Raw genomic sequence first — 115,343 nt, 5'->3', positions numbered from 1 at the left:
TTTGAGTTAAAGCGAATAAAAATGGGTACTCAAACCATATCTATAGATTTTCCAAATGATATTCTTTTAGCTCTAAATGAGTCAGAAAATGATTTGAAAAAGCGAATTAAACTTGCACTTGCAATTCAGCTTTACAAATTGGAAAAGTTGACAATCGGCAAGGCTTCTCAACTCTCAGGATTGACGCGACTTGAATTTGAAAAAGAACTTTCTATAAACAAAATTTCAATTTCAAACTTAAACAAAGAAGATGTTTTAAGTGATATTGAAAAATTGAAATAATGAAAAACGGACTTGTTATCGCCGATGCTGGGCCAATCTTTTCATTAGCAATCATTGATAAGTTAGAACTTTTAAACCATATTTTTGATGAAGTAAAAATACCTAAAGCAGTTTGGGAAGAAATAACTTTGGATACCAGCACAGAGTTTTACAAAAGAATTGAATTGTTTTTTAAATCTAGGATAGTTAATATCAAAGGATTCAACGAACTTACTTTCGTGATGGATTATGGAGAATCCGAATCGGTAATTTTATACAGAGAATTGAACGCAGACTTTCTGCTCATTGATGACAAAAAAGCAAGAAAAATTGCCGAAAACTTTGGTGTAACATGTGGTGTAACATTAGGAATTTTGTCAACAGCTAAGGATAAAGGATTAATCAAAGAATTAAAACCTGTTTTTAAAGCCTTTCTTAAACATGACAGATATTATTCTATAAAACTATTGAATGTTTTATTGGAAAGACATAATGAGCAAAAAATATAACAGAATCTTTACCGTAAAACTTTCAATTTCATATGTATTTAAAATACATATTTGTATATTCGATTAATTATCTGATAGTTAGGTCGTTTTAAAGGCATGTTCAATAGTGGTCTTTCAACGACTAAACTGCTAATTGATGGTTTTTTGGTAAACACATTAAAAAACACAACTCATGAAAAATATATTTTTAATCTTTCTCGGACTTATTTTCATTTCTTTCTCATGTAAAAAGAAAGAAAACGAAATCAACGAACCAAATAAAAATCCTCACAATGCAACCGTAATGGGAATAGGATTGGATTGTGGAGATGCGTATGTAATTAAATTCAATAATAATGTTTCAGGGCTTCCAGTGAATTCAGCTAGCAATAGATATTATGAACTTAATTTGCCTGACGAATTCAAAATTGATGGAATGACAGTTTATATTGAATTTAGGGCGCCCGAAAATGAAGAAGGAATGCTGTGTACAACCATGGGGGCAAGCTATCCTCAAATTTATATTACTACAGTTGAGTAAAATTCATAGTGTCTTTGTCTCAAATTATGAGATTAGCTGTAAATTAAACAAGATTTAATCGTTGAAGCAATGTTGGATTTAAAAGGTTTAGAAAATAGAATTGACAAATTGTTAGAGAAGGAAACAAAAGCTTCACTAGAAGAATGGTTGTTTGACAAAAGACACAAAAAAATCAATAAACTACTCGGTAAAAAGCCTTTTGTTCATTTGAATTCTGAAAAAGCTGCAGAGTAATGCATCCGGGTTAATAATACCTAAGTTAGCTGCTTTTATATCAATAGGTTTATTTCTCCGATATACTAATTTCAAATTCCAACACCTTTTCACTCTTTTATCAATCGCAAGCATTATCTTTGCATCAAAATATTTTCAAATGGCATTAAAGTGTGGAATTGTTGGATTACCTAATGTTGGGAAATCTACATTGTTTAACTGTTTATCGAATGCGAAAGCGCAATCGGCAAACTATCCATTTTGTACAATCGAACCTAACGTAGGAACTATTTCTGTTCCAGACCCGCGTCTAGAAAAGTTAGAAGAACTTGTAAAACCTGAGCGCGTTGTACCAACGACTATGGAGATTGTGGACATCGCAGGATTAGTAAAAGGAGCTTCCAAAGGAGAAGGTTTAGGAAATCAGTTCTTGGCAAATATTCGTGAAACGGATGCAATTATTCACGTATTGCGTTGTTTCGAAGACGATAATATTATTCACGTTGATGGTTCTGTTGATCCTATTAGGGATAAAGAAGTTATCGATTATGAATTGCAATTAAAAGATTTAGAAACCATTGACAAAAAGTTGAATGGTTTGGCGAGAGCAGCGAAGAATGGTGATAAAGAAGCGAAGAGAGCTTACGATTTAGCAGAACGCATCAAGAAACATTTAGAATCAGGAGAATCTGTTCGTGCAATGGAATTCGAAGAAAACGAATGGCCACATGTGAATGAATTGCATTTGATTACTGTTAAGCCTGTTTTGTATTTATGTAATGTTGACGAAGGTTCTGTAAAAGACGGAAATAAATTCGTTGACATGGTAAAAGAAGCAGTAAAAGACGAAGAAGCTGAAGTTTTGGTAATTGGAGCTCAAATTGAAGCAGATATTACTGAATTAGAAACTTTCGAAGAACGTCAAATGTTTATGGAAGAGCTTGGTTTGACTGAGTCTGGAGTAGCACGTTTGATTCGTTCAGCTTATAAATTATTAGCATTGGATACTTATTTCACAGCTGGAGTAAAAGAGGTTCGCGCTTGGACAGTTTTAAAAGGTTCAACAGCACCTCAAGCAGCCGGAGTTATTCACTCGGATTTCGAAAAAGGATTTATCCGTGCCGAAGTTATGAAGTATGAAGATTTCGTAAAATACGGTTCTGAAGCAGCTTGTAAAGAAGCAGGAAAATTCGGAGTAGAAGGAAAAGAATATATCGTTAAGGATGGTGATATTATGCACTTCCGTTTTAATGTTTAAGTTTTAAAAATAATTGCGCAGCAGTTAAACTGCTGCGCAACTATTTTTAAACATTGAGTAAGGAGTATAGAGTAGGGAGTTTTGAGGCATGTACTCAAAATTATTCTCTCTGAACATAAAAATAGATTTTAATAAAAGGTGGTAATGAGCAATAGCTTCGTTATCACTTTTTTGTTTTAGTCAAGACTCTCTACTTATTACTCAATACTCAATACTGTGTTACAACGCCAAAAAAGGCAATACCGCTGGCTGATACAACATCCAACCCGTAATACTTTTCCTTGAAGTATTTGAAGTCAGCACTTCATGAAATAAAGTATCACTTCGAAACATCACACAACGATTTTCTAACGGTGTAATATCAATAGCATCTTCACCTTCAGGATGGATTCTTAATTCTCCACCATCACCATCTTTCCAACCTTTGTTGAGATAAACAATTACTGAAATCATTCGATTTTTTCGACCTTCAAATTGGTCGAGGTGTTTTTTATAAAATGAACCTGGAGGATAATGCGCCAAATGAAACTCATAATCGGCTAGACTTAAATAAAGTAATCGGTTGAAAATAGTTTTTACGTCATCTAAAGCTTCAAAGATTGCAGCTAGTTCAGTGTCTCTTTCGCGTTCGAGCCAATACGTATAGTCACCACGAATTTCATTTATAACTTTAGATGTTCCAGCAGCTCCAATAGCAGATTTTTGGAATTCACCTTCTTCCTGCTTTTGTTCGAAAAAATGATGTGCTGATTTTAGACGTTCAGAATTAAAAAACTGATCGATGATAACGTAATCCTGCTGGGCCAACAAATCCATTTGTTCCTCCCAAAAATTGAGGTCTTTTTGCATTGATTTAATGAGTATAAAAATACAATTAATTAATTTAGTGAATTTATACTGAGTGAGTTTTGGGTAAAATCTTGGTTCTATATGATTTTGTGTGGGTAGATTTAAAATCTATGGTTTTAATTGAAGCTAAACGATTGTTAATTTGGTTCTACTTTTATTTAAATGGAAACTTTCTATTAAAATACTTTTCGCTTAATTTTATAAATCCCTGTTATTTAAGTGTTTATTGTTCTAAGTCCCAGAGGGACGGCATATTAATAGGGATGGACGTAAGTCCATCCGCCAAACGATACAAACCGAAACAAAACCCAACAAAATCGACCTAATTGCATGCAATTAGGTCGGTTTTGTTGGGTTTTGTATTATATCTATTTTTTTTAAACCAAGGACTTACGTCCTTGGCTATTAATATGCCGTCCGCCAACTGTCGGACTAACCAATTGAAATACAGGTCACCATATGCTTGCTTATAAAAATGAAATGATAATTTTGATAAATACTTTAAAATACAACTCGTTTAGGTAACGGTTGAATTCGTAGTAGAACTATTAATTTTTAGAAGGATTAAAATTGATTACCCACAGTATTTCATATAGAGCCAAAATCTTTCTATAAGTCAGATAATTTCTTTAAAGCGCTTTTTCAAAGTCTATTCTTCTATTCGATTAAAGTTTCCAAATGTTTATTGCTAAGAAATCAAGATTTATGATGAATAGCAGACCGATAACTATTCTGTAACACCTCTCAGCTCATTTAGAACGCTCCAATACTTTCTTTTTGCCTATCTTTGGTTTTACGTGTTTTTATTATTGATTTAAAAATTATTGGAATGAAATTTTTGACTTTGATTATAGTAGGATTGTTTTTTGTTTCATGCAAAGAAGGAACCGATTCATCTCGTGACAAAGACGTTGAGGATATTTTGAATGATGGAAATTGGAGATTAATTGAAAGTGAAAAATCTTTTGATAGATTCCAAAATGGATTGAAGTTTTCAGAGGATAATCAAGTTTTTAATATCGATTCTCAAGGTCAAGTTGTGGTGCCGATGCATGAAAGACTTTTCTCAATTTCAGGAGATACTTTGACATTTATCGATTACAGATATGAAGAGCGTTTTATTTACAGTCGAGGAACAGATATTTTGCTTATCGAAGAAATTACAAGTGACAGATTAGTGTTGAATGTTATTCATCCTGAAGGGCCAAATAAATTGATTTTAGAAAGTATACATTGATCTTATGAAAATACTAACTGCTCAACAACTCAAGAAACTTGACGCTTTCTCTACAGAACGTCAGAATATTTCAAGTGCTGATTTAATGCAGCGGGCAGCTAGTAAATGTTTCAATTGGATCAATAAAAACCTTGGACTTAATCATTCATTTTCTATCGTTTGCGGTCCAGGAAATAATGGTGGAGATGGATTAGTTATCGCGCAATTACTTTCAGAAAACAACTGTGATGTTGAATGTATCTTACTCAATTTTACGGATAAGAATTCGCCAGATTATGAGTTGAATTTAACAAAACTTCAAAAAACTGAATGTAAAATTCGCTCTATTCAATCTGAAAATGAATTAGAATCGATAAAGTTCAATGGAAAAATAGTTATTGACGCTATTTTTGGATTTGGATTGAGTCGACCAGCTGAAGGGTTAGCTGCTGTAATTATAAAACAAATTAATAGCAGCCGCACTAAAAAAGTAATCGCTATAGATTTACCTTCTGGATTATATTGTGATGAATTAAACGCAAAAGAAGATCAAATAATTCAAGCAGATTTCACCTTAACTTTTCATGTTCCCAAACTTTCATTTTTCTTTCCAGAAGGAGGCAATTCCGTAGGAAAAGTAATTGTTTTAGATATTCGATTAGATAAATCATTCGCTTCAAAATTAGAAAGTAATTATAGTTATATCACTCCTTCGAAAGTTGGTGGATTTTTAAAGAAGAGAAAGACCTTTTCACATAAAGGAACCTACGGACACGCCAACATCATTGCAGGAAGTCGAGGAAAGATAGGTGCAGCTGTTTTATCATCCAAAGCGGCAAGTTTTTCTGGAGTTGGATTGGTCACTTCTACAATTCCTTTGATTGGATTAAATGTTATGCAAATGAGTGCTCCAGTTGCCATGTGTGATGATAATTATGGAACTGACTGCCTCGAAGGAAAGATAGAAATCAATGAAAAGCATACTTACGGAATTGGTCCAGGAATAGGGAAGTCGCCAGCAACAGTTCAGTTTTTAAAGTATTTCTTAAAAGAAGTTACTCAGCCAATTGTCATTGATGCAGATGCGCTAAATTGTATTTCGGAAAACCGAGAGATGTTAAATGATATTCCAGAAAATAGTATTCTAACTCCGCATATCAAAGAGTTTGAGCGTTTAGCTGGAGTAACAGAAAATAGCTTAGACCGATTGAATAAACTTGTTGAATTCTGCAAAGAACATAAAGTTTATGTCGTATTAAAAGATGCCAGAACGATTATTTGTTCTCCACAAGGAAAATGTTCTTTCAGTTTAAATGGAACTCCAGGAATGGCAACAGGAGGAAGTGGAGATGTATTGACTGGAATTCTCACCGGACTTTTAGCACAAGGATTATCTTCAGATGAAACAACCCAACTTGGAGTCGTTTTGCATGGATTAGCTGGAGAATTTGCAGCTGAGAAGCACAGTGAATATGGTATGAATGCTGAGAGTCTTTTGGAGGAGATAGGAGAAGGGTTTAAAATGCTTTTGAAGATTTAACCGCAAAGTGCGGAGAGGTTTTCGCGGAGGTCGCAGAGAAGAAGAAGAAGAAGAAGAAGAAGAAGAATACCTGTGGCATATAGAGTTAACACAGAGCATACAGAGGGTTTTCAAACTTGTGCAGCGTCTGCCGAAGTAGAGATCACAGAAAGGTGTTTTTTGTCGTTAACAATTAATCATTGACAATTAACCATTAAAAAATTAATATTTCCCTCCCCACATTTTCTTAATTCCTTCTTCAATTTCCTGTTCTCTTTTACTGCTTCCACCTTTAAAAAACGAAGCTCCTTTCACTTCATCTGGCATGAATTCTTGAACTACGAAATTTCCAGGATGATCATGAGAATATTTGTAGCCTTTTCCGTAATCTAATTCCTTCATTAATTTTGTTGGTGCATTTCTTAATGACAATGGAACAGGTAGATTTCCAGTGGCTTTCACCAACTCTTGAGCTTGATTTATCGCCATGTAAGAACCATTTCCTTTTGGAGAAGTCGCTAAATAAATTGTGCATTGTGCTAATATTATTCTCGCTTCTGGGAATCCAATGGTGTTGATCGCTTGGAAAGTATTGTTGGCCATAATTAAAGCAGTTGGATTCGCTAAACCAATATCTTCACTCGCAGAAATAATTAAACGACGCGCAATGAATTTTGCATCTTCACCACCTTCAATCATTCTTGCTAACCAATAAACAGCGGCATTTGGATCACTTCCCCGAATCGATTTTATAAATGCAGAAATAATGTCATAATGTTGCTCTCCGTCTTTGTCATAACGTGCGATATTCTGTTGTGCAATTGAAAAAACTTCATCATCCGTAATTTCAATTTTCGAATCTTGCGGAAAAGTACTGACAACAATTTCGAGTAATGTTAGTAGTTTTCTGGCGTCTCCACCAGAAATTCTAATCAGTGCATTAGTTTCTTTTAAAGTAACATCTAGCTTCGATAAATATTCATCGCGTTTCAATGCATTTTTAAGTAACAATTCCAATTTGTCTTTCTCCAAAGATTCTAAAGTATAGACTTGACAACGAGAAAGTAAAGCTGAAATTACCTCAAAAGATGGATTTTCAGTTGTAGCTCCAATTAAAGTCACTACACCTTTTTCTACAGCTCCTAAAAGTGAATCTTGCTGTGCCTTTGAAAATCGGTGAATCTCATCAATAAATAAAATCGATCCAGCACGATCAAACATTCCTTGATTTTCGGCTTTCTTAATTACCTCACGAACATCTTTCACTCCAGAAGAAATCGCAGACAAAGTATAAAAAGGGCGTTTCAATTGGTTAGCCAATAAGGTTGCCAAAGTTGTTTTTCCAACACCTGGAGGTCCCCATAAAATTAAAGAAGGCAAAACTCCAGCATCAAGCGATTTTCTCAAACTCGCCCCTTTTTTTAGCAAATGTTCTTGACCCACATATTCATCCAAGTTTTTCGGACGCATTCTTTCTGCTAATGGAGTTGTTGGAGCGTGTAACATAATTGCTATTTTTATGCAAAAATAGGGAATTTGGTCGATATTTTGATGAGTAAAGCTTTTATCATTAGAAACCTTGTTGACCAGTTTAAATCGTTTGATTTATATGTTAAATAAGTAAAAATATAATCTGTGAAATACCTTATTTTTGAATGTTTTATTATTTTTAATTAAAAGAAGAATAGAATGAAATATATTTTAGCGATTTGCATTTGTGTGCTTAGCTTTTTCAGTATTTCTCAAAGTATTGAAGGGGTATGGAATACTTATAACAGTGCAGGTGAGATTAAATCCGAAGTTGAAATCTATATCAAAGACGGGAAACTTTATGGAAAGCTCATTAAGTTGCATAAGGCCGCTGTAGCTAAAAGCGATGCGAGATGTGTTAAGTGTACAGATTACAGAAAAAATCAACCTATAATAGGAATGGTATTTATTTCAGGTCTTAAAAAGTCAGGAAATGAATGGACGGGTGATAAATTAATTCTTGATCCTAATAAAGGGGAGGTATATGACGTGAAAATATGGTTAACCGATGATGATGAACTTGGTGTAAGGGGGTATTTGGGATGGTTTTACCAAACAGAATACTGGAAAAGAAAAAAATAATTACGAATTTGTTAATTACGAATTACGAATTCAAAAATAACCGGGAATCGAAGATATAATGTAGCGACATTTTGTAAAACGTCCTTGGCCATTTGAAAAATAATATAAACAACTATGTAATATGAATACAATAAAATACTTTTTAATATTTCTTTTGAGCATAACTAGTTTTATAGGCTTTTCTCAATCCGTTGAAGGGATTTGGGAAACTTATTATGAGGGAACTGACAAAATAAAATCAGATGTGAAAGTCTACACAAAAGACGGAAAACTCTATGCGAAAATCATAAAGTTTTACAACATGTCGGAAGCTGAAAAAAATGCAAAATGTTTAAAGTGCACAGATTATCGCAAAAATCAACCTATTGTTGGAATGGTTTTTATGAATGGTCTTGTTCAATCGGATGATGAATGGGAAGGGGATGCAGTTTTGCTTGACCCCAATAATGGAAAAGAATACGACGGTTTAGTTTGGTTGGAAAATGAAAATAAATTGGCTGTCAGAGGTTATTTGGGTTGGTTGTATGAAACGAAATATTGGAAGAGAAAGAGTTAATTACGAATTCAAAAATTCAAGGTTTCAACGTTTGTGGAGAGATCATTAAAATATTAGCCTTTTTTATTAGAGCATAAGTCAATTAAATTCAAAAATTATTATCTAAAATAAATAACTTTGTGATATGAAAACGATAAAATACTTTTTAATATTCCTTTTGAGCATAACAAGTTTTATAGGCTTTTCTCAATCCATAGAAGGAGTTTGGCAAACTTATGATGATGAAACAGGTGAATTAAAATCTGATGTAAAGATTTATAAAAAAGACGGAAAACTCTACGGAAAAGTTATTAAACTGCACGTTGTAGAAGACCTTAATGTAGTTGCAACTTGCCAATATTGTACGGATTATAGAAAAGACAAACCGATTGTAGGAATGTTGGTTATGTCTGGATTAAAACAGTCGGGTAGTGAGTGGGAGGGCGATGGCGCTTTACTAGATCCTGAAAACGGAAAGACCTATGACGGTGAAGTTTGGCTGATAAATGATAATAAATTAGCAGTTAGAGGATATATTGGTTGGTTTTTTAGAACGCAGTATTGGAAAAAAAAATGAAAAATGAAAAATGAAAAATGAAAATTCAAGGATTTTTAAAATTCCATCAATCGAAGAGATGATGTAGGGACGTTTTGAAAACGTCCTCATCATTCGAAAAAACAATTCGAGAAATTCAAAAATTCAATGATTTTCAGAACAACATCAATCGAAGAGATAATGCAGAAACGTTTTGAAAACATCCGAATCATTCGAAAAAAACAATTCGAGAAATTCAAAAATTCAACGATTTTCAGAACAATATCAATCGAAGAGATGATGCAGAAACGTTTTGAAAACGTCCGAATCATACGAAAAAACAATTCGATAAATTGTAAAATTCAATGATTTTCAGAACAACATCAATCGAAGAGATTATGCAGAAACGTTTTGTAAAACATCCGAATCATTCGAAAAAAAATCATCGTTTATTGAAATAAAAGTCAATTAAATACGATATTAATGTATCTATTAAAAGTACTTTTACAATATGAAAACGATGAATTTCCTTTTGATTTTATGTCTGAGTATGATGAGTTTTTTTACCTTCTCTCAAAGTATTGAAGGTGTGTGGGAAACTTATGATGACGATTCGGGAGAATTAAAATCAGAAGTAAAAATCTATATTAAAAACGGTAAATTATACGGTAAAATCATCGAATTACACAATTTAGATGTCCCATTAAAAGATGCGCTTTGTTATCTCTGTACAGATTATCGAAAAGATAAACATGTGATTGGGATGGAAATAATTACCGGACTAAAAAAGTCTGGAAACGATTGGAAAGCTGACGATGCTCTTTTAGACCCTAACAACGGGAAATTATATGATGCCACTTTTTGGTTAATCAATGACGATAAACTTGCCGTTCGTGGATATGTGGGTTGGTTTTTTAGGACGCAGTATTGGGTTAGGAAATAATGATGGAGAAGTAATGATGGAATTACGAATTATGAATTACGAATTCAAAAATTCAAAGGACAAACATTTAATCGGAGGTACAACGTAGGGACGATTTGTAAACTTAACGAAGCGATCTCATGACCAAAGGGAGTAAACGTTCTTTTCTTTTATAAAATTATTTAAAATCCGTGAGCATCCGTGTTCGTAGATCTGCGTCATCCGCGTGCCATTACAGCGCTCCATTACATAAGCACCCAAATCATCACAATCAATTCAATTTTCTTATATTTAAAACTCGATTAATAAAGCTGATTTTTCGCCTTAACTCAAATTCAATTATCCTCAAATGAAAATACTTCACACCGCCGATTGGCACCTCGGACACCGACTTCACGAACAATCTCAATTTGAAGAACAAACACTTTTTCTGACGTGGATTGAAAATTACATTGCCGAAGAAAAAATTGATGTTTTGCTGATATCGGGTGATATATTTGATACCAACGCGCCTTCAAATCAAAGTTTGGAGATGTATTATAATTTTTTGATGAAGTTGAAAAATACTTCTTGTCAGTCGATTATCATTACTGGGGGAAATCACGATTCGCCAGGGACATTGAATGCGCCGCGACATTTGCTGAATGCGCTGAATATAAAAGTGGTGGGAAAAGCAACGGAAAATATCGAAGATGAGGTTTTTGAAATTGATATCAATGACGAAAAAGTAATTGTCGGAGCTGTTCCTTATTTACGTGATGGTGACATTCGAAAAGCGGTTGCAGGTGAATCTTTTGAAGATTTGACCGATAAATACAAACAGGCTTTAATTTATCATTACGAAGAATCTGCAGCCCAATGTGAGTTGATCAATTCGACAAAAGCGCCTGTTATCGCGATGGGACATTTATTCGCTACTGGTGGTTCAGTGTCTGAGAGTGAACAGAATATTTATGTGGGAAGTTTAGGACATATTGGAGCTGGAGATTTCCCAACGTATTTTGATTATATCGCTTTGGGACATTTGCACAGGCCACAAATCATTGGTGGAAATGAAAAAGTGAGGTATTCTGGTTCGCCAAATATTCTCAGTTTTAGTGAAATAAAATACGACAAGAAAATTATTATTCTGACGATTGAAAACAACGAGATTTCTGCGATAAATGATGTTTTGGTTCCACGTTTTAGAAATTTCTATAAAATCGAGGGAACAGTTCAAGAATGTATTGAAAAGTTCCCTGATCTGATTTCTAATGAATATGGATTGATTCCATGGGTGGAAATTGCCTTGACGCAAGAGCACAATATCAACACAGATGAATTGAAGAAAGCTGCAGAACCTTTTCCGTTCGAAATTCTTAAAACAGCGCTGAAAAATCAAAGGCGTTTGCGAGGAATTGAAGAATTGTTGGAAGAAACAAAATCGATAAAAGAACTTTTGCCTACCGAAGTTTTTAAGCTGAAATGCAAGGAAATTGGTTATGATTTAGAAGAAAATCCAGCCATTGAAGATGCGTTCAATGAAATCTTACAGTCCGTTAAAAATCAATAAGTCCCGATTGAAATGAAAATATTAAAAATAGAATTACAGAATTTAAACTCATTGAAGTCGGATACGCCAATAGTTATTGATTTTGAAAATGAGATGTTTAGAGATGTTGGATTGTATGCGATAACCGGTTCAACAGGAGCTGGGAAAACGACGATTTTGGATGCCATTACCATTGCTTTGTACCACAGTGTTCCGCGATTCAATAATTCAAAGGGAACTTTGTTGGATGTTGTGAGTCATGGCGCAACGGATGCGTTTAGTCGGGTGACTTTCGAAAATGAAAATGTTACATACGAAGCATATTGGGGAATGCGATTGGCTTCAAAAACGGGTAAATTACTTGCTAATCCACAAGAGGAGGTGAGTTTGAAAAATCTCACTTCTGACACTATTTTATCTTCTCAAAAAAGAGCGGTAAGTGAAGATGTGATTCGTGTTACGCAATTGGATTATGATCAGTTTTTGCGTTCTGTAATGCTCGCCCAAGGAGAATTTGCTTCTTTCCTAACGGCAAAAGGTCCAGAAAAAGGTAGATTGCTTGAACAAATTACTGGCGAAGAGATTTATAAGAAAATTGGTCAAGCTATTTTGGATAGAAAAGCCAAGGAAGAAAATGCCTTACGCGATATTCAATCGAAAATAAATTCAGATGATGTCCTTTCTGAAGAAGCAAAAATTCAATTAACGACAAAAGATAAGGAACTCGATGTTCAGATTTTAGCCGCTGAAAAAGAGATGAATTCCATTCAAACGATTGTGAATTGGTATTTGAAATCGAAAGAATTAGCTGCTGAAACTGAAAAATTAGAATTGGATTCTAGTGCAGTAAATCTTGAGTTCGAAAATCATAAAGCTGAATTCGAATTATTGGATTTAAATGAAAAAGCTGAACCATTCAAAGAGCTCATTCAAAATTTCAATAGAAATGAAAAAACTAGTCTTGAAAAAACAAATCAACTCAAGCTTTTAGAAGAACAATTGTCTCAATTAAAACCAGAAATTGAGCGATTAACAGCATTGACTAAGACCCAAAATGAGGAATTAGAATTAGCGGATAAAAACTATGAAGCTTGGCAACCAAAATTTGATTTGGTCACGAAATTGGATGGGCAATTAAAGAATGAAGCTGATAATCAACAGAAATCTAAAAAACTCCTCGATGAGGTTCAAACTTCGTTAAAATTGTTGAGTGATGAGAAAAATGAATTTTCTAAACTTTCCGAAGCAACAGAAAAGAAGATAAAGATTGACGAAGACTTTGTGACGCAAAACAAATTCTTAGCGGAAGTAAGTCAAGAAATTTCCAATTGGACATCAGCATTAACGAGCTTAAAAGGAAATAAAGAAACGCTGAATGAAAATATTTCTGGCATTCAACAGAGAAAGAAAGAAGTTGAAAAATCTATTACTGAACTCAATTCCAATAAGGACATTCTTCAAACTAAAAATTCAGAAATTGAGAAGATTGAGAAAGCAATCAATGATATAAATACGCAATTAGCGAAGGAAAGTTTAACTGATTTACTGGCGGAAGAAAAGAGGTTTTCTGAAATTAATGCGCAATGGAAACAGCTGAAAAACTATTCAGAAGAATACGCTAAAGATGAAAAAACGTTGCTTGTTTTAAAGACGGAAAACGAAACTTTTTCTTCCGAATTGGTAAATGTGAAAAAGCAGATTGCTGACATTCAAAAGCAATTAACAGAACAAGAAACTGCTGTTGGGGATGCTCAAAAGATTCTGGATTTAGAAAAAAGCATAGCCAAATATGAAGCAGACAGACAAAATTTAGTTGATGGTCAACCTTGTGGATTATGTGGTTCCAAAGAACATCCTTTTACAGAAAAAGTAGAGGCTGCAGGGATTTCTCAATCAGAATTAGAATTAAAAAATAGACAAGATAAATTAAAATCATTAATCGATTCAAAATCTGAATTAGATAAAAAAGAAGTCAAGATTTCTACTGATATTGAAAATCTAACCAAGCAAATCAATTCAATCAATGATGATTTAAAATCAATTTTATTCAAATCTAAAGAGTTGGGAATAGAAGTTGAATTGACTAATTTATCAAAGATTGAAATCGAAATTAATCAATCTTCAAATCAGTTAAATTCATTAGGAGAGAAGATTAAAACTGCTCAGAAATTACAATTAAATAAAGATAAATTATCTGAATCTTTTAAATCTCAAAATCAATCCATCGAAGCATTAAAAACCAAAGATGCCACACTTGGAGAGAAGATCAAGAATGTTCAATCTGAAATTGAGTCAAAGCAGAAATCTGTTGAATCATTGACAAAGATATGTGTCGATTTAGAAAGCGATTTAAAATCTAAAATCGCTCGTTTTAATTATGAATTACCATCCATTGAAAACACAAATTCATTCATTCAAGAAATTGAAAAAGCTATTCAGCAATTCAATTTAACCCAAAAGAATTTAGATAAATTAAAGAGTGATTTAAGGGTGTTTAAAAACAGTTTAATTGACATTGAAAAGCGAACTGAAACTTCGGTAAAATCACAAACGGAATACAAGAAATCCATTTCTGAAAGTGAAACGAAGTCAAATCAGCTCAAAACAGACAGAATTGCCATTTTACCACTTGAAATTTCAGTAGAAAATAAGCGCAATAGTCTGCAGGTTCTTCGGAAGGGATTATTTGACAAACTAGATTTAAGTAAAAAAGAATTACAAAAGCAGTTAGATCTTCAACGAGAGAAAGAAGCGATAAAACTGGAGAACAAGAAAGAGCAATCCGTTCTAAAAACAGAGCACGATTCACTGAAATCAGCATTAGATATGCAAATTTCAGAAAGTGAATTCGAATCCAAAGAAACCATCGAAAAAGCCTTGTTGAGTCGAGAAGATAAACTGAAATATACCCAAAACAAAGAGCGAATAAAGGAAAAACAGTTGAGATTAAAAACACTAAAAGAAACAAATCTCAAAGCCATTGAAAAGCAAAATGAAACGAAGAATTTCGAAACCACAGAAGAGCAAAGCAAGACACTTTTCGAAGAATTGAAAGTCAAAAGAGATGGTTTTTCAGCGGAAAAAGGAGAAGTAAAAGAAGCGTTTAGAAAAGACCAAGAAATTAAGGACAGAAACCAAGAAGTGTATAAACAGATTGAAGCACAAGAAGCAATTTGTAACGTCTGGAGGGAATTGTTTAAGATCATCGGAAATTCCAAAGACGCCTTCAATGTCTACGTCCAACGCCTAACCCTAAAACATTTATTGGATTTGGCCAATGTGCATTTGTACAAATTGAACAAGCGTTATTCCTTAAAAATGGAAGAGGACTACAAGCCAAAAGAAGAACTCAATTTTAATCTCATCGACCACTATCAGACCGATCAAGCAAGATTAGTCGACACATCCAGCGGTGGTGAAAAATTCATCATAAGTCTAGCGTTAGCACTCGGATTGTCAGATTTGGCGAGTAAAAACGTAAAGATTGATTCACTGTTTATTGATGAAGGCTTCGGAACACTAGATAAAAACACCTTGGAAACAGTGATTTCTACTTTAGAAACGCTGCAATCACAAGGCAAGATGATTGGAATTATTTCGCACGTGGAGAATTTGAAGGAGCGGATTCCGACGCAAATTATGATTGAGAAAAGAAGCAACGGAGTGAGCGAAGTGAACTTCGCAGGGTGAGTGAGCGATTGCGCTGAAGCGCAGGGAGAGGAGACGCTTTTCCCCTAAATTTCAGATATGAAATTTCACGAACATGGTACGGATGGTTTGTAAACCATCCTCTAATGCTCATTCCTAAAAGCAAAACCTCAATAAAGCGAAGCCAAATCTCTCTTTTTAAAAGCGTTTTCCTTTCTCCTTAAATTTAAAAAATTTCAACTAGCATGGAGCGGACGGTTTACAAACCGTCCGTACCACTCTTATGCTTATTCGCAAGCGATTAAGGAGGCAAAGAATGATTCTCATTTTTGATTAATTGATTTCCTTTTCCCCTAAATTTCATATATTAAATTTCCCTGAGCATGGTACGGATGGTTTGTAAACCATCCTCTAACGCTCATTCCTAAAAGCAAAAACTCAATAAAGCGAAGCCAAATCTCTCGTTTTTTAAAAAGCGATTTCCTTTCTCCTCAAATTCTGAAACTTCAACTAGCTTTGAGCGGACGGTTTACAAACCGTCCGTACCACTCTTATGCTTAATCGCAAGCGATTAAGGAGGGAAAAGATAAAACATCATCTTTTTATATTGGTAAAAACCAATTTTAATTCCATAAAACTTATTTAATATTGGTTAAAGCCAATATATTTTTATTTTTTGTCTAATAATATTTTCGTATATTTGTTGGTAAATACTGGTATTAATGTGTTTAAACAACTATAACAATGGGAAAAACTAATATTGATTGGTTTCAGATGGCAGATGCTGCAATAATCTCGAAAATTGGGCATTTTATAAAAAAGACTCGCTTAGGGTTGAATAAAACACAGAAACAGTTGGCTGAAGACGCTGGTTTGAACAGTTGGACGATTAGCCAAATTGAAAATGGAGAAGCCATAAATTTAACGAGTTTAATTCAATTATTAAGGTCGTTAAATGCTCTGCATGTTTTTGATGCTTTCGAAATAGAAGATGAGATTAGTCCGCTGGCCTATGCGAAGTTAAAACGAAAAGAACGTGAAAGGGCAAGCGGGAATACTAATGTTGTAAATGAACCTAAGGAAGATTTAGAATGGTAGATGTCGCTGAAATAAAACTTTGGGGAACGCTCGTAGGCGCTGTTCGATGGAACAATAAAACGCAATTGGCAAGTTTTGAATTCAGTGCAGCATTTCTTAAAAAAGGTTGGGATATTTCACCTATAAAAATGTCTATTTCTGAAGGTTCTCGAATTTTTACTTTTCCAGAGTTACGCAAAGGGAAGAATGACAATGTTGATACTTTCAAAGGATTGCCAGGACTTTTAGCAGATGCCTTGCCGGATAGGTATGGAAATCAATTGATCAATGCTTGGTTGGTAAAAAATGGTCGACCGGCAGATAGCATGAATCCTGTTGAACAATTGTGTTTTATTGGAACAAGATCGATGGGAGCACTTGAATTTGAACCATCAAAAATCTCAAAACAATCTTCTTCCAACATTGAAATTAGTAGTTTAGTGAGTGCTGCACATCAAATGCTCGCCAAAAAGACAGAATTAAAAACGAATCTAAACGAAGACGAACGAAAAGCATTAACCGATGTATTAAAAGTTGGAACTTCTGCTGGTGGTGCACGTCCTAAAGCTATAATTGCTTATAATGAAAAAACTGGTGAAGTAAAATCTGGTCAAACTAACGTCCCTGAAGGTTTTGAGCATTGGTTGCTAAAATTAGATGGTGTAAGCGATGCTCAATTTGGAGAAAGTCACGGATGGGGAAGAGTAGAATATGCCTATTATTTAATGGCAAAAGATTGTGGAATTGACATGATGGAAAGTCGCCTACTAGAAGAAAATGGCAGAGCACACTTTATGACCAAAAGATTTGATCGAGAGGGGAATACAAAATATCATATCCAAACTTGGTGCGGTTTGCAGCATTACGATTACAATAATTTATATGGATATTCTTACGAACAATTATTTCAAACTATGCGTGTTTTACGTTTAACCTATCCGCAAGCAGAAGAAATGTTTAGAAGAATGGTTTTTAATGTTTTAGCAACTAATTACGACGACCACACCAAAAATTTCTCTTTTCGATTAAAACAAGGTGAATCTTGGGAGTTAGCACCTGCTTATGACCTTTGTTATTCTTATGATCCATCAAATATTTGGGTGAGCCAGCACACTTTGAGCATTAATGGAAAGCACAAGGATATTTCCAAAGCTGATTTAATGACCATTGCAAAAGCAAATAGTATTAAAAAAGGTGAGGCGATAATTCAGAAGATTAGTGAGGTGGTGGGCAATTGGGAGGTTTATGCTGAGAAGGGTAAGGTTGAAAAAGGGTTGAGGAAGGTGATTGGTGGAGCGCATTTAGGGATGGGGTTGTAGGTGGTTGAAATAGAAAATTAAGTACATTCACAAGTTCAAAGATTTATTAGTACAGCTTAAATTTATAATCATTTGGAAAACGAAGATCAATTAGCAAAGTATCTGTTTCAACTTAAAAAATTGAGGAGGGATAGGAATAAGGAAAGAGGAGATGCTCCGCATAAGGTTGTTTTGTTGTTGGCGATAATTGAAGGAGTCGAGAACGGAGATATTATTTCCAACCGTATTTCTGTGACACCAGAGTTGGTGCTTTCATTCAAAAGTATTTGGTCTAAAATTGTTGTAACGGATCATTTGCAGAATTTTGCAATGCCATTTTTTCGATTGAAATCGGATGGATTTTGGAAACTACATTCTAAACATGGTTCATTTATTCCAAGAATTATTTCAACTTTTATTGGTTTAAGAGAAGCTATTTCATGCGCCGAAATGGATAAAGTTCTATTTTCATTTCTTTTAAACCCAATTTCTCGTGAAGTAATCAAGTCAGAATTGCTGAATCATTATTTTGCCGACACAAAAGACAGGTTGACAAATGCTGAAAATGATTTTGTAAATGAGCTTACGACTCAAGTTTTAAATAATGACCGCATCACATACGCTGAAAGAATAGCAGAATTAAGAATTAAAATGCAAGTCAGTGACTTTGAAGAAGAAATTTATGTGAGAAGTGGGATTTTTAAACGTGAAATTCCAAAGATTTACAATTACACCTGTGCAATCTCAGGATTAAGAATAGAATCGACAATCAACGCTCAGTTGGTTGACGCTTGTCACATTACCCCGTTTTCAATTTCTCAAGATGACACTGCAGGAAATGGTTTTAGTCTAACTCCAACTATTCACCGAGCTTACGATCGTGGATTAATCACCATTGATGAAGATTATTTGGTGCGTATTTCTCCGAACATTACTGAAGTTGATTCGGTTTACTCGTTGAAGCAGTTTGATGGAAAAAAGATTTTGTTGCCGGTTAAGAAGTGTTTTTATCCTTTGCAAGAGAATTTTGGATGGCATCGGAGGGAGTGTTTTTTGGGGTGATTGTTCATAATATTTTAACTAAGTTAGTAAAATGATAAAAGTGGTGTGTGCTATAATTCAATTCGAAGATAAAATCCTGATTGCTCAACGTAGCGAAACAATGAGTTTACCTCTGAAATGGGAATTTCCAGGTGGTAAGATTGAGGAAGGTGAGAATAAAGAAGAGGCATTAGAACGTGAGATTTATGAAGAGTTGAAAATGAAGGTTGAAGTTAATGAAGCGTTGACTTCATTTGAACATCATTATCCAAATTTTTCGATTACATTATATCCTTTTCTTTGTGAGGTGAAATCTACAGCGTTTTTAAAAACGGAGCACAAGGAAATACGATGGGAAAAGAAAGAGAATTTACATACTTATGATTGGGCTGCAGCAGATATTCCAATTCTAGAAGAAATAGGAGAGATATGAAAATCGGTGTTTATGAAAGCTTAATAACAGAGACTCTAAAGCAAAAGTTAGAAGGTTTAGATAGGGAACAGTTTTTTGTTGCAGATAAAAAACCACTCGATAAAGCAGAGGCCGTTCACTTTCTATCGCTTCACTTACAGAAAGCCTTTCAAAATGCCTTGAATGCAATCAAAAGCATTAAAGGAGAACACGGATCAGTTGTTAAGCAGCAAATTCAAATAACTAATCAACTTTTAACACATCTTTCTGACCAAATTGAAGGGTATGATTTCAATGAAGACCTTGTAGCTTCTAGCGGTCGTATTTTGGAAGGGGTTTTAGATCAAATAAATTCTGATTATCAATCTTTAGATTTAAGATTGAGTGAAATAATGCCCGAAACCCGTCTGGTTCAAAGCGCTTTGTTTGTTGGAGGAAATGAAGGATTGTCCTTGGATACTGAGTTAAAGAAAGAAATTCTGTCTTCTGATAGAGTTGATTTATTAGTTTCTTTTATAAAATGGAAAGCCATTGTAATTTTAAGGGAAGCTTTTAGAGAATTCACGCAAAAGGGAGGGAAACTCAGGGTGATCACGACGACTTATATGGGAGCGACAGACGCGAAAGCAATTGAAGAATTATTTCAATTGCCAAATACCCAAATCAAAATTTCATATAACAATTCTAACGAGCGCCTTCACGCTAAAGCTTATTTGTTTAATAGAAATACAGGTTTTCATACAGGGTATATAGGTTCATCTAACTTTTCTCGTTCTGCACTTACTGATGGGTTGGAATGGAATGTTAAAGTGACGACAAAAGAGATTCCGCATATAATTGATAAGTTTCAAAAGACCTTTGATAGCTATTGGAATAATTCTGAATTTGAACTTTATGATTCGAGTAAATTAGAAGATTTAGACAAAACATTACAACAAAATAAATTTGGTAAATCTACCCAAGAGATTGTTAATTTTTTTGACCTAAAACCATATCATTATCAGTCTGAAATTCTTGAAAAACTAAAAGTCGAACGAACAGTTCACGGATCATTTAAAAACTTAGTTGTTGCAGCTACTGGAACAGGAAAAACGATGATTTCGGCTTTTGACTATAAGAATTACAAGCAAGAAAATCCACAGTCGAAGTTTCTGTTTATAGCGCATAGGATTGAAATTCTAAGACAATCGCTTCATACCTTTCGAAATGTACTAAAAGATCAGAATTTTGGAGAGTTGTTTGGCGATGGATATGAGCCAACAGCGAAGAATGCTGTTTTTGCAACTATTCAAACCTTAGCAGCGCAAGCAGAAACATTTACTGATCCGGAATATTACGATTACATAGTAATGGATGAGGTTCACCATGCTTCTGCAAGAACCTATCAAAAAGTTATAGATTATTATCAGCCTAAAATCTTGCTCGGACTTACGGCAACTCCCGAGCGTATGGATGGGGAAAATATTTTGCAAGATTTCAATTACCGTACAGCTGCTGAAATTCGTTTGCCGGATGCGTTAAATAATAAACTGCTTTGTCCATTTCAATATTTTGGACTTTCTGATGCTATTGATTATTCAAGAATCAAATGGAATAATGGAAGGTATGATGTTGAAGAATTGACGAATATTTTGACCGCGAATGACATAAGGGTAAATGATATTCTCAAAAACCTGATTAGTTATACGAAAGATTATCGGAATGTGAGTGCAATCGGTTTTTGTGCGAGCATTAAGCATGCTACTTTTATGAAGAGTAAATTCTCAGAAGTAGGTTTATCAGCAGAATGTTTAACTTCTGAAAATTCAAAGGATAGGATTGATGTTTTACATCGCTTTAAATCAAAAGAGATCAATTATTTGTTCGTTGTTGATATTTTTAATGAAGGTGTTGATATTCCAGAAATAGATACAGTTTTATTCTTGAGACCCACAGAAAGTTTAACCATTTTTCTCCAACAATTAGGACGCGGATTACGACTTAAGGACGGGAAAGATGTATTGACGGTTCTGGACTTTGTTGGTCACGCAAGAAAAGAATATGATTTTGAAAATAAGTTTAGAGCGTTAATTGGTAAAACTGAAACAACGGTTCAACACGAGATAGAAAAAGATTTTCCAAACTTACCTTTAGGAAGTGCTATTGTTCTGGAAAAACAAGCGAAAAAACATATTCTAGACAATATTCGACAAGCAACGAATATGGGGAAGTCTAAATTGATTCATCTATTACAAACTTTTAGTAGTCATACCGAACTTCCATTAACACTCGAGAACTTCTTGTACATCTTCAATTTAAAGTTGAAGGATATTTATAAAAATCATACATTTCATTCTTTAAAAAGTGAAGCGTTAGGTGAGCATTTCGAGAATACGAATTTCGACCAGTACAAAGCAATGCTTGGAAAGAAATGGATTGTCACTGAATCAATAAGTTATTTTAAGTTTATTTTGGCGCTTATTGATGTTGATTTTGAGGTGCGAAAAGTATTGAATAGTCGAGAGAATAGTTTAATGGCACTAATGCTCTATTATGATTTTTATCAAGGTCCAGTGGCTGACTTAACTTTGGAAAAAGGATTGAAGGAAATAGGAAGTAACAAAGCTTTTGTAAGCGAAATACATTCTTACATTACAATAAAAGTAGATCAAATTGGTTTCGAAGAACTACCTTGTGTATCAATGGAAGATAGATTTCCTTTAAAGATTCATTCGCGCTATACCAGGGATCAAATCTTAGTTGCTTTAGGATTAAGCACGATTGACAAGAAGAGTTCAAATAGGGAAGGAGTAGCGCAAAACAAAGATAAAAACGTTGAAGCACTTTTTGTCAACCTAAAGAAATCAGAAGAAGATTTTTCTCCAACAACAATGTATGACGATTATGCCATTAGTGAAACCTTATTTCATTGGCAATCACAAAACAGTGCTTCTCCTGAAAGCCCTAAAGGTCAATCTTATATTTTACAGGAGAAAAATGAAAAGAAGATTATGTTATTTGTTCGAGAAAGTAAGAAAAATGCAGAAGGCTTCACTCAAGGATATGTATTCATCGGACCTGCCCAATATGTATCTCACGAAGGAGCAAAACCAATGTCAATAAAATGGGAGTTAGATGAAGCTATTCCTCATTATTTGTGGAAGGAGAGTGCGAAATTGTCGGTTGGGTAATCTCACTTCCCAACCCTCTCCCAAAAACCCTCCAACTCCTCTGGCAACAACCCCTTTTCAAAAAACAATTCTTCAAAAATTTCAATAAACTCTAGTGTAAAACTAAAGTCATCCCTAAGCAAATAAAAAATTACATCAGGTTGCTCATTGATGACAATCATCTCTTCGTTTCCAAAGGCATTAGCATCTGCAATAAATTGGGGATAAGGTCCAAGTCCAAATTTTAAGTTTTTGATCAGCCATTCTTTCGATTCATGTTGTACATCTTTTAAGCGGTGGTATTCTTTTATTTCTTCCATGAAATAAGACTCTCTACGGACGTATTCAGAAATTTCATTTAGCGAATGATAGAAATCTAAAAATGAATGAAGATTAATGATGATAGGGTAAAGAGGATGGGCTTCTAGGTCTGAATTAGGCGAATAACTTATATTGTTGTCTCTATAATAAGTTGTGATCTCAGAATGGAAATCAGCATATTTTAATAGCCACCATTCAATCTTATCCAAACTCATATATGGAGTGTCAATAAGTGATTCGAAGTCGTTTAGGTATTTTCCAATGTTGTCATTTTTCATGGTGGTGATTTTAGGATTTAAGTTAAATTTACAAATGAAGATACAAAATATAAATGAATCAAGTCTAAAAGAAATGGAAGGATTTTAATTTGTTATTGTCTGGCAGTATTAATAATCGATATCTGTAGAAAGAAAAACACATCCTTTTGCTCAATTAATATTGCATATCGCAATACGCGATATATTAGTCTGGAAAAGCACGTTTAGGAACCTTTTTCAAGGTATAATTTAACCAATATCCTCACCAATCCTTTTCACCACAAGCTCAGGAATATTCTGCTCTACGGCAAGCTCCGTCCATCTAGAAGTTAATTCTTGAACTTCTTTTATAATACCATTAGGATTCTTAATCGAAAATTCTTCTGCAATCGCAAGAATATCTTGCTTTGTGATGTCAGTTCTTTTACTATTGATTGACAATGCGCGGGATGTAGTCTTGAAATTTAGCAAAGGATTTAACGCATAAGTTAAGTCATAAGCTGGACTTAAATTCCAAGCGTTATTTTCTTTATCGTAAATAAAACTATGGTTTTTTAAATGGTCGTCCACATTTTTAAAAACGAGGTTGAACACCATTCTTTTAAATAATTGCTGTAAATCTTTGTGTGGTACTTTTAATGCCGTTGCCACTTTAAAAACATTTTCATAAGATGAGTTTTCGGGTTGACTTTTAAAATCCCAACCGGTTAATCCTGTAACCGTAAGTACATGTTGCTTTTCTCCATTTTGTCTGTCATAACGCAAGGTGGCGAAGTGTTTATCATCAATTAATTTCGAAGGCATCATTTCAATACCGATTTCTTGGGCGAGTTGATAATAGATGTACTCTACTTTTTCTTTGTTATAACCTTCTTCATTATCTAAATGAAGTTTCACCAAATAGTGATCGTATTCATTGCTAGATACTTTATCTCCTGCAGTTATTTCCTTTGTTTCCTTATGTTCAGAGATTAATATTTTCGGTCGCACACCTCCAGCCGAAGTACCAATTTTGAAGACATTCAGTAAGGCTATTTCATCCAGCTGATCACCTTTGGTATTTTCTTTTAAATTCAAGACTTTTTCCAGCACAGAAATGATTTCATCCAAATTTAGATTAGAGGTTTTTGGGAGGATTTTGACTGGCTTATACTCCAATGCTCCCATTCCACGATCTGCAACGTATGCTAATTGTTCTAGCGGAGTTACCTTCTGAATCCCTTTGGCGTTCAACCATTCTTGAAATATAATATTTCCAAAAGTGTCAGGTAGAGAATCAGCAATCATAGGAGGGAGTCCTAGGAATGTTTCCTGTTGATATTCTGAAAATACTTGCACAGGTTTTATTGATTTGAAAACAAAGGGAAACATATTAGAATATTTTCCAGATTCTAAAAACTCAGGATTGTATTGGAAATAAGACTTTTTTTGGTCTAAATCGTAGCCCAACTTGCCTATTTCGATGCCAAAAGCCCAAACTTCTATGATTTTATCTCTTCCCATATTCTAATAAAATGAAATGTTATTTTGTTTGTCAATGTTATCATTAATCCCTTTTAGGATGTCTTCTAGCAATCCAAAATGATTGGCCACTTTTAGCACATTGTCTAAGGTAGCATTTTTACCGTTTTCTATATTTTGAATGGTTGTGCTGGAGACTTCCAAAGCTTTAGCGAGTTCCTCCCGTGTTAAATCATTTGCCGTCCGATTCAACTTACAAGCTTCACCAATCCTAATTTTCACTTCTTTTATTGTTGTAGTTTTAAACATTATATTTGGTATTATAATGGTGAATATAGGGTTTTTTGAATGAAATAACCATTATAATGGTAAAATTAATTTTTCTCGTATATTTAGTATCGAATATCGCAATACACGAAATTTTTATCTATGCCCCTTTGAATGTAGTGTTTCATTTATAATGTATCTGCTCAACAAACCTAAATCTTTCAATTTCATAGCTGCCAATATCCTAACCATCCAACCGCCAAAATCTTCACCTTTTCCGAAATTAAATAATTCGTAATTCCAAATTCGTAATTATTCTTACTACCTTTAATATTCCATGTCCGAACAAAGAAAAATATATTCGCTCACGCAGCTAAACCAGTCCTTCGAAAAGCACATTTGGGAGACATTTTCCAAGCGTGATTTTTGGATCACTGCTGAATTGATAAAAATCAATCAGAAAAGTGGGCATTTCTATATTGAGCTGGCGGACAGTATCAATGACTCAACTACAGCGCGAAGTTTTGCTACGATTTGGGCTTCTACTTATCGAACGATTGTTGAAGAGATTGGATTGAATGAAGTATTGGGAATTCTTCAACCGGGGAATAAAGTGTTGATTAACGTCAAAATTGAGTTTCATACCATTTACGGATTGAAATTGAAAATTCGAGGAATTGATCCCGCTTATTCTTACGGAGAGATTGAACGCAAGCGACAAGAAGTGATCAAGAGATTGAAAAAAGAGGCCATTTTTGATTTGCAGAAACAATTACGTTTGCCAACTATCATTAAACGAATCGCTTTGATTGGTTCTCCAAATACTTCTGGTTATCTTGATTTTCAAAAGGAATTATTAGTGAATCATGATTTTGATAAATTCACAATTAAGGAATTTCCAGTGCGTGTTCAAGGAGATGCGGCTGTGAAAGAAATTGTTGCTGCGATTAAAGATGCGAATCTTCACGATGCTGATGTAATTGTGATTTTACGGGGTGGAGGAAGTAAAATGGATTTGGCGCTTTTCGATGATTATGAAATTTCTAAAGCAATTTGTAATTCGAGATTGCCTGTTTTAACTGGAATTGGACATGAAAACGATGAGGTTGTGGCGGATTTAGTGGCTCGGGTGACTTTTATTACTCCGACAGCTGTTGCCCGACACATTCATTATGCGATCAGTTCCTTCAAGGAAATCATGAGGGAATTGCATGATAAATCTATTCAAATGTCCTTGCAATTGTTGAGTGAAAGCAAAGAAGAATTTACACATTACAACAATTATCTTTCACATTATAGTCGAGAATTGATTCATTATTGGCGCAGTACTTTCCAAGAAAAAGAATACGAAATCGTTCAGAAAAGTAGAACTTTGTTGTATGAAGGAAAAGATGCTTTGGCGATTTTGAGTCACCGAACTTCTTCTCAGTTGCAACGTTTAGTTCAGCAGGAGGGAAGTCAATTGGAGAGAATGTTGGATAGGGTTTCAGATTTCGCACAACAAAAAATAGAACGAGAAAAAGAAGTGAATTTAAATCAAGTTTTGTCTTCTGTTCAATTATTGAGTCAGCAAATTATAGACAGGGAACGCATTGTTTTTGGGAATCAAGAAGAATTATTGGCTTTACTGAATCCACTGAAAATTTTGGAATCAGGTTATACGATTTCAACGATTGATGATCAAGATGTCAAAAACATAGCAGTGAAAATAGGAGACGAGATGAAAACGCTTTCTTCAAATTATTTAATCACGAGTAAAGTCGTGTCGAAAAAAGATATAAAACATGAAAATAACTGATAAAACCACTTACGAAGAGGCACTTCAAAGATTGAAGGAAATCGTGGGAGCATTAGAATTAAAAGAAATCAAAATCGATAATCTTTCAGAAACGGTCATTGAAGCCAAAGAATTGGTTGATTTTTGTCGCAAGAAATTAGACAAAACCGAAGAGGATATCAAACGCATAATTGCGCCAGACGAGGAAAATGAGTAAGGAGGAAACGCGTAAAATAATTCATATTGACATGGATGCTTTTTATGCTTCTGTGGAACAACGCGATAATCCTGAATTGCGTGGAAAACCTTTGGCAGTTGGTGGTTCAGATGGAAGAGGAGTGATTGCCGCAGCAAGTTACGAAGCTCGAAAATTTGGTGTTCGTTCTGCTATGCCTTCACGTGTGGCGTTGCGTAAATGTCCAACATTACTTTTCGTAAAACCAACTTTTGAGAAATATCAAGCGGTTTCAAAGGAAATCAATGCGATATTTAGTCGGTACACGCCAATAATAGAACCACTTTCATTGGACGAAGCATTTTTAGATGTAACGTATTCTAAATATGAAATGCGATCTGCTACTTTAATTGCTCAGCAAATCAAAAACGACATTCGCAACGAATTGGATTTGATTGCATCTGCCGGAGTTTCCTACAATAAATTCTTAGCGAAGATTGCATCAGATCAAGACAAACCCGATGGACTTTTTGTAATTACTCCAGATCAAGGAGCCGCATTTATGGAAGAACTTCCAATAGAAGATTTCTTTGGCGTAGGAAAAGTAACTGCCGAAAAAATGAAAGCCAATGACATTTTCAAAGGCGTTGATTTGTTACCTTATTCCAAATGGGAATTACAACAATTATTCGGGAAAACTGGAGGATTCCTTTACGATATTGCAAGAGGAGTAGACCACCGAGAAGTTCAATCCGAGAGAGTAAGAAAAAGCGTTGGAGCAGAAATGACCTTCTCTAAAGACGTAATTGGAGAAATCGACATCAACGAGAAATTCTCCCAAGTTTTTGATAAATGGTGGACACGCTACGAAAGTCATGGTAGAAAAGGCCGTTCAGTGACTTTAAAAATCAGAAACTACGAATTCGAAACGATAACACGTTCCATCACAGAACCAAATTACGTTTCAGACAAAGTAGAAATCCGTGAAAAATTAGATCAAATTTTACATGAATCGATTGTTGAAGGTGTGCCTTTGAGATTGATTGGTGTTTCGATAAGTGGATTTGAGGCGGAAGACTCTGAAATTGCGAGCCAGCAGTTGACTATATGGTAGTGGCGGTGCCACGAGGAAGAATGACGCAGAGTTTCGCAGAGAAGAAGAAGAAGCGGTTTCACTAAGTAAGAGAAAACCCCAGCGGGGTGGTGTATATCAACATAGGATGCAATCCTATGTTTTCATGAAAAAAGTGCCGCAGGCGCTCTCTGCGAAACTCCGCCCCTTTGCGTAACTCTGCGTTATTCTTCTCTTCTTTCTTAAAGCCCTTCCTCTTCAAGTATATAATCCCAACTAGCACTTCCAAATCCACTATTACTCCAATTAATTAACTGCGAGCCATTTTCACCAGGCTTATACATCAAATTCGGATATCCATCTTGAATTATCGTTCTCAATAATGTTGATTCTGGAAATAACGCTACTTCAATCATTCCTTCGCTTGCTTCTCTGTAACTTTCCGCTGCTAATTCATCATCATTTATTACCAAAACATACATTGGCAATGTTGGATAAATTGCTTTTACTCTTTTCATTTCTTCCAATTTCTCAAAGCAAAAAGGACATCCCGGAAGTGCAATCATTGTGAGCCCATGTTGAAAAGTATCTGCATTTTCGCCGGCTAATGAGATTTCTCTGTATTGGTGACTAAAATCTCCTTCGTAAATTGGGTTTACAGCAAATGCGATTCCTGATCCACCAAAGAGAATAAGAATACTTACTAATCTTCTAATGGTAAGTGATGTTCCCATTAAATACTGACGGTAAACATTGAAAATAATTAAACATACAGCGAAAAACTCTAACATATAAGGCAGAATCTTCGAAAATGTGAAAGACAAACGAATGTTTAATCCAAAAGAAATAATTGAATTATGAAAGAAAATTAATATGGCTAATGTTATTACGGAAAGTGCTATTCTAATCATTTTAAATATTGTTTAAATTGCTTTTAATCGAATTTTATTGGTTTCAAAATTAGTTAAAACTATGCTCCGATAAACCATCGGCACTAGTAAATCTGGCTATAACATCTAAAGTCTAACATCTAGTGTCTAACATCTAACCTCTAGTGTCTAATGTCTAACATCTAACATCTAAAGTTCTAACATCTAAAGTCTTTTTAGTCTAAATTTAAAGTCACGTTGAAATCTGAGGTTAATTCTAGTTTTCCATCAATTCCTTCTTCGCTTCCTAATTTTTTAAATCCTTTAATTTTAGTTGTTTTTCCTTTTGTAATCAAGTCATTCAACTGTTTGTTGCTTAACTTTTTCCCCATAAATTCAAATGGAATCACAAATTTACAACCTTCTTTATAATGTGCGCAGCCGAAAGCTTTTTTTCCTTCTAAAAATCCTTCTTTTTTACAACTCGGACATGCTAGTTCGGTAATTTCAACTTTTACAGTCTTGGCTCTAGGTTTTTTCGGCTGGTCTTTTTTCTCTTCTTTTTCTTCTTTTTTGGTATCATCCAAAATTCGAATGGCTTTCTCTCCTGTATTGAACAATACTTCGTTGGTCAGATTCACTACCATTTCAATCAACTCTTGTTTGAATTGAGCAGGTTCATATTCACCTTTTTCAATTAATCGTAACTTACGTTCCCAATCTCCTGTTAATTCTGGGGATTTCAACGTTTCGTTATCAATGACTTGAATTAAATCAATTCCTGTATGTGTTGCGAGAATATTTTTCTTGGAACGTTCAATATAACGTCTTCTGAAAAGTGTTTCAATAATATTTGCTCGCGTAGAAGGTCGACCAATTCCGTTGTCTTTCATTAATTCACGCGCTTCCTCATTGTCAACTTGTCGTCCGGCAGTTTCCATTGCACGCAACAAAGTCGCTTCTGTGAATGGTTTTGGCGGAGAAGTTTGCTTTTGATCTATTCTTGCTTCGTGTGGACCTTTTTCACCTTTCACAAAAACAGGCATCAAGTTTTCATCCTTATTTTTAGATTTTGAATCGTCTTTTTGATAAACCATTCGCCATCCTGGAGATAAAATCTGTTTTCCAGTTGCTTTGAATTCTAGTTTTAAAACTTCTCCCAAAACTGTTGTGTTACTCACGATACAGTCCGGATAAAAAACAGAAATAAAACGGCGTGTTATCGTATCGTAAATTTTTTGTTCTTCAGCAGTAACGCCACTCACTTTTACTCCAGTTGGAATAATAGCATGGTGATCCGTCACTTTTTTATTGTCAAATACTTGTTTACTTTTCGGAAGTTTTTTCTGCAATAATGGCGCAGTTAATTCAGAATAATAAGTCAAATTTTGTAAAATCCCTGGAATCTTAGGATAGACATCATCGGGTAAATACGTAGTATCAACACGCGGATAAGTCACCAATTTCTTCTCGTATAAACTTTGAATTAACTTCAATGTTTGATCCGCAGAATAACCTTGTTTTTTATTGGCTTCTACTTGTAAAGCTGTCAAGTCAAATAATCTTGGTGGCTTTTCTTTTCCTTCTTTTTGTTCAAATGAAGTGATTTCAAAAGGCTCATCTTTGATTTTACTCAAAGCATATTCGGCTTTTTCTTGCTTCTTTATCTTACTTAATACACTGTTGAATTCGGTTTCACGATAAATAGTTCGCAATTCCCAATAGTCTTGTGATTTAAAGTTTTCAATTTCCAAGTGTCGATTAACAATCATTGCTAGAGTAGGAGTTTGAACTCTTCCAATAGAAAGCACTTGTCTTTGTAAAGCGAATTTCTTGGTAAATAAGCGTGTTGCATTTATTCCAAGAAGCCAGTCACCAATCGATCTTGCACTTCCAGCAGCATATAAGTTATCGAATTGTTTTCCATCTTTTAAATTGGCAAATCCCTCCTTAATTGCTTCTTCGGTCAGTGAACTAATCCATAATCTTTTGACAGGTGCTTTTGTTCCCGATTTAAGAAAAACCCATCGCTGAATTACTTCTCCTTCTTGTCCAGCATCCCCACAATTTATGATTTCAGAAGCTGCACATAATAATCTTTTTACAATATGGAATTGACGTTGAATTCCATCGTCTTCGATGACTTTTACTCCAAATTTTGAAGGAACCATCGGCAAATGTCTCAAATTCCAATAGCGCCAATCTTCAACGTAATCTCTAGGTTCTTTTAATGTGCAAAGATGTCCATAAGTCCAAGTGACTTGATATCCATTGCCTTCATAGTAACCGTCTTTACGCTGGGTTGCCCCAATTGTATTAGCAATGTCTTTTGCGACACTCGGTTTCTCAGCAATGCAAACTTTCATGATTTAACGGGTATATTTTGTTACTATAAACGCGTGTGGATTCTTTTCATCTTTTTCATATCCGATGAGATCTTCTTCTACCCAACCTTCCCAATCTACAAAAGGAAAATAAGTATCAGCTTCAAAAGTTTCATCCACATGAGTAATGAGCATTTCATCAATTAAATCAGCTTCTAAAGCCAATTTATAAATTTGTGCTCCACCAATGATAAAGCATTTTTTATCTGAATCAGCATTGTAATGTTCCGATATTTCTTTTAAATCAGAAATAAGAACTGCTCCTTCCGCTTTATAATCAGGATTTCTTGATATCACGATATTCTTACGGTTTGGAAGTGGACGAAATTTTTCTGGAATAGATTCCCAGTTTTTTCTGCCCATTACCACAGTGTGACCTTCAGTAGTTTCCTTAAAAAACTTCATGTCTCGCGGTAATTTCCACAATAAATCATTGTCCTTCCCGATCTCTCGGTGTTTTCCCATGGCTACAATCAGCGTACATTTCATAATCGAACAGTTTTAGATTGCAACTTTAGCTTTAATATGTGGATGCGGTTCATAACCTACCAATTCAAAATCTTCATATTTGAAATCGAAAATACTTTTTACCTCAGGATTTATTTTCATTGTTGGCAAAGGTAAAATCTCTCTTGAAAGTTGCAATTCTGCTTGTTCGAAGTGATTAGAATACAAATGCGTATCACCAAAAGTATGGATGAATTCACCTGGTTCTAAATCACAAACTTGTGCCATCATCATTGTGAATAATGCATAACTCGCAATATTGAATGGAACTCCTAAGAAAGTATCCGCTGAACGCTGGTACAATTGACAACTTAATTTTCCATCGGCAACATAAAATTGAAACAATAAATGACATGGAGGTAAAGCCATCTTTTCAACATCTGCCACATTCCAAGCACTTACAATATGTCTTCTCGAATTTGGATTGGTTTTTAATTGCTCCACCAAATTTGAAATCTGATCAATTGTTCCCCCTTTTCCATCTGGCCAAGAACGCCATTGGTGACCATAAACAGGACCTAAATCACCGTTTTCATCTGCCCATTCGTCCCAAATAGAAACTTTATTGTCCTTTAAATATTTAATGTTGGTATCACCAGTAATAAACCAAAGCAATTCATGGATAATCGATCTTAAATGCAGTTTTTTCGTTGTAATAACAGGAAAACCTTTGCTTAAATCAAAACGCATTTGGTGACCAAAAACGGATCTTGTTCCCGTTCCTGTTCTATCGCCTCGATCTGTTCCGTTATCAAGTATGTGCTTTAAAAGATGATGATATTGCTCCATGATTTGTGAATTTTAAAGGGTAAAAATAGTCCTTTTTTTATTGAATTGGACTATCACTTAAGACTTAATTATCCACATGGAATGAGAGTTCTTTGAGTAGCTTTGCTTTATGGTTGTTATTTTGTTGATTCGTTGAATTGTAAATCTGTAAATTCGTTAATTACTTAATTTGTGTTTTTGCTTATTTGTTAATTTGAAAATCTATAAGTCATCAATCTTTTAGTTTTTTATTTTTTGAATCCTTGAATCCTTCAATCATTTTTCTACTTCAATTTAAAGTAACTAAAGATTTAATTTTTAACTTGGCAATCTAAAATCTTCAAATGAAAAAAATCTTACTTCTCGGAATCCTTTTTATGTTCTTATTTTCTTGTAGTACAAGTAATTTATTTCCTAGAAAATATTTAGGGACATACCATGGAGTGCAAGAGGCTTATGAAGTAAGTATGAATGGTTCGCCGATTACTGTGCCAGCAGCTGAGTATGAGTTGTTGCTTGATAACGGAAAGCTCTGGATTACTTCTCCAAAGCAAAAGATTGAAGCTAGTTATGAGGTGAAATTAGAAACAGAAATGTATTATAATTTAGTCGTTCAACTTGAAACAGGTGTTGTTGAAGAATGGCAATTGTGGAAAAAAGGAGCGAAGTTGATTCGTAAAAGCATTGCTCCGAAGCCTGATGTTATTTTTTTAGCGGATTAACTAAACGTCTTATCCAGATAAGACGTTTTAAAGGGTATAAACATGAAAACAAAGAAGAGTCGTCATCGGAAGAAAAAAATCATCAAGACTCAACCTTTGCTTTCTCTGTCACACAGCTTTAGCGTTGGGAATTCTGTTTTTTTAATTGAATAGATAACGCATGATTTTCACGCCTAAACTGGTTTCCGTTAAAAAAACTCCAACATGTCCGACTTTCATCACAGAATTTAAATTAGATTTACTATTTTTACAACAAAACAATAATATTATGTCTAATAGAAAATATTTCGATGATTCTACCGTTGCATTAGGAACGCTTTATACTATCTTTTTGATGGGAGTTATTTTAGCAATAGTGTTTTTTGGATAATCCAGTACCTACTAAAGATTTTATCTTAATTTAAAACAAATTCATTTGGAAGAATACACAATGAATGCCCTTTCGTATAACACTGAACGGGCTCAATTACATATTCAGGAATATGGAAGGAATGTTCAGAACATGATCAATTATGCAAAGAAAATTGAATCTAGAGAAGAACGTAACCTTGCTGCACGCGCCATTATTGACGTTATGGGGCAATTAAATCCGCATCTTAGAGATGTTGAAGATTATACTCATAAATTATGGACGCACATGTACATCATGAGTAATTTTGAAATTGATGTGGATTCTCCGTACGAAATTCCAGAACCTGAATCGTTATCTGAGCGTCCAAAAATCATGAACTATCCTCGCAATAAAAGCAAGTATGGTCATTTTGGTTTTTATGCTGAGAAAATGATAGAGGAAGCTTCAGAGAATGAAGATGTTGAGGAACAAGAATACTTAACGGAACTTTTAGCTAACTTACTGAAGAAAAATTATCTTACTTTTCACACGCAAAATGTGGAAAACAGTGCAATTACTTCTCATTTGAAAGAGTTGTCTGGAGGGAAGTTAAAATTGACAGATATTAGTTTGTTAAAACCTACCAATACAATTTTGAAGCAAGTAGGAGTTGCGCCTAAGAAACCAATAAAAAAGCATAAGCAAAAAAAACGTAGAAAATAATTATTATGGCATCATTCGAGATTCATGGAGGTAAAAAACTAAAAGGAGAAGTTATTCCACAAGGGGCAAAAAACGAAGCTTTGCAAATTCTTTGTGCAGTTTTATTAACTCCCGAAAAGGTAACTATTTCAAATCTTCCCGATATTATTGATGTCAATAAACTAATCAGTTTGCTCCAAGCAATGGGAGTTAAGATTGAGAAAGTTGAAAAAGGAACTTATATTTTTCAAGCGAAAGATTTAAATCTTGATTATTTAAAGTCAAAAGATTTTAAAGAACGCGCAAGTGGATTAAGAGGTTCTGTTATGATTATTGGTCCATTATTATCGCGCTTTGGTAAAGCTTTTATGCCAAAACCGGGTGGAGATAAAATTGGAAGAAGAAGATTAGATACGCATTTTGAAGGTCTTATTAAATTAGGAGCTAACTTCAATTTTGATTCTAAAGAACACTTCTATACAGTAGAGGCTAAAAAGTTAGAAGGAGTTTACATTCACATGGATGAAGCTTCTGTTACTGGAACAGCAAACATTGTAATGGCCGCTTCTTTAGCAAAAGGTAAAACAACAATATACAACGCAGCGTGTGAGCCTTATTTACAACAATTGTGTAAAATGCTCAACAATATGGGAGCGAACATCACAGGAATTGGAAGTAATTTATTGCACATTGAAGGAGTAAAAGAATTGGCTGGTTGTTACCACAGAATTCTTCCTGATATGATTGAGATTGGAAGTTTTATTGGATTGGCGGCTATGACTCAATCTGAAATTACAATTAAAGATGTCGGATACGAGCACCTTGGAATTATACCAACCATCTTCAAAAGATTAGGTATAAAACTAGAGCGCCGTGGAGATGATATTTTCGTTCCAGCACAGGAGTCTTATGAAATTGATACTTTTATTGATGGTTCAATTTTAACTGTTTCTGATGCACCTTGGCCAGGATTTACTCCAGATCTTTTGAGTATCGTTTTGGTTGTTGCAACGCAAGCAAAAGGAAGTGTTTTAATTCACCAAAGAATGTTCGAATCACGTTTGTTCTTTGTGGATAAATTGATTGACATGGGTGCTCAAATTATCTTGTGTGATCCGCACAGAGCAACTGTAATCGGAATGAACAGACAAAATGCATTGCGTGGAATTCAAATGACTTCTCCAGACATTAGAGCAGGAGTTTCGTTATTGATTGCTGCTTTATCTGCCGAAGGAAAAAGTGTAATTCACAACATTGAACAAATCGACAGAGGATATCAAGACATCGATATTCGATTGAATAATTTAGGAGCAGATATCCGAAGGGTATAATTATTGCTTTAATCCAAAAATTAAATTTAAAATATTGATATGAAGAATATAGTTTTACTCCTCGTAGGTTTTTTGCCGTTCCTAATGTTTGCACAACCTAAAAATGGAATGCGTGCCATTGGATTTACATTATTGAATCCTGAAGGAGAAATGGTGGCTTTGGATGATTATAAAGGTAAAGTTGTCTTACTTGACTTTTGGGCTTCATGGTGCGGACCGTGTAGAAAAGAAAATCCGAATATTGTGGAAGCCTACGGAAAATACAAAGACTCAAAATTTGCCAATGGAAAAGGTTTTGTTGTTTTAAGCGTATCGTTGGACAGAGCAGAACAACCATGGAAGGATGCCATAGTTAAAGATAAATTAAAATGGGACGGTCACGTTTGGGATAAATCTAAAGAAGTAACCCAAAAATACAATGTTAGATCAATTCCACATTCATTTTTAATTGATGGGAATGGGATTATTGTTGCGCAAGGTAATGCGTTACGAGGAATTGGATTGCATGTGGAAATTGAGAAAATGATTAAGTAGAAGAATTCAATCATAAATTGATATTAAGGGACGCATTTTAATGCGTCCTTTTTTTTGCTGCAATTATTTTATAGATATAAAAGGCGGATTTCAATTTAACATTGGTAATTCATGGGACTACTTTACTAAAGTTTTCGCTCTACAAATAGATTCTTACACCCTTAAAATCCCCAAGATAGCGAGCGACCAATGTTAGCTTGGATTTTGCCGATGAGCGCAGCCTTTGTGCATTGTAATACGCAAGGACATCTTATACGAAATTTATCGAAGTGAGAGTAAAATCATCTATATTGTGATGACAATTAACAATTGATAATATTCAATTTGTAGTTCAATTTAATTCAACAGGCTCTTTGCTTTGAATACAAAATCCCTCTATTCATAATTATGAAATCGTTACTCTTTTTACTTTATTGCTGATTAATGAAAGCAGAATATATAAAATCACAATAATCGGAATTGCCCAAGCCCATAAGAACAAGATGATGATCAGTGAAGTCAATAAAAACGAGTAGCGAATTTCGTTTCCTTTCCATTTGAAAGTTGTGAATTTTAATGCGAATAATGGAATTTCTGTCACCAATAGAATAGAGAACAATACCACCAATGAAAGCAACAATTGATCTTTAATTAGAGTCATTGATAGAACCGTTTTCCAGTTTTCTTGTCCGAAACCATCCCAAAGCATCAACGCAAAGGAAGCAAAGAACAAACTGTTTGCGGGAGTGGGTAAGCCAATAAATCCAGTTGCTTGTCTTTCATCTAAATTAAATTTTGCCAATCTAAACATGCTCATGAAAGGAATCAATAACGCGAAAAATGGCATTACTTTATACCAGCCATAGAAATGTGTTGGAAGAAAAGGGGAGTTGTTACCTACTAAATCATTCATGAAAACGGAAATCCATAATTGAACGCTAAAGCCCATTGTGCCATCTAGCCAAAGTTCATTGAGTCCGCCGCCAGATGCTGAAATAATGTCCCAAGCTCCTGAAAGGATAAGTAAAACAAATACAATTAATCCAGGAGCTACACCAAATGTCACCAAATCGGCTAAAGAATCTAGTTGCTTTCCGAGTTCGCTGGGTTGTTTTAATAAACGTGCTACGAATCCATCAAAGAAATCAAATAAAGCGCCAGCCATTATAGCCAGTACTGCCAATTCTAATCTTCCTGAAAATGTAAAGATGATACTTGAAACTCCACACAATAAGTTGAAGCCAGTTATAATATTTGCTACTGTAAACATGTGGACAAAGAAACAAATAATGTTTTAATGAGGGTTTGACTTTCAGAGAAATATTAAACTTTTGAACTGCTAATAAAAATAAATGCCAATTAAAATGAAAACTTTTAATTGGCATTTAGTAAATTAATTCTATTTCTATTTTAAATTAACTATCTAGTATTAAGTCTGTAAAGGAGGTTTGAATTATTAAAATCGGAAATTCATCCCTAAAGAGAATGGTGGTCCACCAACTCCAAATTCGAAGCTAAGTCCTAAGAAATCATTGATATAGTAACGAGTACCAAAAGAAAAGCGTCCTGCAAAAGGAAAGGATGGGTTCAAGACTGGAAAATCTCCACTATATGCCATTGAGCCATAATCTTTTTCCACACCATTTACACGAAGTTCTGTAAACATAATGTTTGCACCTATTCCACCTGATATATACAAATCCCATTGAGGATCATCTACATTAAAGTGAATATAAATTTTCGGTAAAATTCGAAGTTTGTTTTCAGTGATAACAGTTTCATCAGAGAATGAGGTTGTCCCACCTGTGTTAGGGTCATAGTAACTATTGTATTCAGTTCTTTCAAAAGGTGTGAAAATTGCGTCAAATCCGATTCCTATGCGATTGTTTACCATAAACTCTCCTGAAACTCCATAGTGTAAACTACCTTTCGAAGATTGATTCTCATAATTGTTGGCATCGTAAGCCCATTTTTTCATGTTTGAACCACCAATATATGGCTGTAGTATAATTTTTTTAAAAGAAGGTTCTGTGGTGATCGATTCAGGAGATTCAATCGATGGAGTAGGTGCTTGTGCCGTTGTCTTATTAGATGATATAACAATTGATAAGATAACAAGTGACGCAAAAATGCTTCTTAATTTCATGAGTTTATAGTATTTAGTTAACACAAATCTATACAATATTTCTAAACTTAAGCTTGGTTTTAAACTATCAATACAAATAAATGATTTTGACGACCTTAGGAGTTTTAGCTGATTTATATTTTTGGGTTACCAAGCTAAGTCGTAATTATTTAAAAAGAGTTCCGATAGGCATCGGAACCTCGTCGTTTCACTCCACTTGTGCTGAGCTTGCCGATGTATCGGAATGACAGGTTTTCGTTGGCTTGGGTGGGGTAAAATTTGCTCAAGCGAAGCTTGAGCAAATTTTACCCCAAAGACTTCTCTACGAACTGTCATTCCGATAGTTGAGAAAATCTTAGATTTTAACAACTGAGGAATCCCTTCTTCCTTTTTGCTAAAGTTTAACTCTAGATAAAATTAATCAATGCGATTATCGGCTGTATTATTGAAAAAACACATCGTTAAAATTAGGGATTAACGACCTATATTGGTAGCCCAATTATACTTACCTCTGTAATATATTTTAGTATTACATTAATTGAGTGCTCCACCTTTTTCAATTACTAGATAATCGAATTAAGTCAATACATTTTGCCTATTTTTTCACCCTGTTAATAAAAGTTATAAATTTGCACAATATTTTACGCAATTTTGCGCTATTGTATTGACTATGAAAAAACACATTTGGTTTATAACGCTATCTTTTCTTCTTCTGCAGAGCTCAATTTTTGCCCAAGATGAAACAATTGCTCCTAAATATTCTAACGAATTCCTTCAGATTGGAGTTGGTGCTCGCTCACTTGGTATGGGAAATGCCATGGTTGCTGGAGTAGATGATGTAACTTCTGTTTATTGGAATCCTGCCGGATTAACGGGGGTGAAAAACAAATTTGATGTTGGTTTAATGCACTCAGAATATTTCGCTGGTATTGCCAAATACGATTATGTCGGTTTGGCGCATAAAATTGACGATAGAAGCGCTGTTGGTTTTGCCGCTATTCGTTTCGGGGTAGATGATATTCCAAATACTACGCAGCTAATTGATAACGAAGGAAATATTGATTACGATAGAATAACGCTTTTTACAGCGGCAGACTATGGTTTTCTATTTTCATACGGTAGAAAAACGGGTATTGAAGGATTAAGCCTTGGTGGAACAGTGAAAGTTGTGCATCGTCGTGCTGGTGATTTTGCAAGAAGTTGGGGATTTGGAATTGATGCTGGAATGCAATACAATATCAACGATAAATGGTTCTTCGGAGCTATGGCAAGGGATGTAACTTCTACTTTTAATGCTTGGATTTTTAATTTAGATTCAGATATGGAAGAGGTTTTCTTGGAAACAGGGAACGAAATTCCAGAAAATGGTTTAGAATTAACGTTGCCGCGTTTAATTTTAGCTGCAAAAAGAAAATTTGATATTGGTTGGCAAGATATTTCTATTTCGCCAGAGATTAATGCTTCGATTACTACCGATGGTAGAAGAAATACTTTAATCAAGTCAGGAGTTGTGAGTATCGATCCTGTTATGGGTTTAGAGATCGGTTGGAAGGATATTGTTGCTGTTAGAACTGGAGTAAACAACTTTCAATACGTAAAAAACTTTGACGATAGCGAGTCGATGGTTTTTCAGCCAAATATAGGTTTAGGAGTGACATTTAAAGGAATTACACTGGATTATGCTTTCACAAACATTGGAAATCAGTCAGAAGCCTTGTTTTCTCATGTAATTTCTCTTAAATTCGGGTTTAAATAAATTCAGTTTTAAACTTCTTTCAATCGCACCATGCGCATACTTATAAGCTTACTTTCGGTATTCATGACATTTTCTGTTGTTTGGGCTCAACCTTACGGAAATGAATGGATAAACTATAATCAGAAATACTACAAGTTTGGTGTTACTGAAGATGGGATTTATAGAATTTCTTATCAAGCGCTTATCAATGCTGGAGTGCCAATCAATACTATTGCTGCAAATAAACTCCAAGTTTTTGGGAAACAAAAAGAATTGCCTTTGCATATTAATGACAATGGTGACAACGCTATAAATGTTGGAGATTACATTGAGTTTTATGCCCAGAAAAATGACGGTTGGCTAGATTCAACACTTTACGATTCGCCCACTGATATTGGTAATCCAGGTTATTCACTTTATAGCGACACTTTATACTACTTTTTGTCATGGACAACAGGCCCAACGAAACGTTTTATAAATGAAACGGATGTAAATTTCTCTGTTTATTCTCCAGCTTCTTATGTTCTAGATAAATCGGCTATTAATTACAATTCTAGTTATTATGGTGGATATTCTGCCTACTCTTCCTACAGTTCCTATTATTCTCCTGGAGAAGGTTGGGGCGGTTCAAATCATAACGGAGCTTCAAATTTTAGTTTAACTATTCCAATTTCTACTCCACAGGTTTACACGGGTACTGGCGCTCCAAACGCTAAATTCCATGCAAAATCGAATGCCAATTCAAATGCAAGTTTTATTGGCGCAGGAAATCATCACCTAAGATGGGAGTTGGGTACAAATAATATTGTCTTACATGATGAGGTCTTTTCTGGTTACAGACAGACAGTTGTAGATCAAAGTTTTGCTGCAAGTGAACTTTCAAATGGAACAACAAATGCCTATTTTAAGATTATAGGTGATCAAGGAGCAGCAACAGATTATCAGTCCATAAGTTATTTATCTATCGAATATCCCCGTTTGATTTCGAGCAATGATCCTTATATTGATTGGGAAATACCTAGTGCTGGATCTCAAGCAAAAAGTCGATTAGATATTACTGCCAATAATTTAAGTAATCCGACAGCCTATGTATTTGGAAGTTTTATTTCACGTAAAATTCCAATGGTTAACAATGGAGGAACATGGCAAGCTTTAATTCCTAATTCTGTAAATGGCTCAAACCAAAAGTTGATCATTTCATCAGATGCTGAGATTAAACAGATATCATTTTTAAAAGCTGTTAACGGAAATGGTGATTTCACTGATTATAGTCAGAAGATTGTCGAAGGTGCTTATATATTATTGTATAATAAAGTGATGCAAGCTTCAGCGAGTGAATATGCGGCTTATCGTAACACAGTAAATGGCGGTTCTTATAACGTTATAATGTGTGAGGTGAATGACTTGTGGATGCAATATGGTGGGGGAGTTCCTAAACATATTATGGGAAGTCGTCGTGCGATAAATCATATTTATGATATGTCGAACAGCAAACCAAAAGCCTTATTCATTGCAGGAAAGGGAATTTCAGAAGCGAGTAAACCCAATACTGGATCTGGTGGGGCGCCTAGAAAAAATGCTAATATTAATTCTTTAAATCTTGTTCCAAGTTACGGTTATCCTTCTAGCGATTTATGTATTACAGGGAAATGGAATGGTTCAACCAGTTTTAAACCTGAAATTCCAACGGGTAGAATTGCGGCCAATAATGATCAGGAGCTCAATATGTATTTACAGAAAGTTAAAATTTATGATGCTGCACAAAACCAAAATGCTGTTTATAATAAAGAGCTGAAGGAATGGCAGAAACAAATTTTACATTTTGGTGGCGGGAGTTCTGCACAAGAACAAGCGCTTCTACAATCTTATCTGAATGGCATGAAAAGTTCCATTGAAGGTCCTGATTATGGCGGAAAGGTAACTTCTTATTTTAAAGAAACTTCTAACCCATTTAATCCTGTTCAAACTTCAGAAGTAAGCGAGTTTCTTGAAAACGGACTTTCATTAATGACTTTCTTTGGACATGCCACAGCTGATGGTTTTGACCAAAATATTGATGATCCTTCAAATTGGAACAATGCTGGAAAGTATCCAATGGTGATAGGAAATGGTTGTTACACGGGTGATATTTATATGCCAGGTAATAACTCTACAGCAGAGTCCTTTGTTTTAATAGAAGATCTTGGTGCAATAGGATTCTTATCTTCTTCTCAATTGGGTTATGCTTCTTATTTGAATATTTATTCAGCTGAATTGTATCGCCAAATGAGTCCTGATAACTATGGGGAATCGATAGGAAATCAAATCAAATCGACCATTGGAAATCTGGAAAATGTAAACCCTGGATTTTTAACTGAAGTTACGGCAATGCAGATGGTTTTACATGGTGATCCAGTGGTAAAACTAAATTGGCACGCCAAGCCAGAAATTGATTTAACAATTCAAGATGTTTATTTTACACCAACTCAAGTCAATTTATCAACAGATTCAATTGCGGTTCATGTTGTTTTAACAAATTTAGGAAGAAGTATAGTGGATACATTTAGTTTAACAATAACCAGAAACTTCCCTAATTCAACTATAGATTCGATTTATAATTTAGCTGTGCCAGGATTGAATTACAGAGATACTATAACTTTCAAAATGCCTTTGCAAGCAAATATTGGTGCAGGAATAAACCAGTTTTCTATTCAAGCAGATTTACCCTCTTTTATTCAAGAGCAATATGATGAGTTTAATAATAATGAAATTAAGATTGATCACTTTATAAATATTGATGGAATAGCGCCTGTTTTACCTTATAATTATGCTGTAGTTCCAAATGATTCCGTGGTTTTAAAAGCATCTACAATTAACCCAATTGCTACATTCAATTCTTATCGTTTTGAAATTGATACCACAGATTTGTTTAATAGTCCTTTCCGTAAATATGCTGTGAAAACTGGGCTAGGAGGAGTTAAAGAAGTCTTTCCAAATGAATGGAAAAGATCATCAAATAATGCAATTTCACCTTTGGTTTTAGAAGACAGTGTTGCATACTTTTGGAGAGTGGCCATAGATTCAAGTATTTTGAATTGGACAGAGCATTCATTTCAATATATTCCTAATAAATCGGGTTGGGGGCAAGATCATTTCTTTCAATTTAAGAATGGAAATTTCAACGGTGTTTCTTATGAGAGAAGTTCAAGAGAACGAGAGTTTGAGCCACTATTTGTTGAGTTGTCTGCTCAGGTGCATGACAATTCTAGTTCTCAATATACGTTCAATACAACTTTGTGGAGCGTAAATGGGCAAGATGCAGAATATGGATTATGCTTTACAACACCTTCATTTCATGTTGGAGTTGTTGATCCAGCGACTCAAAGTCCTTGGGGATCTTTTTATAATGGAGTTAATGCTAACCATCAATATGGAAATGTGAACAATGGATCTGGATGTAGAAACCGTGTAGAAAATTACTTTATTTTCAGACAAAACTCTGCTTCACAACTTCAGGCTTTCGAGAACATGATTGAAAATGAAGTGCCAGATGGGCATTATATTGTTGTTTATACAACCATGCGAGCGCTTTATAGTCAATGGCAATCGCTTTACCCGAGTTTATTTGCTACATTTCAGAATGCTGGAGCAACTGGGATGAGTCCAACTTCACCTGAACGTGCATTTATTTTGATTTATGAAAAAGGGAATCCTAGTTCTGCGGCAATTGTGCACGCTCAAAACTCTGGTGAATTTATCAATTTATCTAATGCTTTAACAGGTTCCGCTGGTAGTGGTTTTGAGACGTCAACTTTAATTGGTCCAGCAGCAGAATGGAATACTGTTTACTGGAAACAAAATTCTATGGAATTGCCTACAAATGATTCAACTCGTTTGGTAATAAGAGGTTTTGACCACAACAAACAGTTTCAAATTCAAATAGATACTGTTTTTACATCAAATGATTCGATTATCAATTTCAATTCAATTCTTTCTGCAAGTGATTATCCATACTTGCAATTACAAGCGAATTATTATGATCAAGCGACTTTAACTCCAGCTCAAATTGACAGGTGGCACGTATTATATCAACCCTTGCCCGAAGCTGCGATTGATGGTTCTAATGGTTATGCATTTTTACCCGATCAAGGTGATTCTTTGCAAGAAGGAATTGAAATGTCATTTGCAATAGATGTTAAAAACATCAGTGATTTATCTATGGATTCTTTACTTGTAAATTATTGGATTACTGATAAAAATCAAGTGAAACATCCTATTGATTATGTGCGTCAAGATTCTTTAAGACCGGGACAAGTTTTAAGAGACACAGTTAAATTTTTAACGCAAGGTTTATCTGGAAACAATACGCTATGGATGGAAGTGAATCCTTATAATAAAGGAATCAACAATCAATTTAAGGATCAGCCTGAGTTGGCGCATTTCAATAATTTGCTACAGATTCCTTTTCGTTTAAAACAAGATGATATTAATCCAATTCTAGATGTAACTTTTGATGGACAGCACATTTTGAATGGCGATATAGTTAACCCACGATCTGAAGTTGTGATAAGCTTAAAAGATGAAAATCCTTTCTTAATTATGGATAAGGATGCTGATACAACTAACTTTGGTATTTTCTTAACAAATCCATCAGGAGAGCAAAAACGAATTCCTTTTATTGATGGAAAAGGAAATCAAATTTTAACATGGATTCCAGCAGATGGTTCTGATTTAAGATTTGAAATTATCTATAATGCAGAGTTTGAGAAATCTGGAATTTATGAATTAATGGTTCAAGGTTCTGATAACTCAGGAAATTTATCAGGAAATAAAGAATATCGAATTCAGTTCGAGGTGGTTTTAGAATCTACAATTACTCACTTAATGAATTTCCCAAATCCATTCTCCACATCAACCAGGTTTGTATTTACTTTAACAGGATCTGAAGTGCCAGAAGATATGATAATTCAAATCATGACAGTAACTGGAAGAATAGTTAGAGAAATTACTGAAGGCGAATTGGGGCTAATCAGAATTGGAAGAAACATCACAGAATATGCCTGGGATGGAAGAGATGAATTTGGTGATCCTTTAGCAAATGGAGTTTATTTATACAGAATGAAAGCCAAAATTAACGGAGAAGATATCAAACACCGAGAATCTGGCGCCGATCAACATTTTACTAAGAATTGGGGGAAGATGTATTTGATGAGGTGATGGGTTTCTTCATTGACTATATTTGTTAGTATGAGAACAATAAATTTTAAAATACCAGATTCTGTAGATCTTGATGATATCGATATCACTATGATAGTTGCTTCAACACTTTACGAAAAAGGTAAACTATCACTTGGACAAGCTGCTGAGTTGGCTGGTTTTTCTAAACGAGCGTTTGCTGAAATTCTTGGTAAGTATGGTGTTTCTATTTTTAACTATCCCGCCTCAGATTTATCTTTAGATATCGAGAATGCCTAGGGTTATTATAGCTCTTTTTTGAACACCCCCACCAATAAAGAGCTACCGCGAAATTTTATCTAGTGGTAGCTGTTTTTTAATCCTAAATTCAAAGGTTCTTTTTATTAATACAGCTAAAATAATTGCTTATAAAATTTAAATCATTTTAACTGTGAATATGTAACACAAAAAAGAGATTTCTCAGTCGTTTTACTCCATCGAAATGACAGTTGTTATGTGTCTCGGGGTGGGATAAAGTTGCTGAAGCGAAGCTTCAGCAACTTTATCCCACTAAACCAACCAATTGATTGTCATTCCGAAAATGCTAAGCATTGAGGAATCTCTTTTTTGAACCTAAACACCTAATAGGTAGTTGTCAAGAGGTTTTATCTCGTGGTCTGCGTATATTTTATTCCCTATCTATTAAAACACAAACTGTCCAAAAACATCAAATCAATTTATACTCAATATTCTTCGAATTCAGCGTCTTCAAAACATTATCATTAATGTCAACCTTCAAAGAACGAGAAGGCATTTCGATTTCAAGTTTATTTGCTGTGTCAAAAATTTTAAACTTCACCTGAAACTTCCCTTCATTTTCTTTGAAAATAGAATCAATATCCTCTATAAATGTATGGCTAACTTCGTTTAATGGAATAGATAATTCTAATGCACTTGCTTTTTGATCTCTTAGATTTGATAGGAAATCAATCTTTTGAATCTTGAATTCGAATTCATTTCGATTAAATCGTTTAGGCATTACTTTTCCTGTCATGAATATAAAGGATCCTTCAACCATATAATCTCTGAATTTTCCATAATCTTCCTGGAACAAGAATAACTTTGTTGAATCATTATAGTCTTCAATCAAAACTGTTCCAAATGGATCTCCTTTTCTAGTATGGCGGTGTTCAACCTCTGTGATTATAGCAGCTAGTGTAAACTCTAAGTTTTTGTATTCATCAACGTTGTTTATAAATTCTACACTTCCATTACAGAAAGAATCAATGTCGATTCTGTAGTCATCAAGTGGGTGACCAGAAATATAAATTCCAACAACTTCTTTCTCCTTATTCAATTTTTGAATAGAAGACCATTCTGCAACCAATGGGATTTTTGGAGCCGGTGTTTCTACTCCTGAATCTTCACCAAACATGCTTACTTGATTCGAATTAGCACTTTCTTGGTGATTACTTCCAAATTTAATAGCATTTGCTAAAAACGTACGGTTGTTTTCTTCTACAAAATATTGTGCTCTGTGAACATTCGAAAAAGAATCTAAAGCTCCTGATAAGGCTAAACCTTCGAATGCTTTTTTATTACATTTTCTTAAATTGACACGTTTTGTAATGTCAAAAATATCTCTAAAATGTCCGTTTTCTTTTCTTTCTTCTACAATTGCATCAACTGGACCACCTCCAACACCTTTTATGGCGCCTAGTCCAAAACGAACTGCTCCTTTTTTATTAACGGTGAATTTGAAGTTAGATTCATTTACATCTGGCCCTAAAACATCTAATCCCATGCGTTTACATTCTTCCATAAAGAAAGTAACTTGCTTGATGTCATTCATGTTATTACTCAACACAGACGCCATATATTCAGCAGGATAATTGGCTTTAAGGTATGCTGTTTGGTAGGCAATCCAAGCATAACAAGTCGAGTGAGATTTGTTAAATGCATAAGACGCAAAGGCCTCCCAGTCATGCCAAATTTTTTCTAACTTTCCTTTATTATGTCCAAGTTCAGCTCCTTGATTTAAAAATTTCGGCTTCAATTGCGCCAATAAATCAAATGACTTTTTCCCCATCGCCTTACGCAAGGTATCGGCTTCACCTTTCGTAAATCCACCTAACTTTTGAGATAAAAGCATCACCTGCTCTTGGTAGACTGTAATTCCGTAGGTTTCTTCTAGAAATTCTTTTGAAGCTTCAATGTCATAAACAATTTCTTGTTCTCCATTTTTACGTTTAATAAAGTCAGGAATATATTCTAACGGTCCCGGACGATACAAGGCATTCATGGCAATTAAATCGGCAAAAACTGAAGGTTTTAATTCCCTCATGTATTTCTGCATTCCAGGAGATTCATATTGGAAAACTCCTACAGTTTCTCCTTTCTGGAAAAGTTCGTAGGTTTTCAAATCATCTAATGGAAAATCATCAGGAACTAAATCTATATCATGAATATCCTTTACGAAAGCAACAGCATCTTTAATTAGCGTTAAGGTTTTCAGTCCCAAGAAGTCCATCTTCAAAAGTCCAGCTTCTTCAACCACCGAGTTATCGTATTGCGTACAATACATTTCGGAATCTTTCGCCAATGCCACAGGCACATACTCCGTAATATCGCTTGGCGTAATAATTACACCACAGGCGTGAATTCCAGTATTTCTAACATTTCCTTCTAATCGTCTGGCATTTCCTAAAACTCTAGCAGGTAAATCTGAACCTTTTGATATTTCAATCAATTGATTCGCCATGTTGATGCTTTCTTGATTGTTTTTCAGTTTTTCGGATAAATCAGCTGCATCTAAACCGAAAATCTTAGCCAATGAAATATCAGGAATTAACTTCGCTAATCTGTCCGCTTCGAAAAGTGGAAGATTTAAAACACGAGAAGTATCTCTAATCGATGATTTCGCAGCCATCGTACCGTAAGTGATAATTTGTGCTACTTGATTGGCTCCGTATTTATCAATTACCCATTGAATAATTCTTCCACGACCTTCATCGTCAAAGTCAATATCAATATCGGGCATCGATACACGGTCAGGATTTAGGAAACGCTCAAAAAGTAAGTCATAAGCAATTGGATCGACGTTGGTAATTCCGTTACAATAAGCAACAGCAGAACCGGCAGCAGAACCCCTTCCAGGACCAACAATGATTCCCATGCCTCGGGCTGCGTGACAGAAATCCTGAACAATTAAGAAATATCCAGGATAACCAGTGTTTTCAATTACCGACAATTCAAAATCGAGTCGTTCACGTACTTCATCATTTAAATCTGGATAACGTGTTTTTGCTCCCTCGTAAGTCAGGTGACGCAAGTAATTATTTTCACCGCGTTTTCCGCCGTCTTCCTTGTCTAGTGGATCTGTAAACTCTTCTGGGATATCGAAGGCAGGAAGTAAAATATCACTTGCCAATGTGTATTTCTCACATTTGTTAGCGATTTCCATTGTGTTTTCAATCGCTTGTGGAAGATCCGCAAACAATTCCTTCATTTCATCTGGAGACTTGAAGTAGTAGTTGTCATTTGGTAATCCATAACGGAAACCACGACCTCTTCCTTTAGGTGTTTCCACCATTTCTCCGTCCTTAATACACAATAAAATATCATGCACAGAAGCATCATTTTTATTGAGGTAGTAAGTGTTATTCGTCGCAACAAGTTTAATATTGTGTGTTTTTGCAAAGCGCAATAAAACTTCATTTACACGGCGTTCATCTTCCTGGTCGTGACGCATCAATTCTAAGTAGAAATCATCTCCGAATTGTTCTTTCCACCAAATTACTGCCTCTTCAGCTTGTTTTTCACCAACGTTCAGAATTTTAGATGGAATCTCTCCATACATATTTCCAGAAAGTACGATGATGTGTTCTTTATACTTTTCAACTATTTTTTTATCAATTCGCGGAACGTAATATTTACCTTCTGTAAAGGCAATAGATGACATTTTCGCAACATTATGGTATCCTTTTTTATTTTTCGCTAATAATACAACTTGATAACCATTGTCTTTCACCGTTTTATTAAGGTGGTCTTCACAAATATTGAATTCACATCCTATAATTGGAGTAATTTCTTTTTGATTATATGATTTCCCTTCTTTTTCAGCTGCTTCGCGCTCTTTTTTAACTCCTTTATTGAAAGCTGTAATGTGCTTTTCGAAATGAAAAGCTGCCATCATATTTCCAGTGTCGGTTAACGCGACTGCTGGCATATTGTAGAGCGCTGTTTTTTTAATTAAATCCTTGATGCTACTCGTAGACTGTAAAACAGAGAACTGTGAATGGTTATGTAAATGGACAAATGAAGTTTCGGCTAATATTTCAAGACCTTCTTCAATTTCCTCTTTTGAAACTTCTTCTTTCGTTTCATGTTGCGCTTTTAACTCTTCACTCTTTTTCTTAAGATTTAAATGTGTTAAGCCAACGGGTTGAATCACATCAGGATTGGCATCTAAATAATCCTCGATATAACTTTCATCCGCATGAAGTTCTTCAGCAGTGAAAATTCTTCTTCTTACTAACTCGAAGAAAGAACGAGCAGTTGCTTCCACATCGGCAGTTGCGTTGTGTGCTTCACCAAAAGGAACATCAAATAAATGTTTGTGTAGTTCCGTTAAAGTTGGCAATTTGAATTTTCCTCCACGTCCACCAGGAATACGACACAATTGTGCAGTAGTTTCGGTACACGTATCCAAAATTGGCATATCGTGCATTGGTGTTTCCATGTTTAAACGCACAAATTCCGAACCCATTACGTTGATATCGAATCCAACGTTTTGTCCAACGATAAACTGAGAACGCTCCAAGTCCTTGTTGAATTCCTCCATCATTTCAATGAGAGGAACACCTTCTGTTTCCGCTAAAAGTGTAGAAATCCCGTGAATACGTTCAGAATCGTAAGGAATATCAAAACCATCTGGACGAATTAAAAAGTCTTTAGATTCAACCAATTGACCTTTGTCATCGTGCAGTTGCCAAGCAATTTGAATACACCTTGGCCAGTTGTCTGTGTCAGTGTAAGGAAGGTTCCAATTCTTTGGTAAACCTGTTGTTTCAGTATCAAAAACTATATACATGGGAGCGGATTTTTACGTTTCAAAGGTACAAAATTGATAATTGATAATTGATAATTGTCAATTGATAATTGTGAACAATGTAAATGGTTAAAATATAGTAGGGACACAATGCATTGTGTCTCTACTATATATTTTGTCTCTACACTATTTTAAATAATTAATGCTATTTTTGTTTAAAACAATGTTATTATGAGTAATCCACAAGGTATACCGTCTGTTGATTTATCTGAGTTTTTATCAGGAGATGAAAAACAGCAACAGAATTTTATAAATAAACTTGGTTCTGCATACGAAGATATTGGTTTTGTAGCCGTTAAAAATCACGGAATTTCAAAAGAACTTATCGATCATCTTTATGCTCAAATGAAAGAGTTTTTTGGACAAAAAGAGGAAGTGAAAAACAAATACAATATCGCTGGAATAGGAGGTCAGCGAGGTTATACTCCTTTTGGAACAGAACACGCCAAAGGAAAAACAGCTGGAGATTTAAAAGAATTTTGGCATTTTGGTCAGTTCGTTGAAGACAATGATCCAATTAAAAAACAATATCCAGACAATGTAAATGTTGAAGAACAACCTGAATTTTTAAAAGTAGGTAAGCAATCATATAAAGCTTTCGAAGACACTGGAAGACATTTGTTGCGCGCGATAGCTTTGCATTTGGGATTAGAAGAAACCTATTTTAACGAGCATATACATAACGGAAATAGCATTTTACGTCCAATTCATTATCCACCAATTCTTGGAGAAATTGAAGAAGGAGCAGTTCGTGCAGGAGAACATGAAGACATTAACTTGATTACACTTTTAGTTGGAGCATCAGCAGATGGACTACAAGTATTGAACAAGCAAAATGAATGGATTTCTGTAACAGCAATTCAAGATCATATTGTAGTGAATGTTGGAGATATGTTGCAACGTTTGACAAACAACAAACTGAAATCTACAACACACCGTGTTATTAATCCGCCAAAGGAACAATTAGGAACTAGCAGATATTCTGTGCCTTTCTTCTTGCACCCAAGATCAGAAATGCCTTTGAATTGTTTGCCTTCATGCATCGATGAAGAGAATCCAAAAGCTTATGAAGATATCACCGGAGGTGAATATTTGATGGAAAGATTACGAGAAATAGGATTGATAAAATAATTGATAATTATCAATTGACAATGGATAATTAAAAAGGCGAAATCAATTGATTTCGCCTTTTTGCTTTAAATATTATTCAGCGAGAAATTGATTTCCGCATTAATTGATTTTTCAACGTGTCCAGAAAGGTTGACTGAGCGAAGCCGAAGCCAAACTTACGAATATCACCAAATAATTATCAATTATCAATTGACAAATAGTTATTCACCACAATCTTATCAGACTGCAGTTCATTCATCAAACTATACAATCCAAAAAATGCTCTATTGATATATATAAAATGCGTGGAACCTCTTCCAGCATCTGCTTTTCTTAATGAATCATCTTTTGAATATTTCGCAGCCATGTTTGCAATTTGATCAAAAAACGCTGGATTTGAAAAATCAAACTCTTTTTCATAAAACGGCAATGCAAATAAGCCTAACAGTTCTTTAAATATTTTAGAAAAGAAAACTGTTTCTTCTTTGGTATCTGTATCTTTTAAAATCTCTAATGCATATAATTGTTTCTCGAAAGCTATTGGATCATTTAGAATCTCAGGTTTTGTTAATTCGAAATAAGGGAAGTAAAAGTCTTCTGGTATTTCTTTCATACAACCAAAATCGATTGCAATTAATTCATCATCTTTTGAGACCATAAAGTTCCCTGGATGTGGATCTGCGTGTACTTTTCTTACTACATGGATTTGGTACATATAAAAATCCCAAAGTGCTTGACCAACTTTGTTCGCTCTTTCAGGAGAAGTATTTTCTTTTGCGAAAGTAGAAATTTGAATTCCTTCCATCCAATCCATTGTTAGGATTTTGTCATTAGACAACTCTTCATAGTAATAAGGGAAAAGTAGATTTGGAATGTGTCGACAAACATCTGAAACGGCTTTACTTTGTTGTAATTCCAAAGCATAATCTGTTTCTTCCATTAACTTTTCTTCAACTTCTTGAAAATAGCGATCTGCGTCTTTACCTTTTATGTTTAACATGCGTAAGGCGATTGGTTTCACCATTGCTAAATCACTTCCAATACTATCAGCAACGCCTGGATATTGAATCTTTACAGCGAGTTTCTTACCATCCTTTTCTGCCTGATGAACTTGACCAATACTGGCGGCATTAATAGCTTCATAATTAAACTTATCAAACAATTCTTCGGTATCTTTTCCAAAGTAACGTTTAAAAGTTTTTCTAACTAAAGGAGCAGATAAAGGAGGAACAGAGAATTGTGATAGAGAAAACTTTTCAACATAAGCTTGAGGAAGCATAGTTTTATCCATGCTCATCATTTGTGCCATTTTTAAGGCACTTCCTTTCATGCTTTTTAAACTGTCGTAAATATCGGTTGCATTGTTTTCGTCCAATTTAGCTTTTGCTTTTTCTTCAGAACCAACCAGTTTTTCACCGTAATATTTTAAATAATTGACACCAATCTTTGCTCCAGTTGACACCATTTTTGACGCCCTCTGAATCTTAGAAGTTGGTATTTTATCAATCGATTTCATTTCTTTTTATTTAGTTTTTACCCATTCTTTCTTTCCACAAAAACTTACCTAAACTTACAAAAGTATTTAAGGGTTTTGTGTTAAGTACTTCAAATCCTGCATGCATTGATTTTTCAATTAATACATCTGTTTTTTCAAAAGAAGGGGAGGTGTCATTCATCCAAAATTTCAGGGTAAATAATAGCTGACCATAAGAAACCTTTGCAACTCCTTTGTCAACTATGCTGGCAACATTATCAATGATCATATCAATTGACTTTATGTCCAAGGATTCTACAAAGTTTGTGTATTCTTCTTTTAAACCATCTAAGGTTTTAAGCGTCTTCATCTTGTTTTCATTCTCTTTCAAAATGTACATTACCAAACTTCTGTTTGCTGTTAGCATTTCAAAAAATGTAAAATAGAAACTTAATAGCTTATGTTTTGCATCTCCTTCTTGAAATTCTTCGTTATCAGATAAAAGAGTATGTGTGTTTTTAAATAAATCAACAAATACTGCTGAATCAATTGCTTTGAACGAATTGAAATATTCATAGAATTCAGCTTCCTCCATTTTACTTTCGGCAGCAAATGCATAAACACTTTTCGGCTTTTCGTTGTGGGTTAAAACATAGTTCGTGTAATTTTCTAAAATTACATCTCGGGTATTAATTTTCTGTACTTCCATGATTTAATTTTTTATTGATGACATTCCTCCATCTACATGCATAATCTGACCTGTTATCCAATTTGCTTTGTCAGATAATAAAAATACAGCCATTTCAGCAATATCCCTAGCACTTCCAATTTTTTTCATTGGGTGACGCTGTGCATTGGCTTCTTTCTTCTCATCTGAACTCAATAACTTACTTGCCAAGTTTGTATCTGTTAGCGATGGTGCAACTGCATTAAATCTAATTTTTGGAGCAAATTCAGCAGCCAAAGATCTAGTTAATCCTTCAATTGCTCCCTTTGATGCAGCGACTTGTGAATGGAAATTGAATCCGTTTTGCACTGCTACTGTGGAGAACATAACTACACTTGAAAGCTCTGATTTTTTAAGTCTAGGCAGTACTTTTTGAATGATTGAAATAGCACCATTTACTTGTAAGTTAAAGTCTGCTAAAAAATCTTCTGGCTTAATTCGAGCAAAGGGTTTTAGGTTTATACTCCCCGGACAATAAACTAATCCATCTAAAGTTTCAGGTAAGTAATCAAAATCAAATTCAGAATCTAAAACATCTAAATGATGATAAGTAACTTTATCGGTATCAGAATTTGATGAGTTTGAATTATAAGTAGCGAAAACTGTATTGTTGTTTTCTGCTAGAAGCTCTGTTATAGCAGCTCCAATTCCAGAAGATCCGCCAACGATTAAGTAGTTTTTCATATTGTATTTTGTTTCTATTTATAACAATATGAAAAGATAAATGTTTAAGGTTTTTAGCCTTATTTTATACGAAAGCTACAGGACTGCAAAAGTTTAAGTCGCCATTATAAGGAGAATTTTAATTTTCTAGCAGTAGGTTGATAGATGTTTACGCTTGACCTTAACGTTAATTTAAAGAAGTACGCAAGTCTTTGGCGCGGAGCTGAGTGCTAATCATTGGAATGCTTAATCTTGTCCCACATTTTAATCGGAATGACGCTGATTGTTCAGACGCGGATTATTCACGGATTATTTAGCTTAGAGCAAATTGGTATACCTTAATAGTGTTTGTAATCTGAAAATATAATTTACAATATCTCAATCAATTTCTCTAATCCAATTCCTCGTGAACCTTTCAATAAAATAAGGTTGTCTTTTGGAAGTGCCGTAGACAAAAACTCCATTGCTTTTGTTGTTGACTCAAAAGCAAGAATATCGTTTTCCTTGGCAAGACCAGAGAAAATACTTCCTACAAACATTCCTTGGAGTTTTAAACCTTTACTTAACTGAATAGCTTCTAGGTGATATTGATTTGTATTCTCACCTAATTCTAACATGTCTCCCAATACAAACATCTTGTTTTCTGATGAAATTTCAGCAAAGTTTTCCAATGCTGATTTTACACTTGTGGGATTCGCATTGTAAGCATCTAAAATTACAGTATTGTAACTGGTCTTTTCTAATTGCGATCTATTATTACTTGGTTTGTATTCTACCAAAGCGGAATTTATTTCATTTCCATCTACTTCAAAATGACTTCCGATGCAGATTGCCGCTAACATATTATAGAAGTTGTATTTTCCTATAATTTGTGTATTCACTGAAGGGGAAGAATAGTCTTTACTTTTCCATTTGAAACTCAACATCGGAGAAAGATCAATAATTTCTCCGCTTACATCAGCTTCTTCTGTCGTTCCATAAGTTGAAGTAGGGCAGGAATGAGGTAGTTTATTTTTAAGCACATCATCATCTGCATTGTAAAACAATTGACCTTTATTTTCTTGTATTGCTTTATATAACTCTGTTTTGGTCTTGATAATGTTTTCAGGACTACCAAACCCTTCAATATGTGCATGACCAATATTCGTAATTATTCCATGAGTAGGATGAGCTATGTCGGTTAGTTCTTTGATGTCACCTAGTTTGCTTGCACCCATTTCAATGATTGCCATATCATGTTCCTTATTCAATTGGAGTAGCGTAAGTGGCACACCAATATGATTGTTCAGGTTTCCTTTTGTAAATAGAACATTGTATTTCTTGATCAATACCGCAGCGACTAACTCTTTGGTAGTTGTTTTTCCATTTGTACCCGTAATAGCGATAACAGGAATGTCGAAAGAGTTTCTATGGTAAGAAGCCAATTTTTGTAAGAAGATTAAGCTATCCTTCACATAGAAAGTAGTTTTTTCATCAGCAACTGTTTTGTCATCAACAATTGCATATTTAGCTCCTTTTTCTATAGCTGCTTTTGCATATTTATTACCATCAAAATTATCGCCTTTCAAAGCAATAAATAAAGCATTTTCACTTATTTTTCTTGTATCGGTTGATACTTCAGAACATGCATAAAACAATTGAAATAATTCTTCCATAAAATTGCGTAAATAAAAAAGCCCTGACAATAACGTCAGGGCTTAAATATAATAAAAAGTATTTTTTATTTTCTATTTTTCTTTTGATTCATTCCACCTGGACTACCAATTCTGTCCATTGCACATCTGAATCCAATGTAATCGGTTGCTTTGTCTTCATCAAGGAATCTTCTGTTTCCACCTACCATCCAGTAAGCTCTATCTTTCCAAGAACCACCTTTGTAAACTCTAGATTTATTTGAAACTAAAGTTGTAGGCCATGCAGTACGATTATCACCTCCTGGTTGAATTCCAGTACCTTTCAAGTCATACTCTTCATGTTTGTTTTGGTACATAACTAAGTCTGGATCACGTTTCGCTTGATTAATATCGTTCTTACGTTTTGTGTTGTCATAATGAATTGAAGATTCAATATCACCATCAACATAGTCAATGTAATCTGCTCTTCTGTAATTCAGACGTCCAATATTTTCTTCTTCAGTTACATTTCTGTATTTCAATTTACCTGGTGTTTCTATCATAAAATCAGAGAATCCGTTTCTAAGAATTGAGATGATTTCGTAAGCATACTCACCACCTAGATCACCTTCTCTAAATTCATCAACAAATATTCCTTCGAAAAGATTTTCTTGAACATACATGGATGCCTCAGTATCTAATTTGTCGTTTTTGTATTCAACAGCTTTGTCTAAAATCGCATTGATTTCCTTCAAAATACGCAGTTCTTGAACATCTTTTTCACTGTTATGAGAAACATAGTAAGGATCTGGAGCATACCCTCTAGAAACAGGGTTTTTAGATTCATTGGTCTTCATAATTCCTTTCGTAATTACTTGATCATCTGGATCGTGTTTTTCTGCAGATACTCTTTGGAAACGAATTCTTTCAAACTCATTCAGGTATTCTTTCATTCCATGAACATCATATTCAACCTGGAAGTTTTTCTCATCAATAGCTCCTTCGTAATTCAAAACTTTTGTTTGGAAAACGTTACCTCTAAATGGTCTGAAATCATCCACATCTTCAGAAGATAAAGGTCTGTAAACATCAAGTACCCATTCTGCAACGTTACCAGCCATGTTGTAAAGTCCATTGTCATTGGGCCAGTAGTGGTCAACTGGAGCAGTTACATCGGCACCATCGTTTAAGTTACCTGCAACTCCCATGTAATCACCTCGACCACGTCTAAAGTTGGCACGGATCTCACCTTGAAATTCTTCGTTATCTTGACGAACATAGTGTCCATCCCATGGATAAATTCTTCTGCTACTTATAACTTCTGAATCGTCTCCGTTCATGTTACCAATCAATCCGTAGTATGCAAATTCCCATTCAGCTTCAGTTGGTAGACGGTATCTTGGAAGTAAAATTCCATCAGACATCCTTACTTGACGTTCACCAAGTGTTCTACCTCTTTTTCCTGTTAGTTTAGAAGGATTTAAATCAGTAAGGTTTTGACGAACACTTTCGTCACCTTTTCCATTCAAATATGCTTCTGTGTTAAAAGTAGTTTCATCCATCTGGTTGATGTTGAAATCTAATACCCCTTCACGAATTAATAGGTATTCATTTACTCTGTCTGTTCTCCATTTACAATAATCATTAGCTTGTAACCAAGAAACACCAACTACAGGATAATCTCTGTATGCAGGGTGACGTAAATAATATTCAACATATTTCTCGTTGAATCCTAATTGTGAACGCCATACCAATGTATCAGGTAAAGCATTTTTATATACCATTGGGTAAGTTCCGTCATAGGCTCTACTTAACCAATAAAGATATTCATTCCAGTGAAAGTTCGAAACTTCCGTTTGATCCATGTAGAAAGAAGAAACTGTTAATCTACGTGGTCTATTATTCCAATCGTACATAACATCATCTTCAACACGTCCCATCGTGAAAGTACCCCCTTCAACTAAAACCAAACCTGGTCCAGTTTCTTGATCCATAAAAGGAACCTTTTGAAACCCTCCCAATCCTGGATTGTTATAATCCCAACCTGTAGTGTTTGAGGTCTCCCTAGAACAAGAAGAAACGATTGCGATAGCACTGAATGCTATTAGCCACTGTGTTAGTCTTTTCATATTTTTGGTCTTTGTTTTCATAATTTAACTCTTCAACTTATATACAAATAACGTCTTTTTTATCTTTAGTTACAAACTTCTTAAAAAGAAGGACAAGAAATAGTTCTAAAACTTGGTTTCTTTGTCTTGCAATTCAAATCAAATCCTAATGATATTTCATGTGAACCGCCTGTAACACCGTTGTTTAGTTTTGATACCGTAACATCATAACTGTATCCAACTTTTATTGTTCCTGTATTTATTCCTGCTGATAAAATAAATGCATCTCTAGAACGGAACCAAACTCCAGCGGTAAATGCTCCATATTGAACATAAGTTCCTAATAATAATTCCATAAAGCCTTGTTGATATTGGTATATCATATTTGGCATAATTGAAATATCAGTATTGTATTGAGATTTTCCTCCTAAAGCAAGTTTTGCTCCTGCATGTCCTGTTAAACGAATAGGCATTGGACTATTTCCAACAATTACAGATTCATCAGGCATGTTTAAATGATGAGCGGAAACTCCAAAGAAAAACTTCTCTGTAAATCCTACCATTCCAGCAGAAACATCAAAGAAACCACGTGAACCTCCTCTTGGAACATCACCTGTTGCATAAATAAATCCTCTTCTTGGATCAATCATATCGCCAAATGTTAGTCTGTCCCAATCCAAAAATTTCTGATTCCAAGTTGCTTTACCTGCAAACATCATTGTGAATTTACGGTTAACCTTTAAATGGTAATTGTAAATTAAACTCAAGGTGGTATGGTTAATTGTTCCTTTTCCTTGTTGGTCATGTGTCATTATAACACCAAGTCCACCATTGATTCCTTTAAAATATTGGTCATAAGACGCAGAGTAAGTCACAAAAGAACCTGAAAGTGCTGGCCATTGATTTCTGTAGTTTACAGCAAATCTTGGACAACCATGACTACCCGCAAATGCAGGATTCAAATAAATAGGATTCGCATAGAACTGCGAAAACTGTGGATCTTGGGCGTATGTCTTACTGTTAAGTGCACTGACAATTAGTAGTATAGTCAGTGTAAATATTGTAATAAAATTATTTTTCAGCATAGTTTAACTTTACATATAACATAAACAACGTCAATTTTACGAAAAAAAAAGGTCTTAGTTACAAATAAAAGAAAGTTCTTTTGAAATATGTTGAATAACTTAGCGTTTACTAATAAAATTAGCGCTACAATTAAATCTTTTTTAGAACTTGGCGATTTTAAACTACAATTAAGAAATGAGCAAAATAATAAATCAATTGGTTTTAAGTTTGGGTGTTTTAATGACCTCATTTTTAACTGTCGGGCAAAATGAAATATCCATCGATTTAAACTGGGACACAACGCCTTCAGAAATGACTCTTCCTAGTTCATCATTTGAATTTCCAACACTTGAAAATTCTTTTGTGGATGAAAAAGAGTTTCTTTACTTACATAAGTTTAAGCGTCTTTCTGCGAGCTCAGAATGGAATTTTGATTTATTAAGTTATCAATCTTCTCCAGTTGATCAAGTAACAAAAAACTTCATCAATACATACAAAATTAAAGTTGAAACAGTTCCAGTTTTTAGTTTAAAGAACAACAAAGAAAAAGGAAGTCCAAGAGCTATCCTTTCTTTAGTTCCTTTTGTTAGAATTAATGGTGAAATAAGGAAAATTGAATCTATAGTTTTTCAACAAACATCTAAAACTATTAACTATACTAAAGGAATGCCTTTTGTTCCGGAGTCTGTGTTAAGAAGTGGAAGTGGAGAATGGTACAAAATCACGGTTTCGGGAGATGGTATTTATAAATTAGATTATAGTTTTTTACAAAACGCCGGTATTGATGTTGGTAATTTAAATCCCAGTGATTTGAATATATATGGTAATTCATTTGGTCGCTTACCAGAATTGAATAGTGAATACCGACCTGATGACCTTTTAAAGAATGATATTTTGGTTGTTGGTGAAGCAGATGGTTCTTTTGATCAAAATGACTATATTCTGTTTTATGGAAAAGGACCACATAAGTGGGAGGAGGTAAATGGTGTTTTCAATAGAAATCTGAATATTTACTCTAATGAGACTGCTTATTTTATTAATATAAATTCTTCAGGAACGCCAGCGAGAATTTCAAATGCAGCGCTATCAAATCAACCCACTACTCATGTTGTATCCGATTATGATTCATATACTTTTCATGAACAAGAATTATTGAGTTTATTGAAAGGTGGACAAAGATGGTATGGCGAACAGTTTGATGCAAATCTAAGTCAATCATTTTCAATGTTTATTCCTAATATTAATCCTTCTGGAGAAGCTAGAGTTCGTGCATTTATGGGGAGTAAGAGTGGAGACACTAACGGGAATACTAATTTTACAGTCACTTATAATAATTCTACAGTTGGAGTTGCAGATATGGGATGGTCTAACGATGATAGTTATTCTCGTGGAGGCTTTGTGACTGCTCCTGGAGTTTTTAATCCTACTTCTAGTAATATAACTTTTAACGTAAAATTCAATAGAATCTCTCCTGCTAATATCGGTTATTTAGATTTTATTGAAGTTAACGCAAGAAGTCAAATGAAGTATTTTGATGGAATGACTTTTCGTGATTTGAACTCTGTGGGTATTGGAAATGTCGCTGAAATGCAGATTTCAAGCTTTCCAAGTAATGGAGTTGTTTGGGAAATTACTTCTCCAACTCAGCCTAAAAATATAGCAGGTAATAACAGTGGCGGAATATTTGACTTTAAAGTTAATGCAGATAGTTTACGAGAGTTTGTTACGTTTAAAGGATCAAATTATAAAGTACCTACTTTTTTAAAAAGAGTTCAACATCAAAATCTTCATGCTTTAGCTGAAGCAGATTATTTAATTGTTACTCACCCAACTTTTACCTCCCAAGCAAATCGTTTGGCTAATCTTCATAAAAACAATGGACTTTCAGTACATGTAGTTACAATGGAACAGGTTTACAACGAGTTTTCAGGAGGTACACAAGACCCAACCGCTATACGTTATTTTGCAAAAATGTTTTACGATCGTGCTGAAGGAGACCTGAGTAAACAACCTAAATATTTAATGCTTTTTGGTGATGGAACTTATGATCCTTTGGATCGCTTGGAAAATAACAATTATATGATTCCAGTATATGAAACTGTTGAATCTGAAAGTTATACTGGGTCTTTAGTCACCGATGATTATTTTGGGTTGCTAGACGATACTGAAGAGTTTGGAACCAATGATCTTATGGATATTGCTGTAGGTAGATTTGTTGCAACAACTCCTTTACATGCAAAAACATTGGTAAATAAAGTAGAACATTATATGAAAAATGGTTCTTCTCTTTATGCTTCAAGCAATTTAGCTTGTGGTGAAGATGGCTATATTTCTACGCATGGTGATTGGAGACAGAAGTACATTGCAATTGCTGATGATGAGAATGGCGGACAATTTGTGATAGATCATGAAAATTTCGCAACTTATGTAAAGAATAATCATCCTGAAATGAATGTAAAAAAGATTTATTCTGATGCTTATGTTCAAATTACAACGGCTGGAGGAGAGCGTTATCCTGATGTGAATAATGAAATAAATAGAAGCATCGAATCAGGATCTTTAGTAACCTGTTATGTTGGACATGGTGGTTCTAAAGGTGCGGCACAAGAGAGGATAATGACCATTGGTGATGTAGTAGATTATAAAAACATTGACAAACTGACCTTGTTTGTTTCTGCAACTTGTGAATTTGCTAGAATAGATGATAACAGAATGGTTTCAATAGGTGAATTGATGGCGTTGAATGAAGTGGGGGGAGCAATCGCCTTAATGACAACCACTAGGGCTGTATACATTGGGACAAATTCAGCTGTAACAGGTGCGTTTTTTAAGAATGTTTTTAAGCGAGGTCCAAATAATGAACCCAGAACTTTTGGTGACATAATGATAGACACTAAAAATACACTTGGAGGAGGAGCTGATAGAAGAAGCTTTATGCTGTTGGGTGATCCTGCATTAAGAATCGCTTTACCTTTTGAAAAAGTGGTTTTGGACAGCGTTAATAATTTGTCGATTATCTCAACAAGTGATACATTGCGCGCTTTATCAAAAGCAAAATTGTCTGGACATATTGAAGATCAATTTGGAAATGTATTAACAGGATTCAATGGTGTAATTCAGCCCTCTATTTATGACAAGCCTGCAAATCGAGCTACCTTAGGACAGGATGCAGATTCTCCTGTTGAGAACTTTCAACAACAAGAAAATATATTATTTAAGGGAAAAGCAACAGTGACAAATGGATATTTCGATTTTGAGTTTATTGTTCCAAAAGACATCAATTATTCTTATGGAAAAGGAAAAGCTAGTTTTTATTCTTGGAGTAAAGCGGATATTAATGCAGGCGGTTATTCAGAAGATTTTTTCATTGGAGGAATCGATACTACAGGTTTAAATGACTTAGAAGGTCCAGAGATTGAAATTTTCTTAAATGATGACAGTTTTGTGAATGGTGGAATCTCAAATGAAACGCCTATTTTAATTGCGAAACTTTATGATGAAAGTGGAATCAACACGGTAGGAAATGGAATTGGACATGACATTACACTCATTTTAGATGATGAAACAAGTAAAGCTAAAGTATTAAACTCATTTTATGAGTCAGATTTAGACACCTATAAAAGTGGAAGTTTGAAATTTCAAATGGATAAATTAGAGTCTGGTTTACATACTTTAACTTTCAAGGCTTGGGATGTCAATAATAATTCAAGTGAAAAAGTGGTTGAGTTTACTGTACATGAGGAAAAAGATATTGCTTTAGATCACGTACTTAATTATCCAAATCCATTCACAACGCATACAGAATTTTTCTTTGAGCACAATCAAGTATGTGCTGCTTTGGAAACACAAATTGAGATCTTTACAGTAACAGGAAGATTGATAAAAACAATTAATGAAACTGTTGAAACAAGAGGATTTAGAACAGAAGGGATTGTATGGGATGGAAGAGATGATTTTGGTGATCAGTTAGCCAAAGGAGTTTATGTTTATCGTGTTACAATTAAAAACCCTGATGGACAAAAAACTCAGGAAATGCAAAAACTTTATCTTTTGAAGTAACTTTAATAGTAAAAGACAATAAATTTTCTTTGTTTACGTATATTTGTAGATTCATATTTGTTTAAAGTTTTAGTTCTTGATTTTAATATTAAAAAATCAGTTCAATAAAAGTCGAATAACAACATTATAAATGATAAAAAAATATTTTTTTGCCGGTATAACTACCTTAATGTCAGCAGCCGTAATTGGTCAAACAGGAAATGGAGCTAAAGATGCTTCTGATCTTCAGTTAAATACTATTACAACGGCGGTTCCGTTCTTGCAAATTACACCAGACTCTCGTTCAGGAGCTTTGGGAGATGCAGGAACAGCTTTGAGTCCTACTTCAAATTCATTTTTTTGGAATACTTCAATGCTTGCTTTTACAGAGGAAGATTCCGAGATTTCATTGTCTTACTCACCATGGTTAAAAAATATAGCAAATGATATTGACCTTTCTCACTTGGCCGGATTTATTCGTCTAAATGACCGAAATGTGATTGGTGGTTCTTTGCGTTTCTTCAGTTTAGGAGAAATTGTTTTTACTGACAACAACGGAAATAAAACACAGGTTCATTCACCTTCAGAACTTGAGCTTTTGGCTGGTTATTCTTTCCAATTAAACGATAAATTCTCTTTAGGATTAAACGGTAAATTCATTTTTTCTGACTTAACTGCTGGAGCTTCTGTTGAAGGTTCATCAAGTAAAGCTGGTTTGGCTGGTGCAGCTGATGTTTCATTCTCTTATTATAATGATGCTATCCGATATGGTGGAACACCAGGTTCTTTGGCATTTGGAGTGACTTTAAATAATGTAGGTAATAAAGTGTCGTACACTATAGATGACGATCGTGACTTTTTACCAACAAACTTGAAATTAGGATCAGCAATGACCTTTGACCTTGATGCTTATAATAGTGTTACATGGGCTGTTGATGTTTCAAAATTATTAGTACCAACTTCTCCAATTAGAAGCAGTGCTACAGGTGATGTCATGTCAGGTTATGACCCAAATGTAGGAGTTGTTCCAGGAATGTTGCAATCATTTTATGATGCGCCAGGAGTTTTAGCGGAAGATGAAAACGGTGAGTTTATTCAGAATGCTGATGGATCTTATAAAGTTGTTGACGGAACAAAGTTTAAAGAGGAATTAACAGAAATCATGATTGGTACTGGTATAGAATATTGGTATAATGACTTATTTGCTGCTAGAGCGGGTTATTTTTATGAGAACTTAAATAAAGGAGCCCGTCAGCACTTGACATTTGGAGTTGGATTGAAATATAAACTTTTTGGAATTGATTTCTCTTATTTAACTTCATTGAGAAGAAATAATCCTCTTCAAAATACAATTCGTTTTACTTTAAGATTGCATTTATCAAATAATAATAAATCTGCAAGTAAGGGATCTGTAAAACCTCAATAATGAAAATTAAAATTGGTTTTGGAGTTGATGTACATCAATTGGTTACTGGTCGTGATTTAATTGTTGGCGGAGTTAAAATCCCCTCTGATCTAGGCGCTTTAGGACATTCTGATGCTGATGTACTTTTACACTCTATTTGCGATGCTATGTTAGGAGCTTTAAATCTACGAGATATAGGTTTCCACTTTTCAGATCAAGACCCAAAATACAAGAACATAGATTCATCGATTCTTTTGAAGGACACTTATAAATTAGTCAAAGAGAAAGGATTCGTTTTAGGGAATCTAGATGCTACTGTTATACTTGAACAGCCAAAATTGAATCCGCATATTCCAGCAATGCAAAAAAAGATAGCAGAACTTTTGGAAACGGATATCGACAATGTTTCAATTAAAGCAACAACACACGAAAAAGTAGATTCCTTTGGAACGCGGAAAGCATTGAAAGCTTATGTGGTTTGTTTATTGACTTCACCGACTCAATAGTTTTTAGCTACACATACGTAGGGAATTTATTAAGTTGATTACTTTAGATTTAAAGATAGGTTGCGTTGGGAGAAAATTTTCAAAATATCATTCAGGAAATAAAGTCAGGAAACGATGATATTCTCAATAGCTTGTATGAACAATACCGCAATGAGTTTATTGCTTTTTCAGCTAAGAATTTCAATACCCAAAACGAACAATCAAAAGACGCCTTCCAGGAGGCAATACTGGACTTTTATCAGAATATCATAACAGGAAAACTTGTAGAATTAACTTCCTCAGCAAAAACCTATTTATTTCAAATTGGAAGGAACAAAGTACTTAATATCTTAAAAAAAGAACAGCGACTCACTTACCTAGAGGATCTTCAATTGATTAAAGGGCAGGAGTATGAAAGTTTTGTTGAGGAAGATGAAGCAGCTTTTACGCAAGAACAAATTCAATCAATAATTTCGGAAATGGCTGCCGACTGTCAGAAGGTGTTGAAGTTGTACTACTTTAACGAATATGATATGGAAAGCATAGCAGTAGAGATGAATTATAAAAACGCTAATACTGCAAAATCTAAGAAGTCACTTTGTATGAAAAAGTTGATTTCGAAATTAAATGAACTAAAAGAGAAAATGTATCTGTGATGAATCCAGAAAATGAAAATATCGATTTATTTGAAAATTACCTAAAGGAAAATCTTTCCACTGAGGAACTTTCTGTTTTTGAAGAAAGATTAAATGGTGATGCTAATTTTAAAATTGAGTTTGAACAATACCAATCTGTAAGATCAGGTTTGAAAAAACATTTTAGAGCTGAAATGAAATCTAAACTTTCAGAAATTGATGAACGCTTAGATGATTCGAAAATGAAAGGTAAAGTTCTTTCCATTAAATGGTGGTTAATTTCTGGAGCTGCAGCGATCATTATTTTCGGACTATTTGTTTTCAACAATCACAATACTAATTCATTAGATCTAGTAGCTCAGTATTGGCCTTATGAAGCAGGCTTACCAGTGAAAATGAGCGAAAAAAGAAAGTATGATGAAGCGATGAATGCTTTCAAACTCGAAGAATGGGATAAAGCAGAAAAGTTATTGAAACCGATTGAGTCAGATACTGCTCATTACTATTTGGGAGTGGTAAATTATGAACGAAAAGACTATTCCTCATCGTTAGAATACTTTAATGAAATAGACACTAATTCCTCGTTCTATGAGGAAGCACAATTTAGATTGGCTTTGATTTCCATATTAAAAGAGGACTTGACTTCGGCTAAAGTTATTCTGAAAAATCAAGTGGAGGTGAAGAGTGCTTTTTCTGATGAGGCTAATTTGATTTTGGAAGCGTTGAAGTAGGGTTTTTACTCAAAACTGATTGCGAACATTTTTAAGCCTTTTTAAAGTATTTTTTTTCTCCAAAGAAAATTCTCCCCTGCTCGTCTTTAATTGCGATTTCATCTCCAAGAAAAGGATTCTTAAAAATCTTTATTCAAAATAATCTTATCTCAATTTAAATAATTTCATGTACGGACGGTTTGCAAACCGTCCCTACCGCAGGAAATAATTACTAATTGCTGATAAGATGCATCAATATTAAAATCTATTTTTCTCTCCTAAATTTATTTTTAAAAAAGAATTTCACTTTCTCACTTACCTTTTACTTTTTAGATTTATTAAGAAGAGAATTGCGGTTGATTTAACACTTAGTGAAATCCAATGATCAAAAGCGATGAGCAGTAGATTTTTTCGATTTTCGATAAAAATATTTACCTAACACACCTAAGGAAATCAGTAATACTGATGCTGAAATAAGCCAGAGTCTAGTGGAACTAGAGCTCTGGTTTGTTTCAATTTTATTAAAAGAAAGTTCATTACCCACCAATCTATGTGCAGCCCAATAGTATGGAGCTGCACTTTTTGAACTGTTTGCATTCTGGATAAGTTCTAGTTGAGCTTTTGTTAATGAATGAGTTGTTACCGTTCCTTTAATCAATTCTTCGTAAAAATCATGCAATAAGGCATTTGATGCTTGATCATCGACTTCCCATAAGTTACTCATTACGGATTCAGCCCCCATTCTGCTTAGCATTCTAACAAATCCATTTATTCCATCACCTGAATAAATCCTTCCAATTGCTGAATTACAAGTGTTTAAAATCACCAAAGAAGGGATGTTTTCAATGTTCATTAACTCGTTCAAATAGAGCAAAGAATCACTAAATACCAAATGGTTATCCATAACATTTTGATCTGAAATAACGCCGTGACCGCTTAAGTGAACAATAGAACTGTTCAGTTTGATAAAGCTGCTTTTTGTAGCCTTATCTGAGGCAAATAATTGCGCTTTTGAATTTCTTTCTAAATTTTCACCCAGTTTCAGACTAAATGGGAGTGAGCTGAAGTTTACGTTTTCAGGAATAAACGCTTGTAGATTAAATTGTTTCTTGCTCTTAGTATCACTTTGCTTATCTCGAAACATTTGTGGATTCAACACATATTGAACTTGATTCTTTTTGATCAAGTAATCCAATTCACGATAATCTTTCTTGTCCCAATTGTTTTTTGAGGTCAATAACGCTTCAAAAGGAAGGTTATTCAAAACACCATCTAAACAAAGAATTAAATCGCTATCATCTATTTTACAAGGCTTCATCCAAGATTCATAAATTGTATGAGCGGAACTCGTGTATGAGTTAAAGTCAAAAGTTTTTATAGCGTTTAAAAATCCTTCAATTGTTTCTTCAAATATCTCTCTCTTAAGATATGGAAGTGTTATTAATTCAGCAGTTGTAGAAGTAAATCTCAACGCAATTACTCGTTTAGCCTCTTCCGAAATATGAAAGTCTAAAAATACTTCATTCTCTTTTAATTTTTCCTGAAGTTGGTGAATACTGATATCAGAAACCAGACTTTTATTGTTTTTATCCAATTTCAAAAGGTCATAATATTTTAGCTTTTGATTGGCTTTGAAAATGACATTTATATCATAATTTAGTTTTGATTTTTGCTTGAATAATTCAATAGAAATAGTTTCAATAAAAGGAACTAATTCATAAACAGATAAGGTTTGATTAATGTTATTACTCATGTATTGATTATGAATTGCCGACCAAGCATCTATGGCAATCTGATTGACTTTTTCAGCCTTTTCTAACCATGTTAAGGATTGATCCTTTTTGAACTCTACGAGATAAGCCAGCGTTAGATGTTTAAGCAGCATTAAGAAAGTATTTTTACTTACTATCGGTTCTAAATCCTTTTTTAACGGCTTATTAATGTCAATTCCGTAAGCTTCAACAGCCAATTCGTAATAGTGAATTGAACGTTCAGAAGAATTTATATCAAGCTGATCTTTCACATAATAGTTAAGCAAACCTTGAACGAAATAATTCTTCGATAATTGATAATGTTCATCATCTAAAAGCAATTTCGCTATGGCGATAGATTTGTCATAATAATTAGTCGCTTTATTGTAATAATCCAATGCAATTTCCTTGTCATTTTGTAAGGCTCTGAAAATTAAATCTGTGTAAGAATTCCCCAATAATCTATAGGTTCCAGCAAGTTCTGTGTCGTCTATTTTATGTTCTTGAATAAATTGAACAGAGTTTAAATAATAAGCGGTAACTCTTTCGTAAAGCTTTTGAGTTTCTGTAAACGATAGATCTTTTTTAGCTTGTTTATAGGTCTGACCTAGAATGTTCCAGATTTTGTAAATTTCTATCTCATTCTGTTGTTCTACAGTTAGTCCAGAAATAAGCTCAACTGTCTCATCGGCTAATGCTATAGATTTTGCGTAGTTCTTATTTAAGTGATGATAAATTGTCAATTGAGCAGTGTTCCAAACCAAATGATAATCTCCTAATGGATAAGCCTTTGAACGGTAAATATTGCTTTTCTCCCAACATTCATGTGCGTAATCAATATCTCCTTGTCGAACAGCAATATCTCCCTTTTCTTTGAAATGTTTTGCTTTTAAAATATTGGATTCATTAGTTGGATTGTTGATTTCTGATGCTAATGATTTGACTTGTATGTCAGTATGGATTTCGTTCTTTTTCGTTTCTGTTTTTGATTGACTTAAACTATTTAAGCTAATTAAAACGAATAATATGTAAAAAATCCTCCCCAATATTTCTTATTAATCTACCAATTTATCATTGCATAAAGCTATTTATCCCAGTAAAGTAAATGTTAACCATGAAGCAAGATAAGCAATTCCTGTGAACACTGAAAATTGTATTGCTGCAACTCCCCAGCTCCCCGTTTCTTGTTTTACAATAGCGATTGTACTCATACATTGCAATGCAAAAACATAGAATATTAATAATGAAAATGCGGTAGCGTAGGAGAATTTAATGGCTCTTAAACCTTTCTCATTTTCTTCACCGCCTTCGACACTGTAAATCGTAGACATTGTTCCAACAAATACCTCACGTGCTGCAAAAGACGCGACGATTGCAATTCCAATTTTCCAATCAAAGCCTAATGGTTGAATAACTGGTTCTATGGTTTTTCCCATTATTCCCAAGTAAGAATTTTCTAACTTTTCACTGCTCATTTTCGTGTACAATGAATCCGCATACACATCATTTTCTGCAATTAATGTTGTGTATTTATCTTCGATTTTCTCAAAACGATCTCCTGGACCAAAATATGAAAGTACCCATAGAATAATCGAAGCAATTAGAATCACTTTACCTGCTTGTAAAACAAAGATTTTCCCTTTGTTGATCATTGCATTCAATGCGTTTCTCAAACTCGGCATTTTGTAATTTGGCAATTCTAAAATAAAACTTCCGTCACTGTCTCTTTTAGTGAAAATGTTAATCACCATGGCTACCATTAAGGCAACAGCGAATCCAAGTAGATAAAGTCCCATCATGTATAACCCTTGAACGCTAATAAAGCCCCAAACATATTCGTCGGGAGCAATGAATGAAACCAAGAAAACATAAACAGGCAAACGCGCAGAACACGCCATCAATGGAATAATGAAAATGGTTATAAAACGTTCTCTTTTGTTTTCAATAGAACGTGCTGCCATGATTGCAGGAATAGAACATGCGAATCCTCCAACCAATGGAATAACGGATTTTCCATTCATTCCGAAGCGTTTTAGTAAACCGTCTGTCATGAAACTTACTCTCGACAAATATCCAGTGTCTTCCAAAATCGCGATTAATCCAAAGAGAATCATAATTTGCGGAACGAAAACCAGAACTCCAGCTAATCCTGCGAAAATTCCATCAGCGATAAAGTCAGCAAACCAAGAGTCGGGGAGGAGATTACCAACCCAAATTCCTAAATCTACAATTCCATCATTGATTAAATCCATTGGATAAGATGCGAATGTAAATATGGCTTGGAAGAGCACAAAAAACACGGCTAAGAAGATAAAGAATCCCCAAAATGGATGTGTTACATACTTATCAATTTTATCGGTAATTGTTCTTTTCTTCTCTTTAGATTTCTTGATGTAAAATGTTGTGCTTGCATTATTTACCACTGAAACACGGTCACTAATTTCAAGAATTTCTTCTTTTAATGGTTCAAAGTTGTTCTTTTTAACAATCTCATTTAATTCTTCTAATCCTTTTTCAGGCAATAAGGTTTTGGCATTATTGATTTGCTTATACAACATATAGGGCGTTGTCGATTCAAATAAATGTTTTGAATCTGCCAATAAATTCGCGTATTTGTCTTTTTTGAAAAGGGATTTAGTCGAAGGTATTATTTCAGCAGTAGCTAATTCCAACAATTCTTTAATCCCTTTATTTTTTCTTGCAGAGATTGCAGTCGTTGGAACATCAAAAAATTCTGAAATTTCTCTAATTTTCAATTGATCTCCAGATTTCTCAACAATGTCAACCATGTTAATGGCCATTATCGAAGGAATTCCTAATTCCAAAACCTGAGAAGCTAAAAATAGATTTCGGGCAAGATTAGTTCCATCAAGCACAATGATGATTAAATCAGGAAAAGCAGCTGATTTTGGATTCAAAAGAATATCTTGAACAACTTTTTCGTCATCATTTTTTGACGACAAACTATAAGTTCCCGGTAAGTCAATTAATTCACAAACTTCATTATTTGGTAACTTAATTGTTCCCGAACGCTTGTCAACAGTAACTCCAGGATAATTCCCAACTCTTTGATTTAACCCCGTCAATTGATTAAACAACGATGTTTTTCCCGAATTTGGGTTCCCAACCAATGCAATTTTCTTCTTATTCCCCATTGTAGTGCAAAAGTGTTGAAAATTTATTGGTTTTGGGATACCGAGTTTAGGGTATTATGGAAATATGTATCGACACAATACATTGTGGCGTTACAATGTTTTCCATAAATCCCAAACAAAATGATTATTTTCGCCAATCAAATGACACCGAATGAAAAAAATCATCACAATTATAGGCGCACGACCACAGATTATCAAATCTGCAGCTTTATCTAGAGCGATTAAAACTATGTATGCAGATCAGTTGACAGAAGTTTTAGTGCATACAGGTCAGCATTATGATGAAAAAATGTCGGAGGTGTTTTTTGCAGAATTGGGCTTGTCAAAACCTGACTATAATTTGAATATCGGTTCAGGATCTCATGGCGCTCAAACTGCTGAGATGATTACCGGTTTAGAAGAGTTGTTCACTAAAGAAAAACCAGATGCGATTGTTGTTTATGGTGATACAAATTCAACTTTAGCAGGCGCAATTGCAGGTTCCAAAATGGGAATTCCAATTGTTCATATAGAAGCAGGTTTGAGAAGTTTCAATAAATCTATGCCTGAGGAAATCAATAGAATTATGTGTGACCATGTTTCGACCTTGTTGTTTTCACCAACGAAAACAGGAGTTTCACATTTAAAGAATGAAGGTTTTAAATTAGATAATGTTGCGCCGTTCAATGCTGATAATCCTAAAGTTTATCACAGTGGCGATATCATGTATGACAACAGCTTGTACTTTTCTGAAATTGCTGCGGAGAATTTGACGACTCATCAAGAATTGGATTTACATCATAAACCTTACTTCTTGGCAACTGTTCACAGAGGTGCGAATACTGATGATCCAAAGAAGTTGAAAGCTATTTTTGAAGCTTTTTTAGAAATCATAGAAACTTATCCAAGTCATTTGATTGTTTTGCCTTTGCATCCGCGTACTCATAAATGTATGGAATCACATTTCTCAGATGAATTTCATCGGAAAATTAAAGAATGTAAGCAATTTAAGATTATACCTCCAGTTTCATTTTTAACGATAATCTCATTAGAAAAGAATTGTCAATTGATTATTACAGACAGTGGAGGATTACAAAAGGAAGCTTATTTCTTCAAAAAGCCATGTGTGATTTTACGTCCAGAAACAGAATGGGTTGAAATCGTTGAACAAGGCGTTGCTGTGATTACTGATGCTGATAAAAATAGAATTGTTGAAGGTGTAAAAAGTATGATGGGTCAAAAAGGAGCAGAGTTTCCAAGTTTATATGGAGATGGAAAAGCAGCTGAGTTTATTGCTGGAGAGATTTTGGAATGGTGTTAGATTGGGAAATTCAAGAATTCAAGAATTCAATTGGATACACATTGTACGAAGATACAATGTAGGGACGATTTGCAAATCGTCCTTTTCATTATCAAAGCATCATTTGATTTGAAAAGTCAACCAATTCAATCAATCAAAAGTCAACCAATTCTTATAATTATCTCTGATTTTTTCAGGTGATTTTCCAAACATAAAACACCAATAGCTATACAAGTTAACCATATTGACTTTGAAATAGGAGTTTAGTTTGTATTTACGTGCCGAAACGACTACATCTTTGGGTACAATTCGGAATTTAAATTGCTTTCTGGCCCTTAGAATAAAGTCAAAGTCTTCCATGATAACGAAGTTTTCATCGAAACCGTTCAACTTTTGAAATACGTCTTTTGTTACGAATAAAGTTTGATCTCCGCCTCTGCAAAACATAAAGTCGAAGCGTGTCCACCAAGCATTAAATTTCAGCATTAAAGCGTTCTTGTCAAAAACAAATCTATAGCAGCCAAAATCATTTCCAGAGGTAATAGAATGTTTTATATCCTCTTCAAATGTCTCAGGAGGAAGCACATCAGCATGAACAAAGTATAAAATTTCTCCTTTTGCCTGACGTGCGCCTTCATTTAACTGAAATGCTCTGGAAGCCTTTTTGGTTTCTATTAAATTAACATTGCTAAACCTTTTTACCAATTCGATTGTTTTATCTTTACTTCCACCGTCCACCACAACAATTTCTGTATTGGATAAGGCATTTGCCGAAAGGAAGCTTAAAAGTTGAGAAATCTTCTCTTCTTCGTTAAGCGTTGGAATGATTATTGAATGTTTCATTAGTACAAATTTAAAATACTTATATGTTTATATTGAAAATTTTACCTTATTTCTTTTTACTTTCTATCGCAACGCAATCTTTTGCACAAACCGATGAATCAGTGCATAAGCATGAAAAGTGGGATCAGCTCACCAAGAAATATGTCACAGATGATGGTTTTGTAAACTATAAAGGGTTTACAAAAGATTCTACAAAATTGAATTCCTACCTAAAGCAATTGGCTGATAATCATCCTAATGAGAAATGGACATCTGGTCAGAAAAAAGCTTATTGGATTAACGCTTATAATGCATTTACCATTCAATTGATTATTCGAAATTATCCAGTTAAATCCATTAAAGATTTGGGTGGTTCTGTTTATCGTGTGAACACATCATGGGACATAAAATTCATTCATTTGGGTGATGAGACTTATGATTTGAACAACATCGAACACAATATCTTAAGAAAAGATTGGGATGATGCCAGAGTTCATGCAGTTGTAAATTGTGCTTCAGTTTCTTGTCCAGCTTTGCGTAAAGGAGCTTTTACAGGAGATAAAGTTGAGGAGCAGATGGATGAACAAATGAAAAGTTTCATCAATGACAAAACTAAAAATACCATTGCAGAAGATAAAGCAGATGTTTCTTCTCTGTTTAAATGGTTCTCAGGAGATTTCAAAAATAATGCTCCTTCAGTAATTGCTTACATCAATAAGTATTCGAAAGTAAAAATCAAGCCAGGTGCTGAAATTACTTACCAAGATTATGATTGGAGTTTGAATGAAGCGAAATAGATAGGATGTTTTTTTTGTAGAGGCACAATGCATTGTGCCTCTACAAAAAAAATATCAACCCAAAAATCCGAAATATTTCAAAAAATAAGTAGATTAGCATAATATGATGCTCACAATCTATGCAGATCAAATTTCTAGACGCTTGACCTACACTTTGTCGGTAATTTTCGATGATAGAAATATCGAATACCGATTGGTGAATGATGTCAAAAGCTTTAAGGATGCGCCTTTTCCTAAATTGGCTTATTCTGAGGACAGAGTATTTGAAGAAGACGCGACTATTTATCCTTCCACTATCTTATTTGAAGAGGAGATATTAAAGCATATTGTGCTTAAATCTGAATGGAATAACCAAGAATTACTCAGTATTGATGGTGTTCCGGATGTTTTAGGAAGCATTTTCTATGTTATTTCATTATACGACGATTATTTGAATGAAGAAACTGATGAACACGACAGAAATGTCGGTGCTAAATCACTTTTGTTTAAAATGAATTGGCTTAATAAGTTGGTTGTTGAGCGTTGGTCTGAGCTGTTTATTTCTTTTGTTGAGTCGCAAAATGGATGTTCTCTCAATGCAAATAAAATTCCTTTCGAAGTGATTCCATCTTTTGATATTGATAATGTATATGCTTATCGATTGAAAAAAGGTTGGAGAAAATACATGAGTATTGCCAAAGATCTTCTGAAATATGACCGATTTCGTTTAAAAGAACGCCAAGAAGTTTTGGCTGGATTAAAGAAAGATCCTTACGACACTTACGATATAATCGAAGGAATAGCCAAAAGAGGATTTGATGTAAAGGTTTTCTGGTTACTAGGAGATTACAATACTTATGACCGAAATGTTGATTATGATAATCTTCATCACCGCAGATTAATAAATGAAGTGAATGAATATGCTGATGTTGGCTTGCATCCAAGTTATCAATCAAATACTTCTAAAGTTATTTTGCGTGACGAGAAAGCAAGGATAGAAGAAATTCTAACTAAAGAAGTTACCAATACACGTCAGCACTTTTTGAAAGTTAGATTACCTTATACTTTTGCAGATTTAGAGAAAGTTGGTTTTACCGATGATTATTCATTGGGATATGCTGATCAAATAGGATTTAGAGCTGGAATAGCGCGACCATTTATTTGGTATAATTTAAAAGAAAATAGACCATCAAAGTTAAGGCTTCATCCTATCTCATATATGGATGGAACGTTGAATGAGTATATGGAATTAAATGTAGATGAAGCGATTAAAACTGTCAAAAAACTCAAAAAAGAGGTGCGAATTTATGGAGGAAACTTTGTAGCACTTTGGCACAATGAAACCATTGGAGATTATGGAAAATGGAAAAATTGGAGCAGAGTATTAGAAGAAACGCTTACCAATGATTAAATTATGCGCAAAACTAAAGTTGAAATTCCGCAGCATCATTTAATTGATTATCAATCTAATTTTCTATTCTTAGGAAGTTGTTTTTCTGAGCATTTGTCTCAAAAAATGACGGGTTCTGGCTTTAATGTTCAAGCGAATCCATTTGGAGTTGTTTTTAATCCAATTTCCTTGGCTGAAATACTTTTGGAAAATGATGAATTTTTAAAAGATTCAGTTTTCGAAAGAGATGGAGTTTCACTTTCATGGTTAGCGAATAGTACTTGCTTTGCTTATAATCAAGATGAATTAAAAACTAAACTTGTTGATTTAAGAAATGAATACTTAAAGAATCTATCAACTGCGAAAGTTCTATTTGTGACTTTTGGAACAGCTTGGGTTTATGAAAAAACTTCAACTCATCAAATAGTTGCCAATTGCCATAAAGCCCCGAATACTGATTTCGAAAAACGTTTGCTTTCCATTGAAGAAATTACTGAAAAATGGAGTGAAGTAATTGAGCGGTTAAAGTCTGAAAGTGAAACGAAAATTATTTTTACTGTAAGTCCAGTTCGTCATACAAAAGATGGAATAGTGGAGAATTCTAGAAGCAAAGCTGTATTATTAAATGCCGTTCACGAATTGAATGACAAATATGCTAATGTTGATTATTTCCCAGCGTATGAATTGATGACGGATGAAATGCGCGATTATGGATTTTATGGAAAAGACGGAGTTCATCCTAATGAAATTGCGGTTGATGAGATATGGAATCGTTTCAAATCAACTTATTTTACATCAGAAACAAATATGATTTCTCAGGAATACGAGAAAATCAGAATGTTGTTTGAACATAAATCCTTGCATCCGGAATCAAAAGCAGCTAAGCAGTTTGAAGTTGAGCGGGAAAAGAAGTTGGAGGATTTTAAACGTAGATTTCCAAGTTTTAACCGCTGAGGCGCGGAGTTCGCAAAGTTGTAATACTCAATCTTTTTCACTTTTTTCTTAGCGACCTTTGCGTAAACCTCCGCTATCTTTGCGGTTACCTTCCTAAAACCCTCACAAATTCTCCTTAAAATAAATGCTTTGAAAGTTAATAAATTATTCGTAACTTAATCGAAATTAAACATTTACTATTCTGAAAAAAGCTCAATTAAAAACAACAACTATAGACATCAGTTCTTTTCCAAAAGGAAACTATGTTATTAAAGTAGCTACAGAAAACTCAATTGGACATTCAAAAATAGTTAAGATATGATTCGATTAACATTTCTTTTTTGTTTGTTCGCAACTTTGGGTGAAGCTCAATTCACCCCAGTTTTTGAAATTCCGAGTAATTATAGTATGTTTGATATAAAGGTCTTCGAAATGAACGACAACGGCGACATGATGATTATTACTGAACCCTACAACGGAGGGTCGTCAATTAACGCAATGGTGTATAATAGCACCGATTTTGGACAATCTTGGGATTCCACACTTTTTCTCAATCAAACTATAATGCGCGATAATGCTTTTGTAACCGAAGGGGGGAACTTGTACTTTTCCACACTAATCAATGTGTATTCAACAACTAATCCACCAACCTATCAAAGAAAAGTACTGCATTCGTCTTTGGATAATGGTCTTACTTGGACAGAAAAAACCATTGATTCAATTCAAGGGTTTAATAAAGAGAGGTCACTGTCATTTATCAACGACAGTACAGGCATGTTTTTCTACCAACAAGGCATGTATTTCACCAATGATTACGGTCAGAACTGGCAGCACGTTGATACCATTTACCCCAATAGTCTTGGTTTGTTGGATGATCGATTTGTTTATCATAACGGTTTAAATTTATATACTTACGACCCAATTTCAGGTGATAGGCAATCACAGCCCTTCGAACGTTTTTGCGATGGTTTTGTTTATCAAGTTGAATTTCATAACGATATATTGTATTCTGTTTTGCGTGCTTCGAATGGCCAGGACTTTGGACCACCCTACAACGGTAACTTCGCATCATTGAATATGGATGTTTTGCCACTTGGAGCACAAAATGCCATTCATTTTCCTCAGAGGTATAATCTTGCAGATATTGCAATTACAAATTCATGTATTCACATGGTTTTGGATGGGAGGTATGTGCGCAGTTGTGATGGTGGAGAAACATTTTATGATGTCGATGCATTCAACGGAAATATCAATGAGAATGTTCGTTTCATGGAGTTTGTAAATGATTCAGTTGGTTTTTTAGTTTCTCAAAACTTGATAACCTATGACTGGCATTTATGGAAAACCACTAATGGTGGAGGGGTAAACGGAGCGCAAGTTTTAACCAATCAAATCACAGCAAATCTAGTTGAAGAAAATCCAAACTTGTCATTTGAATTATACCCTAATCCATCAGAAAATAAAGTTAATATTGTATCGAGTGAATTAATTCGTGAGTTGGTAGTATTTTCAATGGACGGAAAGATAATTTCTAGTCAGAAAGTTAATTCAAAAACAACAACTATAGACATCAGTTCGTTTCCTAAAGGAAACTATGTGGTGAAAGTAGCTACAGAAAACTCGATTGGACATTCAAAACTGATTAAAATTTAGTACTCGAATTAATAGAGTAAGATTTTTAACGTTACATAGTTTAGAGAATTGCTTAACCCGAACTATTATTCCGATATGAACACCAAGAAGTCGCAAAGGAAGTAAAGGTTTTAAGGAGTCATTTATACTGATAAAATGTCCTCTCCCTTAATTCCTCTCCAAAGAGGGAGACAGATATTATCTTCGAATTAATCACCTAACTCTAAATTTGAACCTGAAATTCCAAAATCACTTGTCTCTTTTTTTCTTCTCCGTGAATCTCTGTGAAAAACCTCACATTCGGCAGGCTCAGTGCAACGCCTTTATCTCTGTGTAAAAATTAAGTGCCGCAGGCGCTCTTTGCAAATCTCTGCTGTGCGTATCTCCACGTCACTCTTCTTTTTTCTCTGCGTCCCGACAGTTGTAAGGGACTCTGCTCCTCTGCGAAACTCCGCGTAATTCTTTTTTACTTCCCTATCGTTCTCACAAACTCCCAAAGCACCACTCCAGCACAAACAGAAACATTCAAACTATGCTTCGTTCCAAACTGTGGAATTTCCAACACCACATCAGCAATGTCAATAATTTCCTGCTGCACACCATCCACTTCATTTCCAAATACCAAAACGTGCTTTTCTTCAGTTTTAATCTCTAGTTCGTGCAACATTTGCGTTTTTTCCGCTTGTTCAACAGCATAAACGATATATCCATCGGCTTGATACTGTTTTAACAAATCAACCAAGTTTTCATAGTGTTCCCAATCAATAGATTCCGTTGCTCCCAAGGCAGTTTTTTGAATCTCACGGTGAGGCGGTTGAGCAGTAATTCCTCCAAGAATAATTTTCGACACATTAAATGCATCAGCCGTTCGGAAAAACGTTCCCACATTTGCTAAACTTCTAATATTATCAAGAACAACCACTAATGGAAATTTCTCTTTCTCTTTAAACTCCTCTACTGTCGGGCGATTTAACTCCCAAAGTTTTAACTTTCTGTTCATAAGTATTAATAACTGGAACGGTGTAACCATTGGACTTTCCAACGAAACTTGTATGTTTACAGATTGCAAATAAACACAAACAATTTCATTTTGGCGAATACAAAGAAAGAAAATAAACCAGCAGAAACTCCTCTGATGAAACAATACAATCAGATTAAGTCTAAACATCCGACGGCATTATTGTTATTTCGTGTTGGAGATTTTTATGAAACCTTTGGAGAAGACGCAATTAAGGCTTCTCGTATTTTAGGAATTGTGCTTACCAAAAGAAAAAATGGAGTTGCTCAGCATATCGAATTAGCTGGATTTCCACATCATTCTTTAAATACTTATCTACCAAAATTAGTTCGTGCAGGAGAGCGTGTTGCAATTTGTGATCAGTTGGAAGATCCAAAATTGACAAAAACTATTGTTAAGCGAGGTGTTACAGAATTGGTAACTCCTGGAGTGGCTATGAATGATCAGGTTTTGGAACACAACAAAAACAATTTCCTAGCTTCTATTTTCCTCGGAAAGAAAGAACATGGAGTTGCGTTCTTGGATATTTCAACTGGAGAGTTTTTAATCGCTCAAGGAAATTCAGAATACATCGATAAATTGATGCAAGGTTTTGAACCTAGTGAAGTGCTTTATTCGCGTCAACAAGATCAAAAGTTTAAAGAATTATTCGGTGAAAGATTTTATACATTCCGACAAGAAGACTGGGTTTTCTCAGAAGATTTTGGTCGTGAATCATTAAATAAACATTTTCAAACCAAAAATCTTAAAGGATTTGGCGTAGAGGAATTAACAGAAGGAATAATAGCAGCGGGTTCGATTCTACAATATATTTCAGAAGCGCAGCACAAACAATTGGGACATATTTCTAAAATCAGCAGGATTGAGGAAGATAAATATGTGTGGTTAGACCGTTTTACAACGAGAAACCTAGAGTTGATTAATTCTCCGCATGAAAATGGCGCGACTTTATTGTCTGTTTTGGATAAAACGATTACTCCGATGGGTGGTCGAATGATGAAAAGATGGATGGTTTTGCCATTGAAAGATTTAAAAGCAATTGAAGCGAGATTGGATGCTGTGGATGCTCTACTCGCCAATGATGAGGTTGCTTTTGAATTGAGTCAGCGCTTGAGTAATATCTATGATTTAGAACGCTTGGCTTCTAAAATCGCAGTAGGAAAAGTGAACCCGAAAGAGGTGAACCAACTCAAGAATACTTTATTAGAAATTGAGCCGATTCAAAATATTCTTAAAAGCACAGATGCTAAAGCATTATTAAGTATTGCAGATCGGATGAATCCTTGCGAACAATTGATTGCTTTAATCAATGAGCAATTGGATGATGATGCTGCAATTCAAATTGGAAAAGGAAAAGTTATTGCTGATGGTTTTAATGAAGAATTAGATGAATTGCGTAAACTTTCTAATTCTGGACGGTCTTTCTTAGAAGATTTACAAAAGAGAGAAGCGGAGCGAACAGGAATCCCAAGTTTAAAAGTTGCTTTCAATAATGTGTTTGGGTATTATTTAGAAGTTCGAAATACACATAAAGATAAAGTTCCAGAAGAATGGATTCGCAAGCAGACTTTGGTGAATGCAGAACGTTATATCACTGAAGAATTAAAGATTTACGAAACAAAAATTCTAGGAGCAGAAGATAAAATTGATTTGATTGAAAGAAGACTTTTTCTTGATCTGACTTTGTCAATGGCAGAATATATCACGCCAATTCAGTTCAACGCTTTTTTAATAGGTCAATTGGATTGTTTCCATTCGTTTGCGAAAGTTTCGAAAACACACAATTACAATCGTCCAGAACTCAATGAAGGCTACGCAATCGACATTAAAGATGGTCGCCATCCTGTGATTGAAAAGCAAATGGCAGTAGGTGAAGACTACATTGCGAATGATGTTTATTTAGACAATGACACGCAGCAAATCATTATGATTACTGGACCAAACATGTCGGGTAAAAGTGCAATTCTTCGTCAAACTGCTTTGATTTCACTCATGGCGCAAATGGGATGCTTTGTTCCAGCGAAAACTGCCAAACTCGGCTTGGTGGATAAAGTATTTACAAGAGTTGGAGCTTCAGATAACATTTCTTCGGGTGAATCTACTTTCATGGTAGAAATGAACGAAACTGCCAGTATTTTGAACAACCTTTCTCCAAGGAGTTTAGTGCTCTTGGACGAGATTGGTCGTGGAACAAGCACTTATGACGGAATCTCTATCGCTTGGGCAATTGCGGAATATATTCACCAATATCCGCAAGCAAAATGTAAAACGTTATTCGCAACGCATTACCATGAGTTAAACGAAATGACAAATAAATTTCCTCGCATTAAAAACTATACAGTTTCAGTAAAGGAAGTCGGTACGAAAATCTTGTTCTTGCGTAAATTGATTGAAGGAGGAAGTGAGCACAGTTTCGGAATTCACGTTGCAAAGCTTGCTGGAATGCCAAATCCAGTAATTGAACGCGCAACAAAAATGTTAAAAGAATTGGAAGCTTCAAACCGAGGTTCAGACAGAGAAAAAGTCAAAGAAGCGGGTAATTCTGCCGACATGCAATTGAGCTTTTTCCAATTGGACGATCCTATTTTGGTAAGTATTCGAGATGAGGTGGCCAATATGGATATCGATACTTTAACACCGGTTGAGGCGCTTTTTAAATTAAATGAGATTAAGAAGAAGGTGGGAAGCGGGAAGTAATTATGAATTATGAATGTTGAATTATGAATTCGTGGGGATTAATTACGAATTAGAAATTACGAATTTGATGGATCGATTGACGGGTTGATGGTTTTTTTTAGCTTGTCAAATCAATAGTTCTGTTTTAAGTAGATTTTATTTAATTAAAGGCATTATTTTCACCTATTTTCACTCCGTTGAATTTAAGTATCGTATCAAATTCTTTTTTGACATGTCCTATGCATCCTATAAAACTATTTTCATATATTTTACGATCTTCCCAGTTTATGACTTGCAGTGTTTCTTTTTCGTAAGACATAAACCTGCATGACAAGCAATTACTTTTCGATATTTCTTTACTTTTTGTTAAGGGGCATTTATAGATTATGTTTTGCCTGCCATAAACAGGTTTTTCTTTGGTTTTTGAGTAGATAAAGTCTCTAATTTTAATTTTCTTCTCTTCTGCCAGTTGCTTTTTGTCTTGAATATATTGGTTATTTATCCATTTCATTAATTTTATATTTCCATCTAAGGCAATTTTAAGCTGTTTTTCGTGAATCTCTCGATCAAATTTAGATAAATCTATTTCTATACTTGTTACTCCATTTCTCTCTATTTTACTTAACTTTTCATCATCTATGAAATGAGTAACCGCAACTTCAATATGTAATTCCTTATTTTTTATTTTTCCTATTAAATCTGGTTTTATCCCGTCTTGATATTTTTCTACTTCTATAGTATCAAAATTCACTTCATAGATGCTAGTTGACTCATATGGAATAGCTATTCTATTTGAATTATATTGATAATCTCTTGCTGAATCTGAAAGAGAAAATTCATGTTTAGGTACTTTTAACTTTAGTTCTTTAGCTATAATTTCCTTTGCCATATAGTGTAGCATAGTCTCGTAGTAAAAACGGCAATCTCTTTTATTGTGATGTTTAAAGTGATGAGCGTTTTTGTTTTTTGGATTATTATAAGCTACTACTGGGGTTTCACAACTAGGACAGACACAATCACAATTTAAACCATTTTCAACATCTAGAATATCTATGAGTACACCATTTTTTAGAGCTTTTGTAAAGTGTTTTTCGTTTATAAGGTTGTCATCTTCCATTTAAATTCAAATATATGGTTAAAATCTTATTGTTGTAATCAACAATCCGTTAAACATTAATTAATAATTATTTTTTTGTAGTTTTAGATGAAATTCAACATTTTATGAAATACTTAATTTTACTTGCCTTACTTTGCTGTTCACTTTATGGACTTAAAGCACAAGAGGAATCTTTGCCACGTTGGTTAACTGATGCGGAAAAAGCTCAAATGTCAACCTATCAATTTAGTGATTATTCTCCAGAGCGAGGTTCAACAACTCCTCCAGTTGGGAATTTACGTACCATGGCTGAGTGGGAAGAAATTGAATATTTATTGGTGGCTTGGGATCAAAACTATCCAACAACTTTGACAGGAATTGTGGCAGCAGCGGTAAACGAATGTAAGGTTTTGATTCTAACTCCGAATGAAAATAGCGTTACTTCAATTTTGCAAAATGCTGGTGTTGCTATGACCAATGTGGTTTTTCTAGATTATAATTTCAACTCAATATGGTTACGAGATTATGCAGCCAACTCAGTTTACAAAGATTGGAACGATTCATTAATTTTAGTCGATTGGATTTATAATCGTCCACGACCGTTAGACAATCAAGCTCCTGAAGCTTATGCTAATTTCTTAAATATTCCTATTTATCAAATGACTTCTTCTCCCACTGACGTGATTGCGACAGGAGGAAATTATATGACCGATGGATTTGGAACAAGTGTTTCTTCGAAGTTAATTCTCGATGAAAATGCTGCTTCAAATAACTATGGAGTTACTCCGAAAACGGATCAAGATCTCAATGCTATTTTTAATGATTTTATGGGAATTGAGAGTTACCTAAAAGTTGAACGCTTGCCTTATGACGCTATTGATCACATTGACATGCAGATAAAGTTCATAGATGAGGAAACACTTTTGGTAAGTGAATATCCGGCAGGAGTTGCTGATGGACCACAAATAGAAGCGAATCTCCAATACCTCTTGAGTAATTTTACTTCCGTTTATGGAACACCTTATCGTGTAATTAGAATTCCTGCGCCACCTTCAACAAGTGGTTCTTATCCCGATAATAATGGACATTACCGCACTTATGCGAATCAACTATTTGTCAATAATACGGTAATTGTTCCTTTTTACAGAGAAGAATATGACACCATCGCACAACGTATTTTGGAAGAAGCAATGCCTGGATATAACATTGTTGGTGTGAATGTAGATTATGATTCTGGGGAAACTTTAATTGCATCAGGAGGAGCAATTCATTGTATTACGCATTCTGTTGGTGTTCAAAATCCATTGATGATTTCTCACCAACGTTTGAGAGATACGTATGATAATCTCAATGCTTATCAAGCGACTGCTTATATTTCTCATCGTTCAGGAATTTCGTCGGCAACGCTTTATTACAAAATAGGAGTGTCTGGAACTTATCAATCAATTGCAATGACAGACATAGGAAATGAGGATTGGCAAGCGTTCATTCCTGCTCAAATTGGAGAAGTTGATGTACATTATTATATTGAAGCCACTTCAAATTCCGGAAAAACAATTGCACGTCCGATGCCAGCACCTGCTGGATATTGGAAGTTTACTGTTTTTGATGCTGCCGCTGCAAGTCTTGAAAATGAAGAAATAGAATCACTTGAAGTTTATCCAAATCCAGCTTCTGCAATTACTGTAATTCCAGTTAAAGCGAATGCAAATGAAGAAGGTTTAATAGAATTAGTGGATGGAATGGGAAGAAGAGTGGAGCTTATATATGAAGGGAAGTTTCCACAAGGCGAAAAGAATCATTTTATTGATGCAAATAAATATGCTCAGGGAACTTATTCTGTTCGAATAGTTTCGAATAAAAGAGTAGAGGTTCATTCGTTGGTTATTATGTAGATAGGAGTTTTTTAAATCTTTTTAATGTTTCAATACATTGATTTATAGTTTATTGACTTTGTTTTCATTGGAGATTCTTTATTCTACATTGATTTCTATATCCAGCCAAAAGTATAGTTTAAACATCACTTTTGGCTGGGTATAGAATTTTTAAATCTTTTCAAAAAGACAATCCATAGCGATTTGATTGTCGATTGAATTGTTGCTATTTTGATTGTTTTTTACTCCAAAAGTGGTGATCATAGTGGTGAAAATATTTTTTCTAGTGGTTAGTTCTTTTATGAATTCACTTTTCTTGTTGAGTAATGAAACTTTGTATTGTTTACTAATTGCGTATTCTGAGGTTGAGAACTTAATTTCACATAAATTAATGCAGTTGTCACTTCTATCAATTACCAAATCAATTTGAGCATTCTTATTTTTCCAACTCGAACTATTCGAGCTAATTCCTCCAATTCCTAATGCTTTTTTTATTTGAGGAGTATGTTTTAAACATATCGCTTCAAATGCAAATCCACCCCAAGAAATATAACTGCGTGAGTTAAATAAGGCAGTCCAACTGTCATCGGAATTGTTTTTTATGTACTTCAAATAAAACAAAGAATACTCATCAGACAAGCGATACAATGTTTCTTTTAAAACTTTGTCAAATGGTTTGTATTCTGAAATAAATCCTGATTCAGTTAATTCGCTGATTGTTCGTGTCAATGTACCTCCAGAACTAAGACTTGTATTAGCAACAATTTCTGCTCTTGTTAATCCGTTTTTTGATTTTGATAAAGCTTCTACAATTTTCTCATGATTGGATGAATTATCGAATAAAGAGGAAAGAACGATGTCAAATTCATCTACCAAAATTCCACCGGATTTAAAACACAATCTATTAATAGCTGTTGCGACGCTATCACCTGAAATTATCTTGTCGAGATAATGTGGAATTCCTCCAATAGCCATATAGATTTGTAAATAATCATACCTACTCAAATTAACTTTTTTAGACTTCAAGAATAATTCTGTTTCATGAAGATTGAAAGGCAATAATCTGATTGGGTAAGTGATTCGATTGTGTAAGCCCTTTTTGTCCTTAATAACTTTGTTAATCATAAAGGAAGCTGCAGAACCACATATAACAACAACTAAATCGTCTCTTTTTGTGCAGTAGTCATTCCAAAAATGTGCAAATAAGGAAATGAAATTTGATTTAGGAGTGTGAATCCAAGGCAATTCATCAATAAAGATAACTTTCTTTTTCTTGCTTTTAATCCCCGAAATATATTCTTCCAATAAAGAAAAAGCTTCAAGCCAGTCTTTAGGTTCTTTACTTTTTTTGAATCTCTTAGAGCTCTTTAGAATTTTGTTATGGAAATTAGAAATCTGCTGTTTATAAGTTCCATCAGGAATTCCAGATACTTCAAAAACTATTTCTTTTTTATAAGCTTCACGAATTAAAAATGTCTTTCCGATTCTCCTTCTACCATAGATGGCAATAAGCTCAGAACTGTCGGAATCAATAGCTCGCTGCAAGGTTTTAAGTTCATTATCTCTTCCAATTATCTTTCTCATAAAATTCTATACTTAGCCAAATGTAGGGTTTATTCATGACTTTTGGCTGGGTATAGAAATAGTGTTTTTCTATAAATGCTTTAAAATGATGTTGATATGTTTGTTTTGTTAACCAATAACTATTTTGTGCATATCATTTTTTAGATCATTTTTTTTAGAAAATTGACATTAGTAGCAAGATACTCTAAATCTAGCTCTGTTTTATTCAAGCCTTTAATATGTTTAGATTCGTAAACCAATTTACCTATATCGTCATAAATGCATGGGGAACAATTTCGAATTAAAAAATGTAACTCTCAATTTATATCTAAAAAGATACCCCAATATTTTTAAACCTTTTCTTGATCTTTTTGTTCTAATGAAATAATAATACTGATATTCACTTATATTACGGTGTAGAATAAGAATCATAATTGAGAGATATAAATAAAATAGCGGTTTTACTTTTCGTGCGAAATGCTTACGAAGAATCCAAGCTCAAGCAACTCGTAAAAGGGGAGAGCAGTAAGAACGTACATTTGTTTAAGTATCTTAATAAGCGAATTGTCAATACCGTAAAGCAGACGGATTTCGATTATTTCATCATTGATTCATCTCATCAACATGGAAATACCTTCGCTGAACGGTTCAAACACGCCTTTAAATCTATTTTTGAAAAAGGTTATGATGCCGTTATTAGTTTAGGAAATGACACACCTCAAGTATCGAGTCAAACTTTGCACGACGTTGTTCATTGTTTTGAAAATCATGATGTTGTTGTTGGCAAAACAAATTTAGGCGGCGCTTATACAATTGGTTTAACGAAATACGCATTTTCAAAATGTTCTTTTGAGTCAGTTGATTGGAGTACAAGTCGAGTTGTGGAATCTATTGAAAAACGCGCTATTTTCCAGGGAAGTAGTTATTTTCAATTGGAAACTGTTTACACTGAATTGAGTACTCATTCTGATTTAAAACTCTTCATTCAACAATTAATTGAAAAAGAAATATGCCTAATTGAAGATTATTTCTTCTTGGGCTTAATTCGACCTATAAAACACCACTATAATTATCGACAGTTAAAAATGAACGCCCTTCAAATTGGCGTTACTGAAATTAGAGGTTCACCGGCTGCTTAAAAGCAATACTCTCCGAAAATTATCGGAATCTAATTCAAAATATTTTAACTAAAACAAATTCGAAATGAAGTTTTTCATAACGACCGTCATGCTGATGGTTGGTTTAACTGTATTGTCTCAAAAAACAATACAAGGTGTGGTATTCAATGAAAAAAATGAAGCTATTCCTTACGTCAAAGTAAAAATAATTGGTGAAAACCAAGGTGCTGAAACTGATGAAAAAGGTGCTTTTCAACTTGTTGTTAATGCCACAGACTCTATTCAGTTTTCAGCAGTTGGGTATAAAAGTCAAGGGTTTTCGGTACAAAGCAAGATAGATTGGACAATTACACTTGTCTCTTCTGTAAATGAACTGGATGAGGTCGTTATTACAGCGCTTGGTTTAAAACGCAGTAAAAGAGATTTAGGTTATGCAATTCAATCTTTGAAAGGTGAAGAAATCACAGAAGTTCGTCATCCCAATTTAGTAAACTCACTAGCAGGAAGAGTTGCGGGAGTTCAAACAACAAGCGGTTCTTCTGGAGTTGGTTCTTCATCTAGAATAATCATTCGTGGAGAAACTTCGCTTTCTGGAAATAATCAACCACTTTTTGTTGTGGATGGAGTTCCGGTGAGTAATGAATTCATTGCTAATAATACTGAGAATCTAGAATCTGGTTTTCATGAAGTAGATTATGGAAATGGAATTGGAGACTTTAGTGCTGATGACATTGAATCCATTAATGTGTTGAAAGGACCTAGTGCAGCTGCACTGTATGGCTCTCGAGCTGCTGGAGGTGTTATTATTATTGAAACAAAGGAAGGAAAACGAAGCGATGGAATCGGTGTGAGTATCAATTCTAGTGTCACTTTCGAACAAATTGCTTTTTTACCAGAATTCCAAAATACTTATGGACAAGGATCTGGAGGGAAGTTTGCCTACGAAGATGGACTTGGAGGTGGAATCGGTGATGGTGGATTGGTTAGTTTTGGTCCAGCTTTAAACGGTCAATTAATCACACAATATGATGGAGCTTCTTTTGATGAGAACGGAAATCCATTGCGCGGTGGTGATGTGATTGCTAGAAAAGGAAATCCAATTACGGCAACACCGTGGACAGAAAATCCTGATAATGTGAGAGCCTTTTTTAACACTGGAGTTACAAGTCAGCAAAATATAGCTTTATCTGGAGCCAACGAGAGTGGAAGTTTCCGTTTGTCATACACACGATTAGATAACCAAGGAACGCTCCCAAATTCCGATTTTAAGAGAAATAATGTGGCTTTTACAAGTACCTATAATTTTTCTGAAAGACTCAGTATTCGAACACATGCAACGTTCATTAATTCTTCCTCTACTCACAGACCAGGTCTAGGATATGGAAGTGAAAATGTGATGTATTCTTTCCTTTGGATGGGAAGACAGGTTGATTTAGAAGCAGCGGAAGATTATTGGCAGTCAGGTCAAGAAGGATTCCGTCAGTTCAATTACAATACACAATGGCTAGATAATCCATACTTTAATGTCTTTGAAAATCGCAATGGATTTGAGAAAAATCGTTTATTAGGAAATGCTATTTTGAAATATGAGATTTCAGAGCATTGGAATATTCGTTTTAGATCAGGAATTGACACTTATGCGGATTTAAGAACTTCACAAAGAGCTTTTAGCACACAACGTTTTAAAAATGGTGCTTACAGAGAAGACAATGTGACTTTTTCAGAATTAAACACCGATTTAATGTTAGGATATGATAACACTTTCGGAGAAAAATGGAGTTTTAATGCAGCAATTGGAGCTAATAATTTCACGCAAGAAACAAAGTATAAAAGCTTATTGGCCGGACAATTATCTGTTCCTGGTGTTTACAATTTTGAAAATTCAAAAGTGGCATTGAAGGCCTCACAATTTAACGCTCAAAAACAAATAAATTCAGTTTACGGATTAACAGGAATTGGCTTTGATAGATTTTTATTCTTAGACCTTACAGTAAGAAATGATTGGTCAACAACTTTGCCGAGTGAAAGTAACTCATTCGCTTATTATTCTGTGAATGGAGCTTTTGTGTTTTCAGAAAAAATAGAATTACCAAAATGGTTTTCTTATGGAAAATTAAGAGCCAGTACTTCAAGTGTAGGTTCTGACACAGGTCCATTTCAACTGAGAAATACTTATTCTTTCAATCAAAATTATGGAAGTTATCCGCTGTTAACAAATAGTTCGACTTTATTGAATGAAAACTTAAAGCCCGAGCGAATTAATGCTTTGGAAACAGGCGTTGAATTGTATTTCTTCAAAGAACGATTAGGAGTAGATGTGACAGTTTATCAAAACACAGCAAAAGATCAAATTATCACATTGCCAACATCTTCTGCAAGTGGATATTCTGGACAGGTGATCAATGGAGGAGAAATTCAAAGTAAAGGAATTGAAATCATGTTAACAGGAACTGTTGTTAAACGTCAAAACTTTAGTTGGACTGCTTTCGCTAACTTTAGTAAAGGCGCAAGTTATGTAACTGAATTGCCAGAAGGAATTGATCAATACACAACAGGTTTTGCGCGCTTATATACTACAGCTGAAAACACTGTTTTTTACATAGCAGATGCTGAAAATGGCGGACGAATTGGTGACATGTATGGAACAGGATTTATGAAAACTGATGAAGGTCGTGTTATTTACGGAGCGAATGGATTGCCTATTCGTGACAATGAATTGCGTTACTTAGGGAATTACAATCCAGACTTTATCGTAGGATTTGGAAATAGATTTAAGTACAAAGGTTTTGAACTGAATATCCTTTTAGATTGGCGTCAAGGTGGTGAAATAATCTCAAGAACAAAGGCTGTTGGTTCAACATCAGGAGTACTTGCGGAGACTATTGATGGACGTGAAGAAGGAATTATAGGTGATGGTGTAGTAAATGTTGGAACAGAAAGTAATCCTGTTTATGAAGAAAACACAACATCCGTTTCGGCAGCAGAATATTACAATCAATTCTATAATAGAGCAAACGAAGAAAGTTCTGTATACGATGCTTCTTATTTGAAAATCAGAGAAATCGGACTTTCATATACATTTCCAAACAGCTGGGTTTCCAAATTCAATATTCAGGAATTCAAAATTGGAATTGTAGCAAGTAACTTATTTACATGGACAGAAAATCCGCATTTTGATCCAGAACTAAGCGCTATGCAAGGAACTTCTCAAATTTATGGAGTAGAAGACTTGTCTTATCCATCCTCAAGAAGTTATGGAATTCAAGTTAAATTTAAATTTTAAGACGATGAAAAAAATATTATTATACTCACTTATTTCTTTCCTATTTATAGGGTGTAAGAAATTCGATCAAGCCAATATCAATCAAAACGCACCTGAAAATGTAAATCCGCAATTTTTATTGTCGAATGTACTTGCAGAAGGTTCAAACAATCAAGCGTATTGGGGTTGGCACGCAGGAAGTTTATTGGCTCAACATTCTTCTAATTTGGAGTTTTTGCCGGTGGACCGATATAATTTAGGATCCAATGAAGGTTTATGGACCGAAACCTATCGTTTAATGAAAGATTTAAAAGACATTAAAGATAGTGAACAAGGAAATGATGCATATTCTGCTGTGGCCGATATTCTCACTGCTCATCAAGCCAGTTTGTTGACAGATCTTTGGACAAATGTTCCTTATTTTGATGCCTTAAAAGGTCAAAGTGAAGCGAATTTTACTCCAGCTTTTGATCAGCAAGAATTAATTTATACAGCAGAAGGTGGAATTCTTGATTTACTTAAAAAAGCAGTAATTACGCTTCAATCAACGACTGAGAAGATCGATGGCGACATCATGTATCAAGGGAATTTGAATCAATGGATTGCTTTTGCCAATAGTTTACGTGTACGATATTTGTTACGTATCAGTGGAAAAGTTGATGTGTCCGCTGAAATGCAAAGTATTGTTGACAATGGAGCAATTTTCCAAAGTGGAATGCAAGAAGCTGTAGTTCCTTATTTATCTGCTTCTCCAAATCAATGGGTTATTTTCACAGAACGAGAAGGCCGTTTTGTTGATGTGAGAATGAGTAAAACAGCAGAAGATATTTTTGCTCCATTAAACGATCCGCGATTGAAACATTATTATAAGCCGACCGTGAATTCGACTCCAACCAATGAAGAGTACAATGGAATTCCGAACGGATTGAGCAGACAGAATCAAAACAGTTATAATTTAAGTGATGTTTCATTATTAGGAAGCTATCTTCGGGATGAGCCAGATGCTGTAAAAGCTGCATTTATGACGTATGCTGAACTGCAATTTTGTTTAGCAGAAGCAGCACATAAAGGAATTATTTCAGGAATGGCGTCTACTTATTATCAAAACGGAATTCAGGCTTCATTTAATCATTTAGGATTAACCATGCCAAGCGGATATTTATCACAAGTTTCAGTTCCATTGGGAAGCGGCACAGATTTAGAACAAATCATGACGCAGAAATGGATTGCTTCATTTATGAATGGTTACGAAGCTTGGTTTGATTTCCGAAGAACAGGTTTTCCGGTTTTAACGATACCTCAAGACAATTTGAATAACGATGTATTTCCAGTGAGATATGCTTATCCTTCAACTGAACAAGCAGTGAATGGATTAAATTATTCGTCAGCTGTTGGAGCTATTGGAGGTGACAATTACAACAGTAAAGGATGGTGGGAGCAATAATGGATAATTTTAAATTTTGGCAATGGATGCTGGTTATTGTAACCAGTCTCCTGCTGATTGTTTTCTCTCCATGGGCAAAGGATTCGAAACAGTTTTTTGCGGCGAATTCAAAAGGGAAATCGCCCAATTTTGGAATGCTTACAGGAAGCTTAGTTATTTCCTGGGTTTTCGCTAAATCAATTGCCGTTGCTTCAGATCTTGGGTTTGAGCACGGTTTTACTGGAGGTTTAGCTTATGCATCTTACTATGCTTCATTTTTGGTAGCCGGAGTTATTATTTATCGCATGCGAACGAAAGGAGGAATCACAAGTATTCACTCTTTTTTAAGAGAAAAATTTGGTCGACAAGCATTACGGCTATTTTCAGTTGTAATTGCTATTCGATTATTCAATGAAGTGTGGTCAAATACAATGGTTATTGGTTATTATTTTGGAGAATATGGCAGCGTTCCATTTTACTCTTCAGTGATTGTTTTTACAGTATTGACATTGATTTATTCCTTAAAAGGAGGATTAAGCAGTTCCATTTTTTCTGATTTAATTCAAATCGCATTATTCGGAATTTTATTGATTTCTATTTTAGTCATTTTTAATGGTCAAAGTCAATCAACATTTGGAGAAGTAGTAACAGAAGGAGATTTTTCATTCGACAATGGAATCAATTTAATTTTGGTTGGATTATTACACAGTTTTTCTTATCCATTCCATGATCCAGTAATGACAGACCGCGGATTTATCAGTAAACCAAAAACTACTTTATGGAGTTTTATTTTTGCTGGAATAATTGGAGGAGCATTAATTTTCTTGTTCAGTCTTGTTGGTATTTACGGTCGATTAAATGGTGCTACATCTAGTAATTTAACAACATTCGGAACGCTCTTTGGGCCTGTAATGTTATTGCTGATCAATTTTATTATGATTGTTTCAGCATCTTCTACATTAGATTCTTCGTTTTCTTCGGCTTCAAAATTAATTGCAGTTGATTTAAAAAGAGGAGCAACTTTAAAAGTAGGGCGTTGGTCAATGCTTATATTTGCAATAGCGGGTTCTATTCCTTTGTTCTTTGATCCAAAAATTCTTTCAGCCACTACAATTAGCGGGGTTATGGTAATTGGTTTAACACCAATTTTTCTTTTTTGGAAAATTCCTGCTCCTAAAATAAGCTTCTTTTTAAGCGTAACAGTTGGAATTGTTTTTGGAATTATGACAGCGTTAGATCTTTTTCCAGAACAAATGTTCTTCACTAGCGGTCCTTATAATGACTTACTTTGGATTACTTTATTTGCATTATTGATGTGTTTTATTGTTTACTTTGTTCCCAAATGGTTAAAATTCAAATAGTATAAAATGGAATCTTCTCATTTGCACCTCTTTTTTGGAGGATCTTACAGTAATATTCATGCGCTAGAAGCATTAAAGGAAGAAGCCGAAAAACTTCAAATTCCAGCGGCAAATATTTACCATACCGGTGATGTTGTTGGGTATTGTGCATCACCAAACGAGACGGTAAATGCGGTCAGAGATTGGGGAATCAATGTCATTGCTGGAAATGTTGAAGTTCAACTTCGTGAAGGAGAAGAGAACTGTGGTTGTAATTTTGACGAAGGTTCAAGATGTGCCGATTTTTCAAATTTATGGTATCCGTATGCTCAGATGCAAGTGACGCAATCCAACATTGAATGGATGAAAACACTGAAAAATCATCAAGTAATTGAAGTAAATGGTTTACGAATTGGAATTATCCACGGTGGAATTGACAACATTTCTGAGTTTATATTTAAAAGCACTCCTTCAGTAATAAAGGAAGAAATTATCAAGCAACTGAATGTTGATGTTATTGTCGCAGGACATTGCGGAATTCCATTTATGCAACAACTTGATAAATCATATTGGATTAATCCAGGCGTAATTGGAATGCCGGCCAACGATGGGACAACTCGGGTTTGGTATGTTGTTTATAATTCTAAAACGAGTTCCTTTTCGATACATTCATTGGAGTATGATTTCAAAAAAGCCAGCGAAGAAATGATCCAAAAGAATCTTCCTATAGAATATGTAAAAACAATCGTTGATGGACGTTGGGACAATTGTGAAATTTTGCCAAGTGAAGAAACGAAGATGCAAGGGGAGGAGTTGGTTGAGGAAATCATGAGAATTCAGCGAAAAAGACAAAATCAAATTTAAGATTTCAAAATTAGTAGGGAAAAGTATTTCCAACTTCCACACAATCATTTTCACTCTTTTTATGTCTGAGTGGAAATTATAATCGAATAATTTCATCAAAAATTTAAATCGTAGCGTACATAGCTATTGTAATAATCTCGTTTTTTTTTATCCGGAACGCGATTTGTTGGTGAAAGCATGAAGATTGATGTTGTTTAGATTTGCTAGAAGATCAATCTAATATTCAATTTCGGTGTTAAAATAATACAGAATTATTTTGTATACAATCTACTAGTTATTATGCAGTTGAAATTAAATGTTTATTTTTTTGAAATTAATCCATATTTTATTGACGTTAAGAAATAAAAAACACTTATATTTGTCCCCGCAAAAGGATAACGATTCTTAGCTAAAAATTGACAAGATTACAACAATATAAACGATGCTAACTTATCTAATTTAGATTAGAAAGTTACCTCGATATAAGCGAGAGTAGCTCAGCTGGTAGAGCACAACCTTGCCAAGGTTGGGGTCGCGGGTTCGAATCCCGTCTCCCGCTCGATATATCGTTAACTTCGATTAATCGAATAAAATACTATCCTGCCCGGATGGTGGAATTGGTAGACACGCCGGACTTAAAATCCTGTGCTCTTTGGGGCGTGCGGGTTCAAGTCCCGCTCCGGGTACTAAAAATCCTTGTAGTTTTTAACTGCAAGGATTTTTTCGTTTAAGAGGTTTTGATTATATTTAATATAAAAACCAAAAAAATGGCGACTGTGTATATTTTATATTCAAAAATTATAGATAGATTTTATATTGGAAGTTGTGTTGATTTAAAAGACAGGTTGATATAACATAATTCAGGATATTTTGAAGATTCTTATACTAAAATCACCACAGATTGGGTTGTATTTTATCAGTGTGATAATTTAGAATACGAAAAAGCTAGAATGATTGAAAAGCATATAAAAAGAATGAAATCTAGAGTTTATTTGAAGAATCTTAAAAAACACGACGAAATAATGAAGAAGTTGCTAGAAAGATACAGTGCGGATCCATGCTGATAGATCGGCACCCGCTCCAGGTACAAAAAACAGTACCGATATTTATCGGTAGATAAACATAGCGAAAGCTTAGTTTATCCTCTGTTTTTTTATTTATACAAATTGCTCAAAATCACACTTCTATATTTTTATTAATTCAACGATAAGTTAGGAAATCAAAATGCCTGGTTTTTAATTTGATGGTTTTCTATATTTCAATCCCATGATATGGATCACAATAGTCGTTTATCAACGCTAATTAACGTTTCGGTTTTTTGATATTGAGCTCCTCCAAAGAATTTTGAAGAATCTATTTTAAATTTCAATTTCTTGGCATCACTCACGATAGCCATTTATAACGGTTAATTATTTTTACGATTCTCTAGTTTAAGCAGCTTCCAATGAGATTTGAAGATTATATTACAAATCTTAATCTCTTGTTATCACTCACGATAGCCGATTATATTTATAACGGTTATAAACGTTTAAGATTCTTGATGTTGAACCGCTTCTACATAATTTTGAGGAATTTACTACGAACCTCTAAGCCTTGATATCAATCACAATAGCCGTTTTTAAAAGTTGATGAACGAATATATTCAAGAGATTCAATTAAATTTATGAAACTATAGAAAACAAAGATTCCCATAATTAGTAGAGTTGTTAATTCTAATTGAAAAAAAATAACCACGAATTGTCAACATTCAAAAAAATAGAATTAAATTAGTTATGGCTTTTTTGAGCTTCATGAAAAATATCTCCAATGACCATTCAATATTGTTCAGACCTTCATATCGAATTTCCTAAAAACAAGAAGTTTTTAAAAGAAAATCCAATTATACCCACTGGAGACATTCTGATTTTAGCTGGAGATATTGTTCCATTCAGTATAATGGATAAGCACAACGATTTCTTTAAATTCTGCTCGGATAATTTCAAGGAAACTTATTGGATTGCAGGAAATCACGAATACTACGGATTTGATATTACCCAAAAAAGCGGAGCCTTTCATGAGAAAATAAAGTCTAATGTTCATTTATTAAACAATACATCAATCCAAATAGGGGATACACAATTAATTTTTACAACACTTTGGACAAAAATAAACCCTGCACATCAATGGCAAATTGAAAGGGGAATGAATGATTTTCGAGCTATTCGATATGGTAGGTTTCGCTTTACCACAGACAGATTCAATGATTTACATTTAGAAAACTTGCTGTTTTTAAATAAAGCACTGAAAGAGAGTAAGTTGAAAAACAGCATTGTTGTAACGCATCATGTTCCAACATTCCAGAATTATCCACAACAATACAGAGGAAGTATTCTAAATGAAGCCTTTGCTGTCGAGTTGACTGACTTGATTGTAGAGTACAAACCAAATTATTGGATTTATGGACATCACCATGAGAATATTCCTGAATTTAAGATTCATGAAACAACAATGTTAACTAATCAATTGGGATATGTAGAGATGGGAGAGAACAAAGATTTTAATCAAGAAAAAATAATAAAATCATGAATGATCCACAAACAATAAATGGAGGTTTAGTAATTATTATTCCAAAAGAACCTGCTTACGAAAGGGCGAATAATATTTTCCCAGATGAGACATTTATTACAAATTCCGAGAATGCAATAGCTATTTGTTAAAAGAATTCCAAGTTTACAACGACCCGAAAAAAGCGTTGAAGAAGTATTGGAAATTTATCTTCGAAGATTATTTAATGGGTGTATGTATGGACGATAAGGAATGGCCATCTAAACTCACTTGGAAATTGTTTACTGAATGGTTTGAATTTCACTTTAGTTCAATAATTGTTGATTTGGAAAATGGAAGTATAGAAAGAGAAGAATATTGAGCAAGGGATAGAGTTTAATAAAAACACACAAAAAGTGAATTGAACTTTGGTTTAAAACTTCGAACGTTTTTCAAATGAAAATTAGAGCAAGCAATTATTAACATGGGAAGCTTTCTTAAATAATAGATTCATTATTTTTGAAAAACGAAATTCTATATAGACTCAAGCCAAAAAAAAGCATAAGTTGAAAAGATTTGTAGACTCAGCAGTTATTAACGTAACAGATGAACCATCGTTCATGGCAAAAGAGAATGCGAGGACGGAAGCACGCTATGAATTGCTTGATGAACTATGTTACGATGGGTTGTAGATGCTAGAAAGTTATGCGATTTTCTAATTTTAAACTTTGTTTATTAATCTTAATCAAATTACGTGTAAAGCGCTCACTGTCCTAAGTTTATTGATCTCAAAAACACTTAAAACTATGCACTATAATGTATCTAGCTTTAGCGCCTAAAAAGTTTTATATCAAATAATAGATTTTTGTTGTTAGACATTTTTGTCTTTTGTCTAATATCTAATTATCTAGTGTCTAACATCTAACATCTAAATATCTTAATGGTTATTAAAATCAAACGATCATTTCCTATAAAGCTTTTTTTCTCCAAGGGCAAGTTAAAAAAAGTTTGGTTCTATATGATTTTGTGTGGGTAGTTTTAAAATCTATGGTTTTAATTGAAGCTAAACGATTGTTAATTTGGTTCTACTTTTATTTAAATGGAAACGTTCTATTAAAAATCTAATTCGCTTAATTTGATAAGTCCCTGTTATTTAAGTATTTATTATTCGAAGTCCCAGAGGGCATACGCGTTAACTTAAGCCATCATTTCATACATTAGTTCAACAAAGTTAGTGCGTTTTCGTCTTTCATAAGTACAGTATTTACTTATCGATTCTATAACACTGGCGGTGCTTTTAGGTTGTTTCACGAGTTCATTAATTAGCTTATTGATTTGTTCTGGATTACGACATAAATAGTGAGTTAGTTTAATCATACTCAAATCCTTTTTTGAGTACTCCTTCACCATTTTCCTTGCTGTGCTATAGATTATTTGCGAAAATATTATGATAATAATAAATCTAGCTAGCATTAAGATATCAAGCTGTATTTTTGACACGTTATGTATTTTGTCAAAAGCCATATTGGATTTCCAGTTTTTGAAAATAATTTCAATGCGCCATCTTAATGAATATAACTTATATAAAGTTACGTATTCAGCTTCTTCCTTTGGAACTGTAGTTATGTATATTGACCAAGATAAAAGCTCAAGATATTCTTTAGAAGGTTTGGATTTATTTTCTTTTTTAGCTTTGTGCCTCCTATTGTTTGCTAATTCTTCACTTATAGGATATGCTACTATGCGTACTGGAGTTTTAGATTTTGGCCCTAGTTTTACCATCATGTCTAGACTGTTTTCTTTCTTTAATACATCTAGTATGTTAATGTTATTGTGAGTGACTGGATCTAATATAGTCGTTCTGTGTTTATATCTAAAAATACAATCAGCTTGATTATAAATATGTCTTTCAATTTCATCTACTGTGAAGTATCCTCGATCTCGCAAGGTTAAATCGTATTTTTGAATAGGCAAGTTAGCTGCTACTTTTAGATCATTTTTACTGTATGGATCAATTGAAAACTCAATAAACTCCTCTGCAATCAAATCATAAACTCCCTGAATACGTGCATTACACACCTTAGAATGACCATTAGAAACACCCGAAAATATCTCAAACAATCGAAAAGGAAGCTTCACTATAGTGCTATCTTGAACTAATATTCGCTTGTATTTTGTCTTATTTTTGAAACCTCCTTTTTCAATTTTACTCAGCATACATTTTTCTAAAACTTTTTTAAAAAAATCAATACAGGGTTCTGTCGCTTTTTTCCATACAGCCTGTCTACTAACAGATTCTCCACCAATAGCATCAATTTTCGATGCTATGTCATTAAAACTTGCAGTTCCATTTATGGCTTCAAAACATGTTGCAAATAGAATGTCAGCTGGCTTAATAAGTCGTTGACGTTTAATTAACGCTGTCTCATATGCGATTTTTGTTAAAAAATCGTCGTCTATCCCGATTTCATTGAGAATTTTATGAAGTTTTATTTCCATTTTAACTTCAAAATTAATTAATATATACTATCTTTATAAGCAGTATTAATACAAGTTATAAATAATCGATATGGGATATAGAATTAAAATTCAAAAAGTTGATAGAGCTAAGACAAAATCTTTTTATGTTAATTTTCCAGCTGCAATAGCAGAGTCAATAGGATTAGAAAAAGGGGAAGAAATGGAATGGATTATTGAGGATAGAGATACTTTTGTCTTGAAAAGAGTGAAAAAATCAAAATCTATATTGAAAAAATGATATTAGATGACTGGATGTGGGGTTTTGTATTATATCTATTTGTTTTAAACCAAGGACTTACGTCCTTGGCTATTAATATTCCGTCCCGCCGGGACTAATCAATTGAAATACAGACCACCATGTGCTTGCTTGTAAAAATGAAATGATAATTTTGATAAATACTTTAAAATACAACTCATGTAGGTTACAGTTAAATTCGCAGTAGAACTATTAATTTTTCGAAGGATTAAAATTGATTACCCACAGTATTTCATAGAGATCTAAAAGTTTCAATGATTAAATCGATTAGTTAATTGAAACATTTATAATGAATTCAACATGTCCAGAAGCGCATATATTTCCTTTGTTTTAAATCATTTAATTTTTGTCACTTATGTAACAAAAGTAGCATTTAATACTGTAATGAAGTTGTACGTTTATAGTAATTAAACCAATCAAGATGTCAAAAATAGTCGTTTTAGGAGCTGGAATATCAGGTCACGTTGCAGCATCGCATTTAAGAAGAAAGTTAGGGAAGGAACATGAGGTAGTTGTTGTTTCACCAAATAGTAATTATCAGTGGATTCCATCCAATATTTGGGTTGGAATTGGTCGAATGAAATCTCAGCAAATCTTATTTCCTTTAAAACCTTTGTACAAGAAAAAGAACATTGGATTTATACAAGCTAAAGCGATGTCTTTTCACCCAGAAGGTGATGCAACTGAGACTAAACCTTATGTGATGGTTGAATATGTAACCGGATCAGAGAAAGGAAAACAAGAAAAAGTGAGCTACGATTATTTAATTAATGGAACAGGTCCAAAGTTGAATTTTGAAGCTACCGAAGGATTGAAACCGGGAACAAATAAAGCATATTCTGTTTGTACGTATACTCACGCTGATGAAGCTTGGGGCGGATTAAAAGCTCTAATTGAAGAAATGAAAAATGGTAAGAAAGCGAAGATTTTAATTGGAACTGGACATGCCAAAGCAACTTGTCAAGGTGCTGCTTTTGAATACATTTTAAACGTTGAACAAGAACTAAGAAGACATAAAGTGCGTGACATGGCTGAAATTACTTGGATTTCTAATGAATATCAACTAGGAGATTTTGGAATGGACGGGATGTTGTTGAGTTATGGAAAGAAATCAATGGAATCTAACGAAATGTTAGAGATGATCTTTAAGGACCGTGGAATCAAATGGATTTTGGGAGCTGGAGTAACCAAAATTGAAGATGGTGAAGCTCATTATGAAAATTTAGAAGGAGAATATAAATCAGAGAAATATGATTTCGCAATGTTGATTCCTTCATTTTCTGGACATGGTTTTAAAGCTTATGATAAAAATCAAGAAGAAATTACTGAAAAGTTATTTAAAGGATTCATGATTGTAGATGCAGATTATACTGCAAAACCTTATGAAGAATGGTCGGTTAAAGATTGGCCAGAAACATATCAAAATCCTTCTTATCCTAATATTTTTGCGCCAGGAATTGCTTTTGCTCCGCCACATTCTATTTCGAAACCGAGAAAAAGTACAAATGGAACAGAAATTTTTCCGGCACCTCCAAGAACAGGAATGCCATCTGGAATTACAGCTAAAATAGTAGCCGATAACATCATCGATTCCATAAAAGGCAATAAGACGTCATTAAAGCACAAAGGTTCGATGGGGAACATGGGAGCTGCTTGTATCGCTTCGGCAGGATATGGAACTTTCAGTGGGAGTGGAGTGAGTATTACCACTTATCCGATTGTTCCAGATTACGAAAAATATCCTGATACACATGGACGACAATTAGGGAAAACCTTTGGAGAAATCGGCTTAGCTGGACACTGGTTAAAACTGGCTTTACATTATGCTTTTATCTACAAAGCGAAAATGAAACCATTTTGGTGGCTAATCCCTGAGTAGTATTCCGTTGAAGTATTCAAATCAATCCGTTTATAAATTTAAAACTAGAAAAAATGTCAGAGACAGCTAAAATATCAGGTTTCCAACGTTTTGTTATGAGAAACCCAATCATTCAATTCTTTAAATTCATTATTTTGTCTTTAAAGGTTTTGATTATAGTTGCGGGAGGTCATGGTGGAACGCGAGGGTAGACTTAAGAATATTTTTCATAAAATGAATTATATATTATTCAACCGTCTATAAATTATGTAATTCAGACAAGTTATAAAACGTCATGTTATTACTTTTTACGAATTTACATATTTCGATTAAAGTTTTATATTCCACTTGATAAATGTTTTCAAGAGTAGGAATGGGTTTATGTGCATAAAAGACAACTATTTTATTGTGTTTTTTAGCATACGCTAACAATGAAATGAAATAGGGAATGCTTGAATGCTCATATGAACCATCTAATCCTAAACCGCGAACCAGTCTTTCTTTTTCGTAATAACATTCAGCTGACTTTGGTTTTGGATTACCATAAGTCGTACTTCTTAAAATTTTAAATTCATTAAATAATATGCTATCCACTGATGAATTTCTTGAACCAAAAGGATAAGAAAACGAAGTTATTGGTAAACCATTTTCTCTCATCAAGTTTAACATTGGATAAATCTCTACATTTAGGTAAGTAGCTTTTCCGTTTTCAGTAATATAGTTTACTTAATTGACGTGTTGAAAACCGTGACCAGCAATCTCATGACCTTCTCGCTTTAATGATTTAAGTTTTAGTATTTCGGTTTCAAAAAGTGTGTTGAAATTTGAAACAAAAAAGGTCGCTTTCCAATCATAAAAACTTAAAACTTCATTTACAGCATGCCAATCATTAACAGTATTGTCATCAAAAGTTATCACAACTCCTGATTCGTTTGTCGTTTTATCATCTTGCAGACTTGAGTGGTTTAAAATGTTTTTTAATTCCCCACAAGAGAATAAAATTGGTACAAGTATTAATATGAGCTTTAGATTTATCAAGTTATATTATTTTAAATATTTTTATCATCCAAATCTGAAAACCCAAGTAAATTGTTAATGTCTTAGCTAAAGTTAAAAATCTTTATGAATCCATAATCAGATTCTCTGAACTTCATATATTGAAACATCAAACAATATGTGAGTAAAGATTTTAGTAACTCAAACTAATTTCTTAAATTTATAATAAATACAATTATTATGGAAACCACTCGCATAGAGATTTTGAATCCTAAAGCAAAGAAACTTTTGAATAGTTTAGTTGAGTTAAATCTAATTAAAATTACTAGTGAAAAAAAATTTAACTTCTCTTCATTATTGAAAGAGTTGAGGACTAAAGCTGAAGATGAAATTTCAATAAAAGAAATAACTAAGGAAGTCGAGATTGTAAGAAAGCTCAGAAATGAAGAGTAGGCAATTAATTCTTGATACTAATCTGTTAATTAGCTTTTTGATAACTAAAAAACTTCAAAAGCTTGATGAATTTATTGAAAGAAAAAACATAACTTTAGTTTTTTCCAATCCAAGAAGTCATTTTAAAACCTATTCCAGCGGCTATTGCTTGACCAACAAATGGCAGCCATTTTGAAGCTGTTTTTTGTTATTTAAAATGGTCTCTTCCTTTTTTCCATTCTGTGATGTAAAGACAAATTTCTTCTAACGGCATTTCTTCAATATCAGCCTTACTCAATTCATCAGTTTTTGCAATTTCAAAGAAATCACCATTGAATTCATTATATAGTCTCCAAATTTTATTTGCGCTATCAATCTTAGTAGATTTTATTTTGTATATCCAATTTCTAAATTTCCTTAAAGCTATTTCAGGGTCATTATTATGAATTTCTATGTCATTACCTGATAAATCTGAAATGGATTTTTGATAACGATATTTTGTTTTATCGAAAATTAGTAAACACTTTTTATTCATCTGGGTATTACCGAATTTTTTACAACCAATGTCAATCCCAAGTTCAAAAGGCATATTAAAACGAGCTAACTCGTTTTCTTTTGTTGATTCCATTCGTGATAGATCATGAATACTGTATTTAGCTTTCGAAATTAAATCATGAATACCATCAACTCTTGTTTCTGCGGAATTTGTTGTTTCAGAAAGTAAAGGTTTATATCCTAAATATATGGAGCTGAATATTAAAATTTTTAGGATTGGTTTGAATTCTTTATCGAATGGACAGTTTATGAAAAGATTATTTTCAAAAGCCATAGGATTTAATTGCTTGTTTGAATTTTTTCAACACTTCCATCAGTTCTATGAACTACTAAAACGTTAGCTTCTTCAGAACTAAGTAATTTTTTCCCATTCAATATCGCATTTCTCTTCGTATCAAATTCAGAAATTATCTTTTCAGAACCTTCTCTGAAAACTACCCAAAATCCATTACGGGACATGACGTGTAGTTTTCTTCCTGAAGATCCAGCATTCCTGAATTTTATACTTAATGTTTTTTTTCTGTCCTTTATCATGTTATACCAAATATACAATAAAAAATCTCCTATTTGGACGAATCTTATAAGTATTTTTTTTTCAACTCCCAGAAACCTTCAAAGCTTCAAAAGTCTCCACAGCAATTTCTTCTGCTTCTTTAATCATGTCTTTTCCAATCCAGGATGTCATTTTGAAACCTATTCCAGCGGCTATTGCTTGACCAACAAATGGCAGCCATTTTGAAGCTGTTTTTGTGGCAATTGTTGTACTGACTTTTTTGAGTAAGATCATAATCGCATCTCTTCCGCCATATCTTGACGTGTACTGAAGTACCTTGGATGCAATGAATTTTGCGCTCTTTTTATCCAAGAATTGAATATTGAATTCTTGCTGTTCTTTATTTAAACCGTAAATAGTTTGAACTTCTTGAGACATTTTCACCATTAAAGCGATGTCAAGACCTATATCAACTCCAGGAATTGGATTGATGCCATTCGCTGCAGCTAGAGCTGAATATCTCATGACTATTTTCTCCGCAATTCTTCTTTTTTCTTCAAGAATTCTTTGGCTCGTAATATTGATATCCGCTATAAATCTTTCTTTTTTAAAATCACTTAGAGAAAAAAAAATATCTTCCAAAAGTTTGCTGAAATCGTATTCTTTTGGATAATCAGCAGAAGTTAGATAGATTCCATTGACTTTATTTCCTTTTAAATTCTCTGCAATGTTATCATAAACTTTTTTGTAAGTCTCTTCTGCGGAAATACCTCTTTTTAATCCTCTTTCAATGGAAAAATCAATCTTTGTTCTAACCGCAAATACAGGTTTTTTGATTTTTATTAATTCCTGGATCAAATACAAATCATCTTCATAGAATCTATCGGATGTAACTAAAATTACACAATCAAAATCCTTAATTTCAAATTCTTCAATGTATTTCTCCTTTGGAAATTTTGTAGTTGAACAACCCGGAAGATCAAAGAAAAGTAATCCATTGAGTTCAATCGGCTCATTGATGTCCATCGTAGTTTCAATCTCACCAACTTCGGCAATTTCTTCACCAGCAATGGCGTTAATCAATGATGATTTCCCCGTTCCACTGCGACCAATGATTCCGCATTTGATTTTCGCATTCTTAAAGTTTTCTAAATCCTTTTTGAATTTGCTAATTATTTCATTCGGATTCATCTTATCGATTTTCATGTTCATAAAGATAATTAGGATTTGTTAAATAAAGAAGGTTTTGGGTTAATTGATATAGTATATAAATAGCTGATGGCATTGATATGTTGGATCACGGATGACGCATATGCTGCGACAAATTCAGTAAAACTGCAATAAAAGCGGGTAATTATGGGTTTATATTTTGGAAATTAAATTTTTAACTTAGTCTACTGCTTAATTATTTTCTTGGTTTGAGAACTGGTATTAATGTAATAAATACCTTCATTTAATAAAGATAAATCAATTGTGCATTTTGTTGAAGAATATTTATTTTGTAGGGTAAATTTTGTAACATCTTGCCCAAGAACATTGCAAATACTAATATTTTCTAACTCAAATTTACTTCCAATTAAAGTGAGTTGACTTTCCGAAGGATTTGGAAAAACTTCTATTTCCGAATTTTCCTGTCCCTTAATAATTACACTTTTTGTTGCAGAATAAGTAAACTTACCATCAAAATCAGTTTGCTTCAATCGATAGTATGAGATTCCTTTGAATGGACTCTCGTCAATTGAAGAATATTTTATTAAGCTGGCTGAATTTCCAGCACCTTCAACTTTATTTACCTTTTTCCATTGAATTCCATCTGTAGATTTATCAATGGTAAAATAATCATTATTTCTTTCCGAAGCAGTTTGCCAATCTAAATTTACTTTATAATCTTGATAAGGTTTTGCATCAAAATAAATTAATTCAATAGGAAGTGGTGTTTGAGCTACATTAATCGTCCCTAATGTAAATCTACTGTTATTTGCGATAGCTGTAACTCCTGCAAACTGGTAAATATTTCCTCCAACTGAAGTGGCTCCTGTAATCGGAGTATCATCATTGAAATTTCCATTATTATTAATATCCACCAATAAGCGTAAATCTGAAGGTGTTACCGGTCCTAAGCCTGTAAGGTCAAATCGCATATCAATTGCTCCAACATCCACAGCATCGGCATTTTGGTCGACTTCACTTACTCGCCAAACTCTGTCAAAACGCGCACCAACTGTTGGTGGTACATCCGTTTCTTCAACAGCTTCTCTAATCCCGTTATTGTGTCCCCAAAATAAAAATTCATTATCTTCTAATTTATTAGGATTTAGAATTCTCACCATTCCAGTTCCTTGAGAATCGTCGTGAAAGTTTGCTGCATTTACTCTTCCGATTCCGGCAACGTCATGATCAAAATCACCATTTGGACTATTGTCATGAACGTAAATATCATTTGTACTTAAAGTGTAATTATACTTTGCTGATAAATAGTTTGCTACAATTATTCTTTGAGTACTATTCACTGTTTTATCAAACATTATTATTTCTCCAATTTCACCATTAAAGAAAAAACTAGGAGTACTTTCATTTCTACCAGCTCCAACTCTGTATGGTTTTTTTGTATTGACATTCGAATTACTAGATGAACTAGCTTCTAAGCTATTATTGATAAATAGTCTTTTCTTAATAGTGGAGTTATGGTCATAATGAATTTGTTGATCCGCCCAATTTCCAACGGTTACTGTAAATGCATTAATTGTATTCCAAAATGTGCCAAATTGACCAGTCCAGAAGGACCAAATGTTAGAGGATGGTCTGCAATATAACATAAACCCAGTTCTTTGACTAGCATCTGATGGATCATCTCTATTGGATACGATTGTTTTGTATGCACCACTCGAAGTTGGATTTGAAGCAGAGAATATTGAATAATTGATAGGATTCAACTTACTTGTAAAGGCTCTTTCGAAGTAAAGAGAACTCCCATCAAATTTAAAAGCAGGATATCCATTAATTGCTGATGTATTAAATAGAGCACCATTGGGACTAGAAAAATCATTTCCATACCCTGATTGGTCATTCCATGAAGTTATGGTTGAGCCGTTTGTACCGGTTACAGTATTTGCGTTTAACCATAAAACAAGATTAGAATTTCCGTCATTTGAACCAACTCCTCCTGGTCCTGTTTGGGTATTACCTATGTTTAAAAAAAAGACGAATGTAAATAGTAGTGTATATCTCATATCTGTATTAAGATATCAAAGCAATGAATTAGTAGCGTTTTCTGCTTTATATCAATCATAAAATTACATTTAAAATCGAACTTTTCAAATGTTGTCAATTAGAATTTATATTAATTCATTCTGACGATCTTTCTTTGAGGTAATTCCTTTGAATTAAGTGAGTTAGGATGTGTTTTGAGATTTATGGAAATTACTGTTAAATGAAATGCTTTTCCGACGATAATTTTCAACGGGGTAAAATTGATAACTCCTTATTTCCGAGTAAAAACATATAAGAACCCGTCGTAATTATCATCACTTATGTAAAGTTTATTGTCTTCAATTTGATAGGTATCATAACTTCCATTTTTGTATACGATGGCGGACCTTTTATCAGCGGAGTGAATAGATTCTTTCATTTCTATTTTATATCTCACTTGTGTTTTCTTTTTCTCTTTGAATTCTTCATAAACTCTGAAAAAACCTTTTTCGGTAAATTCTATCCAACTTCCAGTGCAATATTTTGTGCTTCCGCCAGCTCCGGTAAATCCACCTGAATTGCTATGATAGTTCCATGAGCCAAACAGTTTCCGAGACTCATCGTTTGGTGTAGAGATTTTTTTGCATCCTACAGAAATAGTGAATAATAAAGTCGATGCTATAAATAATGTTAGAAATTGTTTCATCTTTATCTATTTGGTTGTATTTAATAATCAGCAAATTACTATTTAAAATCACGAACTCAATATTTTGAAGATGATTTAACATCTAATATAAATGCAGCGGGTTTTATTAGAGTATGTCCAGAGTTCTATTTAAACGATCAAAGTTTGAAATCAAAAACGGCAACACTATAGAAGTATTGCCGTTGCTTAAAATTTTATCAATTACTTAATACTATTTTTGAAAAGTTCTAGCATTCTCTTGAGATTCTTGATCTTTCAATTTCGCAACTAATTCAAGTGCTTCAGGAATAACATCACTGCTAATTACGATTAAAGAACCTGGCTTAGCATTTTCTACTGCGTGAATTATAGCATCTCTCTCTGATGGAATTATTGTGGTTTCCATACTCGAATTTTCTTGGTTAATTCCCTCAAGAACCATCGCAATGATTTGTTCCTCAGTTTTACCACGTAAATGCTTGTCTTGTCGGATGATAATTTTATCAAACATTGTGGCAGCAACGCTTCCTATTTCTCTATTGTCTTCTAAACGTCTGTCTCCAATTCCTGAAATAATTCCTACTTTTTCTGTAGAATCAAATGAATCAACGAATTGTTTCAATGCTCTCATTCCTGCTGGATTGTGAGCGTAATCTAGAAGCACAGTGAATTTATTAAATTCAAAAACATTCAATCTTCCTGGCGTTTGAGTTGGCGAAGGAATAAACGTTTCCAAAGCTGCTCTTGTGTCTTCAATGCTAATTCCTTGAATATTTGCAGCCAAAACAGCTGGTAAAACATTCTTAATCATAAACTCAGCTTTTCCACCATAAGTAAGCGGAATATGTTCTGCTTTCATGATACGCATTTTCCATTGACCTCTGCAAAGCGTAACATATCCATTTTCATAAATCGCAGTTATTCCACCACGTTTCTGAAGCGCTTGAATATGACTGTTATTTTCATCCATTGAGAATAAAGCCAAATTACAAGTTATGTTCTTGCGCATTTCATAAACCAAAGGATCATCAGCGTTCAAAATCGCATATCCTGATGGCAATACAGTTTCTGGAATTACTCCTTTCACTTTCGCTAATTGCTCTATAGTATGAATTCCTTTTAAACCAAGGTGATCAGCTGCAACGTTCGTTACAATTCCGATATCACATTTTTTAAATCCAAGACCTGCACGCAATAATCCACCTCGGGCACATTCTAAAACAGCGAAGTTTACAGTTGGATCTTTCAATACAAATTCTGCACTTGAAGGACCTGTGCAATCCCCCGTCATTAATAAACGATTTTGAATGTAAACTCCATCACTGGTAGTATATCCAACTCGTTTTCCGTTCAATTTAGCAATGTGCGCAATTAAACGAGTTGTTGTTGTTTTACCGTTTGTTCCTGTAATTGCAATAATTGGAATTCTACCTGTTGTACCTTGTGGAAATAATTTGTCAATTACTGGAGCAGCTACATTTCTCGCCAATCCTTTAGAAGGAGCAAGGTGCATTCTGAATCCAGGACCTGCATTAACTTCAAGAACAGCTCCGCCAGTTTCATCCAAAGGTTGAGAAATATCGGTTGTCATAATGTCAACTCCACAAATATCTAAATCAATAATTTTGGAAATACGTTCTACCATTGAAATATTCGCAGGGTGAACGATATCTGTAACATCTTCTGAAGTTCCTCCCGTAGAAAGGTTTGCTGTGTCTTTTAAGATAAGTCTTTCATCTTTGGGAAGAACACTTTCTAAAGTATAGCCAGCTGCTTTTATAATGGTTTGTGTAAGTTCGTTTATTGTTATTCTTGTCAACACGTTTTCATGTCCGTATCCACGTAAAGGATCTGCATTTACTTTATCAATAAGTTGTTGAACATTGTGTTCGCCGTCACCAATAACATGCGCTGGAGTTCTTTTTGCTGCAGCTACCAATACATTATTAATTACTAATAATCTGTAATCTTCCCCCACAACGAATTTCTCAACAATAACAGATCTTGAAACTTCTTTTGCAGCATTGAAAGCCACAACAGCATCTTCATAATTTTGTATGTTAACAGTAATTCCTCTTCCATGATTTCCATCAATAGGCTTAATAACAAGTGGAAATCTCACATAATCACATGCATCTTTTAAGCTAGATTCATTTCGGATGATTTCTCCCCTTGGAACTGGAACTTCAGCTTGTTCTAATATGTATTTTGTGTCTTCCTTATCGCAAGCCAATTCAACACCAATGCTGCTTGTTTCGCTAGTAACTGTCGCTTGAATACGTTTTTGATTTGCCCCGTAACCCAATTGGCAAAGTGAATATTTATTCAATCTTATCCAAGGAATATTTCTTGCTTCAGCTTCTTCAATTATTGAACCTGTGCTTGGTCCAAGTCGAACAGATTCGCGTAATTCACGCATTTTCTGAATATCTGCTCCTAAATCATAATCTGCACCACTTATTAAAGCTTCACAAATTGCCACTGAACTTTCAGCAGCAAAACGTCCAACTTCTTCTTCCATATAATTAAATACAACATTATAAACGCCTTCTTCACCATACCCACGAGTTCTACCAAATCCGACATCCATTCCAGCAAGGGTTTGAATTTCAAGAGCGATATGTTCTATAACGTGCCCCATCCAAGTTCCTTCATCTACCCGCTGAAAGAATCCTCCTGGTGTTCCAACCGAACATCGGTGACCATACATATCAGGAAACATCTTTTCCAATCGCTCACGAAAACCGTCTACTTTGTTCGTGGGTAATTGTTCCATTTCTTGTAGGTCTAAAACCATTACAATTAATTTATGACGACGAATTGACCAGTAATTTGGACCTCTCATGGCATTGATACTGCGTATTTTCATAAGATGTAAAATTTTAAGTTTTTTGATGATTTCTTCAAGTAATTCTTAAATATATGATTTTGATTCAATAAATACATCTATTTTCGTCGTTTTATATAAAATTAATACCTGAATGAATAATAGTAGTGTTAAAGGGATTCTAATTCCAATTGGTGGAAATGAGGACAAAGGCAACAGAAATGGAAAAGAAGATGCATACAGTTTTGATTTTGTAGGCGACGGAATTCTTTATCATGTTGTAAAACAAGCCGGGGGATTAGATGCTAAGATTGTTGTAATCCCAGCTGCATCTAGTATTCCTGAAGAAATAGCAGAAAATTATAAAGATGCTTTTAAGAAATTGGGATGTACAAATATACATATCCTACAAATTTTAGAACGCAGCGACTCAGAGATTCCTGAAAACATTGAGTTAATTAGAACAGCAAATGCAGTTATGTTTTCGGGTGGAAATCAATCCAATATCACTAAAAAGATGTTGGGGACTTCAATGCACCGTTTGATGCTCGATAAATATAGAAACGAACCTTTTGTAATTGCAGGAACAAGTGCTGGAGCGATGTGTATGTCGCACCAAATGATTGCAGGAGGGACAAATAAAGATTCTTTCAGAAAAGGAGTTGTGGACATGGGGAAAGGAATGGGATTCATTTCTCAACTTATTATAGATTCACACTTTATTCGCCGTGGTAGATTTGGTAGACTAACAGAAGCTGTTGCTAAACATCCTGACTTGATTGGAGTTGGTTTGGCAGAAGATACTGGTTTAATTATTACAAATGAAAAAGAATTTCAAGTGATTGGATCAGGAATGGTTATTGTTTTTGATACAAGAGAAGCAACTCATAATTACCAGCATATTCTAGAATTTGGAACGCCAATGACAGTGGTTAATATGTTAACGCATGTTTTATCAAATGGTGATAAATTCGAAATTGAAACAAGAACAATTAAGGTCTTGCCAATGAATGCTGAGTTTGTGTAGATGGTATTTTCAATGATTTTTTTAAATCACATAATGTTTTGATAATGAAAAGGACGATTTGCAAATCGTCCTTTTTATTGTAATTTTTTTTTCAATTAGATTTTTGAATCATTGAATTATCAAATCACATAATGTTTTGATAATGGAAAGGACGATTTACAAATCGTCCCTACATTGTATCTTCGTACAATGTTTTTTCATTTGGATAATTGAATCATTGAATTTTCAAATCACATAATGTTTTGATAATGGAAAGGACGATTTACAAATCGTCCCTACATTGTATCTTCGCACAATGTTTTTTCATTTGAATTTTTGAATCATTGAATTTTCAAATCACATAATGTTTTGATAATGGAAAGGACGATTTACAAATCGTCCTAACATTGTATCTTCGTACAATGTTTTTTGTAATTATCTAAGTAAATTCAGGCTCCCCACAATCTCCGAATTCTCATCATTCCTCAATTTCTTATAATATATTTTATAAAGATAAGTTCCTTCAGGAGCATAAATAGTCTGGCTTGAACCGTAAGATCCGTCCCATCCATAAGCTGGATTATTGCTTTCAAAAATCAATTCTCCCCAACGGTTATAGATTTGTAATTTGTATTCTAATGGTTCAAATCCAGAAGTAAATTGTGGTTTAAATGATTCATTGTATTGATTTCCATCTGGTGTAAATGTGTTGGGAATGAAGTATATTAATTCCTCGAAAAATGGAAGATCCAAATTGAAAGTATCTTTACATCCTAAATTACTCGTTGCGACTAATTCCACATCAAAAATGAATTTTCTGCTAATCTCATCCACTGAATATTCATGGGTTGGATTTATTGCATTACTGAAATCTCCATCTCCGAAATTCCATTCATAATCTGTTGCTCCTATAGTCTCATTTGTGAAGTCTGCATTATTGTAAATGTTTGTCAATTCTTCTGGATTTACTGTGAAATCAGCAATTGGATAATAGTCTATGCAGATGTAATCCGTAATCGTTAAATCATCGGTACAACCATTTGTTAATTCGACTTGGAGATTAACATCAAAACATCCCGCTTCTGTGAAAATAGGATTTACGTTGCATCCTGTAAACTGTTCTGCACCATTTATGGTATAAACACATTGATTTCCAATCCCAGGCGAAGTACTAAACAAGTTGATTTCTTGCGGTGCACAGCCAATTGTTCTATTTGCAGTAAATGAAATATCTGGAGAAATAATTACTTCAACGTCGACTTGACCTGTGTTCACACATCCAAAAACAGATGTTCCAACAACAGTGTAAGTTACGAGTCCTAAACTTGGAGTAAATGGAACATTATCAATCACTCCATTATCCCAAAAATAAGTATCTGCTCCGCTTCCAGAAAGTGTTGTTTCATCGCCATCGCAAACTGCATAATCATTTCCTGCATTCACAATTGGAAGTGGATTTATTGTTACTTGAACATCATCCGTTGAAAAACAATTGACTCTTTCAGCAGTTACAGTGTATGTCGAAATTCCAACCGGAGAAACAAAACCAACTCCATCCACTACGCCATTATTCCATGAAATATTTGCAATTTCTGGATTGAAAGCGGTGAGCGTGATAATGTCATTTTCACAAGCTTCGATGTCAGTTCCTACGTTTACAAATGGTGGAAGCGGGTCGGTTAGTGTCATCGTAACATTTTCTGTTGTGCTGCAAGTCAGACATGTTCCTTCGGTAATAGTAAAACCTGAATAATTTCCTTCAACTAATCCTGTGATTGTGTATTCTCCAATTGCATCTGTCGTAATGGGAGTTGGAACTCCTCCATTATAATTCAATTCGTAATTTGAAGATGGAATTAATCCAGAAAATGTAATTGTTCCTTCGTTTCCCTGACAAGTTGTAGGATTTGTGCTTGAAACGGTAAAAACAGGATCAAACAACTCGATTTTTATAATTTGTGAAACATTTATCGTATTTCCACAATCATCCGCAATGCTGTAAATTCGGGTGATTTCTTCGCCATTACAAGTATTTCCATTTGAGTTATCTGAAACAAAAGCGACCATTGGATTTACTGTACAATTGTCGGCTTCGTCTGTTACCACGGTAACATCTGGAAGCGGAACATCAGCCAAACAATCTACAAATATCGTATCAGGATTACTCGCTGTTGGCAGAATATCATCATCAATTGTAATCGTTTGCACCACATCAATATTGTTTCCACATTTGTCTTCAATGTTGTAAGTTCTTGTGATGATTTCTGGACAAGTATTCCCATCTGAAACATCGCTTACGTGCGTCACAATTGGAATAGCTAAACAATTATCGGCTTCGTCAGTTATTGACAAAATATCTACAACTGGAACATCACCAATACATTGAACTGTTGTGTCATTCGGCGCAGTTCCTGTTGGAAGAATAATTTCACTAATCACAATCGATTGCGTACATGAAAGTGTCACTCCACAAGTATCTGCAATTTGATAAGTTCTGGTGATTGTTTCTGGGCAAGTTACTCCATCAGAAACTTCACTCAATAATGAAAATGATGTAGAATCAATAATTCCACCAACTGGAATTGTTGCAGAACCTCCAGCTGCTATAAATGCGCTAAAATCAGAATAAGGCGCTTGTTCTGAAATATCACACGAAGCTGTTAAATCTCCTGGACAAGTAATATCTGTAATCGCTGGTGAAACTGTAATACTCATTTGATCTGAAGAAAAACAGTTTACTCTTTCTGCGGTAATGGTATAAAAAGTTGTGCCAACGGGTTGAATAAATCCAAGGCCGTCAGTAATTCCGTTATTCCAAGTGATATTCGCATTTTCAGGATTAATTGCATTTAAAATGATGGTTTCACCTTCGCAATATTGCTGATCTGGACCAGCATTAATAATTGCAGCGGTTGGATCATTGATATTAATGGAAACATTTTCTGTTGAGGTACAAGTTGGACAATCTGCATCTGAAACAGTGTAGTTTGTGTAAGAACCTGCTGGAAGTCCTGTTATTACGTAATCTCCTGTTGCATTTGTTGTGATTGGATTTGTTGTTCCACCATCAAAACTCATTTCATAATTTGTGTTTGGAGAAAGTCCAGAAAGCGTAATTTCTCCATCCGTTCCATTGCAAGAATTTGTTCCTTGTCCTGAAACGGTGAAGTTTGGTGTGTAAGAATCTACAAGAATAGTATGTGTAACATTAATGCTGTTTCCGCAATCATCTGTTACGCTATAAATGCGTGTAATTATTTCTCCGTTACATGAATTTCCATTAGTACTTTCTGAAACAAAAGCGACTATTGGATTCGCTGTACAATTGTCAGCCTCATCTGTCACAACTGCGATATCATCAATCGGAACATCCGTTAAACATTGAACAGTTGTTGAAATATTACTCGCTGTTGGAGCTGTATTGTCATTAATTGTAATCGTTTGAATGACATCAATGTCATTTCCATTATCATCTGCAATATTGTAGGTTCTTGTGATGATTTCGGGGCAGGTGTTTCCATCTGAAACATCTGAAACAAAAGTAACCGTTGGAATTGAAGTACAATTATCTGCTTCATCAGTAATTGAATTTACATCTGGAAGAGGAACACTTCCAACACATTGCAAAGTCAAATTTGCAGGTGCTGTTCCTGTTGGGTCTACAATATCAATGATTGTAATTGTTTCTGCTTTACTCGCTGCACAAGCATTTGAAAGATTGCTGAAATTTGGTGTAAATGTATAATTGGTAGTTGTTTGATTGTCAAACGCTGGCGACCAAGTTCCTAAAATGCCATTATCAGAGTTTGTGGGCAAAGTAAAAACAGCACTTG

89 protein-coding genes and 2 tRNA genes (1 of these 91 only partly in view) are annotated in these 115,343 nt (G+C 34.2%); 57 read left to right on the top strand and 34 right to left on the bottom strand.

The window, feature by feature from the left end; translation table 11 throughout:
* Positions 1 to 21 precede the first annotated feature (21 nt).
* The 5 genes from ERX46_RS12645 to ychF all read left to right on the top strand — a co-directional run bounded on the left by ERX46_RS12645 (position 22) and on the right by ychF (position 2,761).
* Positions 22 to 282: a UPF0175 family protein gene (locus tag ERX46_RS12645; RefSeq protein WP_130094236.1), complete on the top strand. Its 261-nt coding sequence runs from the start codon at positions 22 to 24 to the stop codon at positions 280 to 282.
* Entirely contained in the window at positions 282 to 770 is a 489-nt protein-coding gene (locus ERX46_RS12640; RefSeq protein ID WP_130094235.1) for a DUF3368 domain-containing protein, read from the top strand. Before ERX46_RS12645 ends, ERX46_RS12640 begins: the two co-directional genes overlap by 1 nt.
* A 172-nt stretch (positions 771 to 942) precedes the next feature.
* Positions 943 to 1,290: a hypothetical protein gene (locus ERX46_RS12635; RefSeq protein ID WP_130094234.1), complete on the top strand. Its 348-nt coding sequence runs from the start codon at positions 943 to 945 to the stop codon at positions 1,288 to 1,290.
* Between the two features lie 69 nt (positions 1,291 to 1,359).
* On the top strand, positions 1,360 to 1,524 hold the full coding sequence (locus ERX46_RS17530) for a hypothetical protein (protein WP_165366231.1): 165 nt from the start codon (positions 1,360 to 1,362) through the stop codon (positions 1,522 to 1,524).
* A gap of 139 nt (positions 1,525 to 1,663) precedes the next feature.
* Positions 1,664 to 2,761, top strand: coding sequence for a redox-regulated ATPase YchF (gene ychF, locus ERX46_RS12630; RefSeq protein WP_130094233.1), 1,098 nt, complete (start codon positions 1,664 to 1,666; stop codon positions 2,759 to 2,761).
* Between the two features lie 219 nt (positions 2,762 to 2,980).
* Here the strand turns inward: ychF and ERX46_RS12625 are convergent, their stop codons facing one another.
* Positions 2,981 to 3,610, bottom strand: a complete 630-nt coding sequence (locus ERX46_RS12625) for a 2OG-Fe(II) oxygenase (RefSeq protein ID WP_242494576.1) — start codon at positions 3,608 to 3,610, stop codon at positions 2,981 to 2,983.
* 829 nt (positions 3,611 to 4,439) lie between these two features.
* Between ERX46_RS12625 and ERX46_RS12620 the strand changes: the two genes are divergently transcribed.
* The gene (locus ERX46_RS12620) at positions 4,440 to 4,847 is read left to right on the top strand and encodes a hypothetical protein (protein WP_130094232.1); all 408 of its coding nucleotides are present in this window, start codon (positions 4,440 to 4,442) and stop codon (positions 4,845 to 4,847) included.
* Between the two features lie 4 nt (positions 4,848 to 4,851).
* Positions 4,852 to 6,366: an NAD(P)H-hydrate dehydratase gene (locus tag ERX46_RS12615; protein WP_130094231.1), complete on the top strand. Its 1,515-nt coding sequence runs from the start codon at positions 4,852 to 4,854 to the stop codon at positions 6,364 to 6,366.
* A 201-nt stretch (positions 6,367 to 6,567) separates the two neighbouring features.
* Here ERX46_RS12615 and ERX46_RS12610 read toward each other — a convergent pair whose 3' ends face one another.
* On the bottom strand, positions 6,568 to 7,851 hold the full coding sequence (locus ERX46_RS12610) for a replication-associated recombination protein A (RefSeq protein ID WP_130094230.1): 1,284 nt from the start codon (positions 7,849 to 7,851) through the stop codon (positions 6,568 to 6,570).
* 183 nt (positions 7,852 to 8,034) lie between these two features.
* Between ERX46_RS12610 and ERX46_RS12605 the strand changes: the two genes are divergently transcribed.
* From ERX46_RS12605 to ERX46_RS12555, 11 genes are all read left to right on the top strand, one after another.
* A complete protein-coding gene (locus tag ERX46_RS12605) occupies positions 8,035 to 8,457 on the top strand; it encodes a DUF2147 domain-containing protein (RefSeq protein ID WP_130094229.1) in 423 nt (140 codons plus the stop codon).
* A gap of 121 nt (positions 8,458 to 8,578) precedes the next feature.
* Complete coding sequence (locus tag ERX46_RS12600; protein WP_130094228.1) at positions 8,579 to 9,013, top strand: DUF2147 domain-containing protein; 435 nt, start codon at positions 8,579 to 8,581, stop codon at positions 9,011 to 9,013.
* 124 nt (positions 9,014 to 9,137) lie between these two features.
* Positions 9,138 to 9,569: a DUF2147 domain-containing protein gene (locus tag ERX46_RS12595; protein WP_130094227.1), complete on the top strand. Its 432-nt coding sequence runs from the start codon at positions 9,138 to 9,140 to the stop codon at positions 9,567 to 9,569.
* Positions 9,570 to 10,077: 508 nt separating this feature from the next.
* Positions 10,078 to 10,470, top strand: a complete 393-nt coding sequence (locus tag ERX46_RS12590; RefSeq protein ID WP_130094416.1) for a DUF2147 domain-containing protein — start codon at positions 10,078 to 10,080, stop codon at positions 10,468 to 10,470.
* Between the two features lie 328 nt (positions 10,471 to 10,798).
* Positions 10,799 to 12,001 carry an exonuclease SbcCD subunit D C-terminal domain-containing protein gene (locus ERX46_RS12585; protein WP_130094226.1) on the top strand — a complete coding sequence of 401 codons (1,203 nt, stop codon included), beginning with the start codon at positions 10,799 to 10,801 and terminating at the stop codon, positions 11,999 to 12,001.
* Positions 12,002 to 12,013: 12 nt separating this feature from the next.
* The gene (locus ERX46_RS12580; RefSeq protein ID WP_130094225.1) at positions 12,014 to 15,670 is read left to right on the top strand and encodes an SbcC/MukB-like Walker B domain-containing protein; all 3,657 of its coding nucleotides are present in this window, start codon (positions 12,014 to 12,016) and stop codon (positions 15,668 to 15,670) included.
* A 702-nt stretch (positions 15,671 to 16,372) separates the two neighbouring features.
* On the top strand, positions 16,373 to 16,726 hold the full coding sequence (locus ERX46_RS12575; RefSeq protein ID WP_130094224.1) for a helix-turn-helix transcriptional regulator: 354 nt from the start codon (positions 16,373 to 16,375) through the stop codon (positions 16,724 to 16,726).
* Positions 16,720 to 18,024 carry a type II toxin-antitoxin system HipA family toxin gene (locus ERX46_RS12570; RefSeq protein ID WP_130094223.1) on the top strand — a complete coding sequence of 435 codons (1,305 nt, stop codon included), beginning with the start codon at positions 16,720 to 16,722 and terminating at the stop codon, positions 18,022 to 18,024. Before ERX46_RS12575 ends, ERX46_RS12570 begins: the two co-directional genes overlap by 7 nt.
* Before the next feature lie 72 nt (positions 18,025 to 18,096).
* Complete coding sequence (locus ERX46_RS12565; protein ID WP_130094222.1) at positions 18,097 to 19,065, top strand: HNH endonuclease; 969 nt, start codon at positions 18,097 to 18,099, stop codon at positions 19,063 to 19,065.
* Between the two features lie 31 nt (positions 19,066 to 19,096).
* Positions 19,097 to 19,477 carry a (deoxy)nucleoside triphosphate pyrophosphohydrolase gene (locus ERX46_RS12560; protein ID WP_130094221.1) on the top strand — a complete coding sequence of 127 codons (381 nt, stop codon included), beginning with the start codon at positions 19,097 to 19,099 and terminating at the stop codon, positions 19,475 to 19,477.
* The gene (locus ERX46_RS12555; protein ID WP_130094220.1) at positions 19,474 to 22,626 is read left to right on the top strand and encodes a DEAD/DEAH box helicase; all 3,153 of its coding nucleotides are present in this window, start codon (positions 19,474 to 19,476) and stop codon (positions 22,624 to 22,626) included. Before ERX46_RS12560 ends, ERX46_RS12555 begins: the two co-directional genes overlap by 4 nt.
* 2 nt (positions 22,627 to 22,628) lie before the next feature.
* Here the strand turns inward: ERX46_RS12555 and ERX46_RS12550 are convergent, their stop codons facing one another.
* The 3 genes from ERX46_RS12550 to ERX46_RS12540 form a co-directional block, all read right to left on the bottom strand.
* Positions 22,629 to 23,204: a hypothetical protein gene (locus ERX46_RS12550; RefSeq protein ID WP_130094219.1), complete on the bottom strand. Its 576-nt coding sequence runs from the start codon at positions 23,202 to 23,204 to the stop codon at positions 22,629 to 22,631.
* A gap of 228 nt (positions 23,205 to 23,432) precedes the next feature.
* Positions 23,433 to 24,686: a type II toxin-antitoxin system HipA family toxin gene (locus tag ERX46_RS12545; RefSeq protein WP_130094218.1), complete on the bottom strand. Its 1,254-nt coding sequence runs from the start codon at positions 24,684 to 24,686 to the stop codon at positions 23,433 to 23,435.
* A gap of 3 nt (positions 24,687 to 24,689) precedes the next feature.
* Positions 24,690 to 24,953, bottom strand: a complete 264-nt coding sequence (locus tag ERX46_RS12540; RefSeq protein ID WP_130094217.1) for a helix-turn-helix transcriptional regulator — start codon at positions 24,951 to 24,953, stop codon at positions 24,690 to 24,692.
* 295 nt (positions 24,954 to 25,248) lie between these two features.
* On the opposite strand from ERX46_RS12540, the gene xseA reads away from it, so the two are divergent.
* The 3 genes from xseA to dinB are packed head-to-tail and all read left to right on the top strand — an operon-like array spanning position 25,249 to position 27,977.
* On the top strand, positions 25,249 to 26,709 hold the full coding sequence (gene xseA / locus ERX46_RS12535; protein WP_130094216.1) for an exodeoxyribonuclease VII large subunit: 1,461 nt from the start codon (positions 25,249 to 25,251) through the stop codon (positions 26,707 to 26,709).
* On the top strand, positions 26,696 to 26,905 hold the full coding sequence (gene xseB, locus ERX46_RS12530) for an exodeoxyribonuclease VII small subunit (RefSeq protein WP_130094215.1): 210 nt from the start codon (positions 26,696 to 26,698) through the stop codon (positions 26,903 to 26,905). Before xseA ends, xseB begins: the two co-directional genes overlap by 14 nt.
* Positions 26,898 to 27,977 (top strand): DNA polymerase IV, encoded by a 1,080-nt coding sequence (dinB, locus tag ERX46_RS12525; protein ID WP_130094214.1) that lies wholly within the window; start codon positions 26,898 to 26,900, stop codon positions 27,975 to 27,977. The genes xseB and dinB overlap by 8 nt, the downstream gene beginning before the upstream one ends.
* A 200-nt stretch (positions 27,978 to 28,177) precedes the next feature.
* Here dinB and ERX46_RS12520 read toward each other — a convergent pair whose 3' ends face one another.
* The 4 genes from ERX46_RS12520 to ERX46_RS12505 form a co-directional block, all read right to left on the bottom strand.
* Positions 28,178 to 28,846: a hypothetical protein gene (locus tag ERX46_RS12520; RefSeq protein ID WP_130094213.1), complete on the bottom strand. Its 669-nt coding sequence runs from the start codon at positions 28,844 to 28,846 to the stop codon at positions 28,178 to 28,180.
* Between the two features lie 194 nt (positions 28,847 to 29,040).
* Entirely contained in the window at positions 29,041 to 31,170 is a 2,130-nt protein-coding gene (locus tag ERX46_RS12515; protein WP_130094212.1) for a type IA DNA topoisomerase, read from the bottom strand.
* Positions 31,171 to 31,173: 3 nt separating this feature from the next.
* Positions 31,174 to 31,677: a dihydrofolate reductase gene (locus ERX46_RS12510; RefSeq protein WP_130094211.1), complete on the bottom strand. Its 504-nt coding sequence runs from the start codon at positions 31,675 to 31,677 to the stop codon at positions 31,174 to 31,176.
* A gap of 12 nt (positions 31,678 to 31,689) precedes the next feature.
* Positions 31,690 to 32,484, bottom strand: a complete 795-nt coding sequence (locus ERX46_RS12505) for a thymidylate synthase (protein WP_130094210.1) — start codon at positions 32,482 to 32,484, stop codon at positions 31,690 to 31,692.
* Between the two features lie 323 nt (positions 32,485 to 32,807).
* Between ERX46_RS12505 and ERX46_RS12500 the strand changes: the two genes are divergently transcribed.
* The 4 genes from ERX46_RS12500 (at position 32,808) to ERX46_RS12485 (ending at position 36,083) form a co-directional block, all read left to right on the top strand.
* Complete coding sequence (locus ERX46_RS12500) at positions 32,808 to 33,185, top strand: hypothetical protein (RefSeq protein WP_130094209.1); 378 nt, start codon at positions 32,808 to 32,810, stop codon at positions 33,183 to 33,185.
* 415 nt (positions 33,186 to 33,600) lie between these two features.
* Positions 33,601 to 34,239 (top strand): DUF4290 domain-containing protein, encoded by a 639-nt coding sequence (locus ERX46_RS12495; RefSeq protein WP_130094208.1) that lies wholly within the window; start codon positions 33,601 to 33,603, stop codon positions 34,237 to 34,239.
* Between the two features lie 5 nt (positions 34,240 to 34,244).
* Complete coding sequence (gene murA / locus ERX46_RS12490) at positions 34,245 to 35,549, top strand: UDP-N-acetylglucosamine 1-carboxyvinyltransferase (protein WP_130094207.1); 1,305 nt, start codon at positions 34,245 to 34,247, stop codon at positions 35,547 to 35,549.
* A gap of 39 nt (positions 35,550 to 35,588) precedes the next feature.
* Positions 35,589 to 36,083: a peroxiredoxin family protein gene (locus ERX46_RS12485; RefSeq protein ID WP_130094206.1), complete on the top strand. Its 495-nt coding sequence runs from the start codon at positions 35,589 to 35,591 to the stop codon at positions 36,081 to 36,083.
* Positions 36,084 to 36,468: 385 nt separating this feature from the next.
* Here ERX46_RS12485 and ERX46_RS12480 read toward each other — a convergent pair whose 3' ends face one another.
* On the bottom strand, positions 36,469 to 37,332 hold the full coding sequence (locus ERX46_RS12480) for a CDP-alcohol phosphatidyltransferase family protein (protein WP_130094205.1): 864 nt from the start codon (positions 37,330 to 37,332) through the stop codon (positions 36,469 to 36,471).
* Positions 37,333 to 37,518: 186 nt separating this feature from the next.
* Positions 37,519 to 38,208: a hypothetical protein gene (locus ERX46_RS12475; RefSeq protein WP_130094204.1), complete on the bottom strand. Its 690-nt coding sequence runs from the start codon at positions 38,206 to 38,208 to the stop codon at positions 37,519 to 37,521.
* A gap of 649 nt (positions 38,209 to 38,857) precedes the next feature.
* Here ERX46_RS12475 and ERX46_RS12470 point away from each other — a divergent pair.
* From ERX46_RS12470 to ERX46_RS12460, 3 genes are read left to right on the top strand one after another with little or no spacing between them, the layout of a single operon-like run.
* Complete coding sequence (locus ERX46_RS12470) at positions 38,858 to 39,943, top strand: putative type IX sorting system protein PorV2 (RefSeq protein ID WP_130094203.1); 1,086 nt, start codon at positions 38,858 to 38,860, stop codon at positions 39,941 to 39,943.
* A 30-nt stretch (positions 39,944 to 39,973) separates the two neighbouring features.
* The gene (gene porU2, locus ERX46_RS12465) at positions 39,974 to 45,118 is read left to right on the top strand and encodes a putative type IX secretion system sortase PorU2 (protein ID WP_130094202.1); all 5,145 of its coding nucleotides are present in this window, start codon (positions 39,974 to 39,976) and stop codon (positions 45,116 to 45,118) included.
* A gap of 30 nt (positions 45,119 to 45,148) precedes the next feature.
* On the top strand, positions 45,149 to 45,376 hold the full coding sequence (locus ERX46_RS12460; RefSeq protein ID WP_130094201.1) for a UPF0175 family protein: 228 nt from the start codon (positions 45,149 to 45,151) through the stop codon (positions 45,374 to 45,376).
* Between the two features lie 427 nt (positions 45,377 to 45,803).
* Here the strand turns inward: ERX46_RS12460 and dnaE are convergent, their stop codons facing one another.
* Positions 45,804 to 50,168, bottom strand: coding sequence for a DNA polymerase III subunit alpha (dnaE, locus tag ERX46_RS12455; RefSeq protein WP_130094200.1), 4,365 nt, complete (start codon positions 50,166 to 50,168; stop codon positions 45,804 to 45,806).
* A gap of 189 nt (positions 50,169 to 50,357) precedes the next feature.
* Between dnaE and ERX46_RS12450 the strand changes: the two genes are divergently transcribed.
* Positions 50,358 to 51,317 carry an isopenicillin N synthase family dioxygenase gene (locus ERX46_RS12450; RefSeq protein WP_130094199.1) on the top strand — a complete coding sequence of 320 codons (960 nt, stop codon included), beginning with the start codon at positions 50,358 to 50,360 and terminating at the stop codon, positions 51,315 to 51,317.
* A 178-nt stretch (positions 51,318 to 51,495) separates the two neighbouring features.
* Here ERX46_RS12450 and ERX46_RS12445 read toward each other — a convergent pair whose 3' ends face one another.
* The 6 genes from ERX46_RS12445 to ERX46_RS12420 form a co-directional block, all read right to left on the bottom strand.
* On the bottom strand, positions 51,496 to 52,812 hold the full coding sequence (locus tag ERX46_RS12445; protein ID WP_130094198.1) for an ABC1 kinase family protein: 1,317 nt from the start codon (positions 52,810 to 52,812) through the stop codon (positions 51,496 to 51,498).
* A 10-nt stretch (positions 52,813 to 52,822) separates the two neighbouring features.
* Positions 52,823 to 53,479, bottom strand: coding sequence for a TetR family transcriptional regulator C-terminal domain-containing protein (locus tag ERX46_RS12440; protein ID WP_130094197.1), 657 nt, complete (start codon positions 53,477 to 53,479; stop codon positions 52,823 to 52,825).
* Between the two features lie 3 nt (positions 53,480 to 53,482).
* Entirely contained in the window at positions 53,483 to 54,181 is a 699-nt protein-coding gene (locus ERX46_RS12435) for an SDR family NAD(P)-dependent oxidoreductase (protein WP_130094196.1), read from the bottom strand.
* A gap of 347 nt (positions 54,182 to 54,528) precedes the next feature.
* Positions 54,529 to 55,815 (bottom strand): UDP-N-acetylmuramoyl-tripeptide--D-alanyl-D-alanine ligase, encoded by a 1,287-nt coding sequence (locus tag ERX46_RS12430; RefSeq protein WP_130094195.1) that lies wholly within the window; start codon positions 55,813 to 55,815, stop codon positions 54,529 to 54,531.
* A gap of 65 nt (positions 55,816 to 55,880) precedes the next feature.
* Positions 55,881 to 57,902, bottom strand: a complete 2,022-nt coding sequence (locus ERX46_RS17600; RefSeq protein WP_207214168.1) for an SUMF1/EgtB/PvdO family nonheme iron enzyme — start codon at positions 57,900 to 57,902, stop codon at positions 55,881 to 55,883.
* 80 nt (positions 57,903 to 57,982) lie between these two features.
* Positions 57,983 to 58,966, bottom strand: a complete 984-nt coding sequence (locus tag ERX46_RS12420) for a PorP/SprF family type IX secretion system membrane protein (RefSeq protein ID WP_130094194.1) — start codon at positions 58,964 to 58,966, stop codon at positions 57,983 to 57,985.
* A 175-nt stretch (positions 58,967 to 59,141) separates the two neighbouring features.
* Between ERX46_RS12420 and porU the strand changes: the two genes are divergently transcribed.
* The 5 genes from porU (at position 59,142) to ERX46_RS12395 (ending at position 66,240) form a co-directional block, all read left to right on the top strand.
* Positions 59,142 to 63,005 carry a type IX secretion system sortase PorU gene (porU, locus tag ERX46_RS12415; protein ID WP_130094193.1) on the top strand — a complete coding sequence of 1,288 codons (3,864 nt, stop codon included), beginning with the start codon at positions 59,142 to 59,144 and terminating at the stop codon, positions 63,003 to 63,005.
* 130 nt (positions 63,006 to 63,135) lie between these two features.
* Positions 63,136 to 64,410, top strand: a complete 1,275-nt coding sequence (porV, locus tag ERX46_RS12410; protein WP_130094192.1) for a type IX secretion system outer membrane channel protein PorV — start codon at positions 63,136 to 63,138, stop codon at positions 64,408 to 64,410.
* Complete coding sequence (ispF, locus tag ERX46_RS12405) at positions 64,410 to 64,895, top strand: 2-C-methyl-D-erythritol 2,4-cyclodiphosphate synthase (RefSeq protein ID WP_130094191.1); 486 nt, start codon at positions 64,410 to 64,412, stop codon at positions 64,893 to 64,895. The genes porV and ispF overlap by 1 nt, the downstream gene beginning before the upstream one ends.
* 65 nt (positions 64,896 to 64,960) lie before the next feature.
* Positions 64,961 to 65,530 (top strand): RNA polymerase sigma factor, encoded by a 570-nt coding sequence (locus ERX46_RS12400; protein ID WP_130094190.1) that lies wholly within the window; start codon positions 64,961 to 64,963, stop codon positions 65,528 to 65,530.
* Complete coding sequence (locus ERX46_RS12395) at positions 65,530 to 66,240, top strand: tetratricopeptide repeat protein (protein ID WP_130094189.1); 711 nt, start codon at positions 65,530 to 65,532, stop codon at positions 66,238 to 66,240. The genes ERX46_RS12400 and ERX46_RS12395 overlap by 1 nt, the downstream gene beginning before the upstream one ends.
* Before the next feature lie 364 nt (positions 66,241 to 66,604).
* Here ERX46_RS12395 and ERX46_RS12390 read toward each other — a convergent pair whose 3' ends face one another.
* Both ERX46_RS12390 and feoB read right to left on the bottom strand, forming a co-directional pair.
* Complete coding sequence (locus ERX46_RS12390; RefSeq protein WP_130094188.1) at positions 66,605 to 69,016, bottom strand: CHAT domain-containing protein; 2,412 nt, start codon at positions 69,014 to 69,016, stop codon at positions 66,605 to 66,607.
* Between the two features lie 42 nt (positions 69,017 to 69,058).
* The gene (gene feoB, locus ERX46_RS12385; RefSeq protein ID WP_130094187.1) at positions 69,059 to 71,125 is read right to left on the bottom strand and encodes a ferrous iron transport protein B; all 2,067 of its coding nucleotides are present in this window, start codon (positions 71,123 to 71,125) and stop codon (positions 69,059 to 69,061) included.
* 151 nt (positions 71,126 to 71,276) lie between these two features.
* Here feoB and wecB point away from each other — a divergent pair, with 151 nt between their 5' ends.
* A complete protein-coding gene (gene wecB, locus ERX46_RS12380) occupies positions 71,277 to 72,425 on the top strand; it encodes a non-hydrolyzing UDP-N-acetylglucosamine 2-epimerase (RefSeq protein WP_130094186.1) in 1,149 nt (382 codons plus the stop codon).
* Between the two features lie 129 nt (positions 72,426 to 72,554).
* On the opposite strand, the gene ERX46_RS12375 is transcribed toward wecB, so the two are convergent.
* Positions 72,555 to 73,247 carry a TIGR04283 family arsenosugar biosynthesis glycosyltransferase gene (locus tag ERX46_RS12375; RefSeq protein WP_130094185.1) on the bottom strand — a complete coding sequence of 231 codons (693 nt, stop codon included), beginning with the start codon at positions 73,245 to 73,247 and terminating at the stop codon, positions 72,555 to 72,557.
* A gap of 23 nt (positions 73,248 to 73,270) precedes the next feature.
* Here ERX46_RS12375 and ERX46_RS12370 point away from each other — a divergent pair, with 23 nt between their 5' ends.
* From ERX46_RS12370 to ERX46_RS12350, 5 genes are all read left to right on the top strand, one after another.
* The gene (locus ERX46_RS12370) at positions 73,271 to 74,023 is read left to right on the top strand and encodes a DUF547 domain-containing protein (protein WP_130094184.1); all 753 of its coding nucleotides are present in this window, start codon (positions 73,271 to 73,273) and stop codon (positions 74,021 to 74,023) included.
* 103 nt (positions 74,024 to 74,126) lie between these two features.
* Positions 74,127 to 75,413 (top strand): polysaccharide deacetylase family protein, encoded by a 1,287-nt coding sequence (locus ERX46_RS12365; RefSeq protein ID WP_130094183.1) that lies wholly within the window; start codon positions 74,127 to 74,129, stop codon positions 75,411 to 75,413.
* Positions 75,414 to 75,416: 3 nt separating this feature from the next.
* Positions 75,417 to 76,346 (top strand): GSCFA domain-containing protein, encoded by a 930-nt coding sequence (locus ERX46_RS12360; protein WP_130094182.1) that lies wholly within the window; start codon positions 75,417 to 75,419, stop codon positions 76,344 to 76,346.
* A 178-nt stretch (positions 76,347 to 76,524) separates the two neighbouring features.
* Positions 76,525 to 76,647, top strand: coding sequence for a T9SS type A sorting domain-containing protein (locus ERX46_RS17880; RefSeq protein WP_130094415.1), 123 nt, complete (start codon positions 76,525 to 76,527; stop codon positions 76,645 to 76,647).
* Positions 76,644 to 77,978 (top strand): T9SS type A sorting domain-containing protein, encoded by a 1,335-nt coding sequence (locus ERX46_RS12350; RefSeq protein ID WP_130094181.1) that lies wholly within the window; start codon positions 76,644 to 76,646, stop codon positions 77,976 to 77,978. Before ERX46_RS17880 ends, ERX46_RS12350 begins: the two co-directional genes overlap by 4 nt.
* 445 nt (positions 77,979 to 78,423) lie before the next feature.
* On the opposite strand, the gene ERX46_RS12345 is transcribed toward ERX46_RS12350, so the two are convergent.
* Complete coding sequence (locus tag ERX46_RS12345) at positions 78,424 to 78,957, bottom strand: RNA methyltransferase (RefSeq protein WP_130094180.1); 534 nt, start codon at positions 78,955 to 78,957, stop codon at positions 78,424 to 78,426.
* 135 nt (positions 78,958 to 79,092) lie between these two features.
* Between ERX46_RS12345 and mutS the strand changes: the two genes are divergently transcribed.
* On the top strand, positions 79,093 to 81,672 hold the full coding sequence (gene mutS / locus ERX46_RS12340) for a DNA mismatch repair protein MutS (RefSeq protein ID WP_130094414.1): 2,580 nt from the start codon (positions 79,093 to 79,095) through the stop codon (positions 81,670 to 81,672).
* A 139-nt stretch (positions 81,673 to 81,811) separates the two neighbouring features.
* Here the strand turns inward: mutS and ERX46_RS12335 are convergent, their stop codons facing one another.
* On the bottom strand, positions 81,812 to 82,768 hold the full coding sequence (locus tag ERX46_RS12335) for a hypothetical protein (RefSeq protein WP_130094179.1): 957 nt from the start codon (positions 82,766 to 82,768) through the stop codon (positions 81,812 to 81,814).
* Between the two features lie 104 nt (positions 82,769 to 82,872).
* Here ERX46_RS12335 and ERX46_RS12330 point away from each other — a divergent pair, with 104 nt between their 5' ends.
* On the top strand, positions 82,873 to 84,642 hold the full coding sequence (locus ERX46_RS12330; protein ID WP_130094178.1) for an agmatine deiminase family protein: 1,770 nt from the start codon (positions 82,873 to 82,875) through the stop codon (positions 84,640 to 84,642).
* A 150-nt stretch (positions 84,643 to 84,792) separates the two neighbouring features.
* Here ERX46_RS12330 and ERX46_RS12325 read toward each other — a convergent pair whose 3' ends face one another.
* Positions 84,793 to 86,205: an AAA family ATPase gene (locus ERX46_RS12325; protein ID WP_130094177.1), complete on the bottom strand. Its 1,413-nt coding sequence runs from the start codon at positions 86,203 to 86,205 to the stop codon at positions 84,793 to 84,795.
* Positions 86,206 to 86,618: 413 nt separating this feature from the next.
* Here ERX46_RS12325 and ERX46_RS12320 point away from each other — a divergent pair, with 413 nt between their 5' ends.
* The 10 genes from ERX46_RS12320 (at position 86,619) to ERX46_RS12280 (ending at position 97,075) form a co-directional block, all read left to right on the top strand.
* Positions 86,619 to 87,323, top strand: a complete 705-nt coding sequence (locus ERX46_RS12320; protein ID WP_130094176.1) for a DUF2064 domain-containing protein — start codon at positions 86,619 to 86,621, stop codon at positions 87,321 to 87,323.
* A 64-nt stretch (positions 87,324 to 87,387) separates the two neighbouring features.
* On the top strand, positions 87,388 to 90,585 hold the full coding sequence (locus ERX46_RS12315) for a SusC/RagA family TonB-linked outer membrane protein (RefSeq protein ID WP_130094175.1): 3,198 nt from the start codon (positions 87,388 to 87,390) through the stop codon (positions 90,583 to 90,585).
* Between the two features lie 4 nt (positions 90,586 to 90,589).
* On the top strand, positions 90,590 to 92,008 hold the full coding sequence (locus ERX46_RS12310; protein WP_130094174.1) for a SusD/RagB family nutrient-binding outer membrane lipoprotein: 1,419 nt from the start codon (positions 90,590 to 90,592) through the stop codon (positions 92,006 to 92,008).
* Positions 91,993 to 93,348 carry a sodium:solute symporter family transporter gene (locus ERX46_RS12305; RefSeq protein WP_242494575.1) on the top strand — a complete coding sequence of 452 codons (1,356 nt, stop codon included), beginning with the start codon at positions 91,993 to 91,995 and terminating at the stop codon, positions 93,346 to 93,348. The genes ERX46_RS12310 and ERX46_RS12305 overlap by 16 nt, the downstream gene beginning before the upstream one ends.
* A 6-nt stretch (positions 93,349 to 93,354) precedes the next feature.
* Complete coding sequence (locus ERX46_RS12300; protein WP_130094173.1) at positions 93,355 to 94,191, top strand: metallophosphoesterase family protein; 837 nt, start codon at positions 93,355 to 93,357, stop codon at positions 94,189 to 94,191.
* 465 nt (positions 94,192 to 94,656) lie between these two features.
* Positions 94,657 to 94,729, top strand: a tRNA-Gly gene (locus tag ERX46_RS12295).
* A 43-nt stretch (positions 94,730 to 94,772) separates the two neighbouring features.
* Positions 94,773 to 94,856 (top strand) — tRNA-Leu (locus ERX46_RS12290).
* A 1,120-nt stretch (positions 94,857 to 95,976) separates the two neighbouring features.
* On the top strand, positions 95,977 to 96,735 hold the full coding sequence (locus ERX46_RS12285) for a metallophosphoesterase (RefSeq protein ID WP_130094172.1): 759 nt from the start codon (positions 95,977 to 95,979) through the stop codon (positions 96,733 to 96,735).
* Entirely contained in the window at positions 96,732 to 96,866 is a 135-nt protein-coding gene (locus ERX46_RS17795) for a hypothetical protein (protein WP_262708096.1), read from the top strand. Before ERX46_RS12285 ends, ERX46_RS17795 begins: the two co-directional genes overlap by 4 nt.
* Complete coding sequence (locus ERX46_RS12280) at positions 96,860 to 97,075, top strand: hypothetical protein (protein ID WP_130094171.1); 216 nt, start codon at positions 96,860 to 96,862, stop codon at positions 97,073 to 97,075. Before ERX46_RS17795 ends, ERX46_RS12280 begins: the two co-directional genes overlap by 7 nt.
* A gap of 815 nt (positions 97,076 to 97,890) precedes the next feature.
* On the opposite strand, the gene ERX46_RS12275 is transcribed toward ERX46_RS12280, so the two are convergent.
* Positions 97,891 to 99,192 carry an IS4 family transposase gene (locus tag ERX46_RS12275; RefSeq protein ID WP_130094170.1) on the bottom strand — a complete coding sequence of 434 codons (1,302 nt, stop codon included), beginning with the start codon at positions 99,190 to 99,192 and terminating at the stop codon, positions 97,891 to 97,893.
* A gap of 70 nt (positions 99,193 to 99,262) precedes the next feature.
* Here ERX46_RS12275 and ERX46_RS12270 point away from each other — a divergent pair, with 70 nt between their 5' ends.
* The 3 genes from ERX46_RS12270 to ERX46_RS17525 all read left to right on the top strand — a co-directional run bounded on the left by ERX46_RS12270 (position 99,263) and on the right by ERX46_RS17525 (position 101,539).
* Positions 99,263 to 99,451 (top strand): hypothetical protein, encoded by a 189-nt coding sequence (locus ERX46_RS12270; RefSeq protein WP_130094169.1) that lies wholly within the window; start codon positions 99,263 to 99,265, stop codon positions 99,449 to 99,451.
* Between the two features lie 439 nt (positions 99,452 to 99,890).
* Positions 99,891 to 101,348 carry an NAD(P)/FAD-dependent oxidoreductase gene (locus tag ERX46_RS12265; protein WP_130094168.1) on the top strand — a complete coding sequence of 486 codons (1,458 nt, stop codon included), beginning with the start codon at positions 99,891 to 99,893 and terminating at the stop codon, positions 101,346 to 101,348.
* Between the two features lie 53 nt (positions 101,349 to 101,401).
* Positions 101,402 to 101,539 carry a hypothetical protein gene (locus tag ERX46_RS17525; protein ID WP_165366223.1) on the top strand — a complete coding sequence of 46 codons (138 nt, stop codon included), beginning with the start codon at positions 101,402 to 101,404 and terminating at the stop codon, positions 101,537 to 101,539.
* 46 nt (positions 101,540 to 101,585) lie between these two features.
* On the opposite strand, the gene ERX46_RS12260 is transcribed toward ERX46_RS17525, so the two are convergent.
* Entirely contained in the window at positions 101,586 to 101,996 is a 411-nt protein-coding gene (locus tag ERX46_RS12260) for a polysaccharide deacetylase family protein (RefSeq protein WP_130094167.1), read from the bottom strand.
* A gap of 57 nt (positions 101,997 to 102,053) precedes the next feature.
* Entirely contained in the window at positions 102,054 to 102,365 is a 312-nt protein-coding gene (locus tag ERX46_RS12255) for a polysaccharide deacetylase family protein (RefSeq protein ID WP_130094166.1), read from the bottom strand.
* 198 nt (positions 102,366 to 102,563) lie between these two features.
* On the opposite strand from ERX46_RS12255, the gene ERX46_RS12250 reads away from it, so the two are divergent.
* Positions 102,564 to 102,776, top strand: coding sequence for a hypothetical protein (locus ERX46_RS12250; protein ID WP_130094165.1), 213 nt, complete (start codon positions 102,564 to 102,566; stop codon positions 102,774 to 102,776).
* A gap of 187 nt (positions 102,777 to 102,963) precedes the next feature.
* On the opposite strand, the gene ERX46_RS12245 is transcribed toward ERX46_RS12250, so the two are convergent.
* From ERX46_RS12245 to cphA, 6 genes are all read right to left on the bottom strand, one after another.
* Positions 102,964 to 103,584, bottom strand: a complete 621-nt coding sequence (locus ERX46_RS12245) for a hypothetical protein (protein ID WP_130094164.1) — start codon at positions 103,582 to 103,584, stop codon at positions 102,964 to 102,966.
* A 5-nt stretch (positions 103,585 to 103,589) separates the two neighbouring features.
* Entirely contained in the window at positions 103,590 to 103,844 is a 255-nt protein-coding gene (locus ERX46_RS12240) for a DUF2188 domain-containing protein (RefSeq protein WP_130094163.1), read from the bottom strand.
* 61 nt (positions 103,845 to 103,905) lie between these two features.
* Positions 103,906 to 105,009 (bottom strand): GTPase, encoded by a 1,104-nt coding sequence (locus ERX46_RS12235; RefSeq protein ID WP_165366230.1) that lies wholly within the window; start codon positions 105,007 to 105,009, stop codon positions 103,906 to 103,908.
* A gap of 188 nt (positions 105,010 to 105,197) precedes the next feature.
* Positions 105,198 to 107,033 carry a T9SS type A sorting domain-containing protein gene (locus ERX46_RS12230; protein WP_130094161.1) on the bottom strand — a complete coding sequence of 612 codons (1,836 nt, stop codon included), beginning with the start codon at positions 107,031 to 107,033 and terminating at the stop codon, positions 105,198 to 105,200.
* A 251-nt stretch (positions 107,034 to 107,284) separates the two neighbouring features.
* The gene (locus ERX46_RS12225; protein ID WP_130094160.1) at positions 107,285 to 107,698 is read right to left on the bottom strand and encodes a hypothetical protein; all 414 of its coding nucleotides are present in this window, start codon (positions 107,696 to 107,698) and stop codon (positions 107,285 to 107,287) included.
* A 211-nt stretch (positions 107,699 to 107,909) separates the two neighbouring features.
* The gene (gene cphA / locus ERX46_RS12220) at positions 107,910 to 110,546 is read right to left on the bottom strand and encodes a cyanophycin synthetase (RefSeq protein ID WP_130094159.1); all 2,637 of its coding nucleotides are present in this window, start codon (positions 110,544 to 110,546) and stop codon (positions 107,910 to 107,912) included.
* A 112-nt stretch (positions 110,547 to 110,658) separates the two neighbouring features.
* Here cphA and ERX46_RS12215 point away from each other — a divergent pair, with 112 nt between their 5' ends.
* The gene (locus tag ERX46_RS12215) at positions 110,659 to 111,531 is read left to right on the top strand and encodes a cyanophycinase (protein ID WP_130094158.1); all 873 of its coding nucleotides are present in this window, start codon (positions 110,659 to 110,661) and stop codon (positions 111,529 to 111,531) included.
* Between the two features lie 414 nt (positions 111,532 to 111,945).
* On the opposite strand, the gene ERX46_RS12210 is transcribed toward ERX46_RS12215, so the two are convergent.
* On the bottom strand, positions 111,946 to 115,343 hold the 3' portion of the coding sequence (locus ERX46_RS12210) for an HYR-like domain-containing protein (protein WP_165366229.1). It continues 1,720 nt past the right edge of the window; 3,398 of the gene's 5,118 nt are visible here — the last part of the coding sequence; its start codon lies off the right edge, out of view; its stop codon occupies positions 111,946 to 111,948.

The sequence above is a fragment of the Brumimicrobium glaciale genome (genome assembly GCF_004152935.1).
GTDB lineage: Bacteria > Bacteroidota > Bacteroidia > Flavobacteriales_D > Crocinitomicaceae > Brumimicrobium > Brumimicrobium glaciale.
The sequence above is the reverse complement of the archived record's forward strand: the minus strand, read 5'-3'. Positions and strand labels throughout refer to the sequence as shown.

Bases quoted from the DNA above. Each gene is read 5' to 3' on its own strand.
- mutS (WP_130094414.1), top strand. From the start codon at position 79,093: ATGAAACAATACAATCAGATTAAGTCTAAACATCCGACGGCATTATTG.
- ERX46_RS12575 (WP_130094224.1), top strand. From the start codon at position 16,373: ATGGGAAAAACTAATATTGATTGGTTTCAGATGGCAGATGCTGCAATA.
- ERX46_RS12350 (WP_130094181.1), top strand. From the start codon at position 76,644: ATGATTCGATTAACATTTCTTTTTTGTTTGTTCGCAACTTTGGGTGAA.
- ERX46_RS12225 (WP_130094160.1), bottom strand. From the start codon at position 107,698: ATGAAACAATTTCTAACATTATTTATAGCATCGACTTTATTATTCACT.
- porU2 (WP_130094202.1), top strand. From the start codon at position 39,974: ATGCGCATACTTATAAGCTTACTTTCGGTATTCATGACATTTTCTGTT.
- ERX46_RS12310 (WP_130094174.1), top strand. From the start codon at position 90,590: ATGAAAAAAATATTATTATACTCACTTATTTCTTTCCTATTTATAGGG.
- ERX46_RS12370 (WP_130094184.1), top strand. From the start codon at position 73,271: ATGTTTATATTGAAAATTTTACCTTATTTCTTTTTACTTTCTATCGCA.
- ERX46_RS12520 (WP_130094213.1), bottom strand. From the start codon at position 28,846: ATGATTAGAATAGCACTTTCCGTAATAACATTAGCCATATTAATTTTC.
- ERX46_RS12540 (WP_130094217.1), bottom strand. From the start codon at position 24,953: ATGTTTAAAACTACAACAATAAAAGAAGTGAAAATTAGGATTGGTGAA.
- ERX46_RS12240 (WP_130094163.1), bottom strand. From the start codon at position 103,844: ATGATAAAGGACAGAAAAAAAACATTAAGTATAAAATTCAGGAATGCT.
- ERX46_RS12550 (WP_130094219.1), bottom strand. From the start codon at position 23,204: ATGAAAAATGACAACATTGGAAAATACCTAAACGACTTCGAATCACTT.
- xseA (WP_130094216.1), top strand. From the start codon at position 25,249: ATGTCCGAACAAAGAAAAATATATTCGCTCACGCAGCTAAACCAGTCC.
- murA (WP_130094207.1), top strand. From the start codon at position 34,245: ATGGCATCATTCGAGATTCATGGAGGTAAAAAACTAAAAGGAGAAGTT.
- ERX46_RS12580 (WP_130094225.1), top strand. From the start codon at position 12,014: ATGAAAATATTAAAAATAGAATTACAGAATTTAAACTCATTGAAGTCG.
- ERX46_RS12510 (WP_130094211.1), bottom strand. From the start codon at position 31,677: ATGAAATGTACGCTGATTGTAGCCATGGGAAAACACCGAGAGATCGGG.
- ERX46_RS12395 (WP_130094189.1), top strand. From the start codon at position 65,530: ATGAATCCAGAAAATGAAAATATCGATTTATTTGAAAATTACCTAAAG.
- ERX46_RS12360 (WP_130094182.1), top strand. From the start codon at position 75,417: ATGCGCAAAACTAAAGTTGAAATTCCGCAGCATCATTTAATTGATTAT.
- ERX46_RS12315 (WP_130094175.1), top strand. From the start codon at position 87,388: ATGAAGTTTTTCATAACGACCGTCATGCTGATGGTTGGTTTAACTGTA.
- ERX46_RS12325 (WP_130094177.1), bottom strand. From the start codon at position 86,205: ATGAGAAAGATAATTGGAAGAGATAATGAACTTAAAACCTTGCAGCGA.
- ERX46_RS12515 (WP_130094212.1), bottom strand. From the start codon at position 31,170: ATGAAAGTTTGCATTGCTGAGAAACCGAGTGTCGCAAAAGACATTGCT.
- ERX46_RS12645 (WP_130094236.1), top strand. From the start codon at position 22: ATGGGTACTCAAACCATATCTATAGATTTTCCAAATGATATTCTTTTA.
- ERX46_RS12270 (WP_130094169.1), top strand. From the start codon at position 99,263: ATGGGATATAGAATTAAAATTCAAAAAGTTGATAGAGCTAAGACAAAA.
- ERX46_RS12460 (WP_130094201.1), top strand. From the start codon at position 45,149: ATGAGAACAATAAATTTTAAAATACCAGATTCTGTAGATCTTGATGAT.
- ERX46_RS12245 (WP_130094164.1), bottom strand. From the start codon at position 103,584: ATGGCTTTTGAAAATAATCTTTTCATAAACTGTCCATTCGATAAAGAA.
- ERX46_RS12485 (WP_130094206.1), top strand. From the start codon at position 35,589: ATGAAGAATATAGTTTTACTCCTCGTAGGTTTTTTGCCGTTCCTAATG.
- porU (WP_130094193.1), top strand. From the start codon at position 59,142: ATGAGCAAAATAATAAATCAATTGGTTTTAAGTTTGGGTGTTTTAATG.
- ERX46_RS12420 (WP_130094194.1), bottom strand. From the start codon at position 58,966: ATGCTGAAAAATAATTTTATTACAATATTTACACTGACTATACTACTA.
- ispF (WP_130094191.1), top strand. From the start codon at position 64,410: ATGAAAATTAAAATTGGTTTTGGAGTTGATGTACATCAATTGGTTACT.
- ERX46_RS12365 (WP_130094183.1), top strand. From the start codon at position 74,127: ATGATGCTCACAATCTATGCAGATCAAATTTCTAGACGCTTGACCTAC.
- ERX46_RS12440 (WP_130094197.1), bottom strand. From the start codon at position 53,479: ATGGAAGTACAGAAAATTAATACCCGAGATGTAATTTTAGAAAATTAC.
- ERX46_RS12500 (WP_130094209.1), top strand. From the start codon at position 32,808: ATGAAAAAAATCTTACTTCTCGGAATCCTTTTTATGTTCTTATTTTCT.
- cphA (WP_130094159.1), bottom strand. From the start codon at position 110,546: ATGAAAATACGCAGTATCAATGCCATGAGAGGTCCAAATTACTGGTCA.
- ERX46_RS12265 (WP_130094168.1), top strand. From the start codon at position 99,891: ATGTCAAAAATAGTCGTTTTAGGAGCTGGAATATCAGGTCACGTTGCA.
- ERX46_RS12215 (WP_130094158.1), top strand. From the start codon at position 110,659: ATGAATAATAGTAGTGTTAAAGGGATTCTAATTCCAATTGGTGGAAAT.
- ERX46_RS12230 (WP_130094161.1), bottom strand. From the start codon at position 107,033: ATGAGATATACACTACTATTTACATTCGTCTTTTTTTTAAACATAGGT.
- ERX46_RS12635 (WP_130094234.1), top strand. From the start codon at position 943: ATGAAAAATATATTTTTAATCTTTCTCGGACTTATTTTCATTTCTTTC.
- ERX46_RS12585 (WP_130094226.1), top strand. From the start codon at position 10,799: ATGAAAATACTTCACACCGCCGATTGGCACCTCGGACACCGACTTCAC.
- xseB (WP_130094215.1), top strand. From the start codon at position 26,696: ATGAAAATAACTGATAAAACCACTTACGAAGAGGCACTTCAAAGATTG.
- ERX46_RS12570 (WP_130094223.1), top strand. From the start codon at position 16,720: ATGGTAGATGTCGCTGAAATAAAACTTTGGGGAACGCTCGTAGGCGCT.
- ERX46_RS12300 (WP_130094173.1), top strand. From the start codon at position 93,355: ATGGAATCTTCTCATTTGCACCTCTTTTTTGGAGGATCTTACAGTAAT.
- ERX46_RS12345 (WP_130094180.1), bottom strand. From the start codon at position 78,957: ATGAACAGAAAGTTAAAACTTTGGGAGTTAAATCGCCCGACAGTAGAG.
- ERX46_RS12250 (WP_130094165.1), top strand. From the start codon at position 102,564: ATGGAAACCACTCGCATAGAGATTTTGAATCCTAAAGCAAAGAAACTT.
- ERX46_RS12505 (WP_130094210.1), bottom strand. From the start codon at position 32,484: ATGGAGCAATATCATCATCTTTTAAAGCACATACTTGATAACGGAACA.
- ERX46_RS17795 (WP_262708096.1), top strand. From the start codon at position 96,732: ATGAATGATCCACAAACAATAAATGGAGGTTTAGTAATTATTATTCCA.
- ERX46_RS12375 (WP_130094185.1), bottom strand. From the start codon at position 73,247: ATGAAACATTCAATAATCATTCCAACGCTTAACGAAGAAGAGAAGATT.
- ERX46_RS12600 (WP_130094228.1), top strand. From the start codon at position 8,579: ATGAATACAATAAAATACTTTTTAATATTTCTTTTGAGCATAACTAGT.
- ERX46_RS12545 (WP_130094218.1), bottom strand. From the start codon at position 24,686: ATGGGAAGAGATAAAATCATAGAAGTTTGGGCTTTTGGCATCGAAATA.
- ERX46_RS12480 (WP_130094205.1), bottom strand. From the start codon at position 37,332: ATGTTTACAGTAGCAAATATTATAACTGGCTTCAACTTATTGTGTGGA.
- ychF (WP_130094233.1), top strand. From the start codon at position 1,664: ATGGCATTAAAGTGTGGAATTGTTGGATTACCTAATGTTGGGAAATCT.
- ERX46_RS12560 (WP_130094221.1), top strand. From the start codon at position 19,097: ATGATAAAAGTGGTGTGTGCTATAATTCAATTCGAAGATAAAATCCTG.
- ERX46_RS12640 (WP_130094235.1), top strand. From the start codon at position 282: ATGAAAAACGGACTTGTTATCGCCGATGCTGGGCCAATCTTTTCATTA.
- feoB (WP_130094187.1), bottom strand. From the start codon at position 71,125: ATGGGGAATAAGAAGAAAATTGCATTGGTTGGGAACCCAAATTCGGGA.
- ERX46_RS12435 (WP_130094196.1), bottom strand. From the start codon at position 54,181: ATGAAAAACTACTTAATCGTTGGCGGATCTTCTGGAATTGGAGCTGCT.
- wecB (WP_130094186.1), top strand. From the start codon at position 71,277: ATGAAAAAAATCATCACAATTATAGGCGCACGACCACAGATTATCAAA.
- dnaE (WP_130094200.1), bottom strand. From the start codon at position 50,168: ATGTATATAGTTTTTGATACTGAAACAACAGGTTTACCAAAGAATTGG.
- ERX46_RS12625 (WP_242494576.1), bottom strand. From the start codon at position 3,610: ATGCAAAAAGACCTCAATTTTTGGGAGGAACAAATGGATTTGTTGGCC.
- ERX46_RS12235 (WP_165366230.1), bottom strand. From the start codon at position 105,009: ATGAAAATCGATAAGATGAATCCGAATGAAATAATTAGCAAATTCAAA.
- ERX46_RS12470 (WP_130094203.1), top strand. From the start codon at position 38,858: ATGAAAAAACACATTTGGTTTATAACGCTATCTTTTCTTCTTCTGCAG.
- porV (WP_130094192.1), top strand. From the start codon at position 63,136: ATGATAAAAAAATATTTTTTTGCCGGTATAACTACCTTAATGTCAGCA.
- ERX46_RS12430 (WP_130094195.1), bottom strand. From the start codon at position 55,815: ATGGAAGAATTATTTCAATTGTTTTATGCATGTTCTGAAGTATCAACC.
- ERX46_RS12595 (WP_130094227.1), top strand. From the start codon at position 9,138: ATGAAAACGATAAAATACTTTTTAATATTCCTTTTGAGCATAACAAGT.
- ERX46_RS17530 (WP_165366231.1), top strand. From the start codon at position 1,360: ATGTTGGATTTAAAAGGTTTAGAAAATAGAATTGACAAATTGTTAGAG.
- ERX46_RS12305 (WP_242494575.1), top strand. From the start codon at position 91,993: ATGGTGGGAGCAATAATGGATAATTTTAAATTTTGGCAATGGATGCTG.
- ERX46_RS12475 (WP_130094204.1), bottom strand. From the start codon at position 38,208: ATGAAATTAAGAAGCATTTTTGCGTCACTTGTTATCTTATCAATTGTT.
- ERX46_RS12615 (WP_130094231.1), top strand. From the start codon at position 4,852: ATGAAAATACTAACTGCTCAACAACTCAAGAAACTTGACGCTTTCTCT.
- ERX46_RS12605 (WP_130094229.1), top strand. From the start codon at position 8,035: ATGAAATATATTTTAGCGATTTGCATTTGTGTGCTTAGCTTTTTCAGT.
- ERX46_RS12450 (WP_130094199.1), top strand. From the start codon at position 50,358: ATGAGTAATCCACAAGGTATACCGTCTGTTGATTTATCTGAGTTTTTA.
- ERX46_RS17525 (WP_165366223.1), top strand. From the start codon at position 101,402: ATGTCAGAGACAGCTAAAATATCAGGTTTCCAACGTTTTGTTATGAGA.
- ERX46_RS12445 (WP_130094198.1), bottom strand. From the start codon at position 52,812: ATGAAATCGATTGATAAAATACCAACTTCTAAGATTCAGAGGGCGTCA.
- ERX46_RS12590 (WP_130094416.1), top strand. From the start codon at position 10,078: ATGATGAGTTTTTTTACCTTCTCTCAAAGTATTGAAGGTGTGTGGGAA.
- ERX46_RS12260 (WP_130094167.1), bottom strand. From the start codon at position 101,996: ATGTTAAACTTGATGAGAGAAAATGGTTTACCAATAACTTCGTTTTCT.
- ERX46_RS12610 (WP_130094230.1), bottom strand. From the start codon at position 7,851: ATGTTACACGCTCCAACAACTCCATTAGCAGAAAGAATGCGTCCGAAA.
- ERX46_RS17600 (WP_207214168.1), bottom strand. From the start codon at position 57,902: ATGAAAAGACTAACACAGTGGCTAATAGCATTCAGTGCTATCGCAATC.
- ERX46_RS12335 (WP_130094179.1), bottom strand. From the start codon at position 82,768: ATGGAAGATGACAACCTTATAAACGAAAAACACTTTACAAAAGCTCTA.
- ERX46_RS12285 (WP_130094172.1), top strand. From the start codon at position 95,977: ATGACCATTCAATATTGTTCAGACCTTCATATCGAATTTCCTAAAAAC.
- ERX46_RS12275 (WP_130094170.1), bottom strand. From the start codon at position 99,192: ATGGAAATAAAACTTCATAAAATTCTCAATGAAATCGGGATAGACGAC.
- ERX46_RS12330 (WP_130094178.1), top strand. From the start codon at position 82,873: ATGAAATACTTAATTTTACTTGCCTTACTTTGCTGTTCACTTTATGGA.
- ERX46_RS12555 (WP_130094220.1), top strand. From the start codon at position 19,474: ATGAAAATCGGTGTTTATGAAAGCTTAATAACAGAGACTCTAAAGCAA.
- dinB (WP_130094214.1), top strand. From the start codon at position 26,898: ATGAGTAAGGAGGAAACGCGTAAAATAATTCATATTGACATGGATGCT.
- ERX46_RS12620 (WP_130094232.1), top strand. From the start codon at position 4,440: ATGAAATTTTTGACTTTGATTATAGTAGGATTGTTTTTTGTTTCATGC.